Origin of the sequence: Arthrobacter sp. 2MCAF15, from assembly GCF_052115605.1 — a bacterium.
Classification (GTDB): domain Bacteria; phylum Actinomycetota; class Actinomycetes; order Actinomycetales; family Micrococcaceae; genus Arthrobacter.
The window spans coordinates 1-93,727 of record NZ_JBFRGZ010000018.1; the positions used below are offsets into that span (position 1 = coordinate 1).

94 protein-coding genes and 4 pseudogenes are annotated in these 93,727 nt (G+C 63.8%); 47 read left to right on the top strand and 51 right to left on the bottom strand.

What is annotated here, in order from left to right; genetic code table 11:
• The 8 genes from AB4089_RS17875 to AB4089_RS17910 form a co-directional block, all read right to left on the bottom strand.
• Positions 1 to 682: SCO6880 family protein (locus AB4089_RS17875; RefSeq protein ID WP_441410619.1), on the bottom strand; the 682-nt coding region annotated here is incomplete at its 3' end.
• Complete coding sequence (locus tag AB4089_RS17880) at positions 669 to 1,946, bottom strand: hypothetical protein (RefSeq protein ID WP_441410620.1); 1,278 nt, start codon at positions 1,944 to 1,946, stop codon at positions 669 to 671. The genes AB4089_RS17875 and AB4089_RS17880, both read right to left, overlap by 14 nt.
• Positions 1,943 to 2,683, bottom strand: a complete 741-nt coding sequence (locus tag AB4089_RS17885; RefSeq protein WP_441410621.1) for a hypothetical protein — start codon at positions 2,681 to 2,683, stop codon at positions 1,943 to 1,945. The genes AB4089_RS17880 and AB4089_RS17885 overlap by 4 nt, the downstream gene beginning before the upstream one ends.
• A gap of 26 nt (positions 2,684 to 2,709) precedes the next feature.
• Positions 2,710 to 2,979, bottom strand: a complete 270-nt coding sequence (locus AB4089_RS17890; protein WP_441410622.1) for a hypothetical protein — start codon at positions 2,977 to 2,979, stop codon at positions 2,710 to 2,712.
• 11 nt (positions 2,980 to 2,990) lie between these two features.
• Positions 2,991 to 3,605 carry a DUF6668 family protein gene (locus AB4089_RS17895; protein WP_441410623.1) on the bottom strand — a complete coding sequence of 205 codons (615 nt, stop codon included), beginning with the start codon at positions 3,603 to 3,605 and terminating at the stop codon, positions 2,991 to 2,993.
• A gap of 34 nt (positions 3,606 to 3,639) precedes the next feature.
• Positions 3,640 to 5,064 carry a chromosome partitioning protein ParA gene (locus tag AB4089_RS17900; RefSeq protein ID WP_441410624.1) on the bottom strand — a complete coding sequence of 475 codons (1,425 nt, stop codon included), beginning with the start codon at positions 5,062 to 5,064 and terminating at the stop codon, positions 3,640 to 3,642.
• A 35-nt stretch (positions 5,065 to 5,099) separates the two neighbouring features.
• On the bottom strand, positions 5,100 to 5,621 hold the full coding sequence (locus tag AB4089_RS17905) for a hypothetical protein (protein WP_441410625.1): 522 nt from the start codon (positions 5,619 to 5,621) through the stop codon (positions 5,100 to 5,102).
• Positions 5,618 to 6,667, bottom strand: coding sequence for a CHAP domain-containing protein (locus tag AB4089_RS17910; protein ID WP_441410626.1), 1,050 nt, complete (start codon positions 6,665 to 6,667; stop codon positions 5,618 to 5,620). Before AB4089_RS17910 ends, AB4089_RS17905 begins: the two co-directional genes overlap by 4 nt.
• 101 nt (positions 6,668 to 6,768) lie before the next feature.
• On the opposite strand from AB4089_RS17910, the gene AB4089_RS17915 reads away from it, so the two are divergent.
• A complete protein-coding gene (locus tag AB4089_RS17915; RefSeq protein ID WP_441410627.1) occupies positions 6,769 to 7,083 on the top strand; it encodes an ArsR/SmtB family transcription factor in 315 nt (104 codons plus the stop codon).
• A 116-nt stretch (positions 7,084 to 7,199) separates the two neighbouring features.
• Here the strand turns inward: AB4089_RS17915 and AB4089_RS17920 are convergent, their stop codons facing one another.
• The 4 genes from AB4089_RS17920 to AB4089_RS17935 form a co-directional block, all read right to left on the bottom strand.
• Positions 7,200 to 7,595 carry a hypothetical protein gene (locus AB4089_RS17920; protein ID WP_441410628.1) on the bottom strand — a complete coding sequence of 132 codons (396 nt, stop codon included), beginning with the start codon at positions 7,593 to 7,595 and terminating at the stop codon, positions 7,200 to 7,202.
• Positions 7,596 to 7,675: 80 nt separating this feature from the next.
• On the bottom strand, positions 7,676 to 8,257 hold the full coding sequence (locus AB4089_RS17925; protein ID WP_441410629.1) for an alpha/beta hydrolase family protein: 582 nt from the start codon (positions 8,255 to 8,257) through the stop codon (positions 7,676 to 7,678).
• 569 nt (positions 8,258 to 8,826) lie between these two features.
• The gene (locus tag AB4089_RS17930; RefSeq protein WP_441410630.1) at positions 8,827 to 9,813 is read right to left on the bottom strand and encodes a hypothetical protein; all 987 of its coding nucleotides are present in this window, start codon (positions 9,811 to 9,813) and stop codon (positions 8,827 to 8,829) included.
• Positions 9,813 to 10,343 (bottom strand): hypothetical protein, encoded by a 531-nt coding sequence (locus tag AB4089_RS17935; RefSeq protein ID WP_441410631.1) that lies wholly within the window; start codon positions 10,341 to 10,343, stop codon positions 9,813 to 9,815. The genes AB4089_RS17930 and AB4089_RS17935 overlap by 1 nt, the downstream gene beginning before the upstream one ends.
• Positions 10,344 to 10,833: 490 nt before the next feature.
• Here AB4089_RS17935 and AB4089_RS17940 point away from each other — a divergent pair, with 490 nt between their 5' ends.
• The 7 genes from AB4089_RS17940 to AB4089_RS17970 all read left to right on the top strand — a co-directional run bounded on the left by AB4089_RS17940 (position 10,834) and on the right by AB4089_RS17970 (position 18,905).
• Positions 10,834 to 11,067, top strand: coding sequence for a hypothetical protein (locus AB4089_RS17940; protein WP_011689691.1), 234 nt, complete (start codon positions 10,834 to 10,836; stop codon positions 11,065 to 11,067).
• 193 nt (positions 11,068 to 11,260) lie between these two features.
• Entirely contained in the window at positions 11,261 to 13,111 is a 1,851-nt protein-coding gene (locus tag AB4089_RS17945) for a MarR family transcriptional regulator (RefSeq protein ID WP_441410632.1), read from the top strand.
• A gap of 1,534 nt (positions 13,112 to 14,645) precedes the next feature.
• Positions 14,646 to 15,470 (top strand): ParA family protein, encoded by an 825-nt coding sequence (locus tag AB4089_RS17950; protein WP_441410633.1) that lies wholly within the window; start codon positions 14,646 to 14,648, stop codon positions 15,468 to 15,470.
• Positions 15,467 to 16,060, top strand: coding sequence for a ParB family protein (locus AB4089_RS17955; protein ID WP_441410634.1), 594 nt, complete (start codon positions 15,467 to 15,469; stop codon positions 16,058 to 16,060). Before AB4089_RS17950 ends, AB4089_RS17955 begins: the two co-directional genes overlap by 4 nt.
• A 428-nt stretch (positions 16,061 to 16,488) precedes the next feature.
• A complete protein-coding gene (locus tag AB4089_RS17960) occupies positions 16,489 to 17,085 on the top strand; it encodes a recombinase family protein (protein WP_441410635.1) in 597 nt (198 codons plus the stop codon).
• Positions 17,086 to 17,516: 431 nt separating this feature from the next.
• A complete protein-coding gene (locus tag AB4089_RS17965; RefSeq protein WP_441410636.1) occupies positions 17,517 to 17,936 on the top strand; it encodes a nuclear transport factor 2 family protein in 420 nt (139 codons plus the stop codon).
• A 93-nt stretch (positions 17,937 to 18,029) separates the two neighbouring features.
• Complete coding sequence (locus AB4089_RS17970; RefSeq protein ID WP_441410637.1) at positions 18,030 to 18,905, top strand: VOC family protein; 876 nt, start codon at positions 18,030 to 18,032, stop codon at positions 18,903 to 18,905.
• A gap of 60 nt (positions 18,906 to 18,965) precedes the next feature.
• Here AB4089_RS17970 and AB4089_RS17975 read toward each other — a convergent pair whose 3' ends face one another.
• The 3 genes from AB4089_RS17975 to AB4089_RS17985 all read right to left on the bottom strand — a co-directional run bounded on the left by AB4089_RS17975 (position 18,966) and on the right by AB4089_RS17985 (position 23,606).
• Positions 18,966 to 19,940: an NAD(P)H-quinone oxidoreductase gene (locus AB4089_RS17975; RefSeq protein ID WP_441410708.1), complete on the bottom strand. Its 975-nt coding sequence runs from the start codon at positions 19,938 to 19,940 to the stop codon at positions 18,966 to 18,968.
• A gap of 39 nt (positions 19,941 to 19,979) precedes the next feature.
• Positions 19,980 to 20,831, bottom strand: a complete 852-nt coding sequence (locus AB4089_RS17980; RefSeq protein ID WP_441410638.1) for a fumarylacetoacetate hydrolase family protein — start codon at positions 20,829 to 20,831, stop codon at positions 19,980 to 19,982.
• 363 nt (positions 20,832 to 21,194) lie between these two features.
• Positions 21,195 to 23,606, bottom strand: coding sequence for a LuxR C-terminal-related transcriptional regulator (locus AB4089_RS17985; protein WP_441410639.1), 2,412 nt, complete (start codon positions 23,604 to 23,606; stop codon positions 21,195 to 21,197).
• A gap of 210 nt (positions 23,607 to 23,816) precedes the next feature.
• On the opposite strand from AB4089_RS17985, the gene AB4089_RS17990 reads away from it, so the two are divergent.
• The 11 genes from AB4089_RS17990 (at position 23,817) to AB4089_RS18040 (ending at position 34,106) form a co-directional block, all read left to right on the top strand.
• Positions 23,817 to 25,046 carry an acyl-CoA dehydrogenase family protein gene (locus AB4089_RS17990; RefSeq protein WP_441410640.1) on the top strand — a complete coding sequence of 410 codons (1,230 nt, stop codon included), beginning with the start codon at positions 23,817 to 23,819 and terminating at the stop codon, positions 25,044 to 25,046.
• Between the two features lie 41 nt (positions 25,047 to 25,087).
• The gene (locus AB4089_RS17995) at positions 25,088 to 26,272 is read left to right on the top strand and encodes a flavin reductase (protein WP_441410641.1); all 1,185 of its coding nucleotides are present in this window, start codon (positions 25,088 to 25,090) and stop codon (positions 26,270 to 26,272) included.
• A 154-nt stretch (positions 26,273 to 26,426) separates the two neighbouring features.
• Positions 26,427 to 27,404: an ABC transporter substrate-binding protein gene (locus AB4089_RS18000; RefSeq protein WP_441410642.1), complete on the top strand. Its 978-nt coding sequence runs from the start codon at positions 26,427 to 26,429 to the stop codon at positions 27,402 to 27,404.
• Between the two features lie 2 nt (positions 27,405 to 27,406).
• Positions 27,407 to 28,192 carry an ABC transporter permease gene (locus AB4089_RS18005; protein WP_441410643.1) on the top strand — a complete coding sequence of 262 codons (786 nt, stop codon included), beginning with the start codon at positions 27,407 to 27,409 and terminating at the stop codon, positions 28,190 to 28,192.
• Positions 28,189 to 28,971 carry an ABC transporter permease gene (locus AB4089_RS18010; protein WP_441410644.1) on the top strand — a complete coding sequence of 261 codons (783 nt, stop codon included), beginning with the start codon at positions 28,189 to 28,191 and terminating at the stop codon, positions 28,969 to 28,971. The genes AB4089_RS18005 and AB4089_RS18010 overlap by 4 nt, the downstream gene beginning before the upstream one ends.
• Positions 28,972 to 28,973: 2 nt before the next feature.
• Positions 28,974 to 29,804, top strand: a complete 831-nt coding sequence (locus AB4089_RS18015) for an ABC transporter ATP-binding protein (protein WP_441410645.1) — start codon at positions 28,974 to 28,976, stop codon at positions 29,802 to 29,804.
• On the top strand, positions 29,797 to 30,414 hold the full coding sequence (locus AB4089_RS18020) for a malonic semialdehyde reductase (protein ID WP_441410646.1): 618 nt from the start codon (positions 29,797 to 29,799) through the stop codon (positions 30,412 to 30,414). The genes AB4089_RS18015 and AB4089_RS18020 overlap by 8 nt, the downstream gene beginning before the upstream one ends.
• A gap of 90 nt (positions 30,415 to 30,504) precedes the next feature.
• Positions 30,505 to 31,023: a nucleoside deaminase gene (locus tag AB4089_RS18025; protein WP_441410647.1), complete on the top strand. Its 519-nt coding sequence runs from the start codon at positions 30,505 to 30,507 to the stop codon at positions 31,021 to 31,023.
• On the top strand, positions 31,020 to 31,796 hold the full coding sequence (locus AB4089_RS18030; protein WP_441410648.1) for a dienelactone hydrolase family protein: 777 nt from the start codon (positions 31,020 to 31,022) through the stop codon (positions 31,794 to 31,796). Before AB4089_RS18025 ends, AB4089_RS18030 begins: the two co-directional genes overlap by 4 nt.
• Positions 31,797 to 32,318: 522 nt before the next feature.
• A complete protein-coding gene (locus AB4089_RS18035) occupies positions 32,319 to 33,305 on the top strand; it encodes an ornithine cyclodeaminase family protein (RefSeq protein ID WP_441410649.1) in 987 nt (328 codons plus the stop codon).
• A gap of 576 nt (positions 33,306 to 33,881) precedes the next feature.
• Entirely contained in the window at positions 33,882 to 34,106 is a 225-nt protein-coding gene (locus AB4089_RS18040) for a hypothetical protein (protein WP_441410650.1), read from the top strand.
• A 574-nt stretch (positions 34,107 to 34,680) separates the two neighbouring features.
• Here AB4089_RS18040 and AB4089_RS18045 read toward each other — a convergent pair.
• Positions 34,681 to 35,019 carry a hypothetical protein gene (locus AB4089_RS18045; RefSeq protein WP_441410651.1) on the bottom strand — a complete coding sequence of 113 codons (339 nt, stop codon included), beginning with the start codon at positions 35,017 to 35,019 and terminating at the stop codon, positions 34,681 to 34,683.
• 674 nt (positions 35,020 to 35,693) lie between these two features.
• Between AB4089_RS18045 and AB4089_RS18050 the strand changes: the two genes are divergently transcribed.
• Positions 35,694 to 35,876, top strand: coding sequence for a hypothetical protein (locus tag AB4089_RS18050; RefSeq protein ID WP_441410652.1), 183 nt, complete (start codon positions 35,694 to 35,696; stop codon positions 35,874 to 35,876).
• Between the two features lie 675 nt (positions 35,877 to 36,551).
• On the opposite strand, the gene AB4089_RS18055 is transcribed toward AB4089_RS18050, so the two are convergent.
• The 3 genes from AB4089_RS18055 to AB4089_RS18065 form a co-directional block, all read right to left on the bottom strand.
• Positions 36,552 to 36,698, bottom strand: coding sequence for a lmo0937 family membrane protein (locus tag AB4089_RS18055; RefSeq protein WP_441410653.1), 147 nt, complete (start codon positions 36,696 to 36,698; stop codon positions 36,552 to 36,554).
• 180 nt (positions 36,699 to 36,878) lie between these two features.
• Positions 36,879 to 37,076: a hypothetical protein gene (locus AB4089_RS18060; RefSeq protein WP_441410654.1), complete on the bottom strand. Its 198-nt coding sequence runs from the start codon at positions 37,074 to 37,076 to the stop codon at positions 36,879 to 36,881.
• Between the two features lie 100 nt (positions 37,077 to 37,176).
• Positions 37,177 to 37,545, bottom strand: a complete 369-nt coding sequence (locus AB4089_RS18065) for a hypothetical protein (protein ID WP_441410655.1) — start codon at positions 37,543 to 37,545, stop codon at positions 37,177 to 37,179.
• A 489-nt stretch (positions 37,546 to 38,034) separates the two neighbouring features.
• Here AB4089_RS18065 and AB4089_RS18070 point away from each other — a divergent pair, with 489 nt between their 5' ends.
• A complete protein-coding gene (locus tag AB4089_RS18070) occupies positions 38,035 to 38,463 on the top strand; it encodes a hypothetical protein (protein WP_441410656.1) in 429 nt (142 codons plus the stop codon).
• 25 nt (positions 38,464 to 38,488) lie between these two features.
• Positions 38,489 to 39,376 carry a response regulator gene (locus AB4089_RS18075; protein WP_441410657.1) on the top strand — a complete coding sequence of 296 codons (888 nt, stop codon included), beginning with the start codon at positions 38,489 to 38,491 and terminating at the stop codon, positions 39,374 to 39,376.
• A 491-nt stretch (positions 39,377 to 39,867) separates the two neighbouring features.
• On the opposite strand, the gene AB4089_RS18080 is transcribed toward AB4089_RS18075, so the two are convergent.
• Positions 39,868 to 40,233: a hypothetical protein gene (locus tag AB4089_RS18080; RefSeq protein ID WP_441410658.1), complete on the bottom strand. Its 366-nt coding sequence runs from the start codon at positions 40,231 to 40,233 to the stop codon at positions 39,868 to 39,870.
• A 548-nt stretch (positions 40,234 to 40,781) separates the two neighbouring features.
• Between AB4089_RS18080 and AB4089_RS18085 the strand changes: the two genes are divergently transcribed.
• Positions 40,782 to 41,525, top strand: a complete 744-nt coding sequence (locus AB4089_RS18085; RefSeq protein ID WP_441410659.1) for a Clp protease N-terminal domain-containing protein — start codon at positions 40,782 to 40,784, stop codon at positions 41,523 to 41,525.
• A 780-nt stretch (positions 41,526 to 42,305) separates the two neighbouring features.
• Here the strand turns inward: AB4089_RS18085 and AB4089_RS18090 are convergent.
• Positions 42,306 to 42,734 (bottom strand): hypothetical protein, encoded by a 429-nt coding sequence (locus AB4089_RS18090; protein WP_441410660.1) that lies wholly within the window; start codon positions 42,732 to 42,734, stop codon positions 42,306 to 42,308.
• A 253-nt stretch (positions 42,735 to 42,987) separates the two neighbouring features.
• Between AB4089_RS18090 and AB4089_RS18095 the strand changes: the two genes are divergently transcribed.
• Positions 42,988 to 43,965 (top strand): MIP/aquaporin family protein, encoded by a 978-nt coding sequence (locus AB4089_RS18095; RefSeq protein ID WP_441410661.1) that lies wholly within the window; start codon positions 42,988 to 42,990, stop codon positions 43,963 to 43,965.
• Between the two features lie 110 nt (positions 43,966 to 44,075).
• Here the strand turns inward: AB4089_RS18095 and AB4089_RS18100 are convergent, their stop codons facing one another.
• A complete protein-coding gene (locus AB4089_RS18100; protein WP_441410662.1) occupies positions 44,076 to 44,351 on the bottom strand; it encodes a hypothetical protein in 276 nt (91 codons plus the stop codon).
• Positions 44,352 to 44,393: 42 nt separating this feature from the next.
• Entirely contained in the window at positions 44,394 to 45,581 is a 1,188-nt protein-coding gene (locus AB4089_RS18105; RefSeq protein ID WP_441410663.1) for an FAD-dependent monooxygenase, read from the bottom strand.
• A gap of 98 nt (positions 45,582 to 45,679) precedes the next feature.
• Between AB4089_RS18105 and AB4089_RS18110 the strand changes: the two genes are divergently transcribed.
• On the top strand, positions 45,680 to 46,084 hold the full coding sequence (locus tag AB4089_RS18110; RefSeq protein WP_441410664.1) for a VOC family protein: 405 nt from the start codon (positions 45,680 to 45,682) through the stop codon (positions 46,082 to 46,084).
• Between the two features lie 311 nt (positions 46,085 to 46,395).
• On the opposite strand, the gene AB4089_RS18115 is transcribed toward AB4089_RS18110, so the two are convergent.
• The 4 genes from AB4089_RS18115 to AB4089_RS18130 all read right to left on the bottom strand — a co-directional run bounded on the left by AB4089_RS18115 (position 46,396) and on the right by AB4089_RS18130 (position 49,120).
• Positions 46,396 to 47,478, bottom strand: a complete 1,083-nt coding sequence (locus tag AB4089_RS18115; protein ID WP_441410665.1) for a DUF1648 domain-containing protein — start codon at positions 47,476 to 47,478, stop codon at positions 46,396 to 46,398.
• Positions 47,475 to 47,870 carry a GntR family transcriptional regulator gene (locus AB4089_RS18120; RefSeq protein ID WP_441410666.1) on the bottom strand — a complete coding sequence of 132 codons (396 nt, stop codon included), beginning with the start codon at positions 47,868 to 47,870 and terminating at the stop codon, positions 47,475 to 47,477. Before AB4089_RS18120 ends, AB4089_RS18115 begins: the two co-directional genes overlap by 4 nt.
• 126 nt (positions 47,871 to 47,996) lie before the next feature.
• Positions 47,997 to 48,278, bottom strand: coding sequence for a hypothetical protein (locus AB4089_RS18125; protein ID WP_441410667.1), 282 nt, complete (start codon positions 48,276 to 48,278; stop codon positions 47,997 to 47,999).
• Between the two features lie 227 nt (positions 48,279 to 48,505).
• A complete protein-coding gene (locus AB4089_RS18130) occupies positions 48,506 to 49,120 on the bottom strand; it encodes a hypothetical protein (protein ID WP_441410668.1) in 615 nt (204 codons plus the stop codon).
• A gap of 622 nt (positions 49,121 to 49,742) precedes the next feature.
• Between AB4089_RS18130 and AB4089_RS18135 the strand changes: the two are divergent.
• Together AB4089_RS18135 and AB4089_RS18140 are read left to right on the top strand one after the other, a co-directional pair.
• A pseudogene (locus AB4089_RS18135) lies at positions 49,743 to 49,888 on the top strand (IS110 family transposase); the annotation flags it as partial.
• Positions 49,889 to 50,258: 370 nt separating this feature from the next.
• Positions 50,259 to 51,278: an SDR family oxidoreductase gene (locus AB4089_RS18140; RefSeq protein WP_441410669.1), complete on the top strand. Its 1,020-nt coding sequence runs from the start codon at positions 50,259 to 50,261 to the stop codon at positions 51,276 to 51,278.
• Positions 51,279 to 51,635: 357 nt separating this feature from the next.
• On the opposite strand, the gene AB4089_RS18145 is transcribed toward AB4089_RS18140, so the two are convergent.
• The gene (locus AB4089_RS18145) at positions 51,636 to 52,121 is read right to left on the bottom strand and encodes a MarR family transcriptional regulator (RefSeq protein WP_441410670.1); all 486 of its coding nucleotides are present in this window, start codon (positions 52,119 to 52,121) and stop codon (positions 51,636 to 51,638) included.
• A gap of 84 nt (positions 52,122 to 52,205) precedes the next feature.
• Between AB4089_RS18145 and AB4089_RS18150 the strand changes: the two genes are divergently transcribed.
• The 6 genes from AB4089_RS18150 (at position 52,206) to AB4089_RS18175 (ending at position 59,698) form a co-directional block, all read left to right on the top strand.
• Positions 52,206 to 52,661 carry a hypothetical protein gene (locus AB4089_RS18150; RefSeq protein ID WP_441410671.1) on the top strand — a complete coding sequence of 152 codons (456 nt, stop codon included), beginning with the start codon at positions 52,206 to 52,208 and terminating at the stop codon, positions 52,659 to 52,661.
• Positions 52,658 to 53,308, top strand: a complete 651-nt coding sequence (locus AB4089_RS18155; protein ID WP_441410672.1) for a gluconate 2-dehydrogenase subunit 3 family protein — start codon at positions 52,658 to 52,660, stop codon at positions 53,306 to 53,308. The genes AB4089_RS18150 and AB4089_RS18155 overlap by 4 nt, the downstream gene beginning before the upstream one ends.
• Entirely contained in the window at positions 53,305 to 54,942 is a 1,638-nt protein-coding gene (locus AB4089_RS18160; RefSeq protein ID WP_441410673.1) for a GMC family oxidoreductase, read from the top strand. Before AB4089_RS18155 ends, AB4089_RS18160 begins: the two co-directional genes overlap by 4 nt.
• A 2-nt stretch (positions 54,943 to 54,944) precedes the next feature.
• On the top strand, positions 54,945 to 56,738 hold the full coding sequence (locus AB4089_RS18165; protein WP_441410674.1) for a thiamine pyrophosphate-requiring protein: 1,794 nt from the start codon (positions 54,945 to 54,947) through the stop codon (positions 56,736 to 56,738).
• Positions 56,739 to 56,743: 5 nt separating this feature from the next.
• Positions 56,744 to 57,856 carry an enolase C-terminal domain-like protein gene (locus AB4089_RS18170; protein ID WP_441410675.1) on the top strand — a complete coding sequence of 371 codons (1,113 nt, stop codon included), beginning with the start codon at positions 56,744 to 56,746 and terminating at the stop codon, positions 57,854 to 57,856.
• A 75-nt stretch (positions 57,857 to 57,931) separates the two neighbouring features.
• The gene (locus AB4089_RS18175; protein WP_441410676.1) at positions 57,932 to 59,698 is read left to right on the top strand and encodes a glycoside hydrolase family 15 protein; all 1,767 of its coding nucleotides are present in this window, start codon (positions 57,932 to 57,934) and stop codon (positions 59,696 to 59,698) included.
• Between the two features lie 220 nt (positions 59,699 to 59,918).
• On the opposite strand, the gene AB4089_RS18180 is transcribed toward AB4089_RS18175, so the two are convergent.
• Positions 59,919 to 60,614 carry a hypothetical protein gene (locus AB4089_RS18180; RefSeq protein WP_441410677.1) on the bottom strand — a complete coding sequence of 232 codons (696 nt, stop codon included), beginning with the start codon at positions 60,612 to 60,614 and terminating at the stop codon, positions 59,919 to 59,921.
• Between the two features lie 296 nt (positions 60,615 to 60,910).
• On the opposite strand from AB4089_RS18180, the gene AB4089_RS18185 reads away from it, so the two are divergent.
• From AB4089_RS18185 to AB4089_RS18195, 3 genes are all read left to right on the top strand, one after another.
• Positions 60,911 to 61,585, top strand: coding sequence for an acetate uptake transporter (locus AB4089_RS18185; protein WP_441410678.1), 675 nt, complete (start codon positions 60,911 to 60,913; stop codon positions 61,583 to 61,585).
• A 6-nt stretch (positions 61,586 to 61,591) separates the two neighbouring features.
• A complete protein-coding gene (acs, locus tag AB4089_RS18190) occupies positions 61,592 to 63,568 on the top strand; it encodes an acetate--CoA ligase (RefSeq protein ID WP_441410679.1) in 1,977 nt (658 codons plus the stop codon).
• Between the two features lie 621 nt (positions 63,569 to 64,189).
• Entirely contained in the window at positions 64,190 to 64,342 is a 153-nt protein-coding gene (locus AB4089_RS18195) for a hypothetical protein (protein WP_441410680.1), read from the top strand.
• A 746-nt stretch (positions 64,343 to 65,088) separates the two neighbouring features.
• Here AB4089_RS18195 and AB4089_RS18200 read toward each other — a convergent pair.
• From AB4089_RS18200 to AB4089_RS18235, 8 genes and pseudogenes are all read right to left on the bottom strand, one after another.
• Positions 65,089 to 65,688 carry a recombinase family protein gene (locus AB4089_RS18200; RefSeq protein ID WP_441410681.1) on the bottom strand — a complete coding sequence of 200 codons (600 nt, stop codon included), beginning with the start codon at positions 65,686 to 65,688 and terminating at the stop codon, positions 65,089 to 65,091.
• 1,362 nt (positions 65,689 to 67,050) lie between these two features.
• Positions 67,051 to 67,257 (bottom strand): hypothetical protein, encoded by a 207-nt coding sequence (locus AB4089_RS18205; protein ID WP_028275312.1) that lies wholly within the window; start codon positions 67,255 to 67,257, stop codon positions 67,051 to 67,053.
• 437 nt (positions 67,258 to 67,694) lie between these two features.
• Positions 67,695 to 67,886: pseudogene (locus AB4089_RS18210) on the bottom strand (AAA family ATPase); the annotation flags it as partial.
• Between the two features lie 208 nt (positions 67,887 to 68,094).
• Entirely contained in the window at positions 68,095 to 68,622 is a 528-nt protein-coding gene (locus AB4089_RS18215; RefSeq protein WP_441410682.1) for a hypothetical protein, read from the bottom strand.
• A 40-nt stretch (positions 68,623 to 68,662) separates the two neighbouring features.
• Positions 68,663 to 69,682, bottom strand: coding sequence for an ATP-dependent DNA ligase (locus AB4089_RS18220; RefSeq protein ID WP_441410683.1), 1,020 nt, complete (start codon positions 69,680 to 69,682; stop codon positions 68,663 to 68,665).
• Positions 69,683 to 69,724: 42 nt separating this feature from the next.
• On the bottom strand, positions 69,725 to 70,009 hold the full coding sequence (locus AB4089_RS18225) for a hypothetical protein (RefSeq protein WP_441410684.1): 285 nt from the start codon (positions 70,007 to 70,009) through the stop codon (positions 69,725 to 69,727).
• A 26-nt stretch (positions 70,010 to 70,035) separates the two neighbouring features.
• Positions 70,036 to 70,347 carry a hypothetical protein gene (locus AB4089_RS18230; protein WP_441410685.1) on the bottom strand — a complete coding sequence of 104 codons (312 nt, stop codon included), beginning with the start codon at positions 70,345 to 70,347 and terminating at the stop codon, positions 70,036 to 70,038.
• Positions 70,328 to 70,660 carry a hypothetical protein gene (locus AB4089_RS18235; RefSeq protein ID WP_441410686.1) on the bottom strand — a complete coding sequence of 111 codons (333 nt, stop codon included), beginning with the start codon at positions 70,658 to 70,660 and terminating at the stop codon, positions 70,328 to 70,330. The genes AB4089_RS18230 and AB4089_RS18235 overlap by 20 nt, the downstream gene beginning before the upstream one ends.
• A 246-nt stretch (positions 70,661 to 70,906) precedes the next feature.
• Between AB4089_RS18235 and AB4089_RS18240 the strand changes: the two genes are divergently transcribed.
• The gene (locus AB4089_RS18240) at positions 70,907 to 72,130 is read left to right on the top strand and encodes an IS30 family transposase (protein WP_441410687.1); all 1,224 of its coding nucleotides are present in this window, start codon (positions 70,907 to 70,909) and stop codon (positions 72,128 to 72,130) included.
• Here the strand turns inward: AB4089_RS18240 and AB4089_RS18245 are convergent.
• A complete protein-coding gene (locus AB4089_RS18245) occupies positions 72,120 to 72,944 on the bottom strand; it encodes a hypothetical protein (RefSeq protein ID WP_441410688.1) in 825 nt (274 codons plus the stop codon). The genes AB4089_RS18240 and AB4089_RS18245 overlap by 11 nt on opposite strands.
• On the bottom strand, positions 72,941 to 73,510 hold the full coding sequence (locus tag AB4089_RS18250; RefSeq protein ID WP_441410689.1) for an RNA polymerase sigma factor: 570 nt from the start codon (positions 73,508 to 73,510) through the stop codon (positions 72,941 to 72,943). The genes AB4089_RS18245 and AB4089_RS18250 overlap by 4 nt, the downstream gene beginning before the upstream one ends.
• Before the next feature lie 377 nt (positions 73,511 to 73,887).
• Here AB4089_RS18250 and AB4089_RS18255 point away from each other — a divergent pair, with 377 nt between their 5' ends.
• On the top strand, positions 73,888 to 74,319 hold the full coding sequence (locus tag AB4089_RS18255) for a hypothetical protein (RefSeq protein WP_441410690.1): 432 nt from the start codon (positions 73,888 to 73,890) through the stop codon (positions 74,317 to 74,319).
• 198 nt (positions 74,320 to 74,517) lie between these two features.
• On the opposite strand, the gene AB4089_RS18260 is transcribed toward AB4089_RS18255, so the two are convergent.
• The 3 genes from AB4089_RS18260 to AB4089_RS18270 form a co-directional block, all read right to left on the bottom strand.
• Complete coding sequence (locus tag AB4089_RS18260) at positions 74,518 to 75,174, bottom strand: helicase associated domain-containing protein (protein WP_441410691.1); 657 nt, start codon at positions 75,172 to 75,174, stop codon at positions 74,518 to 74,520.
• 207 nt (positions 75,175 to 75,381) lie between these two features.
• Positions 75,382 to 76,284, bottom strand: coding sequence for a DNA/RNA non-specific endonuclease (locus AB4089_RS18265; protein ID WP_441410692.1), 903 nt, complete (start codon positions 76,282 to 76,284; stop codon positions 75,382 to 75,384).
• 201 nt (positions 76,285 to 76,485) lie between these two features.
• On the bottom strand, positions 76,486 to 76,854 hold the full coding sequence (locus AB4089_RS18270; protein ID WP_441410693.1) for a hypothetical protein: 369 nt from the start codon (positions 76,852 to 76,854) through the stop codon (positions 76,486 to 76,488).
• Positions 76,855 to 76,966: 112 nt separating this feature from the next.
• Between AB4089_RS18270 and AB4089_RS18275 the strand changes: the two genes are divergently transcribed.
• A complete protein-coding gene (locus AB4089_RS18275; protein WP_441410694.1) occupies positions 76,967 to 77,209 on the top strand; it encodes a DUF6480 family protein in 243 nt (80 codons plus the stop codon).
• Positions 77,210 to 77,313: 104 nt separating this feature from the next.
• On the opposite strand, the pseudogene AB4089_RS18280 reads toward AB4089_RS18275, so the two are convergent.
• Positions 77,314 to 77,568, bottom strand: a pseudogene (locus AB4089_RS18280) (SDR family oxidoreductase); the annotation flags it as partial.
• A 154-nt stretch (positions 77,569 to 77,722) separates the two neighbouring features.
• Between AB4089_RS18280 and AB4089_RS18285 the strand changes: the two are divergent.
• The 3 genes and pseudogenes from AB4089_RS18285 to AB4089_RS18295 all read left to right on the top strand — a co-directional run bounded on the left by AB4089_RS18285 (position 77,723) and on the right by AB4089_RS18295 (position 80,552).
• The gene (locus AB4089_RS18285; protein ID WP_441410695.1) at positions 77,723 to 78,151 is read left to right on the top strand and encodes a hypothetical protein; all 429 of its coding nucleotides are present in this window, start codon (positions 77,723 to 77,725) and stop codon (positions 78,149 to 78,151) included.
• A gap of 115 nt (positions 78,152 to 78,266) precedes the next feature.
• Positions 78,267 to 78,839: pseudogene (locus AB4089_RS18290) on the top strand (recombinase family protein).
• A 600-nt stretch (positions 78,840 to 79,439) separates the two neighbouring features.
• Positions 79,440 to 80,552: an IS110 family transposase gene (locus tag AB4089_RS18295; protein ID WP_441410696.1), complete on the top strand. Its 1,113-nt coding sequence runs from the start codon at positions 79,440 to 79,442 to the stop codon at positions 80,550 to 80,552.
• Between the two features lie 94 nt (positions 80,553 to 80,646).
• Here AB4089_RS18295 and AB4089_RS18300 read toward each other — a convergent pair whose 3' ends face one another.
• Complete coding sequence (locus AB4089_RS18300; protein WP_441410697.1) at positions 80,647 to 80,883, bottom strand: hypothetical protein; 237 nt, start codon at positions 80,881 to 80,883, stop codon at positions 80,647 to 80,649.
• Positions 80,884 to 81,690: 807 nt separating this feature from the next.
• On the opposite strand from AB4089_RS18300, the gene AB4089_RS18305 reads away from it, so the two are divergent.
• The 3 genes from AB4089_RS18305 to AB4089_RS18315 all read left to right on the top strand — a co-directional run bounded on the left by AB4089_RS18305 (position 81,691) and on the right by AB4089_RS18315 (position 84,833).
• Entirely contained in the window at positions 81,691 to 82,890 is a 1,200-nt protein-coding gene (locus tag AB4089_RS18305; RefSeq protein WP_441410698.1) for an FAD-binding domain, read from the top strand.
• A 55-nt stretch (positions 82,891 to 82,945) separates the two neighbouring features.
• Positions 82,946 to 83,548: a TetR/AcrR family transcriptional regulator gene (locus tag AB4089_RS18310; protein WP_441410699.1), complete on the top strand. Its 603-nt coding sequence runs from the start codon at positions 82,946 to 82,948 to the stop codon at positions 83,546 to 83,548.
• 148 nt (positions 83,549 to 83,696) lie between these two features.
• Positions 83,697 to 84,833 carry an FAD-dependent oxidoreductase gene (locus tag AB4089_RS18315; protein WP_441410700.1) on the top strand — a complete coding sequence of 379 codons (1,137 nt, stop codon included), beginning with the start codon at positions 83,697 to 83,699 and terminating at the stop codon, positions 84,831 to 84,833.
• 228 nt (positions 84,834 to 85,061) lie between these two features.
• On the opposite strand, the gene AB4089_RS18320 is transcribed toward AB4089_RS18315, so the two are convergent.
• Both AB4089_RS18320 and AB4089_RS18325 read right to left on the bottom strand, forming a co-directional pair.
• Positions 85,062 to 86,447 carry a hypothetical protein gene (locus tag AB4089_RS18320; protein ID WP_441410701.1) on the bottom strand — a complete coding sequence of 462 codons (1,386 nt, stop codon included), beginning with the start codon at positions 86,445 to 86,447 and terminating at the stop codon, positions 85,062 to 85,064.
• A 23-nt stretch (positions 86,448 to 86,470) separates the two neighbouring features.
• On the bottom strand, positions 86,471 to 86,758 hold the full coding sequence (locus tag AB4089_RS18325; RefSeq protein WP_441410702.1) for a hypothetical protein: 288 nt from the start codon (positions 86,756 to 86,758) through the stop codon (positions 86,471 to 86,473).
• 370 nt (positions 86,759 to 87,128) lie between these two features.
• Between AB4089_RS18325 and AB4089_RS18330 the strand changes: the two genes are divergently transcribed.
• Together AB4089_RS18330 and dprA are read left to right on the top strand one after the other, a co-directional pair.
• On the top strand, positions 87,129 to 87,704 hold the full coding sequence (locus AB4089_RS18330; protein WP_441410703.1) for a recombinase family protein: 576 nt from the start codon (positions 87,129 to 87,131) through the stop codon (positions 87,702 to 87,704).
• 541 nt (positions 87,705 to 88,245) lie between these two features.
• Positions 88,246 to 89,154 carry a DNA-processing protein DprA gene (dprA, locus tag AB4089_RS18335; protein ID WP_441410704.1) on the top strand — a complete coding sequence of 303 codons (909 nt, stop codon included), beginning with the start codon at positions 88,246 to 88,248 and terminating at the stop codon, positions 89,152 to 89,154.
• Between the two features lie 339 nt (positions 89,155 to 89,493).
• On the opposite strand, the gene AB4089_RS18340 is transcribed toward dprA, so the two are convergent.
• From AB4089_RS18340 to AB4089_RS18360, 5 genes are read right to left on the bottom strand one after another with little or no spacing between them, the layout of a single operon-like run.
• Complete coding sequence (locus AB4089_RS18340; protein ID WP_285242556.1) at positions 89,494 to 90,207, bottom strand: DUF998 domain-containing protein; 714 nt, start codon at positions 90,205 to 90,207, stop codon at positions 89,494 to 89,496.
• A 51-nt stretch (positions 90,208 to 90,258) separates the two neighbouring features.
• A complete protein-coding gene (locus tag AB4089_RS18345) occupies positions 90,259 to 91,074 on the bottom strand; it encodes an alpha/beta fold hydrolase (protein ID WP_285242557.1) in 816 nt (271 codons plus the stop codon).
• Positions 91,071 to 91,544, bottom strand: coding sequence for an SRPBCC family protein (locus AB4089_RS18350; RefSeq protein WP_441410705.1), 474 nt, complete (start codon positions 91,542 to 91,544; stop codon positions 91,071 to 91,073). The genes AB4089_RS18345 and AB4089_RS18350 overlap by 4 nt, the downstream gene beginning before the upstream one ends.
• Entirely contained in the window at positions 91,537 to 91,959 is a 423-nt protein-coding gene (locus AB4089_RS18355) for an ArsR/SmtB family transcription factor (protein ID WP_441410706.1), read from the bottom strand. The genes AB4089_RS18350 and AB4089_RS18355 overlap by 8 nt, the downstream gene beginning before the upstream one ends.
• Before the next feature lie 10 nt (positions 91,960 to 91,969).
• Positions 91,970 to 93,250, bottom strand: a complete 1,281-nt coding sequence (locus tag AB4089_RS18360; RefSeq protein WP_441410707.1) for an IS110 family transposase — start codon at positions 93,248 to 93,250, stop codon at positions 91,970 to 91,972.
• Between the last annotated feature and the right edge of the window lie 477 nt (positions 93,251 to 93,727).

Genomic DNA, 93,727 nt, shown 5'->3' on the forward strand with positions numbered 1-93,727 from the left:
ACGTCTGTACGACCTCGTTGAGCACGTTCCTGGCAAAATCCGGGGCGTTCGGGTCGATGTTCATCATGACCTCATTGCGGAGCCGGTAGCCGGAATCCGGTGCGGTGTCGACCGTCACGGCGGCGGCGTCCAGGCCCGCTTCGTCCCCGAGGCCGGCGAGCCAGCCGCCCCAGTTCGCCACCCACGCATCGACCTGCTCCGGGTCCACCAGGGACGCACCGTCGGGTTCGGTGGAGAAAATCACGGTGTAGTGGCTGGTGGTCGGCACGTGCAGCAGCGCGAACGGACGCTTGTAGGAGTCGGTGAATTCGTACAGGGTCGACTTCGCGGCCAGCCCGGGCAGCTGGTACATGCCCCAGGCCGTCACCCCGAGGGGGCCGGAACGGTAGAGATTCGTTCCAGAGGACCTGGAGAGCCGGAAGCTCATCCGGGTTCCGAAACGGTCAACAACGGACTGGCCGTGCTTGTCCTTGACCGTCAGCAACAGGGCGGCCGCCCCGGCCACTGCCAGGACAGCAAGGCCCGGGAGCAGGCCAAGAAACGCGAAGGTGATGATGCCCAGCAACAACCCGGCCATGACAATGCCGGTGCCGATAGCGCCGAGGTTGCCCAGGCCCGCTGAGCGCGGGACGCGCCAGTTGCCGTAGGACGGTTCCTTGTACTCGGTATTAACTGCTGCCATTGGGGCCCTCCTGCGGTGAATCGTGCCGGGTTGAATCCTGCGCGGTCTGGTGTGCGGCATGAGAAACCCTGGACGCTGCTTGTGCTCCTACGGCGACGGCCATGCCAGCCGGACCTGCGGCCTTCGCCGCACCCGACGCGGCGCCTGCGCTGCCGGCGGCAGCTCCTGCCCCGGTGGTGCCTGCTGTCCCCGCGGTTGCGGCGCTGGCTGCCCCACCCGGACCGGTAGCCCCGGGCGTCGGCTGGCCGCCATGTCCCTTCAAGCCAGGCGTTCCGTTGCTGCCCTTCGGAGATGCGCCTGACTGGTTGCTTTGTGTACTCGCCGGGGTCGGGGCGGCATTGCCCTTACCGCTGCCGCTGCGGCCCATGGACACAGCGCCTGTGGCCATGGCCCCCACGGCAGCACCGGCCCCCGCTCCCCCGCCGGAGGCGACGGCACCGACCATCGGCGTCACGAAGCGCATCAGCGCCGGCAAAGCGAACAGGGCCACAACCATCAACGTGAAACCCGTGATGGAAGTGATCAATGAATCCTTCCCACTGTTGTTACCCATGAGCAGGAACGCGACCGAGTAAACGATGGCCGCCGCAGGTTTGTAGAGGATGAACGCGATAGTCCAGCCAACCGCTTTCTGGAACCACTGCCTTCCCATCTCCGTGTTCGTGAAAGCAGCCGTGGTGGGCAGGATGCCCGCCAGGATCACCAACATGCCGCTGCGGACCACCATCAAAACGATCTGGACGAGGGAGGCAAGCAGACCGATCAATCCCAGAACGATAAGGATGAAAACGCCCACCCCCGTCTGGCCGGAGACGATCAGGAGGTTCATCGACTCGGCAAAGCCCTTACCGTCGGTGGAGCGCTCAATGATGGCGGCAGAGAAAGCATCCGCGGCGACTACCAGAATCGAGATGACACCCAGGCCCAAGCCACTGACAAGTGTGAGCGTGACGAGGGACCGCAGTAGCTCATTTAGCGGTGCTCCGCGTTGTTCCCAGATCATTCGGATGCCGCCGAGAATGACGGCGAGGACCGCCAGCGTCAGAGTCCAGACCATCAATTCGCTGTTCACCATGGAGACGACGGGACTCGGCGTCGTTCCGTCCTCGCTGGCAAGGTTCACCGTGGGCATCGACACCCAAAAGGTAGACAGTGTCGTCACCATCTGGCTCATGCCCTCCATGATGGCCTTCGCCATGTTGCCCATGGCGTCATCAGCGAGCCCTGAAAACCAGTCCCCTACGGGGTTCCAGGTAGGCCTCATGCCCCACTCCAGAGGATGAACCCCGAGAGGTCACGGACTTGCCGAGGCTCCTCCAAAGGCGCGCCATTGTCGGCAACAACGCCCTTCCAATCCCCGTCCTGCCAAAGCAGAGTCGTCCGCACCGAAGCAAGCGCTCCGGTGTCCGCCTTGAATGCCAGTTCCACAACGGTTTGGTTCGCCGTGTATGAGACATTGAAGCCCGCTATCTGGACTTTCACGGCCGAGGCCGGGGCCGCGGTCGTGGGCGTCTTCATCCCTGCGTCACGGCCAGGGCCTTTGGCTGCAAGCTGCTCCGCGATAGCTCGTTCCTTCGAGGGGTCGATGCCCAGCGCCCAAAGGTTCACCGCCGCATAAAGCGCCCCTGTCGGAGTGTGAGCGAAGCAGGACCGGATGCCCTGATCGTCCGTCTTTCCCGGACCCATTTTCGGGTCGGTCGGTGCGGCCATTGTTCCGACGAGTTCCCACTTCGTCTTCGGGGCCGCTCCCAACGATGACTCCGACGAGGAGGACAGGCCACAGATACTCTTCCCTGCTGCCGCCGAAGCGCTGGGGCCGGCTGTAGCAGGGTTGCTGGATTCCGCCGGAGCCGGTCCCGGCTGGGCGCTCTCCTGTCCTTTGGGGAGCACGAAGATGACGACGGCTGCTGCAATCAGCGCGACCACCAGCGCGGCAGCAATGATGAACCCGGGTTTGGTGAACGGATTGCTTTCGGTGGTGCTCTCAGTTGACTGGCTCATGCTGAACCTCCCGTTGTGGTGCTGGCTTAGACGAAGGCGCGGACGATGCCCGAGGCACCGGTGATGATGATGCAGCCCATCAGGACCCAGCCGAGCTTGCCGATGGCTTGGGCTCCCTCACCGCGCTGGAGCTGGATGACCATGCCGATGCCCACGATGATCACGCCCAGGACGCCCAGGACCAGGCCGATGCCGGAGGCCCAGTTCAGGATCGTGAGCAGGCCACCTGCCTGTGCCGGGACAACCGGGGTGGGGTTGGGGATAACGCTCGCTGCAATTGCGGCGAAGGGGTTCATGGTGAGACCTTTCAGTTGGTGGTGCTGGGTGTGGTGACGGTAGCCAGGACGGCCAAGTCAGTGATGAAGCGTTGGTATTCGCGGGCCGGCGGCGGGGTGGTGGAGTCCCCGTGTCGCCAGGCCTCGACCCAGGGCAGGGTCCAGAGCCGGGGCGCGCCCCCGCCGACGATGGCGGCAAAGTCCCGAAGTGCCTTGGGAGTCTTGCCCGGTGCGTCCGCCAGAACGGCGAGGCCGAGCAGATCAAGCTCCGGCGCCGCGCCTGATGCCCACTGCGTCAGGGCGCCCTGTGCAGCTGTCAGGCCGCGCATATCTGCACGGCAGGCCAGCAGCACTCGAGGCTTGCTGCCGTCCTGGAGAACGGGCCAGCAGTGACCGGTGACCCGCGCACCGCCGATCAGATCAGCGATGCGGCTTTCACCGGATCCACCGTGGGCCCCGGTGACCCACAGCGCTGCAGAGCCCGCGACGGTACGGCGGCCAAGCCGGTCCGCGGCGTCCGGTTCAACCATTCCCCTCAGCGGCGCACTGATCACAGCCGCAGGCGGCACGTGCGCAACCGGGGCTGCGGGGTCCGCGCCGCCGGCGGGGACCGGGTGGGTGATCCAGGGGTTCAAGGTCTGTTGCACGATTTCCTCCTTTCAGAGTCCGGTGGCGGGTGGTTTAGAAGCCGGCGGCGACGGCGGCCGCGGCCGCGAGCCATGCCCGCTGGGTTGCGGGCTGGAGGGCTTCATAGCGGATGGGTCCGTTGACCAGGGCCGGATCGTACGGAATCCGGACGACGGCCCGGACGAACGGGGCGAAGCCGTCCGCGATCCGCTGGGCCTCGTCTCTGGCCCGCTTCAGGGCATCCCCGCTCATGCTGCGCTTGGCGTCGGTGGACTCAGAGACGATGACAACGGCGTTGCGGGCCAGCTCCGCGTCGTGGCCGCCACGGGATTCCAGCGTCTGCAGGGTCAGGCGGGCGGCTTCGGCGCGGTCCTCAATCGCGGTGACCGGGACGACGAGCTGGTTGGTGTGCTCGATCATCCGCCGCCAGTTCGCGGCCCGGGCGGTGTTGCCCGAGTCCATGACCACCAGCCGGTAATAGCGGGTGAGGACCTGGTGGGCAATGTCGACTTCCTCAGCGGTCACTTCGTGATCGCCTTCCTCGTTTTCGTCCGAGCGCAGGACATCGAACTTGTCGGCCGTCTGATGATCGACGAACTTGGCGATTTCGGCCGCGTTCGTTGACGGGGAGAGAAGTTCGGTGGAGGCGTCGATCAGATCCAGGACGCTCCGGTCGTGGGAGCCCTTTTCTGTCCGCCAGCCGAGGGTGCCCTGGGACTCGTTGTTGTCCCATGCCACGGTGGCCGCGCCGCTGTATCGGGCGAGGATCGCTGAGAGCATCACCACGGTGGGTGTCTTGTTCGCCCCGCCCTTGCGGTTCACCACAGCAATGGTCCGCGGCCCGGGCCAGTGCTGGCTCACCGTACGGATATCCTCGCGCTCGGAGAGTTCTTCCTGTGAGGGGTCCATCCGCAATCCCAGGCGCGTGAGCGTTCCCCGCCAACCCTGCGTGGCCGGCTCCAGCACCGGGGCGCTGACCAGGAACGAGGTCTCTTTCAGGCTCCGCCGAGTCGGTGCCTCTTCCGCGGCGGGGGCCGCTGCTGACGCTGCTGAGGGGGTGGGCGTCATCGTCGTTCCTGTCGTTGCTGTGCTGTTGGCCGTGTCGGTCTGCGGCTGGGCCGGTTCGACCGGGAGCGTTTCGATGACAGCCGCCGCCACGGGCGCTGCGGTGGTCGTGGGAGCCTCGGCCCCGCGGTGCGCGGGCTTGGGGGTGTAGTTCACGGATTCCTTGCTGCCGTCGGGGCTGACGATGAGTTCGCCCTGACCTTCGGGGTCATCAATGGCCACCCGGACGGCCCGTTTCAGTGTCTTCGCTTCCCCGACCACGAGGGCCAGGGCGTTTTCGCGGAGCTGCTGCAGGGACTCTGCGGGTGCAACGGTGCGGGAGTTCCCGGCCACCACGACTTCTGCGGTGCCGTTGTCACGGACGATGGCCCGGATCCTGGGGAAAGCCAGTACCTCTGTCGGGTTGAGACCCATGAGTTTCTTCCTTTTCGTGAGTAGGTGTGGCGGCATCAGGACGCCGGCGGAGTCAGCCGGTTGACCTTCCAGGTGGAGTCTTTCGAGATGCGCAGCAGCTGGAGTGCGTAGGGGCCAATGTCGGTGGGGACCGTGACGGTGACGCCGTAGCCGTTGGCTTCATCCACGGCCAGCGTCGCCGGCCCGGTCACCCGTGTGACGGGAATGTTGGCCGGATCAACCGTGGAGTAGTCGGCCGTGGCCTGCGGGGTGAGCCAGCGGGCGAAGTCATTTGCCCACAGGGCGGCGTCGGTGCCGGGGCGGGCGTAGTCGGCCATGGCCCAGGTCGCGACCGCGACCGCTTCGGTCTTGCTCTCGTCATCCCAGGCAATGCCCGACGTGGGCGGGACGGTCCCTCCCGGGGCCTGGGACCTGCCCCCGGTACTCAGGGAGGGAGCTATTGAAGTCACCGCGGGGGACGTGAGGACGGGCTGGCGTTCCGGGCCGCCGCCGGTGGACGGCGGGGCGCACGCCGTGCATAGGAGCACGGCGGCCAGGGCTGTCAGGGTGCGTTTCACTTCGACTCCTCCGAGCCCGGCACGTACAGGAACGCGCTGGGCAGATCGTTGTTTACGGTGCGGGTGTAGTACTTGTGGTCTTCCGGGGCGGGGTTGCCGTTGTAGCCCTCCTCCAGATAGGTCCCGTCTGCGTTGACGGCCTTCACCACGGCGACGTGGCCGTACGTGGGGTCCGCTCCCCCGGCGCCGGGCGCGTACCAGACGACCGCGCCGACCCGCGGCGCGGAGCCGGTGGGCCAGCCGCGGGCGTTCCAGCCGTCCCGCCACGACAGTGCCGAGCCGAGATTCACGCCGTCGGGGCGGAAAGTGCTGTTGAGGACCTTGTACGGGGTATTGGTGCTGCCGAGCTGCTGGTTCACGCGCCACAGCGCGAAGTCCACACACTCACGGTTGAACATTCCCAGCGCGCTCGGCTGGTACATGGCGGCGGTGGCCCACGGCAGATCATCGCCCGCGCCGGAAGCGCCGGGAACCGGACAGCCGGTGCCGCTGATGGAAAAATTCGCGTCCGAGAGGGCCTGGACGATCTTCACTGCCGGGTCCCAGTACCGCTGGTAGTGATAGGGGTCCGCGTTGCGCTGGACGAGGTTCGCGGCGATCGTCGGTTCCAGCAGCTCCCAGCCCCCGGCCTTCTGCAGGCCCCTGACGAAGTTGACCGCGCTGACGGACGGGTTCATCCGGTCCGCGTAGGAACCCCAGGCACCGTTATCTCTCTGCTGAAACAGACCTCGGGAATCCGGTCCAGCACCGTCGCCGATGTCGAGAACCCGCAGACCCGACTCCCCCAGGGCCACCATCACACTGACCATCTGGCCCTTGGCCGAAAGGTTCAGGGACTTGCCCGCATTCATGATCGCTGCAGCGTTCCTCAGCTGCTTAGCTGAGTACCCGTCGATCTTGGTGTCAGAGCTGATCGAGACGGAAGCCGCGGGGACGCAATCGGCCGCGGCCGGAGTCGACCCGAAGAGCACGATCGACAGGACCAGACCCAGGAAGATCGCCGGCACAATAACCGCGGCGCCGATCAGCAGTCCCGTCGGCTTCATGCGGGCCACAGACTCAGGCCGTTACAAACTCTATTGCTTAGTAATAGAGTGCGTCGGCAAGAGAGACATTGGTTCATCATTGCGTCAGGCAAGATGGATCCATGCCAAGCTTGATTCGACCAAAAATGCCGCCCGAAGTTGAGGTGGCAATCAGTCTTATGGGCAACCGTGCCCGGGTAGATATCCTGCGCCGCCTGTCGATGCTCGGCCCGTCGACCATTGGGCGTCTGCAGGCTGCGGTGGATATCAGCCGACCAAGCCTGAACCGACACCTCGATTTTCTCGCCAAGGCGGGTCTGGTGCAGACCGACCCCCCGGCAGGTATGCGCCACGGCAAGGATGTCGTCTATATCGTTCAATCCGCTCGGGTTCGAGAGCTGACCCAGGAGTACACCAGCTATGTCGAAGGCATGTGACCGCGACTGTCCCGGGGCGTTCCGGCGGTACGCCGGTGCTCGGTGGGGGGACGTACAACTTATCGCGGTGGGCACATGTCCACGATAGCAGGATTGAAACATGTTTCAACCATGATTCAATCGCGTTCGGGATCGTTGCTTTCGTAGGTGTCCACATCGTCCAGAAGTGCATTGATCGCCTCGAGGGTCTTAGTGTCGATGTCGCCGAGAGTTCGGGCCGCGATGTTCTTCAACTTGTTCCGGCGCATCTTCTTCAGGAGTTGCAGCTCCCGCTCAATCCGTTCCGGGAGTTCACCGGATTCATCGGTCAGGTATGCCGGTTCCACTTTGAAGAATTTGGCCATCGCGACCAGGGCTTCTTTGGGGACAGTATCGGGTGACTCACCAGAGCGAATTCGCCACCAGCGCGTTCGAGAAAGCTCGTACCCGTTTTCGCGCACGCCTGCCTGGATGTCGGCGAACTCATAGGGTTCTCCGCCTTCGGCCACCACGACGTCCAGGAGGAGGTTCACCTTGCGAGCAAGGGTCTCCGCCCGCTCTAGCCGATCGCGGGGACTGTCACCGCCAACCATAAATTCAACCCCATCCAATTTCATTCGCTGTTTGCCGCAGCTTGTTCTCCGGCCGGGCCCGGCGGGAACCAATATTCGTACCAGCGGCGGACAGCTAGATTCCACCCTACCGGGTCGGAATTCCATTCTTGTGTGTGTCCGGAACAGTCGAACTCCACGAGTTCTATCCGGTCTTTGTGTGTTTGCGCGAAGCGAGCGGAATTTTCAAAAGGAACGGACCAGTCATTCCTATTGTGGAGGATCAGGACCGGGATACTCAGGGCGCCCTGGAATCTGGCCCGGTCAGCACCGCGCACCTCCAGCGGCCCCTCGAGGCCGGCCAGTCTGCTGAATCCGCTGAGCGCCAAGAGCCGGGCTATGAGTGAGCCAAGGAGTTGTGGACAGCGCTGATGGCGGGCGTTGGCACGCAGAACGTCCTCCCAGACCAATACCGGCGAGACCATAACGAGGCCCTTGATCATCTCTGCCAACGACGACCGCTGCACGGTATTTAGAGCCATCGTTGCCCCAAGTGACCAGCCGAACACCACACATTCAGTTCCGCCGCGCTCCGCAACAAACCGAAGAGCTGCTTCTAGATCGCGCCATTCCGATTCGCCCAAATGCGATCTAGCGTCCCCCGAGCGAGGGCCCTCGCCGTCATTCCGATATGAGATGACTAATGAGCTGAGTCCCATACGCGATGCACTCTCAACCCCACGCAGCGTCTGTGCCCTGGTACTTCCTTGCCCATGGACATGAATGGCCCAGCGGTCAGTTGCGCGGTCGATTATCCACGCAGGGGCTGGGCCGAGAGCTGTCTCGACAAAAGTCTCGACCACGTTAGCTGCAACGGACGATGGATCGACCGATACGATGCCACTCCACCGTCCCCTGGACTCCAGAGACAGGCCCGCGGGCCGATGAAGGAGGCGCCGTGTGACTTTGCCGTCACGGGTGGATATGACCGAACCGATGACGGCCGGAGGGCCGCCTGCCGAGAGCTGCAGGCCGAACTGCCCCGGCGCCAGCGTGTGTCTCGTGGCTGGGAGCTCGATCTCGTTATCGGAAATTGCCAGAGGGACGATGCCATAGCGGCGCCTATACGTCGCCGAAGTCGCCTCACGGGCTGCCCATGCCGCACCTGCAATGGCGCCCGCAGCACCAAGTAACCCAGCCCAGGCAACAGCCTTCAGCGAGGACGCCACGACAGCCGTTCGAGGTGGTCGGAGGCGCTGGCCAGTTTTCCGAGGCCTTCGGCGCCAATTCTGTCTCTTACTTCGGGATCCCGGGCCAAGGAGTCCTGGATCTCCACAATCATGCGGTGCAGCTCGCTGCGCCGGCGGTCCGGGCGTTTCGGAACCACACCAAGGTCCAGCGTCAGCCCGGCATTCCCGGCTACTGCCTGTCCCCAGACAGGTTCCAGGCCCGCGAGCACCGAGCTGGTTCGCGCCGTTTCGTAGATGGCAGTGACTTTGCGGCTGGCGGGAGGTAAAGCCATACCGGTGCAAAGAAAAAGGAACGTAGCCGAATTCAACACCGCATATATTCCAGACAAGGCGGACAGCGCCTCAACCATACCGAGCACGTGAAGTGCATCGAGTACGAGCACATCAACGACGAACAGAACGGCGGACAGGCACCCCAAGCCAACGAGCGCGAACGCTACGGTATAGATTCCGGTGGTCCAAGCCTTCCGAAAGCGCACGCAGGTCCAGCCTGCGGCGGCCATAACCGCGCCTATGTAGAGATACTGCCCGGCCGAATACAGACCCGCCGCCCACTGCCCTCCGTAATCCCGCATGAACGACGTCGACGTAACAGGAGCGTCGATCAGAATGAACAGGATGGTTGCCGATATCGCCGTGCCCACAAGTCCTGCTTTGGCCGCCACGTCGTAAGAGGATTTCCTGCCGTAGGATGCCGGCTGTGCAGCCCGATGAATGGCCCGGGCGAGAAAATAGACACCCGTCAACAGGAGAAGGTTCGCTCCAAGGTCCGCATAGTTCCTCCCGCCGACCCACCCATCTGCGAGCAGGTAAACAGGGTTAATATTGAGGACCATGGACACGGAAATCAGCACCGAGGCCCATAGGATGCTGGTGTCTTTACCTTGGCCGCGTGACGCGATGACGATGAGCGTCAGGCTGACCATCAGCCCCGCTGCGATGATCTCCATCAGCCGAAGACGTCCTCGAAGGCGCCCGGTTCACCAGGCCCTGCCCTCAACGCCTCAGCCATGAGATCGGCAAGGTACTCGGCCGTGGCCTCTTCCAAGGTCCGGAACTCGGTTCGCATGAGGGCCCTGCGCACAATCTCCGGAGACAGGCCACGAAAGCCGCTCTTCAGGACGGTGCCCGCACCGGGTGTTGTGTCGTGGCCCAGGACCATGTGAGCAAGTTCGTGAAGAATAAACTGCTGGCGCTGTAGCTCCCAGGGCGTCGGGGGATGAAACACCCACTCGATCTTCGCCCCCGGCAGCCACAGACCACAGATGGATGTGCCGACCAACTTCTCGGTGGCACGAATCCGGATCCGCTTGCCGCGGATGTCTTCAATGACGCTCAAAAGCAGACTCAGAGTCAGGCCGCCTGGCAGTTCCAATGCTGCGAATGCACCGGATGCATCGCGGAAAGCCTTTTCAGACGTAGTTACAGACAGGGAACGCAGAGCTTGCGTCACAACAACTTGACCCTTCAATAGCTTCAATAGGGATAGGCTAGGTTGAAACATGTTTCAAACATGTTTTAGTCTGAATCAGGGTTCAGCATATCCCGGGCAGAACGGGCCCAACCATATCAACCGGATCTTAGAAGTCATCGTTATTGCTGGGGAAGGAAGGATGAGCACGGCCACCGTCCCGACACCGCAGGTACCCATAACGTGTCCGAATTCAGCCCCTTCACCGTCCAACTTCCAGCTCGGCAGGGTCGCTGCAAGGGTGACTCACATCGGCAGGGCGGACCGCCATCCCGCCAGGAAGATAGAGTTTCAGCGCAGGTCTGCGAAGCCCAAGAAAAGTGCGATGCGACACGCGGAGTCGTTTTCTGTAAACAAATCCCCGGATGCCGCCGCAAGCAGTGCTAATTTCGACTCAGTCGATAGCTGTAAACAGAAACCTCAAAGTGGTCGACTCCAGGCAGCACCAGCGATGAAGCAGTCACAACCGCAAGTTGTGCGAGATTCAAAGGACATGACCATGAGCGCAGTAATCAATCGTGGAGGCGGACGGCCTAGCAAGGGCCTACGCAAATACATTGGCTTCCGCACGCAGGCTAAGACTGCGGAAGACGTTCAGATGATCGCTGCCGCTAAAGGCATGACTGTCACTGATTACGTTTCCTCTGCCGTCGACCGGTCCCTGCGCGAAGACCTGGCATTGCTGGATCATTTCGCGCACCAGGAGGAACTGCCGATCCGCATAGCCTCATAACAGAAGAAGGCCCGCACTAGGCGGGCCTTCGAAGCTGAAGATCCACGATCCGGGAAGCTTGCCGGCGAACAGATCGTAGATCGGATGGAAGACCTTCACAGGGCTTCATTTGTGTTGCAAAACCGATCCTGGAAGATCGGCCCTTACTCATTCCCTCGACAGGAACAGCATCATCGTACAACAGCACACCCGCGTGCTGCCAGCCATATACGGCGCTGGCGTGTCGCGCGGGCCATCCTCTACACACAGCCCCGCTCAGGCGTGGGCTGCCTTGGCGCCTATCCTCGCAGGTCAGCCCCGAGTTCGCCTCTCCCGGGATGCAGGTAAGACTTACCCGCAAAAGCATGAGCGCACTCTCACTGAGACCCTGCCCACGTTCCCTGCGGCGGTCCGGATTTTTGGCAAGGACGGCACGTGCGCTGCGATTTTCCTTGACTTTGACTCGTCCGTCGCCGGTATTGACTTGGTCGAGGCCGACGTCCGTGCCGTCCAGACGTGGCTGCACTCGGTCGGTGCCCGCTGGATTGAGGATTACTCCCCCAACGGCGGCCGGCACGTCTACATCCCGCTCGAGCAGCGGGTCACCTTTTCTGAAGCGCGTGATCTTGTCGAGGCGCTGGGCACCCGCTACCGGAGCCTGGACAAGACCCCGCACCAGAACCTCCTGCATGGCTGCATGCGCACACCCGGATCCCCGCACAAGCGCGGCGGACACCAGGAACTCGCCATGTCGTTGTCCATGGCCTACGACGTTGCCCGGCGGCCCAACTCGGCCACCGTCTGGGGAGCCATGAACGCGGATCTTGCGGGGGAGATCGCAGCGGTCAGGGCACTCCGTCTCGAAGGCACGATCACACCGGCCACCGCCGAGACGCCCCGACTCCTGCACCCCGCCGGGCGGATGTCCCGGACCATGCAGCTGATGGCCCAGACGGGGCTGTACGACACCAACCGGTACGCCTCCGATTCGGATGCACGTCAGGCCATTGTCGCCGGTGCCGCGGCCGCCGGCATGGAACTCGTCGACGTCGAACGCCGGATGCTGCAGGGAACCTGGCCCGGACTGGCCTCTTTCTACGCCCGCTATGCCTCCCGCCACCGTGTCCCGGCGTTGCGCAGGGACTGGCTGAATGCGGTCGCGTATCTGAGCAAAAACCCCGGGTCCAGGGACAGAAAGGACAATGCCCGTATATCCCCCACAAGCCAGCCAAATACACAGCCCCCTGTACTACAAGGGAATCCGATTTCTTCGAACCCCGATGTGGAGCATCGGTTCATCCGGACCTGGCGAAATGCACTGCGGTTGAAGGAACATGCCTACACCGAATCAAGGACCGGGCTGGCCAGGAGAATGGTGCTGAGGTCGCTGGGGGAGGCAGCACACATGACGGCGTCCAGGTTCATTGAATTCGGTGACCGGTCCATCGCGGTGGCCACCGGCCTCGACCACACCACGGTCGGATCACACCTCAGAGCCCTGCGCAACGAGAAGGACCCGTTGGTGACCCTCGTTGAACGGGGCCGCGGTACCAAGGGAGATCTCTACATGCTGACAGTGCCGGAGGAGGTGAAGACGGCGGCTGAAGACCTGACCTGGCGGAAGGGGAAAATCCACGCGCTTCGGCCAGTTTTCAGGGAACTGGGACTGCCGGCGGCCTTCGTGTATGAGGCACTGGAACACTCCCCCGGCCTGCCAACATCCGAGATCGTAAAGCTGACCAGGCTCTCGAGGACAGCTGTCAGTGAGGCGCTTGAGGTGATGGCCGCCTGGAACATGATCGCCCGAAACCACGCACGGGCATGGTCGGTGGTGGCATCGACGTCACTGAAAGACCTCGCCGAGCACTTCGGGGTCATGGAAGCTGTGGCGGCGCAACTGCAGCGCTACCGGATCGAACGGCTCCTGTGGAAGGAATGGCTGTCCAAGAACGTCAACACCGTCGCCGAGCTCCTCTCCCCCGGCGAAGACTACCCATGGGAGGCATTTGAGGGTCCACCGGACGAGTGGGCCCTGGCGGACATGGCGTTCACTAGGGCCGGCTAACTTCGTTCACCCCGATCCTATTCCTGACGCCCTTCTCCCCTGCCATTCCGCGGGCGGTTTGGTTGATAGGCTCCTGGCTGTGCGTCGAATCCCACTCTCCCGGCGTCACGACTGTGCCGACGGCCGGATCAAACCGAGGTGGGAATGCGCAAATAGTGCCATTTGCGAAGACGTGGCGACCACGCCCACTCCCCCTCGCTGCCGCGATTCTGGGTGGCCGGTTCCAGTGTGGTTTGCGATACCGCTCCCACCGCCTGGAGTGACGGTTACCCTCCGGGACGAGCACTCTCCCCCGGCCGGCGCGCCGGCCGTCAGTCGGCACAGGGTAAGCAACTACCTGCCTAGGAGACGGTCCGGCACCATCCCCTAAATCTTAATCATGAGCAAATGCCACCATTGACCCATATTCGCAAATGCCCCTTTTTGCGCAAATGTTCCCTTTTGCGCACATCCCGCCTCCGGACCGCACTCCCCTGCGTCAGCCAGATGCCAGCTGACAAAGATCCAATTGCTCCAGGCCGCAAATGGAACCATCTGCTCGCGAGCACACCCAAGTGGGATGCCTCGGTCCGGGTTCCGGGAGAAAACGTCGTCAGGAAACGTCGTCGGCAGGGACGGATCCGCCGCTCGGGGAGTGCCCTGGTGCCATGTCTAGCCGGCGGTGAAGTGGATAGGGGGAAGTCGAGTGACTGCGCGCCAGTTCTGGAGTGGTCCGGGAAACGGACCGCCCTTGCCCGGCTCGGTGTCCGTGGAGCTGGCCGCAGGGGCTGCCGGCACATATGTCACCATATGCGCATAAGGCACCCTTTGCGGCAGATGTGGGATTACCTGAAATCCCTCTATTTGAGCAAGTAGTACCAGATGCGTATGCGGTGGCATATGAGGCAATACTTCATTAAGCGCAAATCCCACCATAAGTCCCTGAATGGGGCCTTGGCGGCCCGTTCGCAAATGATTCCATTTGCGTTCGAACGTTGCAGCTCCTTGCGGTTTTCCCTTTGAGAAAATGCCACCATATGCGAAACGGTTGACGTGGTTGCCGGCGAGACGCCGCTTGCTCAAATAGAACCATTTGCGAATCGCTGTCAGGCCGGGGTTCTCTACAGTCCTCCTTTTTAACAGCCCCGTGCTACGACACCCGACATTGGCAAAAGGGACCATTATGCGGGAACCCGTCCCTGGGCACACGCTAATCGGGTCTCGTCGATTCTGGCGCAAATGGTTCTTTTTGCGCATAGTTCGTCACGCTTTAGTCCTTTGCGGCATATGCGCAAATGGTGGCATGGGTGCAGTACGCGCAAAGTGAGACATATGCGACGTTTCCGCAAACTCCTCTTATGGTGCCATTTGCTCCAAAGGAGGGATACGCGTGAAAAGAACCATTTGCGCCAACACTCCCGCGTGGCGTCCGGGCAGACCCCAGGAGCACCGCTAGTCTGGTCTCATTGGTTGCCGGCCCGATGAGTTCCCGCCACACGTGGGCCTTCTGCCGCACCGTTTTTCTACCAGCAGTGCAACGGAAGGTACCCCAGACATGTCGGCAAAAATCATCGCGGTTTGCAACCAAAAGGGTGGCGTCGGCAAGACGACCCTCGTGACCGGCCTGGCTGAGGTCTTTTCCAGAACGCTCGGTAAGAAGGTACTAGTCATCGACGCGGACCCGCAGTACAACGTGACGTCCGCCCTGGGCGTGACGGAACCGGAGTTCACCCTCAACGATGTCCTCTACGGCGACGAGTCGAACAACCAGAAGATCATGCCGGGGGTCGCGGGCGACGCCATCATGCCGGCGGGGGAGGCCTGGCAACCAAAGGTCGACAAGAATGAATCTTTCCCGAGACTCGACCTGATCGCGGCCGAACGCAACCTGGCATCCCGCGAACGCGACTCCATGATGGCCCGCGAACACCGGCTGCGGATCGCCCTGAAGGGCGTCGCGGACGAGTACGACATCGTCCTGATCGACTGCGCACCCTCGCTGGGGCTTCTGACCGTCAACGCCCTGACGGCAGCCACGCATGCCCTTCTGATAACCGAGCCCCGGGTCGCCTCAGTGGAGGGACTGTCCGAAATCGTTACGACCATCGGCGAAGTCCAGGAGAACCTGAACGAGAACATCGAGCTTCTGGGTGTCATCGTCAACAAGCAGAAGAAGCGCGCTGACCAGATGCACTGGATTGAGAAGATCAACGCCAACTTCGGTGACCTCGTCTTCGAACCGATGCTTCAGGACCGCGAAGTGTTCGCCAAGGCGCAGGCCGCCTCGCAGCCGCTGCGGGCATGGGGCTCCGAAGCCGCCCCGCATCGGGCCGACCTGGTCCAGCTGGCCACGCAGATCTGGAAAGGTGCAGAGTCATGAACCGCCCAGGACCCGCCCCGGAACGCGGAGGCACCCCCAGCGCCCTGGACGCCGTCCGGAAACGCGGCGGACTGAGCAAGGCACGGAACACCAGCGTCATCGCCGACATGACGCGCATGGCAAATGAGCCGGCTGCGGATCCACAGCCGGCGACACTGCACTCCGTGCCGACCTCCGCGGCAGACCCCGAGCAGGCACCCACCTCCGCCGCAGCTGCACCTGCACCGGCGTCGATGGAGGCAGCGCCGGTTCAGCAGCCACAACCTGTCACTTACATGCCACCGGTCCAGCCGGTGCAGCACGCTCCGCAGCAGGTCCAAGCCCTTCTGCAGCAACCGGCTCCCGAGCCGGCGGAGCCGGAAAAGAAGAAGTACCGGAAGACCAGCTTCTTCCAGTCGAAGGAGTCGGGCGCCCGGATGCGATCTGCGTACATGGCGACCCGTCACTTGACCGGATCCAGAACACTCTCGGACTTCATCCTCGCCGCCGTGGAGCGTGAGGTCGAGGCTTTGGAGCGCCAGTACAACGAAGGGAACTTGTTCACCGCAGACCCAGGCAGTGTTCCCCGCGGCAGGCCCCTGGAGACTTAGGCGCTACCGGTCGTGGCCGGGGAGTGCATCAGCTCGTCATGCCCGTGGGTCATGAAGTCCGTCGGCATCGAGTGGGCCTCCTCGGCCGCCGTGGCAGGCAGCAGAAATTGGGTACTTGGTTGGGGGAGCGGGTGCCAGGTCCGGCGCCTCAGCGGAGTCAATCGGCACTGTGGAAGACGGCCTCGCTTGAGTCCGTCCGGTAAGTCCCCGGAGTGATTTCCCCGCTTCGCGCGCAGAGTGACTGACGATCAATGGCGCTCCTCTAGCAGAAAGGCTGTCCGGTTGGGGTATACCCCAGCCGGACGTCAGGACTTCCGACTGATGCGTGTCAGGTTAGGGCCGCAATCCTATTTATGGACACAGGCGGCGGAAACTCTTAAAATCCAACCTGACAGTTAAGGGTTCGTGGCGAAGGTTGAGTGTTCCCGGTGAAAGGTCGGCGCATCGGCTACGTGCGGGTGAGCACACTGGACCAGAACGAGCAGCGCCAACTCGAGGGCGAGGCCCTGGACAAAGTATTCACGGACAAGGCGTCGGGTAAGGACACCGATCGGCCGAAGCTGGCGGAGATGATCGGGTTCGTGCGGGACGGAGACATCGTCGTCGTGCACAGCATGGACCGGCTGGCCAGAAACCTGGATGACCTGCGCTCGGTGGTGCAGACACTCACCGGCAAGGGAGTGAAGGTCGAGTTCGTGAAGGAGAGCCTGGTGTTCACAGGCGAGGACTCTCCGATGGCGAACCTGATGCTCTCGGTCATGGGCGCATTCGCCGAGTTCGAACGCTCCCTGATCAAGGAGCGCCAGCGCGAAGGCATCGCTCTGGCCAAGCAGCGCGGGGTCTATAAGGGGCGCAAGCGAACGTTGGGCCCGGAGATGGTTGCCGAACTGGCCCAGCGCGCTGCCGCCGGCACCCCTAAATCCCAGCTCGCCCGCGACTACGGCCTAAGCCGGGAAACGGTGTACCAGTACCTGCGGCGGAATCCAGCAGTACCGGCGGAACCACCATTCCCAACTGTGCATTAGCCGCCATTCCCAACGACGGGTCCTTGGCCTGCTCCTGGCGGCTTTTAAGGTTCGGGGCTGCTCATGCAGGTGGAGCTACGGTGCTCCAAGCTTGTGTATCGGGCTTGGTGGAGCCGGGATGTGTTCCTTGATGAGTGCAGCCAACCGTGCCGGTGAGGCCCTGGCTTTGGCCGGAAGGATTCTTCCGCGGGCAGCAGGATCCGCGATGCGGAGCAAGGCAATGGCTGCGTCCTTACGCTGGTCGCGGTGGCGGCCTGCCGGGCGTCGTCATAGCCCCAGCCGGACGGTTCGGTCTTCTGCAGCCGGAGGATTTCCAACGGACCGAAGATCCCGAATTCCTGTGAAGCGGACAGCGTGAGCGTTTTCATAGATTGCTAGTAGGGACGGTTGGGAGATCGTCCGGTCGCATTGGTTTCTATGAATGGAGTGAGATGTCGAGGGAAAAGGAAGTTGATCAGGAGACGCGCGCGCAGCTAACCGCGTTGGTAATTGAGTTCAACTGGAAGCTGGACAGGGGGCTTCCGGCCGGTTTTGGAGACCTCTTCACCGGTGAGGGGGTCTTTATCGCTGCCGGGAACGAACGCCGCGGAAAGACCGAGTTGGATGATTTTGCGCGCGCCAGGACGGCCCAGGACAAGACCTCCCGGACCATTCTCGGGCTGCCCAGACTTCGGTGGAGCGGGCCGGACGAAGTTCGGGGCACCGTTCCTTACACACTTTTCATGCACTCCGGGTCGGGGCAGCCGGTCGCGCAGGTCTTTGCCGTCGGTGAGTACGAGGACGTCTACCGGCACGAAGACGGGCAGTGGCGGATTGCATCGCGCCAATCCACGCAGGTCTTCAAGGGCTGACGTCGTCAGACCCGAAAAACGGGGTTCGGCTTTCCTCGCCCAAATCTCAGCAGCAAAAACTCAGAACAGCCAACCTACGAATAGGAGACGAAGATGTCTTGGGGATTGATTAACGCAATGGGACATGTGGGAATACAGACGACGAAACTTGAGGAGTCTGTTTTCGACGCTACACAGATCCTCGGGTTACGCGAGACGGAACGGACGTCAGATGCCGTCTATCTCGCCGCCGGCAACGTCCATCACGAACTCGTGTACGTCGAGTCTGATGTTGATGGCGTTGACAGTTTTGGCCTCGTTGCAGTCAACGGTGACGCACTGCGGACCATCCGACGCCGCGTGGAAGATGAAGGATTCAAAATAGTCAGCGAGAAACCTCGCGGGGCCGGCATTGAAGACGGCTTCTCGTTCGTCGGCCCCGAAGGTTTTGTGTTCGAAATCTACATCGGCATGCAGGAGGACAAAGCTTCACAGCTGTCCTTCGGACCGGACCGCTACGGCCACTTCAACTTCCATCCCCGCGACGTGGGGGGAATGATGCGATTCCTGCAGCGAGTGCTGGACTTCCGCCTCTCTGACGTCATTGGTGACGACTACGCCTACTTCATGCGCTGCAACCCGGACCACCACGGCATCGCCCTCGTCCGTGGTAAGGGAACCTTGCACCACCACGCCTGGCAGACGCAGAGCATTGCCGATCTAGGAAAACTGGGTGATCGTCTGAATAAACTCGGCCGCGAGCTCATCTGGGGACCGGTACGGCACGGCGCAGGGAACAACATTGCCGCGTATTTCGTGGAACCCTCCGGCAACGTCATCGAGCTCTACACGGACTTGGAACAAATCTATGACCCCAATCGTCCCCCGGTTGTGTGGGGCGAAGACGAGAATTGGTACAACATGTGGAGCAACTACCGCCCGATGGATTTCCGGACCCACGGGCTCGCGCCCGCCAACCCGGCGCCGTAGCCGCCAGGGCGCACGCGGAAGGGGCCCGGAAGCGGAATGCTTCCGGGCCCCTATCCCGTCTCAGAGGCTGCAGTCCAGGATGATCTTGCCGACGTGGTTTCCGGAGTCGAAGTAGGCATGCGCCGATGCCACGTCCGAGAGCGGAAATATGGTGTCCGTGGTGATCCTGATGGCACCGGTTTCGATCAGGGGCCAGACTATTTCCCTCGTACGGGTCATGATCTCGGCCTTCTGCCAGGCTGGTCTGTCACGGAGGAGCGTTCCGTGAATGGAGGCCTTCTTCTTCATCAATTTGGAGAAATCGAGCGGCCCCTCCGCCCCGCCTTGCATCCCGATCGAGACGATCCTTCCGAAGGGAGCCAGTGCCTGCAGGTTCCGGTCCAGATAGGGACCTGCAACAGTGTCCAAAATGATGTCCGCACCGCCGAGACCATCAACGACGTCAGCGAAGTCTTCGGTTGTGTAGTTGATCAGGATGTCGGCGCCGAGTGCCCGGGCGGCCTCCAGCTTTTCCGGGGTGGAGGCAGTGACGGCAACGCGTCCGCCCATGGCCTTGACCAGTTGGATTCCGAACGTGCCGATGCCACCGGTGGCGCCGTGAATCAGGACTGTCGCACCCTCCTGGAACGAACCCGTCATGACGACATTGGAGACGAGGGTAGCCGCGACTTCCGGAATTCCGGCGGCGTCGATGATTCCGACGCCGGATGGAACAGGAAGGAGCTGCCCCGCCGGGACTGCCACGAGGCTGGCGTAGCCGCCGGATGCGAGCAGCGCGACCACGTCATCCCCGGTCCTGAAACCCGTCACCCCTGGACCTAGCCCGGCGATCCGTCCGGAGACTTCCATGCCAAAGATGTCGCCGGCGCCGGGAGGCAGGTTGTAGCGGCCCCGGCGTTGCAGGGCATCCGCCCGGTTCAGGCCGGCGGCGGCGATGTCGATAAGGACTTCGCCGGCTTCCGGAACCGGATCGGCGAGTTCTTCCACGCACAGGGTTTCCGGTCCGCCGGGGACACGGAAACGCACCGCACGCAGGCTAGGCCTCTTCCATCGTGGAACTGCATCGTTTCATGGTCAGGACACCGCCTGGACCGTGTTGCGCAGTGTGCCCAGCCCTGTGATCTCGACCTCGACGACGTCGCCCGGGGACAGGAGACCGGAGGGCTGCATGAACAGTCCCACGCCGCCGGGGGTGCCGGTCACGATCACATCTCCGGGGGAGAGCTTTGTGAAGCCCGTGACGTAGGCGATGAGCTGGGGAATAGTGAAGTAGAGGTCAGCTACTGAGGCTTTCTGCCGGGTGTCGCCGTTGACGCGGGTTTCGAGGGTGAGTTGCGTGACGTCGGCGAGGTCTTTGGCCGGGACCAGGTAGGGGCCGAAGGCGCCTGTCCCGGGAAAGTTCTTTCCCGGGATCCACTGGGAGGTGAGGCGCTGCCAGTCGCGGACACTGAAATCGTTGTAGGCCGCGTAGCCGCACACATGGTCGAAGGCATCTTCCTCGTCAACGTGGAATGCCTCTTTGCCGATCACGAGGGCCATTTCGCCTTCGTAATCGAACTGGGTGGTGGAAGCAGGCATCTCGGCGGCCTGGAGGTGGCCCATCTGCGAATCGGAGAAGCGCGTGAAGACAGTGGGGGCCTTCTGCTCGGTCTTACCGGCCTCCTCCTGGTGGCTTCGGTAATTGACCCCGATACAGATGATCTTGCCCGGATCCGGGATAGCGGGGAGGAATGAAATATCCTCCTCGGGGCGGGACGGTGCCTGGAGATAGGCGTCGCCCACAGCACCGAAAATGCCCTGTTCGATGGCCGCACGCATGGTCGGTGCGAGGTTGAGTCCCGATGGCCCGAGGTCGTAGGCTGTTCCGTCGGAAATGATTCCCCAAGTGGGCGTCCCGTCGGTGGCGGAGTAGCTGGCGTAGTTCACGATTGTGTCCTTTCGAGGGATCAGGAGGCCGCCGAGGAGGTTTCGGGGCGCTAGCTCGCGCGTGATATCGCGGCAGATCGTCCACACCCGACAGGCGGACCGGTAGCCAGCCCTCCCGGCGGTGTACCGGCTCTTCACAGGCTATTCGAGAAGCAGACGGACGGAATCACTGAAAGTAGGGACTTTTGCTGACAGATTGCGGCATATCACTGACGCTCGATGCGTAAACAACCAACGTAGGCGCGCAGGAGGCTTTTCCCGGACCAATGGCACGGAACGTACCAGTGGATGAACTCCTGACAGCGAAAAAGCCGAGGAGCGGAGCCAGCGTGCAACGCCACCTCGCGCCGTGGCCGAGTGCGGCTACGCGACGTCCGGCACGAGGTCCATCCGGAAGGCATACGACGTCGCGTCGGACCGGCCACGGGCGCCTATCTTGCGATAAATATTGGTGATGTGCCGGCCCACTGTGTCGATGCTAATGACCAGCCGTTCAGCGATGTCTCTGCTGGTGAGACCACCGGCCACCAGCCCGAGAATCTCTACTTCCCGCGGTGTGAGCCCGTCGGGCCGTTCGCGTCTGTTGGCTGCGACTGCACGTGCGCCAGTCTCCGCCAAGTCTGCCAAGAGCGCCGTTACGCGGTTCAGCACCCGATCCGGTGGCCATGCTGCGCCGCCGGCCCGAACTAGCTGCGCGGCGCGCGAAACCGATTCTGATGCCGGCCGCGAGGGCCGTCTCGGGCAACAGAACTCCACCCAGTACTCAAGGCCCAGATCGTCGCGGAGGATCCGTGCGGATGCCTCCGCCGTGGCTGCCAGATCGGGGGAACCCAGATTCTCAAGAACCTCAGAGAGCCCCTCAAGGCACCAAACGGCCCGGGCTTTTAGCCCGAGTCGGACGGCGATCTGCAGGCTCTCCAAATAGTGGCCCGCGGCCCGTGCAGGTCTGTCCATCAACGATTCCCCCCAGGCAAGCAAGTTGAGGTAAGCCGATGTGTGGAGCGGATCCCGCAAGCTTCGACTCTCGCTGAGCCCGTACTCAAGCACGGGAAAGGCCTGATCCAGATCTCCGCTCTCGATGAGCATCCGACCGAGATGTTCCATGGGCAAACTCGCCGCCCCTCGATCCCCGAGCGCCAGCAATAATGCAGACGTATCTTCCAGACACTTCCGAGCAAATTCCAACTCACCGGGATCATTGGCCATGACGGCCCCGAGCAACCCCAGMGTGCGGGCGTAAGACCATTTGTCCCCGACGATTTCGAACAGTGACATGGCTTCGGACAGGGCGGAGCGGGCAGCAGCGACCCCATCGACTTCTTGCGCCGCAGCAGAAAACGTGACCAGTGCCCCGGCTAGATTTTTCGGATCGTCGATCTTCCGCCACAGCTCCACGGAACGGGCCAGCTCGGCGTAGGCGCTGGTGTAGGACGACAGATGTGCCCGGAGGCCGCCGACGACGCCAAGGACTCTGGCATCGTCAGAGACACTCGCACCTCCCGCGGCGAGCACCATCTCGGCTATCACCAGGCCTTCCTCGATCATTCCCCGGTGTCGCCAGTATCGAAATAGGCCGTGGACAATCGTTGCCGGGAGTGCGGTGTCATTTCCGGCAATCGACCGGGAGATGACCTGTTTCAGGTTCGAGTACTCGTCATCAACCCAGGCTCCGGCATGGTCCCAGTCCGTTCCTTTCACCCAGGCTAAAGAATCGAAGCGCCGGGTTAGGGCCTCTGAGATCTGCCGCACCATGACGGTCGGGGCTTCCATGTACTGGGACACGAAGGCACGAATTAGGGGTGCCGTGGTGAAGCGGGTTCCCGAAGGCGTAGCAGGGCCCGCCTGCAGTAGCTGCCACTCCGCAAGTGAGGACGCGATCCGCAACGCCGGGTCTGATCCGATGCCCTCAACCTCAGGGGTCTGGAGGCAGCGCAGGGAATCCAAAGTGCACCCATGAGGGAAAGCGGCCACTGACGCCAGGACGGCTTTCTCCGTTGCTGAAAGTGACAACATGCTCGAATCGATGCACGCGTGCATGGAGCGATGGCGGGCCGGGGCGTCTGTCGAATAGTCGTCCGTCAAAAAGCGGAAGGGATCATCCAGTTCATGAAGAATTTCGTCCGGTGTTAGTACACAGCTTCGTAGCGCAGCGAGGTGGACGGCCAGGGGCAGGCCGCCGAGCTTCCTGCACACGGCGAGGATCGAAGCCACAGCTGGGCGATCCAGACTGAGCCTCGGTGCAACGGTCGCGGCACGATCAGCAAAGATTGCCAATACGGCCACATCTTGAACAAACCCAGACACGTCAACGGACTCTGCAGGATCTTCCGGCACAGGAAGAGGGAGAATTTCAACGGTGCGGGCGAACGGAAGCCTGATAAGCCGGCGGCACGTGGTCAGTATCTGGAGTCCCGGATACGAGTCCAAGAGGCCCTCGGCCAGCGCGCCCAGATCAGGGGCGCCAGGAGCTCCGTCCAAAACCAGCAGCTGCGGTCCGTCGATTGACGCCTCCGGTCTGTTCCTCAGCATTTCCCGGATCCCATCGCTTATGGCGGCGAGACCCTCTTGCTCGTCGGCCTGGGCCTCCATGTCGAACCAAAATGTGTTCGTCTTGTCGCGTTGGGCGACGGATTGCAGGACTTTCCGGGCAACTGCCGTCTTACCCACGCCGCCCGACCCCACCAAGGCCACCAACCGGGTCCCGTCGGCCAACATGTCGAGAACTGCACTAACTTCTGCTTCCCTGCCATGTACGGTCCAGTCTTTGAAACCCATATCACCTCTTCTATGGCATGCCGCCGGCCGGAAATTGGCCGCTGGGAAACATCTCACTTCTTCTAAGTCCTAACCCACTGTGACACGGACCACCCCCATGACCGAGCCGGTAAGGCAAAGATACGGACTTCCAGTGATGCGATGCACATCACAAACAGCGGAGCATTTGGAGTAGTCCAGACAGGGCAAGAAAGACGAAAGTGGGACAGCATGACTGTGACAACAGCGATCAGCCGGACGAGCTGGCCGACCGGGCTGGCCGAGCGCCGGGAGCATGCGCTCGGCCAAGTGACGGGTATCCGCCAGAGACTCGAAGACGGGGTTGCCGAATCACAGCGCCTTGGTTACCTGGCCCCGGACACCGTTCAGGCTCTTCGGGACGCCGGCGTCCTGGGGATCATGACCCCCGACGATCTTGGTGGCAACGAAGTTGATCCCGTGACGGCCTTCGAGATCATCGAACAGGTCGGCATGGTCGATCCCAGCACGGCGTGGACCGCCGCCATCCTCCTCGAAGGGGCCGGGCAGCTTGCCACCCAGTTGGACGCAGGACAGGCGGCGGAGCTTTTCAAGGACTCACTTCCTTTGAAGGCAGGCTCGCTGCGCCCAGGTTCCGCCGAAAAGACCGACGGCGGATACCTGATTACCGGGCAATGGGACTTCGTCAGCGGCATCCACCACGCGGATTTCGTCTCTGCCGCCTTTCTGGTCGACGGCCCGGGCGGCACCACGGAACGCCGGACGGCGCTGATCCCCGTAGGCGACATCGAGATCCTGGATGAGTGGAAGGTTCTCGGGATGAAAGCGACGGGCTCCACCGCCTTCAAGGTTAACGGCGTGTTCGTTCCCGAGGCTATGATTTTCAACCCGATGGCCACGGCCCGCCGTACTGATACGCCCCTGGCCCGGCTGGGGATGGTGCCATATGTCCTGCAAATGCACCCCGGCATGGTCCTCGGAGCAGCCCGCCGGGCACTCGAGGAAATCATCGCAATGGCTCCCACCAAGCGGCGGGGGAGCCGCATCAACATTGGTACACCCAAGAGCCTCGCTGAGTCGTCCTGGTTCCAACGGGAAATCGGGGAGCTGGACGCTCAGCTCAGTGCGGCCCGCGCCCTTGCCCTCGACGTCAACCGGCGGGTCCACGAGGCCCTCAAGGAAGGACGCGACGCTGTTTCACAGGGGGGCCAGTTGGATTTGGAGCTGCTGGACCTCATGCAGACGTCAGCCTCGTTTGCCGGAAAAACTGCCAACCATGTCATCACAAGGGCCTTCCGGCACGCCGGCGCACAGGCCATTGCGGATGACACCGTGCTCTCGCGACTGTTGCGCGACATCAACACGATCCTCGCCCACGGGGTGCTCGGAGAAGCAGGCTTTGAAATGCATGGTGAGTACATTCTGGGACTGCAAACCCTGGACAACCGGCGGATGGTCTGAGCTCCGGGCAACTGGATCAGCTCGAGCTTAGGAGAACCCTCATGACAGTTACGGCAGCCCGGATAGATCCGCAGCACTTCCGCGGTGTCCTCGGGAACTACCCCACTGGAGTCTGTGTCATTACGGCATTCGACCCGGACAATGGCCCGATCGGAATGACCGTGGGATCGTTCACGTCGGTATCCCTTGACCCCGCGCTGGTGGCATTTCTGCCGACACGGGATTCGGGGACCTACCAGCGGATCCGCAGCATCGGCAAGTTCTGCGTCAATGTACTGGGCTCGGACCAGGATGACCTGTGCAGGCTTTTCGCCCGGCGCGGTGCCGACAAGTTCGCCGACGTCGGGTGGAGCCCTGCCGGATCCGGTGCTCCCGTCCTGGATGGCGCAATCGCCTGGATTGACTGTGAGCTGTCGGCGACCTACGAAGCGGGAGACCACGATATCGTCATCGGTGCCGTCCAGAACCTCAGTTCCGCCGAGCAGCCCAGCCCTCCGCTGCTCTTCTTCCAAGGAGGCTACGGGCGGTTCTCCACGCTCTCGTTGCTGGCCGGTTCCGAGGACGGCATCTCGGCTCAGTTGAGTCTCGCCGACCGTGCCAGGCCGCACCTCGAAAGGCTGTCCCAGCGTTTCGCGGCTGAGTGCGTGGCCACGACCGTGGTGGGGGACAGCATCATCCAGCTTGTCTACGCCAGTGCAGAGGGGTCCGGAGCCGGGCATAACAAGGTGGGTCTGCGCCTGCCGTTCCTGCCGCCCATGGGAGCGCTATTTGTCGCCTGGGCCGGCCCCGAAGCGGTCCAGGCGTGGCTGTCCCGATCAACCACCACGGTGGATCCGGGAGTACGGCACGGGCTCATCGGGGAGCTTAGGCAGATCCGCGAACGCGGTTGGGCAGCCACGGCGGCCCACGAAAAGTTCGGCGACGTCGAATCCCTCATCGGTCATATCGCAGCGAAGGGACAGCTCCCGTCAAGCCAGCGGCAATTGCAGTCCATTCTCACCGAAGTGGCGGCAGGTACGGATGTGCTGACCGATCCCCTTGAATCAGCCAAGTCAGTGCACAGCATTTCCGCTCCGGTGTTCGACCGGGCCGGAAACGTCGCTCTCGCCTTGGCGATGACCGGGCTGGCAGACCAACCCATGGCTTCTGTCCGCGATCACCTCGAAGCCCTGTGCCACGCGGCACAGCTAGTAACGAGGGAAATCGGGGGATACCAGCCGGCGTAAGCCAAATTCGCCATCTGCCTCGAGCCGTCAGTCCCAGAAAGCAAAAAGTCAGAACGTTACATCCATCAGCCGTGTCCGGAAGAACTTCAGCGCAAACTGCTGGAAGCGACTACTCCTACCCGGTCCGATTCGCGTATCAGAACAGGAACTTATTATGAAGACATCCAAAATCAGTATGGCGGCCGGAATAGCGGCACTGGCCCTGGCCACGTCGGCCTGTTCCGTGGGCGGAAGCCCGTCGGCGGCCAGCACTGCGGGTGGGACCACCAAGATCACCGTGGTCGTATCGCCGATCGTTGATGCCGCACCCCTCTACCTCGGCATCGAGAAAGGGTTCTTTTCCAAGCGGGGTCTGGACGTGAAGGTCGCGCTGGCGCCCACCCCCGGGGCGCGTCTTCCCTCCCTGATCTCCGGCGCCTCCCAGTTCGGACTGATCGGAACAGCCGACATCCTGCAGGGTGCCGCCGCGGGTGTGCCCGTCCGTGCCGTAACCACGACGACCGTGACGACGTCTAACCCCGCCGAGGACACCGGCAAGGTCTACGTCGCTCCCGGCAGCAGCATCGCCAAGCCCGCGGACTTGAACGGGAAGACCATCGGCGTTGGCTCCCTGGGTGGCGGCGGTGAGCTGTCCCTGCGGGCCGCACTGGAGAAGAGCGGTGCGGACACCAAGCAGATCAAGTTCCTCGAAGTTCCGCTGGACAGCATGCTCAACGCGGTCAAGTCAGGTCAGGTTGACGCGATCAGCTCCATCTCGCCGTTCACCAACGCCGCCGAGTCCGGTGGCGCGCAGTACCTGATGTCTCCCGGCGCGATCGCCACGTCCGAGGCGGCCCAGTCCACCGTTGTCACTACGGAAACATTCCTGAAGGACAACAATGCGGCTGCGAAGTCCTTCATCGAAGGCCTCAACGAAGGAACCGCTTTCGCCGCGGCAAACCCCCAGGCTGTCCGGGATGCGCTGCCGACTTTCAGCAAGACGCCCAAGGAAGTGGCAGCCGTCATGCAGCTTCCGGTGTTCAAAGCTGATCTCAACAAAGACCGGATCCGCATCTGGTCTGACCTGATGATCAAGTACGGGTTCGTCAAGGGCGAGATCAATCTCGATACCCTTGTCGTGCCGGGAGGCTAATAATGGCGGCTCTTCGTTTGCGTGGATTCCGCGCGGCCCCGGGATTTTTGGTGGTCGCCGGGGTGCTCGTGGCGTGGGAGCTGGGGAGCCGGACCGGGCTGCTGCCTGGTTCGGTGTTCCCCAGCATGGTGACCACGCTGGGCGCCCTGGCGGGACTGTTCCAAGATCCTGCGTTTTGGACATCTTTCCTGCAGACCATCGCCAGCTGGGCCATCGGGGTGCTGATCGCCGCGGTCGCGGGCGTCCCCATCGGGATGCTCCTGGGACGGGTGACATTCCTGTATAACTCCTCTCGTTTGCTGATCGACTTCATGCGGACCATTCCCTCGGTGGCGGTGATTCCGCTGATCACGTTGATGTTCGGCGCGACGATGGAAATGAAGATCATTCTGGTGGTCTACGGGGCGTTCTGGCCGATCATGATCCAAACCGCCTACGGGGTCAGGGACACGGACCGGGTCCTGGTCGACACGGCCCGCTCCTATGGCCTGACGGGACTGCGGACGGCCCGGTTCGTCCTGGCACCCTCTGCGCTGCCGTATCTGGTGACCGGCATGCGGATCTCTGCCGTGGTAGGCCTGCTGCTGGCGATTTCCAGTGAGATCCTCGGCTCGGCTCCGGGCATCGGGCTGGACATGGCCCTGGCGCAGACCGGCGGCGCCCTGACCCTGACCTACGCCTACGTGGTCTTCATCGGGCTGCTGGGTGTCTGCGTGGATTTCGGTCTCAACAAAGTCTCCAGGGCTGTGCTGTACTGGCACCCCTCGGTGCGGGAGGAAACGGCATGAACAAGGTCCTTGTTAAATCCGGAACCGTCCTCACCGAGATCTGGCTTCCCATCGCCGTGTTTGCCGCCTGGTGGATCGGCAGCGCCGGGAGCACCTCACTGTATTTCCCCCCGCTTCCCCGGATCGTGGCGAAGCTCGGCGAAGTCCTGTCGACGCGCTTTGCCTCCGACATTCTGCCCAGCCTCCAGAACTTCGGGCTGGGCCTGGGGATCGCGGTGCTCGCCGGCGTGGCGGTCGGCTTGGCTCTGGGCACCCTTCCGCGCGTTTACAACGCCGTGAAGCCGGTGCTCGAATTCATGCGGGCCATCCCTGGCGTCGCCATCCTGCCGGTCGCGCTGTTCATCTTCGGCATCGGATCTGACATGAAAGTCGCCATTATCGTGTTCGGCGCCTTCTGGCCGGTCTTGCTCAATACCATCGACGGTATCCTCGGTGTCGACGGGCTGGTCAAGGAAGTGGCGCGCAGCTACACGATCCGTCCGGCCGATTACATCTTCAGAATCCTGCTCCCGGCGGCGTCCCCGCAGATCATTGCCGGCGTGCGGATCAGCGTTTCCCTGGGCATCATCCTGATCGTGGCCAGCGAGTACATCGCCTCCACCGAGGGCATCGGCTACCTCCAGCTCCAGTCCGCCCGACTGTTCCAGATGGACGTCATGTGGGCCGCGCTCCTGCTGCTGGGCGTGCTGGGCTACGTCGCCAACATCCTCTTCCGATTCGTAGAACACAGCCTGTTGCGCTGGCATCGCGGCGTACGCGGCACCGCCCAAGGAGCATAACCATGACCACAGTCAAAACCACCCCCGTCCACGCCGCATCCCTCTCGGCCGTGGCGATCTCGAAAACCTACGGCACAGGCACCGCGGCCCGGCAGATCCTCGGGGACGTCACCTTCGAGGTCCGCAGCCAGGAGACTGTCTGCATTGTCGGACCCTCCGGCGCCGGCAAGACAACCCTGCTGCGCTGCCTCGCCGGTCTCATGCCCCCGACCTCCGGGGCCGTCTACCTGGGCGAAGAGAAAGTCGTCGCGCCACCGCAACGCCTTGCCGTCGTGTTTCAGGACTACAGCCGCTCGCTCATGCCCTGGCTCACCGTGGCGGACAACGTCGGACTGCCGCTGCGCGGCCGCCCCGGCCTGTCCAAGACCGAGAGGGCACTGCGGGTCCAGGCCGCGCTGGAAAGCGTCGGCCTGCCGGACGCCGGAGCCCAGCACCCCTGGCAGCTCTCCGGCGGAATGCAGCAGCGCGTCGCCATCGCACGGGCCCTCGCCTACGAACCCGACGTCCTGCTCATGGACGAGCCCTTCGCCTCCGTGGACGCCCAAACCCGCTCGGATCTGGAAGACCTCACCCACACCATCAAGGCGAAATACGGCATGACCATCCTCCTGGTCACCCACGACATCGAGGAATCCGTCTACCTCGCCGATCGGGTGATCGTCCTCTCCGGCACCCCGACCAGCGTCACCGAAATCGTCCCCGTCAACCTGCCGTACCCGCGGGACCAGGTCAGCACCAAATCCACCCGTGAATTCGCCGAACTCCGCGCCCACATCCTCAAACTCGTCCGCAGACCTGCAACCGCCGGGGCAACGGATGCAGACCATGACTGAAACCGTGGACGCGGCAGGGATCCGGCAACGCCAGGCAGCCGTCGCCGGACTGTTCCAGGACGCCAGGACACCCAACGCTTTTTCAGACCAAACCGTCAGCGACGGCGAAGCCCGCGCGATTTACGAGCTGACCAGGCTGGGGCCGACGGCGTTCAACAACCAGCCCCTGCGGATCACCTACCTCCGCTCCGCACAAGCCCGGAACAGGCTGGCACGGTTCCTGACGGAACCCAACCGACGCAAAACGCTGGAGGCGCCGTTGACGGCCGTCCTCGCCTTCGATGCAAACTGGCACGAAAAAATACCCGAAGTATTCCCGCACGCTCCGCATCTGAGGGACCGGTTCGTCGCCAATAAGCAGGCCCGGGCAGCCTCAGGGAACAACAACGCGTTCCTGCAGGCCGGGTACTTCATCATGGCCGTACGTTCCATGGGGCTGGCCGCCGGCCCGATGGGCGGATTCGACGCCGCCGGAGTCGACGGCGAGTTCTTCCCGGACGGAAACCAGCGCAGCATCCTCGTTGTGAACATCGGCCACCCAGCCGCGAATGCCTGGCGCGAGGAGCGCCTTCCCAGGCTCAGCTACGCAACGGCCGTCGCCACCCTATAGCTTCGCCTCCGCGGAGCGGCACCTGCCGCCACCGGAAGAGCCGCCAAAGCAGCAACAGAAATTTCAACCACAACAGACTGGCTGAGAACCATGAACAATCCATCCGCCTGGATTTCCGAGAAATCCAGATTGCAGGACGAAACGTATCTGCACGAGGCAGTCCAGCTCGCCTGGAGTGCCAGAGACTCCGGCAACCGGCCCTTCGGCACACTGCTGGTGGGCCCATCCGGTGAAGTCATCGTCGGTGCCAAGAACAACGCCGTGACCAGCGGTGACGTGACCGGGCATTCCGAAACAAACGCACTGCGTGCCGTGACCGTGAACCACGATCCCGCTTTCCTTCGGGACTGCATCATGTACTCGAGTGCTGAACCGTGCCTCATGTGCGCAGGCGCGATCTACTTGTCAGGCATCGGAACAGTGGTCTACGCCCTGGCTGCTGACGAACTGGCAGCCCTGTGCGGCCCTGCCTCCCCGGTCCGCATGGTGCCCATAGGCCTCGCCGATGCGCTGGCAGCCGGAGACGATCCACCCACCATCCGCCACGTTGACATCGGCTCTGCCTCCCGTGACGTGCACCAAAACTACTGGGAAAGCGAGGCACTGTGAACGCGACCGAATACATCAAGCTGACCGCTGCGGACGGCCATGAGTTCCGGGCTTTCACCGCGACTCCCGATTCGGCGGAGCGTGCCCCGGTTCTTGTCCTTCTCCACGAAATCTTCGGCATCAACAAATACATGCGCACCATGGCCCAGGAGTTCGCCGATGCCGGCTACCTTGCCGTAGTCCCCGATCTCTTTGCACGACAAGAGAAGGACGTAGAGTTGGCCTACGCCGGTTCGGACTTTGACCACGCCATCAAATTGCGTGACGGGCTGGACTTCGCCGCAGTGCTGGACGACATCGCCGCGACGGTCAGTTGGGGACGTCGTACCCGCCGCGGGACAGCGGCCGTCGGCTCCTTGGGCTACTGCCTTGGCGGCGGCCTGGCATTCCTCAGCGCTGCAGAGCTGAAGCTGGACTGCGCCGTCAGCTACTACGGCGTAGGTGTCCAGGACCGGAGCGCTCTGGCACCCCAGATCGATTGCCCGGTCTTGTTCCACTTCGCGGAGAATGACCACTATTGTCCACCCGCCGCCCGCCACAACATCGAGGAATCGTTCTCCGCTGAACAGACAGCGGCCTTCCACCTATACCCCGGTACCGGCCACGCCTTCGCGACGTACGAGCGAAACTCATTTGATTCCGGGGCCAAGGAATTGGCATGGCAGCGGACTCTTCGATTCCTGCAAACCTGGATGCCCACGAGCGCATCACCCGAGATTGCGGAAGCCGGCGGACCGGACTTTCTGAACGAACTAGCCGATGCCCCTGACTAGCCACCCACACGAGTGCGAACAAGGGGTGGCCGGCTTCGGGTGCTTGCCGCAACTGCGTCGTTTAACGCATTGCCGAGCCGTCGGCGCGCCTGACATCCGTGTCCGCCCGCAAACCGTCGCCAAAGCTGCCAACCGTCCTGCCGCGTGCAGCACGCTCCCCGCCCGCGGGTGAGCGTGCTGCAGCTTCGGCCGGTCCCTGCGGCACCGGTCTGCTGGTCAAGGAGATGGGAGACTGGTCCGCCGCTCTCCCGGGGTGTTGTGGCATCTCGCAGGTGCTGGCATGTGCCGGCACCCGGCGATCAGAGGATTCCGCGCCGTCGCTTTCGCAGCGGTTGGGCCCACCTCGGCGCCCGAGCTGGCCAGCTACGCCTCCAGGGCGGAAGGCCGGAAGCCCTTTCGGCGACGCACCGGCGCCGGCTGAAGGTGTGACGGCTTCACACCGCCAACGCGGAGATTTGCCGCGAGCCAATTGAAATCCACGGTCCATTAAGAACTTCCCCTAGCCTGAAACGAGCTATTCCCATGACTCTTGTGCTGACAGCTTCGAATTTGGAACAGTTGGTGGACATGCATGCCACCATTGACGCCGTCGAGCAGGCATTCCGGGACATTTCCCTTGGAACTGCGAACCAGCCCAGTCCGGTCTCCATGCACGTACCGTCGTCGGATTCCCGCTTCGTGCTCATGGGTGGCCTGGCAGATTTCCAGAAGCTGGCCGCCGTCAAGCTTCTGGCGGATATCCCGTCAAACGATAAGGTCGGACTCCCGACTCAACGGTCGACAATCCTGCTCACCGACCAGGAAACCGGGGAACCGCTGGCCGTACTCGACGGACGGGTACCCACCCGCATCAGGACGGCGGCGGCCAGCGCCGTCGCATCAAAGCACCTGGCCCGTCCGGAGAGTTCAACGCTGGGAATGGTCGGCGCAGGCGCCTTGGCAGTCACCCACGTTGAGGCGATGCTTGCCGTGCTCCCCATTGACACCGTTGTTGTCTGGTCCCGCCGCCCGGCAACAGTGGATGCGTTTCGCACCGCCGTCGCCCACCTCGACGTCGAAGTCGTAACCGCGGGAACTGTTAGGGACGCGGTCGAGGCTGCCGACGTGCTTTGTACCGTCACACCGTCAATAGAGCCGCTCGTGTCCGGCGAATGGTTCATGCCAGGTCTGCACATCAATGCCATCGGGGCGCGTCCTCGCCCGAATCACCGCGAGATTGATTCAGCAGGAATGTCCAGAGCCGGTGTCTTTGTCGACTCCATGGACACTGCCGTTCAAAAGTCGGGCGACCTGCTGATGGCCGTGATCGAGGGCGCCATGGCACTGGGCGATGTCCGTGCCGAGCTCGGCGATGTTGTTGCCGGCGTCCGCCCCGGCCGCCGGGACGGTGCGGACATCACGCTGTTTAATTCAGTAGGCATTGGGATGCAGGATCTGGCCATCGGCCGTCTCCTATATGACGCCGCCGTGCGCCAGGGGATGGGGCTACCCATCGACTTGGCAAGTTGAAACTCGAGTCGCCCGGTTCATTCCCGACCCGGGCACAGGGCCGACTGACCAATGGTGTGGTGCTGACCAACCGGCAAGAACGGAAGGCTGGCTGCACGACGACAGCGCCAGCGAGGTGACCACGTCCACGGCCGCGACCGGGCAGGAACTGACGGCTAAACCCAGAAAAGAAGCACTAGCGCACCGCACCTACCGCACGAGGAGTCTAGGCTCTGATCCAGCCGTTTGATCCTCGAACATTCCGTCAAGACCGGCCGCAGGGTTGAGATCGTAAAGGCGTCGTCCGGATCCGGCTCAAGGCTCCGACAACATAGCCGGCCAGACGTGGTTCAGCGATCCCTGGAAGACGTTGAAGCCACCATGCCTGGACTGTCTGAGTAAATGGCCGCCGAAACCTGGCAATCGACAGTCCGGCTCCTTCTGCTGGAAACCCAGTTCCCTGAGCTCCGCAGGGGCCAACCGGCCGCCTCGATGAAGATTCCTGTTGACCACGCAGGCAGGCTACCGCTCCTCCCTCGACGGCAAGGGGATCTGCCCCGTCCAAAGTACGTTTCACCGCCATGAGAGTAAGGATTCATGACCATGCAACTAGCGCCCGGCAGTCTCGTCATAGCCGTTCAAATTCGAATGGAACTAGACGCCGCCCTAAATGAAGCGGTGGATCTTCTGAAGCCTGCGGCGATGGCTCAACAGGTCGGCATCTCGGTAACGCGGTTGGATCCGGATCGCTATGAAGCGCGTCTGAACAGCGACGTTCCCCCGGGCGTGACAATCGAAAGATGGGGGAGTGAGCTGCGATGAGCGAAGGCCACAGCAATGTGTCCGCCTCGCCGACCGGCAGCATACTTAGGATGACATGCCCGGCTGCCCGCCGTTCTGCCTGCTCGCTGCATACGGCCGCTCTCGACGTAGGGTCGGGGAATGGTCTAAAGATTCGCTAACACGATGCGAAATCGAAATCTTCCTGTCCCTTGCCCCCCGGCCACCGCATGGCCGTGAGAGATCACGAAACCTGGGAACTTTGGTGCGGGTGGGTCGACATGACCTTCCCCGAACAAGGACTTGTATGGATTATCAGGGACTTCGGCGAGCGGAAGCTGCTCGACATTAGCAAGCACACCGTCTGGCGAGCAGACGAGTCAAGAACCTGTGGCAGCGTTCGCTAAGAAGCCGACTGTGGCACAGGCCAGCTATGAATAGTCGCTTGTCGAGCGCATCTGCCTTCTCGCAACTCCACGGATTTATTCCGGGAAGGTGTGGACGAATCGACGTGGGAATCRAGTGCGGCCCGCCGCCCGAGCAGCTCGTCATGGAGCCCCCTTCAGCCTGGTGCAGTCACACGGGCAGGCGTGGTCCACGAATTAGCACCCTAAATTCAAAAGATGTTGCGGCCGGCGGCCAACGGATTCTCGGGTGCAAACACATTCAGGGATAGTGCAAGCATGGAGTAGTAGCCGCAGAGCCAGACCAGTTCGGCCAGCGTCTGTTCCCCAAGGGACTGCAGTGCGGCGTTGTATTCGGCATCGGTGAGGGTGTGCTGCGCCAGCATGGACTCGATGAGGCTAGCGGCCAGTGCCTCCTCCGAGGAGAGGTCCTCAGGGATGGAGCCGGCTTTCAGCTGGTCCAGTTGGTGTTCTGCGATCCCTGACGCGCTGGCGGCAGGTTCGTGGGCAAACCACTCGAACTCGCTCCGAAAACGGGCAGCGATCACCAAGATAGCAATTTCCCGTATCCGCGGACTCAAGCCGCTACCGAACCGCAGTGCCGAACCGACCGATTGCACGGCTTCACCCACCACCGGAGCGATCGTCATCAGCCCGAAAGGACCCAGCAGGCATCCGCGGTCATCGGCGATGGGAACCTGCCCCCTTTGCGCTTTCCGGGGTCCGTTGATGATCTTGTCATACAACACCCTCTGGTCCTGGGACAGGGAATCTGGTTCACGTAGCTCATAGCGTCCTTGACGAGCGGCTGGCGGACCATCTGAGAAGCGGCTGATTGTAGTCACCGACCTTCAAGTTTGAGTGGGACCTCCACATAATCTATGTGCAAATCCATGTGTAAAAAATTTACCGTACGTGGACTTGGTCCACGCAGATGGAAGGTCTGAAAACTCAACATGACACGCGACAGATGCGTTGTTATCGGCGGTTGGGCAGCGAATTCCCGGTGACAGTTGATGTCTCTGCCATTGCCCAAACCTTCGGAACAGAGGGTTGCCGGCCGGGGCCTGGCTCCTACGGGGGCATTGTGCATCCTGCTACGAGCGCGCCCTGTTCACGATGGCCGGACAGTTCGGCCGGTGCCAGGGCGTCCCGGCCGTGCCGGTACAGCTGATGGGCGGGTTCCCGTGAGTTGCCGACGGGAGCCCGCCAGAGTGCAGGCGGGGTGAAAATCGGCAGTCGAGCCGGGGCCCAGAACATCGCGGAGCGACGTGAGGGCGGCCTCGGCGTTGCGCAGGTGTATGGCGTCCGCGGTCCCGAGCGGGGCCAGACGGCGGGTCAGGAGACCCAAGGCGGCCAGGACATTGTCCAGGCCGGAAAGGGCGCGTACGATCCCGGCCAGGTCTGAGGGCGGGGGAGCCGCTGCGAAGAGAAGGATTCTGCGGCAAAGCCGCGTGCAGGCTTTCGCGTCGTCGATGCGGAATGCCCAGATCATCGACGAACCGACGGCTGCGGCGCTGGTAAAGGCCAGCGCCAAGTCTGGATCAATCGGGTCCATAACCACATTGTGGTCACCTCGCTGTCTGGAATACCAGTCACTCCCGTAACACAAGCGTCCGGTTGTGCGGAACCTGCGCGTGTCGCCGTTTCTGACGCATCCGGCATGGAGGGTGCGCCGCTCGGCGTAGAGCGGTTTGCCTTGCGGTCGCGGTGCCCGCTGGTGGCCTGTTGGATGCGGCATCGAGCACTCATCTGGCATCTCAAATACGATCGATTGATGAGACACGCGGCGGCTCGCACGGGGCCTCAGGAGTTCCCGGCACCACAAGGGCCGCCGCTGCCTCGAAATGCCGTCCAACAAAAGGCGGTCTCACAACAGCGAATTGTTCGGGATTGAGAGAATACGGGAGAGTTGCCGGCTGTGATCGGATACCCGAGTTCTCATGCTTACTCCCTCGGCGGTCAGAGGCCCATGGAAGCCACTTCAAGGCGACTAGTCAAACGACCGTTGTTGACGCTGGACGCTCTTCCGGCACCTGTGGTCTGTCCGGCAAGTCGGCGGCGGCGGGAGCATCGTTCGTATTTACACGCGGGACCTGCCGCGGAGGAAGTGGAAGATCAGGACGACCACGGCAATTACCAGAAGCAGGTGAATGAGCCCACCGCCGATGCCTCCGAGCAGGCCGAGAAGCCAGAGAACAGCGATAATGATGGCTATCCAAAGCAACATGAGAGTCTCCCTTGTTTGTCTGCGGATGGAAATGCTGGTTCTGCGCCCTGGCTGGTCTGCGTATTTTGGCACGAGGCGTTCCCTTAAAGGGATCGGGCAGGTTCGGTTCGGGTCCCCGTGCCGCCCGCACCCGGCGCCTGACCGGTCCAGTGCGGCGTACGGCGGAGCTGATGTGGCCGGTTATACGTCAGGAGATATTTCCGTGGCCGGAGGGTGTTCCCCGGCCAGGTGGTGTGCTTCCTTGAGATGGCGTGCGAGCTTTTCCTCAGCGGCAGCGCGCCGTTGCCCGATGGTGAGCATCTGGTGTGTGGTCAGGTCCTCGCGGCGCATCCACGGGGCGGCACGTTGTGCCGGCCCGGGTTCGGTGTGTTCGCTCATGACCGCATCGTCGCACACGATCTTTCTGGGCAAAAGGCACAATATTGCAACGCCTGGGAGCGCCAGCGTTCCCCGACGGATCGAGGAAACGGACCGGGCTCTAGGCGGCCGGAGCCGCTGCCGGGCCGTTTCCTTCCGCCGGTTTCCGGCCGATCGGGGTGATACCGTCGTCGACGCTGCTTTGGCTCTCCTGGGGGAGCGTTGCGAGGGGGAGTTCCCGGTGGAGGATGTAGTTGCAGGCAGCGGGGCCGGTCATCGCCAGCCCGGTGCACAGGCCGCGGTGGCGGTCGGGCTGGATGTTCGCTGCGCGCAGCCCGGCTCTGAAAGTTCTGGCTGGAGCGGCCGGGGTTCTCCGGAGGGAGCACCAGCTGAGGTAGAGCCCGTACAGCTCTTCAAGGGTGAGCCCGTCAGCGTCCTGATTCCGGGCAATGCAGTCGTTGACGAACTCGTGCAGCGGTGACTTCAACATCTTGGCCTCCTGCGTCCGGCGGCGTAGCCGCTCAGCTGGCACAGCTATCAAGGGGTGAAGCAAAACCGTCCCGGCGTGGCCGGGCACATAGAAAATTTAGGATGCCGGGCTGCGACTGTCAACCGGAGCATACGCCTTGACTTCGAGGCGCATCATGGAGCGGACGTGAGTGTCCGCAGGGGCCTTGAGGGCGTCCCTTGTCCCTGGAACCTGGCAGCAAGCAATGACGAAGGCCTGGTCCGGTGGGTGAATTTACAGGGGGCAATGGTTTGTATCGGTCAACGGTTCCAAGTGGGCCCCGGAGCCTGGCTCGTCCCGCGGCTCCGGACGGGTGGGCTGACCCAGCGGGCGGCGGTGCAGGGATGGCCCCCTCGGCTGGCCGGTTCCTTGTCAGTGTCAGGACCGGGAGTTAGCCTGATTCACGGGGGCACGACGAGTGAAGCGGGGCCGCTGGATGTGGGCCAGCTTTCCCGGACAAAGGAGTCTGTCATGTCTACCGTTTCCCATCCGCGCAAACCGGGGCCGTCCAGCGGGTCCCAGGGGCAGCGGCTCTGGTGCGCTCAATGCCAGACGGATGAGTACCTGATCATCGAATCCATCGACACCCTCCGGCCACCGCGCATGGGGCTGGTCGACGTCGCGTACACCTGCGTTGAATGTGACTTCTTTTACGCCCACACCGCCTCGGTGGGGGATGTTGCTGTGGTCCTGAACCGGCCGGGCCAACGATCTGGGGTGCTTCAGTTCGGCGGCAACTACCTCCATTGCGGGGAACCGATGACAATGGCCGGATCCCAGCAGCGCAGCATCCATGCCACGCTCTCAACGGAACTGACCGGTGAAGGCCCCCTGGAGGTGTACCTGCGCACCAGGGTCCTGCACTGCAGCTGCGGGTTCCAAATGGAGATACCCGACTGACACCCTGGGGCTAGGGAACGGAGCAATGATGGCTGACCCGGAACTCCGTCCGTGCACCGCTTTTGTCGGTCGGGGCGTATACCTGCTGGACGATCACGAGGTCGTGAGGCGGGGGTTGCGCCAGCTGCTGGAGTTCGATGGTCTCGGCATCGCCGGGGAATCCGGATCCGCGCGCGAAGCGGTCCGGCGGATTCCTGCCCTTCGCCCGGAGCTGGTCATTATTGATGATGACCTTCCGGACGGTTCCGGTGCCGAGGTGTGCCGTGCCGTTGCCGTGGCGGACCCGCGGATCCGGTGTGTGCTGATGACCGAGGAGGGCGGCGAGGCCGTGCTGATCGACGCCATTCTGGCCGGCGCGTGGGGATGCCTGTCCAAAGACGATGAGGGCAGCGAACAGCTCAGGCTCATCCGACGGGCCCTGGCCGGGCACACCGCGTACAGCGGCCGCTTTTATCCGGCGATCGTGGCCCCGTTCTTCCTGCTCCAGCCACAGCGCCCGGATGAGAATCTCCTGACTCTCACGAAACAGGAAATGACTGCCGCGATCGGCCTGGGGAAAGGACTGAGCAACCGCCAAATCAGCAAGGAGATGTTTCTGGCAGAAAAAACCGTGAAGAACATGGTCTCGACCATCCTGACGAAACTCGGCACCGCGACCAGGACGCAGGCCGCCCTGCTTGTCACCGCAACCCTCGACCACTCCGAAAACCCCTCCGACGGAGGCTACCGGTCCAGCCAATTCCCGGACCTGATCCCCGAAGTCACTGCAGCACTGTTGAATTGCACCAGCGAGGCCGGCACCGTGCCACCTACGGACCAGAAGCGGGCAACGGACGCCGCCCGGCTTGCCGCCGCCCTTACTGCGGCCCGGACCGGGCTGAGAGTCAGGCGTCCTCAACAGAGCAGCACTTAAGAGTCCGGAGCGGAGATTCCGCGGGCTCTCCAAACCTGATGGACCCGGAGAGCCTCCGTGGTGTCCGGGACGGCCGCCAAGCTCGAGGCCCAACGGCGGCTCGCTGAAGGGGCGCACGGGGACATGGACGGATAAGGCCGCCGGGTCCCGACGCTGCTTTCCGGATGCAACAGGCAGGGACTGTCATTTCATCGGTAACTCCTGCCGTTACCACTGGCGTGGGGGTACGAATGGGCGGGCTGCGGCTATCCGCCCGCACTGGGCGGGTGTGGCGTGGTGGGTGGCGTGGGAGCTCGCCCGGGCCGGCCTGGGCCGGAGCGACCGACACGGGCGCCCGCCGGAAAGAACAATTCAAGGGCCGCGGATCAGTTTTCGATCAGTGTGGATGCTTCGTTCTAGCGGGCGCTCGTGTTCAGGCCTCCGGCCGTGGGGTAGGCGGGGATGGCAGGGCTCGCTTGGTGATGGGGCGGGACTGGGATGGGGGCGGGTGTCTAGAGCGGGTTCGGCGTCGCTTTCTCGCCGAGTCGGACCAGGGCGCCGGGCACCCCTATTAATGTGGCGTGTGCCCCGTCGTCTGCTTCCAGGTCGAGGTGGACCAGCCGGTGTCGGCGGTGTTTGGCTACGACGGCGAAGCTGGAGCCGGCCAGCCGAAGGATCTGTCCCTCACGGACCTCCCAGAGCCTGTACTGGACGAGGGATAGGGGGTCTGGTTCGTTCATGATGCTAATTCCGGCGGTTTCGGGTTGCAGCACCCGGATGCCACCCGCGGGCGGCAGGTAGAAGGCGGCGAAGGAGCGGTGCCGGGGGTCTTGGGCCCAGATGGAGACCACCGCGGCACCGGTGCCCGAGTTATCCACTGGGCCCGGGGCAGGGGTTGTTCGTGGGTTTCGGGGTCCGGGAACGGGGCCGCCGCTGCAGGCGCCATGGCCGGATATATCTACCGAGCAATACATGTGGGGACTCCGCAAATTGCTCGACGGCATCATTGCGCGACTCACTTCAAGGGAAAACACCCCCACGGCACTTGTCGGCTAGCGCCCTGGGGAAAGCCCTGGGACGGACGGCGCGCAGCATTCTCTTAGCCCAGAAGGGCTTACGCGGCACGGCGCAGGGCTGTCCGATCTGTAAGTCGACAACGACCCTTGCCGTGCCAGCGCTCCGCGGGACGTTCTGCGACCGGAACGCGGACGGAGGTTTCCGCCCCGGCTCGCTGAAGAGGCCGCGTCGTTCGTTCCGGGGTCCGTACCACCTGCCCTCAGCGCCAGCCGGATCCGGGGGCCGGAAGTCCAGGGCCGATGCGGCCCGCTGGTCGTCCCGGGAAACCGGTGAACGTACCGGGGACGGCGTCAACCAGTATCGTCAACCCAAGGTTGACATCACGCTCGCGTCAACTTAGCATTGACGCATGACAGATCCCATCCGCATGACGAACGCTGTCCGCCTCGACGATCTCATCGAGGCGATTAAAAAGGTGCATACCGATGCCCTCGAGCAGTTGTCCGATGCGGTCATTGCCGGGGACCATCTGGGCGACGTGGCCGACCACCTGATCGGTCATTTCGTGGACCAGGCGCGGCGTTCGGGTGCGTCCTGGTCGGACATCGGCAGGAGCATGGGGGTCAGCAAGCAGGCAGCCCAGAAGCGTTTCGTCCCGAAAGGCTCTGCCGAACCGCTCGATTTGGAGCCGGGCCAGGGCTTCAGCCGGTTCACGCCCAGGGCCAGGAACGTGGTGACGGCGTCGCAAAATGAAGCCCGTGCCGCAGGCAATGATGAAATCGGCCCCGCACACCTGGTGCTGGGGCTGCTGGCCGAGCCCGAGGGCCTGGGGGCCCGGGCCATCAGTGCGCAGGGAGTCTCCCCGGACGCCATCCGCCAGGCCGCCCACGCCGCCCTGCCGCCGGCGGCTGACCGCGTGCCCGACCTCATCCCCTACGGCGGGCAGGCGCGGAAGGCCCTGGAGTTGACCTTCCGGCAGGCCCTGCGGCTGGGGCATAACTACATCGGGACCGAGCACATCCTGCTCGCGCTGCTGGAACTCGAAGCCGGCACCGGCGTGCTCACCGGCCTGGGAATCGACAAAGCGAGATCCGAAGCGGCCGTCACCACCGCCCTGGCCGCTATCCGTGGCGAACATGAACGAAGCGACTGAAGGCATGCCAAGGTCCGGTAGGGCATGGGCGGCCGACCGAAAGCTGGCCAGGCATTTGTAGTTTCAGGGCCATAGGACTCCTACCGTTACTCCTGCCCGGCCATAGGTATTGATATGCCGCAGCGGGTTCCCTCCGATGGGCGGGTGCGGTGATGGTTGGCCCGGGTGCCGTTGGAACTCGCCCGGGCCGCCTCCGCGCCGGGGGCGCGTGATGCGGTGGGGGTCCTGGGGTGCGCCTGTGGGCTTTGAACCCTCGTCCCGAGGATTAAGAGTTCACTGCTCTGCCAACGGAGCTACGGGTGTGGGGGAGGCTTGCCCGCCGTGTGCTCGTTCCTTGTTTGGGGCGGCGCCGGCTGCGTTGTTTAGGAGGCGCGCGTCAGCTGTCGTTTGCACGGTTCTGTGTCGCCCTGGCACGTTCGAGGGCAGGGTTCTGCGTTATCGTGCCGGGATTAACGATGTCGTTCATTCTGCCCGTGAGGGACGGTAAAGGTCAGCTCCCGCGCTCCCCGGAAGAGCAGGCGTGCCTCAATCCGTGGCTGACTCAAGCACCGGTGGGTCACGCGGTGCTGCCGGCCACGCCCTCCCTCTGGAATCGGCTAGGCAAAGAATGCGCCGCGCCTCGGGTGAGCGGTCGGCCGGCTTCTCACCCGGGCTGCTGACCGGGTAGTCAGTGACCAGCAGTGCCGTTTACAGCGGCACCGAATATTGCGTCAGCCTGGGGGTTTCACTACTGGTGGTCGACGGCGCTCCCGGCCTGTTCTGCGGGGTGCAGGTGCCGGACTATTCCTGTTTATCTGTCCCGGTGCCGGTGCCGGTGCCGGTGTCCGTATCGGTGTCGGTCTTGGTGCGCGGTTTGCGGACGGGATCCACGGAACCGCTTGCTCCGTAGTTGCCCTCTGGATACTGACCGATTTCAGATTCAGCGGTGCGGCCCGGTGTCGACCCGGCGTCGCCGAAGTTGGCTTTCACGTAGCGTCCCGATTCCTTTGCCTTGTCTCCGAGGGGTTCGGGCAGTCCGCCTTCGCTGCCGGCCGCCCCGTAGTCCCCTTCGATGTATTGGCCTTCCTCGTCGTCCGCATGGCGGCCGCTTTGCGCTCCGGCCTTGCCGTAGTTGCCTTCGACGTACCGGCCGCGCAGGTCTGGTTCTTCCGGCTTCTTCTCCGGGCCTGCCTCATCGGGGGTGTCTTCAATGCTGCTGTCGTCGGACATGGTGGTGCCTTTCCCAAACGAAATCCGCGTCTTTGCGGCGCAATCCAAGCCCACCGTGGCCCGCGCTCCCCGACGGAATCCGCCTCCGCGCCTGCTGGGGCTTGCCGGGACGGGACGGGAGGGGCGGGCCCGAGGTGCTGCCCACGGCGGATAGATCTTAGACCGTTGCCTACGGACACTATCGGCGTAGCATAAATCTACTGGGGTTGTCAATTTCGGTAGGTAGATCAGATGACTCGAGGAGGCACTCGCGATGAGCGATATCAGTCCACTCAGAAATGCAGTCCGTCATGGCAGCGGCCTTAAGCAGTTGGGCGGCACTTGGGGTGAACTTCTTGCAGAGTTTCTCGGCACTTTTGTGCTGATCTCTTTCGGCGACGGCGTTGTGGCCATGGCAGTCGCCGCTTTGCCGGGATCCGGCCGGGCCGCTACATCGACGACGATCTTCATGGCCGCCGGGGACTGGCTGTTGATCACCTGGGGATGGGCACTGGCGGTGACGATGRCCATCTACGTTGCCGGTGGCGTCAGCGGCGCACACATCAATCCGGCAGTGACCCTGGCGTTCGCAGTCCGGCGTAAATTTCCCTGGGGCAAAGTGGGGCCGTATATCGTCGCCCAGGTTCTGGGCGCCTTCGTCGGCGCCGCGATGGTGTACCTGCTGTATCACGACGCCATCGATGCCTATAACCAGGCCGTCGGGACCGGGCGTGCAGATCCGAAGGGGCTTGCCAGCTACTCCATTTTCGCCACCTTCCCGGCACCCTACTTCAACGGCAGCCCCGTGGGGCCGCTGGTCGACCAGATTGTCGGCACGGCCTTCCTCCTCATGTTCGTGGTGGCCATCATCGACATGCGCAATACCGCGGTCCAGGCGAACCTGGGTCCGTTTATGATCGGGCTGGCCGTTGCAGCCATCGGCATGTCGATCGGCGCGAACGCCGGCTATGCCATCAACCCGGCCCGTGACTTCGGGCCACGGCTGTTTGCCTGGCTGGCCGGATGGGGGCAGACGGCGCTGCCGGGCACCGTGGACGGGGCCTTCAGCTGGTATTTCTGGGTGCCGATCGTCGGGCCTTTCATCGGCGCAGTGATCGGCGTGCTGCTCTACGACTGGTTCATCGGCGACGTCCTGCATGCGCGCATCAGGCTGCAGGAATCCACGCCTCCGGGCCGGGCAGGCGGAGAGACACCTCCGGCGACCGAAACGAAAAGGACGGCCGAAACATAGGCGATTAAGGATTCTGAGAGATGGGCGTCGCAGGGAGATTTGCTCCTCCGGTTCAAAGGCGCCGGCTCGGCCCGGGCGGGCGTATAAACCACAAATGGCAGGCCATGTCGTCAGGTTCGACTACCCCGGACTGGCGGATACCCACTCCTCGGTCTGCGCAGCGTTTCCGTCAGCTTCTTGAGTATCTGTCCGCGCCAGCCGCCGCCCATGAGGCGGTGAGCTCTCACGTGACTGGGCGCCTGCGGGTCGAACCCTTCGTGAATGAGGATCAGCCGCGTGCCGCCGCCTTCGAGAATCAGAGACCACGTCACCGCGCTGTTCAGGTCGTTGCCTGCTGACATCAGGGTGTCCTTCGGATTCCCGAGGGTGTTGTGCGGGTCTTTCATGCGGCTTCCACTAATGGTCACTGGGGATGGCGTGGGTCGGGCTTATTTTGCAATTCTGCCCACGATCTGGCGGGCCACCAGTCGGTCGATTCCTGGCAGATGGGTTGCCCGTATGGTCCACCGGCGGAGGAGGCGCTGGGTCCGGTTCGCGGGGAGGAACGATGACGCGGTGCGTCTCCCGGCGGCTTGAGCCTCCTCGACCACGGGTCGCCAGCGTCGCTCGAACTCGGTGAGGGCCGAACTGATCCCCTCGGGTGAGGCCACGGGTCCAAGAATGTCCCCCAGTAGCGCGGCACCGGCGATGGCGAGCGAGCCGCCCTGGCCCGCGAGGAGCGATACGGCCCCGCAGGCGTCCCCCACGAGAACGGTCCGCTCCCTCTGCCAGCCCGGCAAGACGATCTGTGCGACGACATCGTCGTAGGGATGCTCGGGGCACAAGTCCAGCAGCCGGTCGACCGCGTGGCCGAGTCCGGCGAACTCGCGGCGCAGCCGCTCCCGCGGGCTCCCGGGCCGCAGGTGCCGTGGTGCGCCTCTGGCGTCCCGGTAGACCATGAATGCCGCCACCTCGTCCGAGCGGAGGCTGTAGAGCCCGACCATCCGGTCGATGCTGTCGCTGAGGACGAACCTGTTCCGGAAGCTTGCATTCAGGATCGGTTCGGTCACGATGAATGCGGCAGCACGCATGCCCAGGGGGCGCAAGTACTCCTCTTCGGGCCCGAAGACCCGGGCGCGCACTCCGGAATGGATGCCACCAGCGCCCACGAGGACGTCCGCGGAGATCGTCACGTCCGGCGAGTCATCGACGGCGACCCGCACGCCGTCCTCATCATTCCATACCCGGGAAACGGGCATCCCGTAGCGGACCCGCACCCGGCCAGGGGCCACGTCGTCGAGCGCGGCGAGGGCTGCGCACTCCATGTCGGGGCGCAGCAGGCTCAGGACCTTCCCGCCGGCAAGCCGGGCGAACTGGTCGTAGTCGAGGCTGGACGTCGGGCGGCCTTCTGCGTCCACATACTCGGCTGCCTCGACATGGTAGGCCACCGCTGCGAGCCGCGGGTAGAGGCCGATTCTTTCCGCCGCCTCGACTCCCGGACCGAAGAAGTCCATCATGTAGCCATCGGGACGCGGAGCGGCCGATTTCTCGAGGAGCTCGACGTCCCAGCCGGCCAAGCCGAGCTGGCGGGCCGCGACGAGGCCCGCTATGCCCGCCCCGACAACCACTGCCTTCATGTCCTGCCCCGAACGATCGTAGGCGTGTCTGATATTCGGCGCGTTGACAGGCCGCGAGGTGGCGCGTATTCCTGAGTGCAGAGCAAGGAGGTCTCCTTATGGCCACCGTAAGCGTGCGCTACATCGTCGATGATGTCGATACAGCCATCAATTTTTACCGCGAACATTTGGCATTCACGCTCGTCATGCATCCGGCCCCGCCTTTTGCCATGCTCGAGCGCGGTGATTTGCGGCTGCTGCTCAGCGCTCCGAGCGGCCAGGGCGGAGGAGGGCAGAGCATGCCCGACGGCACCCGGCCCGCGCCGGGCGGGTGGAATCGATTCGCGCTGGAGGTGTCTGACCTCGCGGCAACCGTGCGGACCCTCCGCGATGCAGGCGTGCAGTTCCGCAATGACATCGTGACGGGCATGGGCGGAAATCAGGTACTGATCGAAGACCCCTCGGGCAATCCGATCGAACTATTCGAACCGACGATTCCCGAGGCTCGGCTCGCGACATCCTGATCCCAATGGCGGTAGGCCCACACAGTCACAGTCGTGCCCTCCGTCCGAAGGGAATGAGGCATCAAGTCTTTAGGCGTACGCCGGGCATGCAGGACACGGGTCCCGAACGTCCGCCACCGTTGCTGCGAGCAGACGGCAGTTGGCTCCATGAGGGTCGCCGGGGGCGCGCCGGGACCCTGGTCAGGCGGCCTGTGAACGCCGCCCCGCCCGTACACCCGGCACATGGGAAAGCCCCCCGAGGCAGGGGCTTTCGCCGTTACCGATAGACGTTGGGGAGGGACGCAAGTCCACTCGCGACGCTATGGTCTGGGTCAGCCGCCAAAACGGAGGCTGACCGCCAGGCCGATCAGCGCGGCCGCACCGGCCAGAAGCATCGCTGCCCTGGGATTGCCGAAGTTAAGCGTCCATCCCAGACCGAACCGGCGCGGAACGACCAGCGCATGGTCTTCGCGGTTGATGTAGAACAGGCCACCGCGCCAGTGCTTGTCATCGTCCCGGTGGATCAGGCCGGTGTCTTCCTCGGCGTCGTTCCGCTCCCGGCTGTTCCTGGCCAGGATGACGACGGCCACCACGGCGGCGGTCAGGATCGGGAGGACGATTACGAGCGGCGCCCACGGTGTGACCGTCCCGGTCCACATCAGCAGCGATGATCCCAGCATTCCCAGGTCGATCATCGCGGTCAGCCCGAGCAGGGCCTCGGCACCCAGTGACATGTAATGGCGGTACCAGCGCGCGGAGGTAACGGGGTGTGCCGGGTCGAGATCGGGCCGGCTGCGGACGATGGCCGCTGCTATACCGGCGAGCAGCGCGGTCATGCCGATCTGCACGAACACCAGTGAGAAGGCGGCGCCGACCGACTTGGCGACCACGCGGTTGGGCACCCCGTTCGCGTCGTAGTGGACCGCGAGAACTTCGGGCATCGATGGGTAGCTGATCACGCCGATCACTACCGTGGCGGCCGTGATGATCAGTGCCGGGGCCAGCCAGAGCCAGGGAAACCGCGGTGGATTGGTCCGCAGTTCGGTGTCCACCGCGATGCCCTGGTGCAGGCCCTGGTACCAGCCCCCGGCGGCCTTGGCGGCCCGGATCTCGTGGTTGGCCAGGAAGAAGCAGCCGTACCAGACGGCGTCGAGCACCAGCACCGACAGCGGCAACACCAACGTTGCGCCGGTCACGGCGAAGATGAGCACGCCGGCCGCGGCGGTGGCGATTCCACCGAGGAGTACCCGCCAGCGGTAGATGCTGGTCTGCCGGACCACCGTCGGGTCCCCGGCATGCTGGGGCGGTACCCGGACCCCGAAGGGCACGGCGGGGCTGGTGATGGAGGGCAGCACCAGGGCGATCACGAGCACGAGTGCCAGCACCGCGGAGCTCAGGATGATGGCACCGGTCATGGGGTGTCCTCTGGCTTCTTGGCGTCAAATGACTCGAGTATCGCCCGGCAGGTCGCGAGAACCTCGTCGGCCGGCAGGCCTCTGGCGACGGCCTCGGCCAGCAGGGTCCGTGCCCTCGCGGTCCACTCTGCGGGGAACGGCGGATCCGCCACCGTAATTTGGGTCACCACCGCGCCGGTCTTGCGGTTGAGCCGGATCAGGCCTTCCTGGCGCAGGAGGTCGTAGGCCTTGTTCACGGTGTGGAAGTTGATGCCGAAGTCGGCCGCGAGCGTCCTGGTGGCCGGCAAGGTGCTGCCCTCGGTCAGCGCGCCTTCGGCGATCGCCTCCACGATCTGGTCCCGGAGCTGCTGATAGATCGGTATCTCCCTGGCCAGATCGACGTTGAGGATCATCCTTCCCACCTCCCACGCTTGTTCTGTTAGTTATAGAACAACCGGCGGCCTCTGGGAACGCCGAGAAATATCCCGGCATCTGTGTTTCTCTGTGACCTTAAAGATCACCATCGACAAGCTGCCTGACTAGAGCGGTCTTACCTCGGAGCGCGACAGGTTATCTGGGAGCTTGAACGCAAGAACGTCAAAGTCCCGCTCCTGAAAGCGCGGAACCGATGCGCGCACTCGCCCATGGTCGGGGTTGTCACTTGTCAGATGCAAGTGTGCTCGCAGCTCAGGGTCAAAGCCGGTGGCACCGACGTACGCCATCGCGCCATCAGCAGTATCAACCCACACATAAAGCCACGAGCCGGTCGGGCGGACATTCCCCTGGCGAACTGTTATCAACTGTTTCTCAAATCGCTCCATCGACTGAGGATAAAGCCCTTCATTTTCCCTGAACCAGCTGTCCGTATGCCGGTCGATCACCGTGCCCAGGAACGCGCCGCTACGTTCCGTGCAGGTGCTGGCTTGTGACTCGCAGCGATAAATGGCGGTCTTTTCGCAGCGCTATTTTGTCACCCCGCAGATCCTTGAAAAGCTTGTTCGTTCTTCTTGTTCGGTGCTCTCGTCAGGACCGCGTCGTTGCCCCTCGGTTACCCGGGGCGGCCCGACCGACTGCCTGCACGCTCCTGGCGAACCGCGCTCACGGCGCGCACGGCAACTACGGCGGCCACGATCAACACGGCCGCGGCCAAGGCCGTGCCCGGTCCACCCAGCCGCCCGGTGACGGCACGGGGAAACCCGTGTGCGGGCTGGCCGGTGCTGCCACCTGTGACCTCGTTGTCCGTCACCTCCCATTCGGCAGGGGAGGGGAAGATACCGGCCGGAAGCCTCTGCTGTCGGAGACGCCGACGTGAGGCAAGCCTGCGCCGCACTTTCTCATTCGGAGCGGGCATTACGCCGTCCGCTGCCACCGCTGCGGGGAGGTCCACGATGTAGGGCTCACCGTAATAGGCCGCCGAAGCCACCGAGTCCAGCCAGATGCCGGGCGGGGGTTCCACCCCGCGGCGCGAGAACGCAGCCAGGAGCATCTGCTGGATCTCACCCAGGCTCTTGCCCCGGGCGACCTGCGTGACTTCGAAAATGGCCAGCTGGAGCTGCACCTTCTCATCCGCTGCCGGGTCTTTGGCGCTCGGAGCCTCTTCAACGGGGTCGGTGTTAAGTGGCCCGGTCTTGGGTGTGCCCGCGTTGCGCGAGTCGGGGCTCATGGGGTTCCTTTCTGTCATGTTGGGTCCAACTGCCCTTCGAATTTGCCCGTCCGCGGGCATCGACGGTACTTGCTCGCCGCCCGGTAACTTGACCCGGAAGCCCGTGCGGCGGGGCTGGGACGGTGCTGTTCCGAGTCACCTCTACCGGACTGGGTCCGACCGAACGCGGCCTGGTTATCCGCGAAACGAGGACGAGACAAGGGGCAGGTGTGTCTATCGTGGCGCAATTCCGTCGGTTTGTCGTCGGCGTTGACACTCATGCCATAACCACTTCCTCGCCATCACCGCCGCAAGTTACGAACCGCTCAAGACTCTCTCGCGTTGACCGTCGTCCGAAGGGTCCGCGAGGGGCCGGGGTCTTTTTGCCTTGGCGGAAGCCGTTGCCGCGGCGATCTCCGAGCTTGGGAGCCGGAGTGCAGGCCACGGTCGTTGCTCCGGAGACAGGAAATTCCCGATTTGTGGTTCGACCGGGTGGGGCGTTGGCGCCCGGCCGCCCCGCCTCACACCGGCCGTGATCCGGACCAAACACCGGACCCCCGCGGGACTCCGGCAGGAGCCCCGGCAACCTCCACCGCCCCGCGGCTACGACCGGCAGCTCCTGCGGGTTTTCTACCGGTCGGATCTCTCGGCCCTGAAGAGCTGCCCGCCTCCCGGACCTACTACGACCGAAAGCGCGCCGAAGGCAAGACCCACACCCAGACCATGCTCTCCCTGGCCCGGCGCCGCCTCAACCTTCTCTGGGCCGTGCTCCGCGACGGCACCACCTACATCCGAGTTCCCGCAGGCGGGCTCTATGGCCACCTGACGACACGGGCCTGCGGAGCTCCACTCGTGCCGAATCGGTCGTCCACGGAACCCTCTCCAGGAGTGTCTGGATAACGGTTGATCCGGGGTTCCTGGTCGTGACGCATGCTTTGCAATAGTGCAGAGTCGCCAGCATGCGGAAGGGCCATGTCGACCAGAACGACCCAAGGGCCGCCACAGTCAGGTATTTTCCTGAGATCCATAAGCCTGCATACTGTTGCGGTTACGCAATGATTCCCGTTAGATTGAAGACTTAGTGGGGGACCCGGCTCGGCGCCCGTGCAGGAAGGGCGGGAAGCTGACGCGATTGCTGACACTCTAAGGAGTCACCCTCATGGACAAGGCCCGGCGTATCGTCGCTATTACCGGATCCAGTGGCGGAATCGGGCGCGCATCGGCGGTTGCCTTTGGCCGTCAAGGCGCCACCGTTGCCTTGCTTGCCCGTGGCGAGGCAGGTCTGGCCGGGGCCGCGCAGGAGGTGGAGGCCGCCGGCGGCCGCGCGTGGACTTTGAGCGTCGATGTCGCCGACGCCGATGCTGTGGATGCTGCCGCCGAGCGAATTGAGCGCGAGTTGGGGCCCATCGACGTCTGGGTCAACGTTGCCTTCACTTCGGTTTTCTCCCCCTTTTCGGAAATTTCCGCAGCTGAGTTCGCACGCGTGACCGAGGTCAGCTACCTCGGTTACGTCTACGGAACCATGTCGGCCTTGAAGCGCATGCGGCCGCGAAACCGCGGCGTCATAGTGCAGGTCGGCTCGGCCCTGGCCTACCGGGGCATCCCGTTGCAAACCGCCTACTGCGGCGCGAAACATGCTATCCAGGGTTTCAATGAATCGCTGCGGTGTGAACTGCTGCATGAGTCGAGCGGGATCCACACCACGATGGTGCAAATGCCGGCGGTCAACACGCCCCAGTTTTCCTGGGTCCTGTCCCGCCTCCCGCGACAGGCGCAGCCCGTGCCGCCGATTTACCAGCCGGAGCTGGCCGCCCGGGCGGTCGTGTACGCGGCGGAGCATCCACAGCGTCGGGAGTACTGGGTCGGCGGCAGCACTGCGGGGACACTCATCGCGAACGCCGTCGCCCCAGGCCTGCTCGACCGCTACCTGGCCAAGACAGGCTTCAACGCCCAGCAGACCGCGGAACCCCGCCATCCCGACCAGCCCAAGAATCTCTGGGAACCTGCCGACAAACGGAAGGATTTCGGGACGCGCGGCATTTTTGATTCCAGGGCCTCCAACCGCAGCGCGCAGCTGTGGGCCTCCCAGCACTATGCAGCGGTGGGCACGGCCGCAGCCGGGTTCCTCGCCTCCGTGGCCGTCGCGGGCCGCGCGCTTTTGCGGTCGGCGAACCGGTGAAGCCGCTGGAATTGGTCCGGGCGGCGTACGGGATGTGCGAGCTCTTGGCACCGGATTATGTTTCCGGCCTGCTACTGGGTGAGATGCCGGATGGCAGGACCCGCGTGGTGATCCGGATTCTGGGCGCACGGCACCTGGTTCAGGCGGTGCTGACTGTCCGCGGCGGGCGCACTGCCCACCTTGTCGGAGGCAGCGTGGATGCGGTCCACGCCGCGAGTATGGCCGGGGTCGCCGCGTTGGATAGCCGTCATCGGAGGTCTGCGGGAGTCAGCGCGGCGCTTGCGTTGGTTTTCGCGGCGGGGGAGTTCGGATGATCATCGTCAGCGGTGTTGCTTGCGCGCCTGGCAGCGGCGCCGGTCACCTGCGCAGGTCGATGGTGAACCTGCCGTCTTCGGTGCCTTCGCCGCCGTCCGCCGCCGCAAACGCGTCCATTCCCAGAGCCGTGGCGCCGCGCAACTCGTTTGTCATCCGTCCCATCACCGCGGCAACGGCGTTCCGCCGGTGCTCCAGGACGGTGTTGACCAGCGACGCGCCTTCAGGGGTCAGGGACAACTCCACGTACCGCCGGTCCGCGGGGTCATCGCGCCGCGCGATCAGCCCGGCATTGACCAGCCGGTCGCAGGTGCGGGTGGCGTTGGACGGGTGGACCCCCAGTTCCATGGCTACCGCACCGAGATTTTGCGGTCCGCGCGAGGCAATCATTACCAGCACCCGCAGCTGGGGGCTGGTGACAATGTCTTCGACTTCGACAACTGACTGGGCCACGACACGCAGCAGGACGTTCGCGGCCCTAAGGACCGCATCGATCTGGGCGTCGGCGCCGTCGTCGCTGTTTCTTTCCACGCACCCCAGTATTACCCCGGTGCTTGCGGAGCAGCAAAGTTTGCCCAGCGGCACGTATTTTTCCTGATTGCGGAGGAGCACACCATGAAGCATGCACCCGAAAGGGAAAGGACCCACCTCGTTGATCGCCTGGTCCGCAACGTGAAAACGGGCAGATTCGAACGGTCTCTTTCCGGGCTCACCGCAGCGGGGGCCTTGGTGACAGCGGCAGAAATCTACTTCGAACATGACAAGGCCAGCTTCGGGAACAAATGGATGTGGCTGCCCGTGGCGCTTGGTCCGGTGGGCGCCGCGGCCGGGGTTGCCGGGGTCTTCAGCCGCAGGATGGCCAAAACTGTATTGCCGATCGCCAGTGCCGCGATAGTGGCCAATGGGCTGCAGGGAACCTATCTGCATGCCCGGGGAATAGCCCAAAAACCGGGCGGATTCTCCAATCTGCGCTACAACCTGGAGATGGGACCGCCGCTGCTGGCGCCGCTGCTGGTGACATTGGTCGGCGGCATGGGGCTGCTGGCTTCCGTTCTCAGGCGGGAGCGATGAGCCGGCTTCCCCTGGATAGGGGCGCCGGTGGTGGCCGGTACCCGGGATTCAGCACGCTCGCCCAGTCCGGCCATTGGGACCGGGCAACCGCGGGCGTGGTCCTGGGCCGGCTGGCGCGACCCGCCGACATCCGTTTCTTCACCCCGGCCGAAGAGGCCACTGCCAGGGCACTCTTTGACCAACTCCTTGACCAGCATGCCGAGCCCCGCGTCCCGGTCGTTAACTTCGTCGACGCGCGCCTGGCCGAGAACCAGACCGACGGCTGGCGCTTCGAGGACATGCCTGAAGACGGACAGGCCTGGCGGACATCGCTGTCGGCGCTGGACCGTGCGGCGGAAGAGGCGTTCAACCAGACGTTCGCCAGCTGCAACGACGACCGGCAGGCCGACCTGCTCCGGACCGTCAGGGACCTGGGCGCTTCGTCATGGCAGGGCCTGCCGGCCGGACGCGTGTGGGGGCTGTGGACCCGCTACGCGTGCACAGCCTTTTACTCACATCCGTGGGCGTGGGACGAGATCGGATTCGGGGGGCCCGCGTACCCCCGCGGGTATAAAAATGTGGGACTCAACCGGCTGGAACCGTTCGAAGTGGCCGATACCAGACCCACGGAGGACCCCGTGGCGCTGGACGGTGGAACCCGGAGGTGAGCCACGTGCGGAGCGTGCGGAGCCGTAATGAATCCGCGTGGCTGCTGCCGGCCGGCCCAGGCAGCAACCACCGGCTGCGCGATGACATGCGCGTGTTCGATGACCGTGACGAAGTGGACATCGTTATCGTGGGGTGCGGAGCGGGCGGCTCAACCATGCTGCAACGGCTGGCCCGCGCGGGATGGCGGGCGGTCGCCCTCGATGCTGGCCCGTTCTGGGACCCTGAGCGTGACTGGGTGAGTGACGAGGCCGGCTCGCATCACCTGTATTGGACCGATCCGCGCGTGATCGGCGGTGATGACCCCGTGCCCCTCGGATCGAACAACTCAGGCCGCGGGGTGGGTGGCTCCATGGTGCACTACGCCGGATACACGCCCCGGTTCCACCCCAGCGACTTCCGCACCTTCACCACGGACGGCGTCGGCGCCGACTGGCCCCTGGACTACGCGGATCTGCGCCCCTTTTATGAGGACATCGAAGGGGAACTCCCGGTGGCCGGAGAACCCTGGCCGTGGGGCGATCCGCACCGGTATCCGCACCGGCCTCACCCCGTCTCGGGCAACGGAGAGCTCTTCCTCCGCGGTGCACGCGCCTGCGGGATCACGGCCAAGGTCGGTCCGGTCGCGATCGCCAACGGCCGCTTCGGCAACCGGCCACACTGCATTTACCGGGGCTTTTGCCTTCAAGGCTGCAAGGTGAACGCGAAGGCGTCGCCCCTGATAACCCACATTCCGGACGCACTCGCCCACGGCGCCGAAGTGCGGGCCGATTCGATGGTGACCCGCATCGGCTTCGACGAAGGGACCGGTAGGGCCACCGGTGTCCACTACACCCGGCACGGGCGGGAACGGTTCCAGCGGGCGCGGATGGTGGCCGTCGCCGGATATTCGATCGAAACACCGCGTCTCCTGCTGAACTCGACCTCAGCGAGATTCCCGCAGGGTATGTGCAACGACTTCGACCAGGTCGGCCGGTACGTGATGGTCCAGGGCGCGCCGCAAACGGCGGGCCGGTTCGACGCGGAGGTACGCATGTGGAAGGCTCCGCCGCCGGAAGTCAGCACTGAGGACTTCTATGAAACGGACCCCACCAAGCCCTACAAGCGGGGATTCTCCATTCAGACCGTTTCGCCGCTGCCCATCACCTGGGCCGAGCACGTCTCCGCCCAGGGACATTGGGGAGCGGACCTGCGCCGCTATATGAGCGACTTTCCGCATTGGGCCTGCCTGGGCGCGCTGTGCGAATTTCTTCCGCTGGAAGGAAACCGTGTCACCCTGGCGGAGGAAAAAGACCGGACCGGGCTGCCGGTTGCCGAGTTCAGCTACAGCCAATGCGAGAACGACCGGCAACTGATGGGCGCCGCACAGGATGTCATGGAGAAGATCCTGAAAGCTGCAGGCGCGGACGAAGTCATGACCATCAAACGCTTCGCCCATCTGGTGGGCGGGGCGCGCATGGCTGCCGACGAACGCCATGGCGTGGTCGACCAGATGTGCCGCAGCTTCGCCGTTCCGAACCTGTTCATCACCGACGGCAGCGTGTTGCCGACCCAGGGCAGCGCGAATCCGGCGCTGACGATCATGGCAGTGGCGGCCCGAGCCGCCGAAAGACTGAGCACTGGAAGGGACGATTGATCATGGCATCACAGACAGTTGCTGATTATTTGCTGGCCCGGCTCCGCGAATGGGGCGTGGACAAAGTTTTTGCTTTTCCGGGGGACGGCATCAACGGGTTGCTCGCTGCCTTCGGGAAAGCCGGCAACGAACCGAAATTCATTCAGGCCCGACACGAAGAAATGAGTGCCTTCGAAGCCGTCGGCTATGCCAAGTTCTCCGGCAAGGTCGGGGTCTGCATGGCCACCTCCGGCCCGGGCGCGATCCACCTGCTCAACGGGCTGTACGACGCGAAACTGGACCACGTGCCGGTGGTGGCGATCGTCGGCCAGACAGCCCGCAGCGCGATGGGAGGCTCCTACCAGCAAGAAGTGGATCTGCTGAGCCTCTTCAAGGACGTGGCCTCCGAGTACCTCCAGATGGTCACGGTCCCCGAGCAGCTCCCCAACGTCCTGGACCGGGCCGTACGGATAGCCCTGGCAAGGAAGGCCCCGACGGCGGTCATCATCCCGTCCGATGTCCAGGAATTGGAGTACACGCCACCGACGCACGCCTTCAAGATGGTTCCTTCCAGCCTCGGCATCCGTTGGCCTGAAATCCAGCCCAACGACGACGCGATTCGCGGCGCGGCCCAGCTGCTCAACGATGGAAGCAAAGTGGCCATGCTCATTGGCCGGGGGGCCCGTGGCGCGGCCGCGGAGGTCCGCCAGGTCGCGGAATTGCTGGGCGCAGGCGTTGCCAAGGCGCTGCTCGGCAAGGACTCCCTGCCGGACGATCTTCCCTATGTGACCGGATCAATCGGCCTTCTCGGAACCCGCCCCAGCTACGAAATGATGCGCGACTGCGACACCCTGCTGACCATCGGATCAAGCTTCCCCTACACCCAGTTCATGCCGGAAGAAGGGCAGGCGCGCGGTGTCCAGATCGACATCGACCCAGGCATGATCGGACTGCGGTACCCCTACGAATTCAACATCGTCGCCGATTCCGCCACCGCCCTGCGGGCGTTGATTCCGCATCTGCAGCGGAAACAGAACCAGTCCTGGCGCGCAGACCTGGAAACGAAAATCACCCGGTGGTGGGAGACCATGCGCGCCGAGGCCATGGTCGAAGCCAGCCCCATCAACCCCATGCGGCTCTTCTCCGAGCTCTCCGACCGGCTGCCTGACGACGCAATCATCACAGCAGACTCCGGATCCGCGGCCAACTGGTACGCCCGGCAACTGAAGTTTCATGGCCACATCCGCGGCTCCTTGTCCGGCAACCTGGCCACCATGGGACCGGCGGTGCCCTACGCCATCGGAGCAAAATTCGCCCACCCCGCACGTCCTGTGATCGCCTTCGCCGGGGACGGTGCCATGCAGATGAACGGCATGGCCGAGCTCATCACCATCCAGCGCTACTGGCGCGAGTGGACTGATCCCAGGCTCATCGTTGCGATCCTGCACAACGATGACCTGAACCAGGTGACCTGGGAAATGCGGGCCATGGGAGGGGCCCCGGCGTTCCGTGAATCCCAAGCCCTTCCCGACGTCGACTACGCGGCTTTCACGTCCAGCCTCGGGCTGCAGGGCATCAGCGTGGGGTCCCCCGACGAACTCGGGGACGCATGGGAGAAGGCACTCGCAGCGGACCGGCCGACCGTTCTGGATGTGCGCACAGACCCGGACATCCCGCCAATCCCGCCCCACGCCACCCTGGAACAGGCACTCAACAGCGCAAAAGCGGTCATGAAGGGCGACGACAGCGGCTGGGGCATCATCAAAGAAGGCGTCAAAGCCAAGGCCCAGGAGTTCCTCCCGCACAAGAAGGATTGACCGTCATGATCGATTCAAGCCTTCAGCTGGGACGTCTTGACGTCTCGGCCTACACGGTGCCGACCAGCGCGCCGGAGGGCGACGGAACCTTGGCGTGGGACGCCACCACCATCGTCCTGGTCCAGGCCGTGGCCGGCAGCTGGACCGGCATCGGCTGGACCTTCGCGCCGGGGGCCTGCGCGGCGCTGATCAAGGAGACCCTGGAACCGGCCGTTACCGGGCTCAACCCTTTCGACGTTCCTGCAGCGGCCGAAGCCATGGCCCGGGCGGTGCGCAACACTCCACGCCCCGGACTGGCCGGCTACGCGATCTCCGCCGTCGACTGCGCGCTCTGGGACCTCAAGGCACGGATCCTCGGCCTTCCCCTGCACCGGCTCCTCGGGGCGGCGCGGGCGGAGGTGGAGATTTACGGCAGCGGCGGGTTCACCACCTATTCAGAGGCCCAGCTCCGACGCCAGCTGGAGGGCTGGACCGGCCAGCAACAGATCCCGCGGGTCAAGATCAAAATCGGCGAGGCGCGCGGCGCGAACACGGCCCGCGACCTCCTCCGGATCCGTCAGGCACGGGACACCATCGGGCCGCACGTCCAGCTGTTCGTCGACGCCAACGGCGCTTACACCGCCAAGCAAGCCGTTCGGGTTTTCGACGCCGCGGCAGAGCAGGATCTGACGTGGTTCGAAGAACCGGTATCCAGCGATCACCTTGAGGGGCTTCGCCAGGTCCGGCAGTCTGTCACGGCGGACGTCGCAGCCGGCGAATACGGTACGACCCTGTTCTATTTCCAGCAGATGTGCGGCGCCGGCGCCGTTGACTGCCTTCAAGTGGATGTGAGCCGCTGCGGGGGAATCACGGAGTGGTTCCGGGCCGCCGCGGTAGCCGCGGCCCACGGCCTGGAAGTCTCCGGGCACTGTGCACCGAACCTGACCGTGCCCGCGGCTGCAAGCACCCGCAATTTCCGTCACCTGGAGTGGTTCCACGACCACGTCCGGATCGAGGAGATGTTCTTCGACGGGACGCCCGATCCACAAGGAGGCAGCGTTCGGCCCAGCGACGACCGGCCCGGCAACGGACTCATTTTCCGGGCCCTGGACGCCGAACCATACCGAATCCAGGCCTAGGCCAGAAGGAGCCAGCTTGAAACACTCAGCTTTTCAGGGACGCAGGCACGCCGGTACGGGCCTGGCGGACACCTGATGACACCAGCCCAGCCCGATGGCGGGGAAGTCTTCTTCCCGCCCCAGGTTCTGCGCGACTATGCCCTGCTGGCGGACGGTGAACGGGGCGCGGTGATCGGCCCGCGCGGTGACGTTGTCTGGCTGTGTGCCCCGCAATGGGATGACCCCGCCGTGTTCTCGTCCCTGGTGGGCGGCGCCGGGGCATTTTCCGTGACACCCCTGAACCCGCGCTATGTGTGGGGAGGGCACTACGACGACGGCACACTGATCTGGAACAGCCGCTGGGTCACCACGGACGGCATCGTCGAATGCCGCGAGGCCCTCGCGATGCCGGGGGACCCCGCCCTGGCGGTGCTGATGCGTCATATCCGGGTTATATCGGGCACCGCGCCGGTCCGGGTCCTCCTGCACCCCCGGCCGGGCTTCGGCCGGTGCCGGGTGGACCTTTCCAACGGCGGGGACGGTGTGTGGTCCGGTGAGGGCGGCGGACTGCACCTTCGCGTCAGCGGGATGGGCCGGGCAAACGCGAACGATGGCGTGCTGCAACAGGATGTGCAGCTTAGGCCCGGAGAGGAACACCACGTCGTGATGGAGCTTTCCGCCAGGCCGCTGCCGACCCGGCCGCCCGTCCCTGCGGATCTCTGGACGGCCACCGGGCGCGCCTGGGCCACAACGGTACCTGCAATGAACGGGACTGTTGCCCCTGCCGACGCCCGCCGGGCTTACGCGGTCATGCGCGGGATGACCGGCGCAACCGGTGCCATGGCCGCAGCCGCCACCATGGGCCTGCCGGAGCGTGACGAGGCAAAACGCAACTACGACTACCGCTACGCCTGGATCCGGGATCAATGCATTGCCGGCCAGGCCGCCGGTGCCGGCGGAGCCACCGGCCTCCTCGACAGCTCGGTGCACTTCGTCAGCGAACGGTTGCTGGCGGACGGAACCAGCCTCAAACCCGCTTACACCGTCCGCGGCGGCAGGGTCCCGGACGAGCACACACTCGACCTTCCGGGTTACCCGGGCGGGACGGACAAGGTCGGCAACTGGGTAAACGGGCAATTCCAGCTGGACAGTCTCGGCGAAGCCCTGCTGCTTTTCGCCACCGCTGCCCGCCATGACCACCTCGACAACAGGCACTGGCACGCAGTGGAGCAGGCGGTGGCGGCTATAGAGGAGAAGTGGGCCGAGCCGGATGCCGGCATCTGGGAACTCGAGAACGAACGGTGGACCCATTCACGGCTGATGTGCGTCGCCGGCCTCAAAGCCGTCTCCCGGTATGCCCCCGCCACCCAGGTCTCTGCCTGGGGACCACTGGCAGACAGGATTCTGGCACATACAGCCGACACCTGCACGCACCCCAGCGGCAGATGGCAACGATCGGCCGACGACGAGAGGATCGACGCGGCACTGCTTCTTCCCGCCATCCGCGGAGCCGTCCCCACCGGCGACGGCCGCTCCCTCGCCACGGCAGCGGCCGTGAGGAAAGAACTCCTCGACGATGGATACGTTTACAGGTTCAGGCACGGGCCGGGCCCCCTGGCGGACGCCGAAGGCGCCTTCCTCCTGTGCGGCTTCTTCCTGGCCCTGACCGAACATGAGCAGGGCAACACCACAGACGCATTCAGACTCTTTGAACGCAACCGGGCCGCCTGCGGTTCCCCGGGACTGTTCACCGAAGAATACGACGTCGAACAGCGCCAGCTGCGCGGCAACTTCCCCCAGGCGTTCGTCCACGCCGCCATGCTCGAAACAGCTCACCGCCTCGCCCGGCCGGCGGCACCATGACGACAGTTAGCACACCCTCTTGCAGGAGGACACCGCCACTGACCATGCGGAGGCCGAGATAATTCGACGAAAACTGAGACCAGCCGCAAGTCACCTTGCGGAAAATTGGCTGGCGGGGAGCAGTTGTCCGTTGTGAACCGGTGTGTGCGACATATAGGGGCAGGGCGCTTCGATCGTGGAACGGCTGTCGTTCGTGTCCGGCCCGTTGCTGCCCGGCGGCCTACTGGCCAAGCAGGGAGACGGCGTGGGCGATGACGAGTGCGAGCAGCACGAATCCTCCGAAGGCCTCCAGTCCCATCAGGGATTTTGCCCGGGCCGAAAGGGGCATCGTGTCTGTGGGGCTGAATGCCATCGAGTTGGAAAGGGAGAAGTAGACGTAGTCGACAAATGAAGCCGTCCAGTCCGTCTTCACGGAGGACCGGGCGGCAACTTCCTGCACTGCGTCGTGGTCTTCGTCCTGGGGGAACCGGAAGTCTGCCCGGGGCAGCTCATGGCGCGTGGCGTGGCGCCGGGTGACCGGACCGCCCCGGTCCAGTTCCCAGTAGACCAAGGCGAACGCGATGACGTTTGTCACCCATACCTGAAGGGCCGCGAGCAGCAGCGTTGGCCCGTTGCTGTTTCCGGAGTTCGTGAGGAGAATGACCAGTTGGACGAGTGCTGCCTCGTTGGCCACGACAAGCAACAACGCCTGGCCGACGGAAAGATGCCTTGACCAGCGGGTTTCGCGGACCAACCTGCGTGGATTCAGGATAATGAGCGGAATCAGCAGCGCCAGGCCGACGACAACAACGGAGTAGCGTACCGCCGGAAGGAACGTCGTGGGCAGCGTGGCGTATAGCGCCAGTGCGATGAGAAGGCCGATGACGGCAGGCCAACGGTGTTCCGCCCGGGCCTGCCGTTCATTGTGGGTGGTCATGGTCAGGAGTGTAGGTCCTGGGCCGGGACGGGAGCCGCAGAGTCGACTTTTGGTCCGCCCGGCGTGGCGCCGTTCGGTTCGAACGGTACACGCATGCTCGACCATAGGCGGTACGGTTCAGGCCAAGAGGGGGCATGGTCCTGCCGGCACTTCACCACTGGGCCAAGTAGTGTGATCTGCGACACAAGGGTGCGCGACCTGAATCACAACCAATTCGGATAAACTCCTTGCGCACTCAGGAGTAGCCTGATATACGTCACCAGCAATGGTGCTGGTGCTGACCAAGGAGTCGTACCATGAGTGTCGAATCAAGCTCCGCGGCGGGGACCGTCCCGGCGGGAAGTGGTCGCAGGGCAGAAATTCCCGTACCAGCCCAGGGCAATGTTGTGGCACCCCAGGCGGGCATCAGCCCACCCTTTGCAGACCCGGCAGCTTTAGGTCTGGGCGCTTTCGCACTGACCACCTTTGTCCTCAGTGTCATCAATGCCGGCCTGATCCCCAAAGCGGTCGAACCGGTTGTCCTGGGACTTGCACTGTTCTACGGCGGCTTAGCGCAGTTCGGCGCCGGAATGTGGGAATTTGCCAACCGCAACGTCTTCGGCGCGACGGCCTTCTGCTCATACGGAGCCTTCTGGCTGTCTTTCTGGTTCTTGAGCCAGTTCAGCGCTGGCAGCCTTCCGGCAGCGGACGCCAGCAAAGGAGTCGGCCTTTACCTTCTGGCCTGGGCAATCTTTACCGCCTACATGACCATTGCCGCGTGGCGGGTCAGTATGGGCGTCTTTGCCGTTTTCGTCTTCTTGACCCTGACCTTCATTGCGCTGTTTCTTGGCGCTTTCTCCGGGGCAACCGGGCTGACGGTGCTGGGCGGCTGGCTGGGCATCGTGACGGCGCTTATTGCCTGGTACTGCTCCCTCGCGGTAGTCGCGAACTCCACCTACAAACGGACTGTGCTTCCGGTGGGACGACGGTGACAGGCTATGTCCGCAGACCCAGAATCGGATGAGACCCTCGCAAACCTGATGCACGAACAGCGGCGCTTTCCCCCGGAAGCCGGCTTTTCCGCCCAAGCCAACGCCACGGCGTCGGACTATGACCAAGCCGACGGCGACAGGCTCGCGTTTTGGGCGCGGCAGGCGGACCGGCTGGACTGGTCCCAAAAATGGAGTGAGGTCCTGGACTGGTCCAATCCGCCATTCGCCAAATGGTTCGTCGGGGGCCGGCTCAATGCCGCCTACAACTGCCTTGACCGGCATGTAGCTGCCGGCCGCGGAGACAAGGTCGCGTACTACTTTGAAGGCGAAGCCGGAGACACCCGCGCGATCACCTATGCCCAGCTCACCCACATGGTCTGCCAGGCAGCGAACACGCTGACAGATCTGGGCGTCAAGTCCGGAGACCGGGTGGCCATTTACATGCCCATGATTCCGGAAACCGTCGTGGCGATGCTGGCCTGCGCGCGAATTGGAGCACCTCATACCGTCGTGTTCGGCGGGTTCTCCGCGGACGCGCTCCGGACGCGGATTCACGACTGCGACGCGCGGCTTGTCATAACCTCCGACGGCGCCTATCGCCGCGGCAAGGCCAGCGGGTTGAAGTCCGCCGTCGACGAGGCACTGCTGGACTGCCCGGACGTTCGCAACGTCCTGGTGGTCCGCCGCACGGGCCAGGAGGTCGATTGGACACCGGTCCGCGATATTTGGTGGCACGAATCCGTTGCACTGGCTTCCGCCGATCATGACGCCGAGACCTTCGACGCCGAACATCCCCTGTACGTGATGTACACATCGGGCACCACGGGCAAGCCCAAGGGCATCCTGCACACCACGGGGGGCTACCTCACGGCGTGCGCCTACACCCACTGGGCGGTGTTCGACCTAAAGGCCGAGACCGATATTTTCTGGACAGCCGCGGACATCGGCTGGGTCACCGGGCACAGCTACATCGTGTACGGTCCCCTGGCCAACGGCGCCACCTCCGTGCTGTACGAGGGCACGCCGGACACCCCGCACCAGGGCCGCTGGTGGGAAATCATCGACAAGTACAAAGTCTCGATTCTCTACTGTGCCCCGACCGCCATCCGTACGTTCATGAAATGGGGCGCCGAAATACCGGCTAAATACAGCCTCAGGAGTTTGCGCGTAATCGGCACCGTAGGCGAACCGATCAACCCGGCCGCATACATCTGGTACCGCGAGAACATCGGGCACAACCAAACGCCCGTTGTGGACACGTGGTGGCAGACCGAGACCGGAGCCATCATGATCAGTCCGCTCCCGGGAGTCACAGCGGGCAAACCGGGAGCCGCCATGAGGGCACTGCCCGGGGTCGTGGCCGACGTCGTCAATGACGCGGGCGCACCGGTTGCCAACGGCTCCGGCGGCTATCTGGTACTCAGGGAACCCTGGCCATCCATGTTGCGCACCATCTGGGGAGACAACGACCGGTACGTGGAGACGTACTGGTCACGGTTCCCGGGGCTCTACTTTGCAGGGGACGGCGCGAAGAAGGACGAGGACGGGGATATTTGGCTTCTCGGACGGGTGGACGACGTGATGAACGTGGCAGGACACCGGCTCTCGACGACGGAAATCGAATCCGCGCTCGTCGCCCATCCGAAGGTGGCCGAAGCCGCCGTCGTCGGCGCCCTTGACGAGACCACCGGGCAGGCCATCGTCGCGTTTGTCATCCTGCGCAGCGATGCGGGCGACGGCGGACCGGAAGTCGTGCAGGAGCTGCGCGACCATGTAGCCAAGGAAATCGGCAAAATCGCCCGGCCCCGGCAGATCATGGTGGTAGCCGAGCTGCCTAAAACCCGGTCCGGCAAAATCATGCGACGGCTCCTCAAAGACGTGGCGCAGGACAGGCCGATCGGGGATGTCACCACGCTGGCGGACTCGTCAGTCATGGAGCTGATCAAGGCGGGCATGCCGGGCGGCGCCGGCGGGTTGCACTAGTTGGCAGGAACGGGACCAGCGCGGCCAGAACGCAGTGCCCGGAACCGCTGACATCATCTTTGTCGAGATCGACATCATCGATCCGTCCAACTTCGGCAGCACGCTCGACGTCAAAGGCGTCGAACTCAACGGATACCGCGGGCCGAAAGCCCGAAAGCCATTTCGGCCATCCTCCTGGCACTCCGGGACACCACAGGAGTCATCCCGCACGCCTACTTCGAGGGGTCCGAAGGCAGCCCTTGGCGCACCTCATGCGCTACCTCCTCCTGGGCCGCGGCGACACACCGCCAGGCCCCGATCCGGCCGGTGGGAGGCGTTACCGCGGAGAGACGGCTCTCAGGTTGTTCTCAGTTCGAAGAGGGACATTGAGAAAAGCCTCGAAATGACGACCCCGGCTCGGTCGTTGATCCACGGACTCCGGCCGCGCGCTCTCCTCAACCGGCGCGCGGCCGGGCATCACGTCCCCCTCATGCGCCCCCGCCGGCGTCCCGGTCACCTGAAACCTCGGTGTCGCCTCCTCGGCGTATTGGAGCACGTTTTCATTTGGGCCGCTCGATCGCCCCCTCACTTCCCGAGGTCACGTAGGTGGACAGGGCGGACGTGCGAGCCTACGGTGTGCAGATGAGTGAGATTCCAAAAAGCGGCCCCTCTGATCCCGATGAGGGACCTGACGGGAACGAAGTTCCCGCTGATGCCTTCTCCCCTGTTGTTGACCCGGATCTGGTGCCCGATGCGGAAGGCGCCACGCCGGAGGAGGGCGCGCAGGGATCCTGAAGAAACTGGCAGCTAGGGCCTGCCGGGCGCTTTCCCTGCAATGCCGTCCGTTTGGATAACGATCGCCAACTGGGCGTTGCTGGCGACGATGACGGCGTAGACGCAGGGTATTCCCGCGAACTAATTCGACCCCTGTCCTTTCCCGGCCCGGGGACTTAGTCTGGGGATTTCTTCCGTTTTAGGGCCAGACCTTAGGGGTAGTCCATGACTCTTCCGCCGCAACGCGAACCCGACCCGTTTCCGCCAGACCCCGGGCCGCTGCCCGACTCTCCGGATCCGACATCCCCCGTGCCTGCGCCGGGGTCTCCCGACCCGACGTTTCCTGGGCCAAGCCCTGTGCCCGATCCCGGGCCGAGGCCGTCCGGACCGGATCCCACGCGTGACTTGTAGGGCCCGGCGTCTGTCCACGCTTCACCTCGCCTTCCCGACCTCACAGCGTAGGCCCACGTCAGCATCGGCGAGACTCGCGCACGCTTCGTGCGTATCGTCGTCACCGACACTAAGTCGATTACGGACCCGCCTGGGTCGGCGGCCCTGAGCGAACGGGGGGCGGACTGGGCCGGCGCCATTCTCATTGAGGGTCGGGTCTGCTGAATGATCGTGCAATTCCCTGGATGATGTACGCCGTCAGCCAAGTGATGCCGGCAAGAATCAGAAGATCCCCGCCGCGGCGACTGCCCAATAAACATCAGCAATGCCACATCTAGCGTTCCCCGTGAGCAAGGGCGAACCTCACTGTGTTCGCGTCAAACGGCATCAGTGGTTACCAGGTCGGTGGCGGGGGAGCGTGGTGGAAGGTGCCGGTACAGGGTGGTACGTTTCAGCCCCGTCTTGGCGGTAATCTCCTTCATTGACAAGCCTTTGTCCCGCAGCAGAACCGMGTGTTCCAGTTTGTCCGCGTCGATCACGGAAGGCCGTCCCGTACGCCGCCCGTTGGCAGAGGCCACCGCCCTGGCATGCGAGGCGCGTTCGGCCGCATAAGTACGTTCCATTTCCGCGAAGAGTGCCAGCATGACGACCGCCAGCTGAGCCATGGGGTTGTCAGGGTTGGATGTGTCGATAGGCAGGGGATCAGCCAAGGTGCGGACGCCGACGCCGCGTTCCTTTAGTTCGTGGACCAGGTTTAGTGTGTCCCGCACTGTCCGTCCCAGCCGGTCGAGGGTGTGGACCACTAGTACGTCACCGGCCCTGGCATGACGTAAAGCGTCCTGTAGCCCCACGCGGTCCGTGGTGGCCCCGGACTTCTCATCCGAGAAGACCGTCTCGATGCCAGCGGCGGTCAAGGCGTCCAGCTGCCGGGCGAGGTCCTGCTTCACCGTTGACACGCGGGCGTAACCAATTTCCATGCCTAAACCGTACCGAAAGTTATCCCTGTGACGTGCGAATGAGTCGGGAGTTTTGGAACAACATCCGGGACACCCGGATTGCGCGGTCTGCTGCGGATCCAGATCCGCGAGGGAGTGTCCCGTCAAGGGTGTCCCAGTTCCAAGGAAGTGGGACACGTTTGTCCGATTATCCGTTGAGCCTTCCACGGGCGGTTCGCTACAGGAGCACTAACGGACAGGCGACGATGTAGGCATGAGTTCACAAATGCCGATAGCTATACGAGCCACCGCCTATTGGAAGACGCGTCGTTGGTTGAGGAGCCGGTATCTCAGCATTCGGTATGACGCGAGGTTCGCGGACGGGCGTGAGGAGCACGACGTCAATTTGGACGCCGTGCTTCAGGGATCCCGCTACCCCGCGGACTACTGGTCCACGAAAAACGGCGCCAGAGATGCGTGCCCGGAAGAAGGTACCGGGGCCTGGGTGGACTATCCCTACGGTCGGCCGCTCTAACCAGCCCAGTGCATCGGGGCGTGCCCCACAAAGAGTGCCCCGGTTCGAAGGAAGTGAGACACGGCAGAGTGGACACTTTCCTCTCGCGGCAGATCCGATCGGCAGCAGCTCTTAGTCTCGGGAAGCGTTTGCGGGTTTCCGTTCGCCGACGTAGCCTCGGCCAGATGAACGGTGAAGGAAACCCCAAGTCGGAGTCGAACGGCCGAGCGAAGCGAGACAGGGGCGCCGCGTTCCTGCCGATCGGGGTCGTTTTCCTTATCGTTGCGGTCGCAATGATATTTCTGGGCACTACGGCTTGGATTGCGTTCTTCACGATGGGCACGACGTTCCTTATCCTCGGGATGAAAAGACCCGCAGGCAAGGATGAGCGTCCGCCCAGCGAGACTGCGCAGGGCTGACTTCGACCGGTATTTTCCCCGGTCCGGGGGTCATCGTGACGGACGCGGGCGGCGCCAGAAGAGCCACCTGCCGCCGGTCTGCGGACTGCTGCCGCGTTGAGACGTGTGGGAACCGATCAGTTTCGTCATGGGCCGCCCTGATGTGTCACGTAACCAAGGGTGAATACACCAGTTCAATCAGAAGGTTTCGAGACATAGTTACGAGAATCTCCGGGCGATGACGGATTGGTGCAAATGCAGTGGATCAGTGGATTCAAGTCACTGTCATCCGGATCGCCCGCTAGGTGGCGAGACGTCTCGTATCCCAAGGATTTTGAGAATCACCGGAATTGAGCCTGTCGGCCCTACTTCACGGAACCAGGCCCTTGGCTGGTCACGTCAGCCCAGCAGCAGGAGCGCGGTGAAGTAGCCGGCCAGGCACCGGCCCCCGGCCCAGACCGGAGTCGGCGGCCGGGTTCTGGACTCCGCGGCCTACTCGGCCAGTTTTGCCACCGCCTGGGCCCAGAGGAAGAACTTGTTGGTGCCGAGGTCCTTTACGGTCTTGATGTTCAGGGCTTCCTGTAACTTCAGAGCGTCGGCCTCGGACAAGCCCTGAAGCGCACCAACAGGTGCCTTGGCCAGTTCCTCAATGCTCTTGCCCTCGTATGCCTTATCGAACTTATCGCTCAGACCAGCCACTGTGCAGCTCCTTAGAAGATCAGTCAGACCCCGGACAGACCGGGCAGGCGGTCGCCCAAGGACCAGCAAGCATGCGTCGATGCCCCCCGTCCAGAGTCAGGATCCAGCCAGTGAATTTCCTGCCTTCGTTCACTTCCCAGTTACCGGCTACGAAGACAGCGAGGAGCTGATGTCCGTTTCAACGAGCCGTCGAGGACGGCACCCAGCTGCGGCCCGTGCCGGAGATCCGGGACCAGGGCTCGGCTGCCCTTTGATGTCATCGCCGGGCAGTCGGAACCCTCTCCGTGTTGATTAGAAAAGGTATCGGTAGACCGTGGCGCGGGAGACTCCGCAGCTTGCCGATGTCGGAGGCGCTGACTCCTTTGCCTTTGAGTTCCTTGGCTCTTGCTTGTGGACTTCGGAGCTTTTCGGCGGTGTTTCGTGGTCGCTCTTTGTCGTCAGTTGCCGACGACGAGGATACTCGCGGCGGCTTCCATGACGTCGTCGGTGATGGATTCGAGTTGGTTGATTTTCAGTACGCGGGTGATTTGAGGGAACAACCGCTCGAGGAGGCGGAAGTTTCTGCGGGTGATTCGTTCGATTGCTGCGATTGTTTGGGCATCTGTGAAGCCTTCGGGGTCGAGTGCACGGGGCACCAACCGAACTGTCACCGTTGCCCGGCCCCGGGGATGCTGCACGCAACCGGTGGGTGCCCGGCCTCAGGGAGGCCTACCGGTTCATGAGGTTGCGGCGAGGGCAGCTGGTTCTTCAAATCGTTCGTACATAAGGTGCTGCTGGGCAACAGAACCTCGTAATGGCGCTGATGCCTCTTCAGGTCTGGCGCCGCGATTCCGGTGCTCATTGCTTCTCCGCCCACCGTTCGTGTGCTGACTGCCGGCTGATGCCGACTGCGCGCCCGATATCGGCCCACGACGCGCCGGCGGCCTTGGCGGCCGCGACTGTCTTGTCCAGCCGGCGGCCGGCTTGGTTGTATTCACGCGCTGCCGCTTCCACACCGGCGACGGCTTCCAGTGGTGCGAGGTGGGCTTTCCACTCATCGTGGATGGCGCCTTCGACCTTGGACGAAGGGTTGGCGAATTCGTCCAGCGGTACGAAGTCCCGCCGGCGGCCGAAGTCCGCGGCCGCCGGCGACGTGACGCGCTCCCACAGCTCGCCCCGCCAGCCGCAGCCGCAGGCGCCGCGCCAGCCGATGATCTCCCGATCCGGGACCACCTCGTAGTCGGGCAGCATCTTGTCCGGCTGGTAGTGGCCGGTAATGCCCTGCACGAGCATTCCTTCGCCCGATGATGATGCAGAGAGCCGCCCGTCGGGTGCGACGGCGGCCGCCCAGCCCTCGTGTTCGTGGTCGTTCGATACCCAGCCCATGAAGGCACCCTTCTGTCAGGAAATTCTGACAGTCAGTGTGTCAGGGATCCCGGACAAAAACCACAGCCCCGTCTAATGAAGGGGTGGCCGGAGGATATCCGGCAGGCCGACCTCTGCCGAGGACAGTTCGGGCCGTGCCCGGAGTAGGCGGAGCGGGTGCCGGAAGGACCGGCCTGACCAGGCGGTATCGGCGGAGACTTCCACGACCACGGGTTCCACCAGTGTCAGCGCGACCGGTTCTTTGTCCCGGTTGAACCGGTCCAGGGCTGTGCCTTTCACGGTGGCTGGCCATGGGTGGACTTGTCGGGGGCGGTTCCAGCCAGCGTGCCAGCTCGCGGGCGGCCGCTGTTTTCAGTGGCGAGGACCGTCCAACGATCCGCAGTTCGCCGTCCAGGATCAGGCCGGCCACGACCTCGGAGGGCCGGGTGATCGGTCCGATGACCGCCCCGCAGACAACTTCCACGGTTTCCCGGTGCTTCAGTTTCAGCCAGTTCCTGGCTCCCGGGGTGTATGGCTGGTTGTTGTCTTTGATGACGAGGCCTTCGATCCCGGTGTGGGGGAGTTCGTTGAACCACCGGGCAGCCTCGTCCGGATAGGTGGTGGCGGGGGAGAGGGACAGCGGCGGTTGCCATCCCTTGGCGAGTTCTTCGAGGAGTGCCCGCCGCTGGTGCAGCGGCAGATCCCGGGCGTCATGTCCGGCCACGGCCAGGACATCGAAGGCGGTGTAGTTGGCGGGTGTCTGGCTGACCAGTCCGGGGAGGGTTTTCGGGCCGGCGCCGAGGCGCTGCTGCAGTGCGGAGAAGTCCAGCCGGCCTCCGGTCCAGATCACGGCTTCGCCGTCGATTACACATCCAGAGGGCACCTCGGACGCGATGACCGCAACGAGGTCCGGGAAGTACGGGCTCAGGTCCTTGCCCTGCCGGGACCACAGGGTGGCCCCGTTGTTGTCGCGGATTCCGACGGCCCGGTAGCCGTCCCACTTTGGCTCGTAGATCAGCTTCCCAGGCAATGCATCGGCACGGGGCATCTTCGTGACGGCCCGGGCCAGGGCGACTTTCACCGGCGGGAAAGGCCCGCCGGCAGTCCGGTTCCGGCCGGCGGACTAGCGGCCGTCATCGAGGCCTTCGAGCGCGTCGATTTCCACCGCGTCCAGCAGCTCGGTGGTGCTGTTGCCGGTGACCCTGGCCAGCTCATCGAGCGCGATGAACCCGGTCCGGGCCAGGGTGATGGCCAGTTCCGCCAGATACCCGGTTCCGTTCCGCTGGGCCAGGTCGTCGAGGACCGCGTGCATGCGCACTGTCAGTTCGTTGGGGCCTTGGGATTCCTCTGCCGCGATGCGCATCAGCGTGAGCGCGGCCAGCCGCGGGTCATCATAAATGGGTCCCATGGCCCCACGCTATACGCAGGCCGGGCTCAGTTGTCGGTGATGGACTCCAGCAGCCATTGCTCTGACAACGGGTCGCGGCGCAGCTCAAAGGTCCGCAGCGCCGAGTTCGAGCTGAGGCGGACCTGCACGCGCCAGTATTCGATACTGACCAGGTCGCCGCTGCCGACGGCCGCCGTGCGCCGGGTGTCCCACCAGGAATCCCGGGCGAACCAGCGCACCGGATCGGCGGCAACCGCCCAGATCCGGCCCTCGTGCCAGACGGCCAACGGTGTGCCGGCCGGGGTGAACCGGACGTCCACGGCAACGTCCAGGGCTGTTTCATTCGCTACTGCTGTCACGGTCTACGCGCTCTCCCAAGTTCCTGGTCATCATTTCTTCCCGGCGGGTGACCGCCGAACTCCATACCCAGGTCCGGTAGGTCACCGGCCCGTCCTTCCACGTCACTTCCACCGCCTTGGCCGTCCAGGCGTACACCTCGCCGTCCACCAGCTCGGCGCAGTTCGGGAACCGGATCCACGCCTTCACCGGGATCCCGGGGAAGCCGTTTTTGGCGGGGAAGTGCTCGAAATCGAGTTCTTCCACCGTCAGCCCAATCGGGCCGGCACGGCGCGCATACTGCGCCTGCAGCTGGCTCGCTTGCTCCGATCCCATACCACAACCTTAGAACATATGTTCGAAACGACACGCCAAAGAAAACGGCCTTCTCGGCCGCTGGATTCAGTATGGGGGAGGGCTCCGACAATCAACGGGTTGCACGCCAATGGGGACAGGGCGGTTTCCAACCATCGTCGCAACACCGACTGAAAGTGGTGTTGTTTCATGCGCAGTTCGACGCGCCGATCAATTAAAATGAGGCCTCCGGGCTTGGTTGAGAAGAGGCCCTTGTATGTTCAGCTCATGAAAGAAGGGCTCTCCAATCGGGCAGCATGCAGGATTCTTGGGATCAACCCGAACACGGGCCTTCGTTGGTTGAATGGACGCAACGGGGTTGAGGGCTTGGTGCAGCAGGGATTGGATCCGAGGCCTCGTAAGGCGGTTCCTGCGGCAGCTGTATCCAGCCGCTATCTGTCCGAGGACGAACGGATCTTCATTGCCGACCGGCTGCTGGCTCGGGCGAGTCTTCAATCGATCGCTCGTGATCTTGGACGGTCGTCGTCCACAATTAGCAGGGAGTTGGCTCGGAATCGTCCCGACTCACGTCGCTATCATCCGTTTCGCGCCCAGAAAATGGCGCAGAAGAGAAGGCCGAGGCCAAGGCTCGCCAAGCTTGCCGGTGATGACGAGTTGCGGCATTACGTTGTGGAGTGCCTGTCGAAGCGGTGGAGCCCTCAGCACGTCTGCCGTGCCCTGAAGGAACGGTTTCCGGGAGAAAAGCATCGCCATTTGGTGCATGAAACGCTCTATCGTGCGCTCTATCAGCTCAGCATCCGCCCCGTTCCAGTCGGGTCTGCCCGGCTGCGGCGTTCGGGCAAGTTCAGCAGGCGGCCGCGGTCCAGGACCAAGGTGAAGCCACCCCAGTACATGGCTGATGCTCTGAAGATCGGTGACCGCCCAGCCCACATCGCGACCCGGGAAGAAGCGGGCCATTGGGAGGGTGATCTCATCATGGGGAAGGGGAACAAATCGGCGATAGTGACGCTGGTGGAACGATCTTCCCGGCTCCTCCTCGCCTTCGTGCTCCGCCCAGGGAGCAGGTCTGAGGTCATGCGTGACCAGCTCATTGAGGCGCTCGGGGTCTTGCCGCCGACGCTGCGGAGGACCCTGACGTGGGACCGGGGCACGGAGATGGCCCGGCATGCCGAGGTCACCGCGGCGCTGGGGATGCTCGTGTCCTTTTGTGATCCGGCCAGTCCCTGGCAACGTGCTTCGAACGAGAATGCTAATGGCCTGCTCCGCCAGTACTTTCGTAAGGGCGCAGACCTCAGCACGGTAGAACAAGCTGAAGTCCGCTTCGCCGCTGATGAGATCAACGGACGGCCGCGAGCCGTCCTCGGCTGGGACAGCGCAACCATCCGGTTTAGGTCTCTTCACGCGGCGGCTACGCGTCAGGACACGGAGGGTTGCGCAGTCACTGAAGGCAAGGTTTCGCTCCCAAAAAAGGGGACACCACTCAAAAGTTGAGTCGCTGACTTTCAGTTGCCCCGTTGGTGTAGGTTACGTCGACGGGTATTCCCTGATCGGACGCATTCTGCAGCTCGCTGCCGGGCAACCAAAATGCGAAGTGACCCTTCGAGACGGTCGCGATCACTTTTTCCTTGGCAGCGTTGGTGTAGGATATCGCCGCTACATCGGTTCCTACGCGACCTGAGGCGATTGAGATGGGCTTGTTTCCGATCGTTCCGGTTCCGAGTTGAGTAGCGGCGATACCTCGTGCTGGGAGTGATGTCGCATTGCCGGGCTTTCCGATGGAACCGATCATTCCCTTGTTGAACCAGGGCGCGGTGGCGTCGGTAGTGCAGGTCGCTTCAAAGCCATCCTGGCCGCTGAGGACGACAGTCACCCAAGCTCCTCGCCTCTCTGCAATCGCTACTTTCGCTGTTGAAAGTTCAGTTGAGTACATGCCACCGCCGACACCTTGTTTTGAATTGAGGCAGTCTGAAACCGCGGTGTCGCGTTCTGAACCAATCAGTGTCCCGGGTGCTGCCGTCCAGGTGGCGAAGGCTGCGTCGCCTCCCGATATTGCCGGCAGGATGAGTAATCCTGCTGTGGCTGCTGCTGCGAGCCCTCCAAGAATGACCACCCGGCGCCGGCGATTGGGCGTGGGTTTGGCCGGCACGTGGCTAACTTCCGTCCTGCTGTTGAACGCAGTGGGAAACGGTTGGGAGTTGAGAATGCGGGTGAGGTCCTTTTGTGCCCGGGCCGGGCTCGGCGGTGAGCTTTGCTCTGCCGCGTCCATCGAGCGCAAAAGTAGGTCGAGGTGCTGGTGACTTTTCATAGCGTTGAGGCCTTTTCAGGTGATGCCGCAGAAATGCCCGAGGCATGGTGTGGGAGGTGGTTGAGGAGGAGACGGAGCGCCCGTCTGGCGCGCGTCAGTCTCAGTCGGAACGCGACAGGGGAGATTCCAAGGACTTTGGCTGCCTGTGGCGCGGCCATGTTCTCGAGGACGGCGAGCCCTAGGGTTTCTTGATGGACTTCAGAAAGAAGCGTCCAGGCGCGGCTTAGATCGATGCGACTACCGACCAGGTCAGCGTGAGAGGTGCTAAGGAGATTTGGTGATACTTCAGCGAGGCGGATACCTAGCGATTGACGTCGTTGTTCTCCGCGTCGAGCATTCAGCAAGAGGTTACGCGCGATCCCGAACACCCAGGCCCGGGCATCATTCTCGTCCGCTGGTGCTTCGGAGAAGCGCCTCCAGACGACAAGAAAGGCCTCTGCGACGACGTCTTCGGCATTTGCCGTGTCGGTGCGACGCTGAACAAACCTGAGCAGGTCGCCGTATGCGGATTCGTACAATGACCGGAAAGCGTCCGCCCTGTCCGGGGCCCTCGATGGATGACTCATACCCTGTACCTGTCCACCACATGCCTATGTGTGTTGCAGATGGTCGGACAATTCTGGCAGCCCCTCGGTCAAGCGGGTGCCAGGGCACGCTGGTCCTGCCATCAATGCCGGCAACGCACACACGGATACAGTTACCTTCAACTCGAGCCCGTTGCGACGATGGTTAGAAACCGCCCAGCCTGAGCTGCGCGGAGGGCTCCACCTGTCCCCAGTGGGCACAACCCCTGCGGGCCTTGCTGCGGCTCTCCTTCAGGGTTGTGGACTGCCCGCGCGGCTCCGTGCGGGCAGGCCTGGCTCGCTCCGGAAGATCTGGTTGACAGTGGGGATTGGTGCTTCTAGATTTTTTAGTGTTTCTGGGTTGGTCATGCTTCACATTCATGCTGTTGCTGTTTCATTTGAGCGGCTTTGCCGCCAGGATGCAGGAGGCCACGATGACGAAGACACCACTGGAAGATTTCCTCACTGAGTGCGTCGCACCGGATCCGGACGGCGGTCTCAGCGTGGAGGAACTGTATGGCTTGTATCTGAGCTGGTGCGGGCTTGGAGGGTTTGCACCACTGGGTGGCAGGGCGTTCAGAGCAGGTTTGCGCGCAGCCGATGTCCACATTGAATACCGTGGCCGCAGGTGTCCGGGCCTGAGGATGACCGGCCCGGCCGCGTGCGATTACCTGGTCCACCGCGAACTCCCGCTCGCCGTGCTCGAGGCACCTGCTGGTCCTCAACTGATCTCACGCCCGGGCCCGGAAAAGGTCACGCCGCTTCCCGGCCGGCCGGCCGCGGGAGTCCGCGGCGCCGTGCCGGCCGCCTGACGTGCGCCGGCCCGGCCCTTGATGGCACTTTGAGCGCGGTCTTGGTCGGGAGTATGAGGAAAGCCTCCGCGCGAATCCAGGGACTCAAGCGCGGAGGCTCCCGGTTCTCCAAGCTGGGGGGACTGGAGAACCACTCTAAGGGTACTAGCCGGCGTGACGTGCTGGCCGCTGTCCTCCCGGGAAGCGCGGCCTTCCAGGTCACCGCCGGCGCGGGCGGCCCCTGGTCCTCCCGGCCTGCCAACCGGGAGCGGCAGCGTCCAGGAGCTTGACCTTCACAGGGTCCAGTTCATTGCGGCGGTTTTTGTACCGCTGGGTGTGGATCCACACCCCGAGAGTGTGCTCACGCTCTGAGTCACAGTCCTTATGGCGGGGCCAGTCGTTGCCCTCCTGCCGGAAATCCACGAGCTGGGCCAGGCGATGCTGCCAGCGGGCCTCGTCCTCGGCTTCCCTCCGATTCTCCAGCCATCCCGGCAGACGGGCGAGACCGGAGCTGTAGGCAGGGTCCAGGGTGCCCGCGGCTGCTTCGCGCCGGCGCCCGGACAGCCACCGCGCCATCGACCTTTCCCCCCGGTCACCGGAACGGTCCTCGGGGAGCCGGCCTTCAGCCGAGACCCAGGCGATGACCTCGTCCATTCGGGCGAGGTCCGTGGGGGAGGGGTGAGGGACGGCCGCGGCGTCGGCGGCGGCATGGTGTTCGGCCTCGAGGCCCGGGTCCTGGCGGCGGGCGATGAGCAGGTGGTATCCGACGGCGGCGGGCTCGGCGCGGACGAGGGCAGCGATGCGTTGCCGGCTCAGTCCGAGTCGGTACATCAGCACCCATTCGGCGTCCGGGGCGCGCCGCAACCGCCTGTCCATGGGCCCCATCCTGCCACGGCCCTTTCCACAAGTCGGGCGTGCACCCGGCTCATAGGCACTGCTTCTGGCCGTCAGCTGATGCGGCCGGCGGACCGGACCGGTGTGGGCCGTGGGAGGGCTTTGCCGTGCCCAAACTGTTCCTTTTTGCCGCCGTCGGAGCCTGTCATCCCGGTGGCCCCGGTGCCGGGTTCGGTCAGGTCGGGGATGTCAGTCCGTGCCGTTGAGGTCGAAGTCCAGGTCGAGGTCCTGCGGGGAGTTCAGCCGTCTCCAGGTGGAGGTGACTGGTGCGGTGGTCAGCGCGCGGGCGATCGGCATCCGGTCTGCGGCCACGAGCTGGTCCAGGTCCAGGCCTGTCAGGGCGGCAATGTCTCTAATCGGGACCTGGAAGGTGCGGAACGGGCCGAGCGGGGGAGCCTCGTCGATGGCGCCGGGCCGCGGGACGTCGGGCAGGTTCGCGAGCTCGGGTGTCTGGTCCACGATGTAGCCGGTGGCGGCGAGGTCCCCGTGGTGGAGGAAAACGGCGACCTTGAAGTACCGCAGCGGAATGTGCACGCCGCGGTAGGCGGGGTCGGTGTCACTGAAGATCGGGCCGGTGAACACGACGAGGCGCCGGCCGTTGTCGGCTGCGTTGTCCTGCAGGTAGGTTTCCAGGCCGAGCCAGAGGTTCAGGCCCTGGTTGAACGTTGACGCCTGGGGTGCGGCGTTCGTGTAGTGGAAGGTGTCCTCGTTGGCCCGGGCGGCCTCTTCCCGGGTCTCGCCCCAGACGGCTGAGGCCCGGCGGACCAGGTGGCCTCGGTCGATATCGTTGCGGGCGTAAACCCTCTCGCCGGTCTGCTGGTCTTCGCCCAGCCGGGGATCGAGCCGCCACCGGATGCCGGATCGGTCCAGGCCCATCAGCTTCGCCCCGTCAATCCCCAGGGCCGTCACCGCGGCCAGACGTTTGTCCAGCCGCATGAGCACGGAGAAATGCGTGTAGGGCAGAAGGACCGTCTCGACCCCTGCCAGGGTCGGAACAGGGACCGGCACACCGAGGAAGCCGGCGTCGAAACCGGCCCGGTCCGACAGATCGCGTGCAGCAACAGAGTCTGGTCCCAGCAACAGTTCATCCATGCCCGGACCCTAACAGCCGCCGGTGACAACGAAGTGAATCAGCCGCCCGCTCAAAGGTCCGGACCCGAAAGCGGGACGGGAAACCCCAGACCCGCCCGCCGCGGGTCCACAGACACTGCCTTCGGGCGTCCGCTGGCGCGGCCGGCTGTCGGGGTCCAGGGTGCCCTTCAGCTGCGTCCCATTTCCTTGGAGGGATCCTCGTCACCCTCTGATGGGGTCAGCGCGGAGGTCGTCCGGGTCCGGGCTGTGCAGGCCTGCCGGGCCTGGTACGTCCCGCGGAACCTCACGGACCGCGCTGTCTGCATCCGACCCCTCGGGGTCGCCGGTTTTCCCCTCGCCGCCGGGGCCCGTGTCTTCGTCCGGCAGCCGCTGCTCGTCGTTGCTACGGCGGGGTGTCTCCTTGGCGTCGTCCATGGCGTTGGACCCTTCGCTGATGGACGAATGAACCCGGATGTCCTCGTCGGGTGCGCCCGGCTCGGGCACATGCGCGTCATCGGTCGACTTGGAGGTCCCGGCCAGGTCCTCCATGGCGTTTTCCGCGGCTTTTTTGATGCTGTCACCAATTCCCATCGGTTTGCTCCTCACATCGCTTGACTGTTTCGGGTTCCCGGCCTTGACGGATCCAGAATTATCAGCATGCTTACAAATAGTCCAGAGTCGCCACGCGAGGGAAGGCTGAACCATGAGCACCTATGATCCCGAAAGGGACCCGGCCAACCCGGATCCACCGCAGCCGGGGGACAACTGGGAGCCCCCAGCGCATCCGGGCACGAGGGGTGAGCCGGCCGTCGAGCCGGCTGCCTCGGCTAACCCGGATCCGCTCAGCGGCAAGATCACGGGGCTGGAGCCAGGCGGGGGAGTGCCTCCGGGAGAGACGCCCCCGGCCGAGGACCAGATGAGCCGGGACCAGGGCCACGACGAATAGGGGCCCGCTAGGTCAGCCCCTCGGCGCGGTCATATCGGGATAGAACGATCCTGCCCGGGCACACGGAAGAAGCAGCCGCCGCGGTGTTGAGGCCCGTCAAGGGGTCACGGAGTGGGGCTGCCCCCGTTGACGTTTAGGGTCTCGCCCACGACGAACCCGGATTCCGGGGAGGCGAGGAACACGTAGGCCGGTGCCAGTTCCGCGGGCTGGCCGGCCCGGCCCAGCGGAGTGTCCGTGCCGAATTCCGGCGGCGCCTCATTCGGCTGGCCGCTGCTGACCTGCAGTGGCGTTCAGATCGGTCCGGGTGCCACGGCGTTGACCCGGATTCCCTTGGGTGCCAACTGCTGGGCGAGCCCTTCGTGAACCGGGCGGCCCACGCTGCGGACCGGCCCTGCGCTGGCCGGTTCCTTGTCAGGGCCAGGACCCGGGAGTTAGCCTGATCCAGGAGGGCACGGTGAGGGAAGCTGCGTCCGGTGCATGCGGGCCGGACTTCCCGGGCAAAGGAGTCTGTAAATGTCGACTGTTTCGCATCCGCGCAAGCCTGGGCCGCCCAGCGGGTCCCGCGGGCAGCGGCTCTGGTGCACTCAATGCCAGACCGATGAGCATTTGATCGTCGAATCCATCGGCACCCTCCGGCCACCGCGCACAGGGCTGGTCGAGGTCACGTACACCTGCGTTGAATGCGACTTCTTCTACGCCCACACCGCCTCGGTTGCCGGGGTCGCTGAGGTCATGAACCGGCCGGGCCAACGATCCGGGGTGCTTCAGTTCGGCGGCAACTACCTGCATTGCGGGGAACCGATGACGATAGCCGGATCCCAGCAGCGCAGCGTCCACGCCACGCTCTCAACGGAACAACCCGGGGAAGGCCCCCTGGAGGTGTACCTGCGCACCAAGGTCCTGCACTGCAGCTGCGGGTTCCAAATGGAAATACCCGACTGACATTACCGGACCGCGAGTTGAACCCCTCTCGGTCAGGTGCGGTGGTGAGTGGCGCTGGTAAATCGCCATTTAGGGCTGAGACTTAAAGGCCTTTCACGACCAACAGCCTACGCGCGTGAGTACTTCCAGCCAGGACGCCCAGCTTCAACTCGACGCCCTGGTCGCCGCCGGCGTGCAGAAAGGCGACGTCTTCGCCGATGTGACATCGGGAAGCAATACGGCAATCGAACGTCCCGGAATGTGAAGGCTCCTCGAGTACGCCGAGGAGGGCGACACCGTCTTTGTGTGGCGGGTCGACCGGTTGGGCCGGTCGCTGATCGACGTGCTCAACACCGTGACCCTGTTGCGCGACCGCGGGATCCATGTGCGCTCGATCGCCGACGGCATTGACCCGGCAACCTCGATCGGGCGCATGATGCTGAATATGCTCGCCACCCTTGCCGAGTATGAGCGCGAGCTGATCGTCGAGCGGGTCACCGCCGGCATCGCAGCCGCGACGCAGAACGGCACACGCTTCGGCCGGCCGGTGTCCGACCCGAACGTCATCGCGGACAAGCTGGCGATCGCCCAGGACGCCCGCGCGAAGGGACGCACCGCCGAAGACGCCGCCCGCATCGTCGGCTGGAGCCGCGCAACGCTCTGCCGCCACCAGCAGGCCCTCGCTGCACGCGAGAGCACCACAATATAACTGCTCCTGAATGGAGGGTGACGGACGCCCTCGTTTTTCAGCCTCGCCCAGGTAGCGCCCGAGTTGGGCCCTCGGACCTCGCTGCGCTCGGGCTGTAAAAGCGTTTTTTCTGTTTTTTGCTGCTGTCCTGCGGATCGTACGTGCCCGCTCCATCGGCTCAACCGTCCTGCGGACGGCAGCGCACCGGACGGACTGTGTCGGCGCTCCGCTTATTTCCTCCCACAATCCATCCGCTGCTTGCCCTTCGGGTTGCCCCGGCTCCGTCGGGCACAGCTACGCGATGCTCCGCCAGCAGCCAAAAAACAACTGTGAGTCTTGCAGTGGCTGGTCTGGGACTAGCTGGCAGTGTTGATATCGGTCGTTCTGCCTGGCGCGTGACTCGAAAAAACAATTGCCCCTTGAGGGTGCATTTCCCCCGACTTGTCCGCGCTGGGTGGAGCGGCCGGCGTTGACCTGTCCCACGACGGTGGCTTGATTAGAAGCTTGCCCAGCCCTTGTGGTTGTGGCTCATCACAGTATTGCCTCGAAGTGACTCTTCCCAGGTCCAGTGCCGGTCGTGATGCGACCAATCTTGCCCGTTCGAAAGGAAGGAGGGCCGCGTTGACTATCGTTGCGCAGACCCGCCCGTTCGTCATCGGCGTGGACTGCCACGCCCGCACCCACACGTACGCCATCATCGAGGCCAGTACCAAGCGACAGATCGCGTGCGAGCAGTTCCCGACCACCTCGGCAGGTGTTTCCCGTGCACTTGCCTGGGTGGGCCGACGGACAGACGGCGACATGGCCTGTCTATGGGCCGTTGAGGGCATTGGCTCCTACGGGGCGCGCCTGGCCAGGGCAGTAACCGACGCCGGCTACGACGTCGCCGAAGCTCCCCGGATGAACGCCCGCGGGCGCCGGGGAATCGGCAAATCCGACCCGCTGGACGCCGCCGCCATCGGAACCGCAGTCATCGGCTTAGAGGAGTCCCAGCTTCGAGCCCCGCGCCGGGATGAAGGAGCCCGTGCCGGACTCAGGATCCTGAGCGCAGCACGGGATCAGTTGACCCGGGAACGAACAGTGAATGTTAATGCGCTTACCGCCTTACTCCGGGCAAACGATCTGGGAGTCGACGCGCGTAAACCTCTGGTTCCCGCCCAGATCGCCACGATTACCAGATGGCGGGAACGACACGAGCAGATCGAACTATCAATCGCGCGCGAGGAAGCAGTTCGGTTGGCGCGCCGCGTTCTCGAAGTGTCCACCCAGCTGACTGCGAACCACAAGCGCATGACAGAACTGATCCAGCAAAGCCCCGCTGCGCCGCTGTTGGAGATGATGGGCGCCGGGGCTGTCACAGTCGCCACCGTCCTGACAGCATGGTCGCATCCAGGAAGGGTTCGCAGCGAAGCTGCCTTCGCCTCACTGGCAGGGGTGAATCCCTTGCCGGCCTCAAGCGGTAACACAGTCCGGCATAGGCTGAACCGGGGCGGTGATAGGCGCCTCAACCGAGCCTTGCACACCATCACCATGACCCGGATGGTCCATGACCCCGGAACCCGGGACTACGTCACCAAACGCACCCAAGAAGGCCGCAGCTACCGCGAAATCCGCAGATCCCTCAAGCGCTACATCGCCCGAATCCTCTACCGCCAGCTCAACGCTCTTTACGCCACAGCGGAGCCAGCCCCACCCCTCGTTGCCGGGGCAGATGGTTCAGCTGGTGTCCCTTAAAGGATTGGCTTGCGGGCACCGTCCTCTCCCGCCTCAGACCGTGGCCTCACTGGGGTTGGTCGCGAGAGCGAGGCTCACCTCTGCTGTGGAAGCGCTAGGCATCCGTGCGTCGTGCTACCAGATAAAGCGGGAAGAAGAACGCAAATAGCACCACGCAGAACGTCAGCCAAGCTCGGGGTTCCTCAATGACAAGGCTGCCTACCTGGACGGAGACCGGATGGTTCTTCTGCGCCTGTGATCGCGCATCGAGGTAGACCCAGGCGTCTAAGACCGCCAGAACGGCGATCGCTATCACGGTGACACTCAGCCCTACAGCGACGTTGTTTCCCATGGCCACACTCTGCCCATCTTCTCGGTTCTATTCCACATAGTCGACGGTCGGACCGGCTTCTTGGCCAGACAGCCAACGGCCCATGCCGGTGACATTGAGGCTTAGAAAACTCCCCCATTTGCTGCTGCGATACACAGTGGCGCAGGCCAGGATTCGCGCGTACACCGCCAACTCTGTCGCCGTGACACCGACGGTTGCAGATCATAGGGCGATTTGCGCACCGGTAAGGGTTCCTCAGCGGAACGACGGCGCACCCGAGTCTTGAAATCTCGCTATTGCGCTCAGACGACCCGACTTCCGACCGACTTGCGGGCGGCTCTGAGGTCCGGCGCCACCCATACGACATCGTTCTCGACGGACAAGACGTCGGGGCTGTCGCCATGAGCCAGTCGATTGAATTCTCGATCTCGCCCGGAAGCCACACGGTGCAAATTCACGGCGGGGGAGACTCGAGCAATGTCGTCACCTTCGCCGCCGTCGACGGAGAGGCTGTCGCATACCGATGCACGGGGAAACGTTTGCTACTGCGCTTTCTAGCGTCAGTCATTGACCCGCACCTCGCCTTGGGGCTCGTCCCCTAGCATGCGCCCGAAGGCATCGAAGGATAGACGCCATCGGTCCGGGACTTGCCTCGTTCCCCTCATCTCGTTAGCACCGACAGGCGCCCGCCTCGTCACTCTGGATGACGTTCCACAGGTCGTCTACCTTGTGGGAGGGATTTGAGGATCTGTTAGGCCGCTGAGCCCTTTAAGAATCTCGACCGGCAGTATAGACTGACGGTCTACCCGGATGAGAAGAGGGTGCATCGTGAAGATCTTGGTGGTAGGGGCCGGCATCGCTGGCCCGACGGCTGCGTTTTGGCTGATCAAGGGCGGACACGAAGTCACGATCGTGGAACACGCCCCCGAGTTGCGCAGCGGCGGCTACTTGATCGACTTCTGGGGCGCCGGGTTCGATGTGGCAGAGCTGATGGGCATCGTTCCCGAACTGCGTGAGCGTGGCTACGTCTTCACCGAGGCGAGGGCGATCGATCGGGATGGCCGCAAGGTGGCATCATTCAACCCCGCGGTCATCATTGAGTCCAACGACCGCTATCTCACCATTGCCCGCTCTGACCTCTCTGCGGTGATCTACGATGCCCTCGGCGGGGCGGCCGAACTTCTGCTCGGAGACACGGTGCAACACCTCGACGACGATGGGGAGYGCGTTCGGGTCACGTTCGAGGGCGGGAGCATCCGTGACTTTGACCTGGTCATCGGCGCCGATGGACTGCACTCCCGGGTCCGGAAACTCGCATTCGGTCCCCAAGAGCAGTTCGAGACGTATCTGGGCATGGTGGTCGCCGCGTTCGAGGTGGAACGGTATCCGAAACGCGACGAGTTAGTCGCCATGATGTATGCCGACATCGGCTTCCAGGCTCTGCGACTCTCGTTCCGCGACGACACCACGCTGCTGCTGTTCAGCCTTCGGTACGAGGGAGACGTGCCGCTCGATCGCGCGGCACAAGAGGCCCTACTTCGGGCGAAGCTCACCGACGCAGGGTGGGAGGTTCCCACCATGCTGTCGCTGATGTCATCGTCAAAGAATTTCTACTTCGACTCGGTGAGCCAGATCCAGATGCCGTCATGGTCGACCGGGCGCGTCGCCCTGGTCGGCGACGCAGGGGCGTGCCCGTCGTTCCTAGCCGGTCAGGGCTCGGCGCTGGCCATGGTGGAGGCGTATACGCTAGCGGCCGAACTCGCAACCACGCCCGCAAGAACGGGCGACGGACACCGCCAGGCTTTCACCCGTTACCAGGAACGACTGGAGTCGCTGCTACGCTCCAAACAGGATGCCGCTCGAGGGCTCGGTCTGGCCTTCGCCCCCAAGAACAGGCGGCAGCTCTTCGTACGAAACGCGGTGATGAGAATGATGGGGTTGCCCAAGGTTGCCGATCTGGTGATGGGCAGGAGCTTCCATGACCGCGTGGAACTTCCGTCGTTCCCGGAACTGAACACGGGGCGTTGACCGAATGGTTCGGCCTCGATTCACGAAGCTGGCTGCCCATCAGCAACAGGAGATCGTGCAGGCGGCTCTTGTCGAGTTCGCGACCCACGGATTCCACAACGCCTCCCTCAATCGGATAATCGAGGCCGCGGGGATCTCCAAGGGATCGATGTACTACTACTTTGACGGCAAGGAGGATCTCTACGCCTACGTCGCCCAGCTTGGACTGGCCGGACTGTTCGAGCAGGTCGGGCCACTCCCAGACTTGGGAGTGAGCGATGCCGCCGCGTTCTGGTCAGTGCTGGGCGACTACTACCTCCGGCTGATGAGGGCGCTCGTTGCGTCCCCGCAGTTGGCAGCCCTGCTGAGGGGCTGGGCTGCCGCGGCGAAGAGCCCCGAGTCCCAGAGCGCACAGGAGGAGCTGGAGCAGACATCCCTCCCATGGATCGCGCAGGTGCTCGCCACCGGGCAGAGCGTGGGCGCGGTGCGCGACGATGTGCCACCCACCCTGCTGATCGCGGTCGCGATGGGCATGGGCCAGGCGATGGATGTCTGGCTCATGTCCCAGCAGGTTGACGATGACGCGCTTCCCGGTCTGATCGGCTCGCTGATGAGCATGATCCGCGGAGCCGTCGGCCCCCTGACGCCGGCCGTCGACGAGAACCGCGTCAGAGACTGAATGCTCGCACCGACTGAGGCTCCTGCTCATAGCAGGAGAGCATTGAAGCATCCGCTAGCGGAACGTTGCGCAGTCCCGCAGGCCGTTCCCGAAATGGAATCCCCAGCGATGCGGACTTACCTCTGGTGTTGAGTGCTTGAATGAGGGCATGGCGGATCGCAGCGTACTGGTCTCTGGCGGCGGGATTGCCGGCTCGTCCGCCGCGTACTGGCTGGCGAAGGCCGGTTGGTCGGTCACGGTCGTGGAACGAGCGGCCGACACACGATCTAGCGGCAACCCTGTCGACGTACGCGGAGGAGCGGTCGCTATTGCACGGCAAATGGGCATCTGGTCGCGCCTGGAGGATGCTGCCACCGGTGTCGAACGCTTGGTCTTTGTCGACGCCGACGGGCGGGCACAGGCCATGATCCGCACGCGACAACGCGCCGACCGCCACGAGGAGGTCGAGGTCGCACGCAGTGAACTCGTCGCCCTGTTGCTCGAGAAGGCCCAGCAGACAAGCCTCATCATCCGGGACGACTCGATCACCGCCTTGCACCAGGACGGCGGCGGAATCGACGTCGAGTTTCAACGGACCCCTTCCCGCCGCTTCGACCTGGTCGTCGGAGCCGACGGACTCCACTCCACCGTTCGGCGCTTGGCATTCGGCCCCGAAGAACGTTTTTCCCGCCCATTCGGCATGTTCGTGGGCACCGTGCGCGCCCCTGCGCCGATCCAAGATCCGCGCACCGTGCTGTTGTACAACGAACCCGGAACCTCCTTGACCATCCATCCGGCGGGTGGGAAGCCCGGGTTCGCCTTCATCTTCCGTGGGCAGCACGATTTCGACTACCGCGACGCGGACCAAGGCAGACGCCTCGTCGAGTCCACCTACGCCGGCGGCGGATGGCTCACCACGCTCGCGCTCGAGGAATGGGGCGCGTCCGACGATAGGTACTTCGACGCCGTCACCCGCGTGGACGTACCGAAGTGGACCGCTGGCCGCGTGGTGCTGCTCGGTGACGCAGCCAGTTGCATCTCGCTGTTCGGTGAAGGATCCAGCAGCGCGATCGTTGGAGCCAAGACCCTCGCCGACGCGATTGCCGCCCACCCGGATGACCACACCGCCGCTTTCGCCGACTATGAAAACATGCACCGCAAACACATCCGGCCGCTACAACGGGGCGCCGGCATCGCATCGCGCCTCCTGGTACCCAAGACCCGATCGGGCATCATAATGCGCAATGCTGTGTTGAGCGCGCTCCCCTTTCGGAACAAGCGACGAACCCCAGATTCGCAGCGATAAGTGGCGGACTTTTCGCAGCGCTAATTGTCACCTCGTGACCGTTAACCGATCCCTAACCGGACGCTTTGAAGCGTCTGGAGAGCCACCGGCTTACGGGCAGGAAAATCCATGCTGCTGATCACGATCCCCCTCACCATGCCGGGTCTGCCGTGCACGACGCTCGGATTTCATAAACCTTGCGCCGTCGTGGGGCCCCTTTTCAAGACCCGCTGCCCCAGCCCGGGCACCTCAGTTGGGCAACTTTCCGGGCCCTCGCACACCTTCGGGCCGGCCCGCCCTCACCCAGAGGCGGTGAAGGATGGCGGCGATGACGACGGCGGCGGCCAGGCTGACCACGGGAAGACCCCGAAAGAGGTTGACCGCCAGGGTGAACGCCACGATGAGGACGCCCGCTCCGTTCATGACCAGGTAGCCCGTCCGGCCGTCCCGGTGGGAGAAAAAGGCCATGGCCGCCAGTCCGGCCAGGAAACTCAGGAACACTGCCACGGCGTAGAACAGGACAAGGGTCTGGTCCTCGCCGCCTGCCGCTGTCGTCAGCCCTGCGGCCAGGACGGTGAACAGGAGGACGCCCCAGTAGGGGATGAAGTGTGAGTTGGTGCGTCCCAGCCAGGCGGGGAGCACTCCGGGAGATGTCCCGGCACCCGACCCGTGGGGAGCCAGTGCCTTAAGCAGCCCTGGGCCGGCCTGGAATGACGATGACGCGGCGGAGAGCAGCAGGAGCGCTGTGGTCAGCTGGAACGCTGCGAACACCGGGGCTGGGGCGGCTGCCCGGGCCAGTTCGGCGATCTGGGTGCTATTCCCCTCCGGTATTCCCACCTGCAGCCGCACAGCTTGGGCCGCGATCCCCATGGTAATTGTCCCCACGATGCCTAGGGTGAGCCAAAGGGTAATCTGCCCGAAACGCCGGCGTCCGTCGTCGTCCAGCTGGCCCAGCTCGGCGATCGCCGTGGACGGGGCCTCGACGCCGGTTGCCAGAGCCATCGCCACGGGAAAGGCCAGGACGACGGCGATGAACGGGGCGTGGCCCGGGTCCTCACCCACTGTGCCGGACGGGGACGGCGTGGCGCCAAAGGCGAACAGGAGAACAGTTGCGGCCGTAACGATAAATGCGCAACACATGACGGCGAACACCAGCCGGCCGAGGCTCCCGAACAAAGTCATCCCGCCCACCAGTGCCACCAGTACCAGGGCGATCAGCAGGCGCCACGGGGCCAGCGTAGGAGCGTAGGCAATTGCCGCCGACGACGCGGCGGAGACGCTGATGGCAATGGTGAGGCTGAAATCGACCACCAGCGCGCCGATCGGAAGGAAGGACCAACCGTCTCCGAAAGCATCGCCGACGGCGGCAGAGGCGCCGCCGCCCTTGGGGTAGCGAATCACCAGCTGCCGGTAGTTCAGCACCACCAGGGCGATGATCGCCACTACCAGGCTCATGGTGGGTACCAGCAACGCAAGGTCGCCGTGGAGTGCCCGCAGTGCCGCCTCCACCGCATAGGCCACCGAGGACACGGGGTCCGCCATAACGGCGAAAGCGAAACCAGCCAGCAGGAGGAAGCGCGAACGCTTCACCGCCGGAAGTCCGGAACCGCCCCGCCGGACTTCATTGTCAGCCACGTCTGGGCCCCGTTCCAATTACCCTAGTGGTCCCGGTGGGATTCCTGCAGGGGCTTGATGAACCAGCCCGGACTGCTCCGGGCCTTAGGGCAGCACTGGGATTGCATTCGTGGCATCGCTGGGGGTATCGCGGATGGACTGCCAGGCATGCCCGGGCACGGCAAGCCGAAGATGTGCAGGTCCCCCCGCTCGTCAATCTCCCCGGCGCAGTTCTGGTGGCCCCAGAATTCGGCAACGCCGTCTGCCGCGAAGACGGCGTTGCCGAAGAAGTCGTCATAGTGCGCGTGGGTTTTGACGACGACCACCGGCATTGTGACATTGTCTCTCCAAACCTCCGGCGAGCTGCTGCGTTCGTCTTGAGCTCGATTCTACGCACCGGCTTTGGAGTTCCCGGAGGCCGAATGCCGGGCTTCCACATTTCTCCATTCGTTACCTCACTGAAGGCCAAGAGGTCATGCGTCTGTGATGATGTGTGTTGCAGCTGACCCGCGAAGGCGACACCGGCACCGTCGGGTTAGGCCCATTCCGCGAAGACCCCTCAAATCGTCCCATTTAGCGGTCGATCACCGTGCCCAGAAAACGCGCAGCCACGGCCCGTGCAGTGACTGGCCTAGGCGATGTACGTAAGACCCGCACGATCAAATGCACGGTGACGGGGGGACTACTGCAACCATGATCCTCATGACTGGAATGAAGATCGGTTATGCCCGGGTCTCGACTAACGACCAGGACCTTACCGCCCAACGCAATGCCCTAGTTGCTCTGGGTGTAGAGGAGAACCAGATCTTCGTCGATCACGGACTTACTGGAGCCAACCGGGTGCGCCCTGGGCTCCGTGAAGCGATGGCGGCATGCCGAGCCGGCGATACCCTCGTGGTGACCAAATTGGACCGTTTAGCGCGTTCCCTTTCCGATGCCCGGGACATTGCCGACGAGCTGACGGCCAAAGGAGTAGTCCTCAGTCTCGGCGGCAGCACCCACGATCCGACTGACCCGGTAGGCCGGCTGCTGTTCAACGTCCTGGGAATGGTGGCCGAGTTTGAGGCGGATCTGATCCGGGCGCGCACCCGCGAGGGCATGGCGGTCGCCAAAGCGAAGGGCCGGCTGAAAGGCAAGCAGCCCAAATTGTCCAAGACGCAGCGGAAGCATCTCCTGGCACTGCACGACGCTGGTGAGCACACGCAGGCAGAATTAGCCGAACTGTTCCGGGTATCCCGGACGACGGTGTACCGCGAGCTCCAAAGGCGCATCACGTGAAGACCGATGCGGCGCCCCCTGTTGAGAGTGCGACTTAGGCTGTAAAAAGACCGCCATTCCCTGGACGCCCGCGTCAAAGGACGCACCGCCGAGGACGCCGCGCGACGCGCAACGTCTACAGTCACCAGCAAGTCCGTTCTGCACGCGAGAGCACCACAAAGTAGAGGGGAAACCGCGCGTCACCTGAAGACTCCGGCTTCCGGCCTTCGCCCAGCTAGCGCCCAGGTCTACTGCACGGACCTCGCTTCGCTCGGGCTGTAGAAGCGTTTTTCTGTTTTTGCTGCTGTCCTCCGGATCGTACGTGCCCGCTCCACCGGCTCAACCGTCCTGCGGACGGCTGCGCAGCCAATGGGTTGTGTCGGCGCTTCGCTTATTTCCTCTCACAATCCATCCGCTGCTTGCACTTCGGGTTGCCCCGGCTCCGTCGGGCACAGCTACGCGCTGCTCCGCCAGCAGGCAAAAACGACCGGGGGAGAGGGGAAGCTGGCCGGTCACCATAGCCGCCCCACCCACCGGATCCTCAGCAAAGGACGAGAAAACCATGAACGATCGCATTGCACGCGCAGCCCTGACCCGACTCTTCGAACCCGGCGACCGTGTCGGCCGGGCCCTTGTGGGCAGGCTCGGCGCGTACGCCGTGTTGAGGCTTGCCACCGGCGCGCAGGCCGTACACCCCATTCCGGAGGCCACGGCCGAAGAACTGTCAGAAGCGTTGAAGCGGTGGGCTCCGCGGGTTCCGGAGGTTGACCCGGAGAAGGACCTGGCCACCATCGAACGCCTGGGCGGCGGGTTCCTCATCCCAGGAGATGAACACTGGCCGGAGGGCTTGGATGATCTGCCCGACGCGCCATACGGGCTTTGGTACCGGGGCAACATCGACAACGGCATCCCGGCGCCTTCGAAGTGTGTGGCCCTGACCGGTTCCCGGGACTCCACCAGCTACGGCGCCTCCGTTACAGGGGATATGGCCTACGGGCTGGCCCAACGTGGAATCTGCGTGGTCTCGGGCCTTGCGTACGGCATCGATGCGCACGCGCACCGGGCCGCGTTGGCCGGAAGCCAGGGAGACGGACCGGCGACCCTTGCGGTATTGGCCGGAGGCCTTGACCGTGACTACCCGTCCGGTAATGCTGACCTCGCGGCCGCGATCCGCGGCAACGGCCTGACCCTCTCAGAGCTTCCGCCCGGTTCCGCCCCGACCCGGTACAGGTTCCTGCAGAGAAACCGCATCATCGCCGCCCTTGCAGGGGTGACCTGTGTCGTGGAGGCCCGCTGGCGCTCAGGGGCGCTGAACACCGCACACCACGCCGAGACCATTGCCCGGCATGTCGCGGCCGTCCCCGGGAGCGTGCACAGTGCCAACTCGGCAGGATGCCACAGGCTCCTGAAGGAAGGCGCCGCGGTGCTGGTGTCCGATGCGGCCGAACTGGCCGAACTCCTCGCAGGCTAGTCCCTTCAGGTGGCCGTCCCGTTGCCGGGGCGGTCACCGGTGGCGGTCCGCCGTCGTGGCCGGCTTGCGCTGTGGGTCGGCGGCGGACCGCCACTCGCACACTTAGTGCCGGCGACCGGGGGCGCGCGGCCGCCGATGCCAGGGACGCCGAAAGAAGACCCGGGGTGCTGATGGAGGGTTCGCAGGGCTCACCAGGAAAAGGGCGTCCGCTGGCGCGGCCGGCTGTGGGGCCAGTGCCGGCTCCGCAGGGCTCCGCCGCCTCTGGCCCTGTTCTGTCTACGACGATGCTCCTATAGTCGTCAAATTGCTGTTGATCGTGCTTTTTAGTGGTTGGCTCGCTCAGCTGGTGCGGACGGTGGGAGGCAGGGGTTGGCTGCGTCGTAGGTGGGCGGCCGTTATTGCCAGCCAGGTCCAAGCGAGGACTACGGCTGCTGTGAAGCTAAGAACGATGACGGCTGACGTTGACCCGCTGGCAATGCCGACGAAGGCGGCGAGAAAGAGGATTCCGGTAGCAAGGGAGAATGCTCCGAGCCTCCGGTTTTCGGATGTGTAGAACCGGCGGGCCATAACGCAGCAGGCAGCGATGAAGGCGGCAAAGCCAATCCCTGCGGTAACGAAGTGAAGAAACCCGTGGAGGGACCCGGAGATAGGGGGTCCGGGAGGTGCGCCTTGAGGGAATCCGTTCATGGGATCGGCGGTGAAAATCCCCGCACCCACTAATCCGGCACCGTAGATTCCGACGAGAACCGGCCCCCAGGTGGCTCCTCGTCCGGGGTTGAGTGCGCGACGGAATCCGACGGCGGTCAGGAGGGTTAGGGCGCCGGTGAGGATCAGGTTTGTGGTTTGCATCCAGCCTAGGTCGCCGTTGGCTAGGACGCTGAGGTCGTTATGTGCCGCGTCGAAGCCCGGGCGAAGAAACGCCTGGGCATAGCTGACCAGAAGGTATAGGGGGCCGGCGGTGATGCCACAGGCCAGCAATACCCGCGTGGCAGAGGAGGCGGGCGGGCGTCGTTGGGATCCCTGATGTTCGGTCTGATAGCTGATTTTGGGCATGGTCTATTCCGGTCTGTGGGCGAAATGAATTTGGTGAGAGTGGTCAACGGGTCAGTTGGTGAAGAACCCGCGGAGTTCGGCTGCCATTGCTGCGTCTGAGACTTGGTGTGTTTGGCCCTCGAGGGTGCGGTGAAGGGCCTGGGGGATCGCGGCGGCTGTTGTTGCTTGAGCTGAGGTCATGACCGGGGCGGCTTTTCCACCGACCATGACAAGGGTCGGCACCGTGATTTTGGCGAACCGGCCGGTGGGTGCGGTGAAGTTGTTGGTAACGGCAATTTCATTGGGGAGGGTGTTGGCGGCGTCCTTTTGGCTCTTCCAGATCTTTGGCATGAGGCGCAGCATGAGGGGCACAAATGCAGGGACGCCGATCATCTTGACCAAGAAGTAGGAGACCATCGCGCCGCGCTTGTTTTGGGCGAGCAGTGAGTTCAGGTGCCCGGCGTGGTCGACGGGCGTTCCGTCGACGTTCCCGATTCCCGTGTAGGGGGCCTCGTAGGTGGCGAGCTTGCGCATCGGGATACCCGCCGCTGCTGCTTCGAGGGCGAGGGCCGCACCGGAGGAGATGCCATAGACGTAGGGGTCTCCGCCCGCATGGGTGATGACGGCGGCTAGGTCTTCGATTTCGCGTTCCACGGAGTAGGGCCGTGTATCACCGCTGTCGCCGCGGCCGCGACGGTCGTAGAAGTACACGGTGAAGGAGTCGGCCAGCGTGGTGGCCAGGGCCCGCGCCGGGCCGAAGGACCGGCCGCAGAAGGCGCCGTCAACCAGGACCAGGGAGGGGCCGGAGCCGATGTGTTCGACGGAGATGGGGGTTCCGTCCGCTGAGGTGATCTGGGTGACCTGGCTTTGGGCGGCGCTGGTTTTCATGCTGTGGGCCTTTCGAGGAGGGTGTCGAGTTTGGTGAAGGACAGTATCCATCCGGCGTGGGTCATGTCCCGGATCTCGTCGGTGAACGGGCCTTGATGGAGGGTCATGCGCGTCCGGTCGCCGTGATCGTGGAACTGAAGCCGCAGCACGACGTCGTCCACGGGCCCAGCCTCGGTCAGCGCTGTCAGTTGAATCTCGAGGGATTCCGGTGCCTGAAAGGCGGTGATGCGCCCCCGGATGGGGTGGCTGGCCCCGGTAGCGTTGTCGACCATGGTCAACTCCCACCGGCCCTGCTCCACGAGCTCCACGATGATGCTGTCCACGGGTACGTGAACTCCTTCAGGCCCGAACCATGAGGCGAGGAGTTGGGGTTCGGTCCAGAACCGCCAGACCGTGTCCCTGGGGGCGGCGAAAGAGCGGGAAATGAAAACATCGTGTTCTGTGACTTCCTGCTGGCGCCCCTCAGACATCTCGGCCCTTTCCCGTAGGTGGGGTGTCGCGCTGAAACGAGGCCAGCGCGCCGTCGAGTTTGTCGAAGGACTCACCCCAAAACTTCTTGTACCGCTCCATGTACTCGCTCGCTTCCTTAAGCCGGTCGGGCTCCAGATGACTGAACCGGGCAGTCGCTACCCGGTTCCGGGAGATCAGGCCAGCATTTTCCAATACCTTCAAATGCCTCGAAATCGCCGGTTGGCTGATCCTGAAAGGCGCCGCGAGGTCGGACACCTGCGCGTCACCGTCAGCGAGCCGCTGCAGAATAGCCCGCCGAGTCGGATCGGCCAACGCCGCGAACACTGCACTCAATTCATCAACCATCAAAACCATAACCTTGTCGTTATATAACCTTGTGGTTTTAGAGTAAGTCTGGTTTGAGTAAAGCGTCAAGCCTTGAGTCTCAGCTAACGGCGCCCGGTAACGCATTTGTCCTTGCTGCAGCTGTCGTCGGAGGTGTGCGGCGTGGCATTTCGGCCTGGTCGATGAGCCATTTCCGGTAGGCGCCGGCCAGGGCATCGTTGCGGATATGTCCGCGTTCCAGACGCGAAATGATGGAAACCCATTGACCAAGTTCGCCGGCGACGGTCGTTAAGGTCATGCCGAGGTCTGTCCGCCTGCGGCGGAGGTCGGAGTTGTCGGGTGCGGGCCGGGGATTGGTGATCTGACGGTAGATTTCCCTGGCTGCGTAGCGTTTGAGGCAGCGCATGATTTCGCGTTTGCTCTTTCCCTCTGACGTGCGTTTAGCCACGTACTCCTTGGTCCGTTGGCACGAGCCCATGCGCACCAGAACAACCTGGTGCAAGGCATTATTGGCGCTGCGGTCGCCGCCCCTGCTGAGCCGGTGGCGGGTTGTCTTGCCCGATGAGGCTGGCACCGGGGCGACGCCGACGAGCGAAGCGAACTGGGCCTCGTTCCCCAGACGGTCCGGATTGTCCCCGACGGTGATCAACAACTGGCTGGCCACTTCGGTTCCGACTCCTGGGAGATCACAAAGCATCGGAGCATAGCCGTCCAGGATTTCCTTGAGTGCAGCGTCAGCAGCCGCGATTTCCGTTCCCAGCGCTTGGCATCGGGCTGCCAACGCCTTGAGCGTCAGCAGAGTCACGTACTCGGGGTCAGCCATATGCCCGGAAGGTCTCGTGCGCTGCAGGGCAGGAATCAGCGCTGAGGTGGCCAGCGCCCGGTATTTCGCCCGGATCTTGTCCGGGGCTGAAACGAGGAGCGCCTTGATCTGGTTGATGGCCGCAGTGCGGGCCTTGATGGCTGATGCGCGCCCGGAACGTACGATCCGCAGGCATTCGACGGGGCCGTCTTTGGCCTTAGGGATCGCCTTGGTCCGCCCCTCGAGCACGGACTTGGCGGCCTGGTAGGCATCCAACGGGTCTGACTTCCCTTTGAGGCGACGGGCGGCCCGGTTCGGGCGGTTTACCTCCAGCACGGTGAGCCCTTCACCCCGAAGAGTTCGGGCGAGTTCGGCACCGTAGGAGCCTGTTCCTTCGACCCCGACGGCTACGACTGTGCCGTAGGAAGTGATGAAGTCGATGATTTTCCGGTATCCGGATCCCACGGCCAGGAATTCCCTGTCTGCAAGGGGTTTGCCGTGTTCGTTGATCACGGCTACGTGGTGTGTGTCGGCGTGGGTGTCGATACCCGCGATGACTTTTATTGGTTCGCTTGCCAAGATGGAAATTGCCCCTCAGTCGCGTCGAATGCTGATTGATCGGGCGCGGGCCAGGTGGGCAGACAAAACGGTAATGGGACTGGTCGTATCAGGCTCCTATGAGGTCATGTCCGCCTGGCCCGACACCCCTTTTAACGGACCTTGAGCCGGCGGACAGATCGTCGGGAAGACAGTGCCGCCTGGTACGTCAATTTTTGGCTGGGTCACGCCGGCTCAAGGACTGTTCCAGTATTACCGTTTTGGCTGCTGTCCTGTCGGATTGTACGTGTCCGCTCCGGCCGGTCCAGCCCCTCCTTCGTCGGGGCCTGCGGCTCAGGAAATGTCCCTGCGGCGCTCCTAATTCGTTGTTAAGCAGCTTCTCGCGGGTCATTTCGGTTGGTTTGCCGGGGGCTGTCTTCAGGGTTCTGCGGCACAATCCGCTGGTGCGACGCCTACGGCGCTCTTGGGTCTTTGAATCCTCGACGCAGAGCGGCGCGT

Excerpts from the sequence above, each read along its gene's own strand:
- AB4089_RS17940 (WP_011689691.1), top strand. The coding sequence starts at position 10,834 with ATGAGCGCAGTAATCAATCGTGGAGGCGGACGGCCTAGCAAGGGCCTA.
- AB4089_RS18265 (WP_441410692.1), bottom strand. The coding sequence starts at position 76,284 with ATGGATGAACTGTTGCTGGGACCAGACTCTGTTGCTGCACGCGATCTG.
- AB4089_RS18325 (WP_441410702.1), bottom strand. The coding sequence starts at position 86,758 with ATGCCGGTGGTCGTCGTCAAAACCCACGCGCACTATGACGACTTCTTC.
- AB4089_RS17970 (WP_441410637.1), top strand. The coding sequence starts at position 18,030 with ATGTCTTGGGGATTGATTAACGCAATGGGACATGTGGGAATACAGACG.
- AB4089_RS18125 (WP_441410667.1), bottom strand. The coding sequence starts at position 48,278 with ATGGAGCGATTTGAGAAACAGTTGATAACAGTTCGCCAGGGGAATGTC.
- AB4089_RS18120 (WP_441410666.1), bottom strand. The coding sequence starts at position 47,870 with ATGATCCTCAACGTCGATCTGGCCAGGGAGATACCGATCTATCAGCAG.
- AB4089_RS18105 (WP_441410663.1), bottom strand. The coding sequence starts at position 45,581 with ATGAAGGCAGTGGTTGTCGGGGCGGGCATAGCGGGCCTCGTCGCGGCC.
- AB4089_RS18090 (WP_441410660.1), bottom strand. The coding sequence starts at position 42,734 with ATGTCCGACGACAGCAGCATTGAAGACACCCCCGATGAGGCAGGCCCG.
- AB4089_RS18005 (WP_441410643.1), top strand. The coding sequence starts at position 27,407 with ATGGCGGCTCTTCGTTTGCGTGGATTCCGCGCGGCCCCGGGATTTTTG.
- AB4089_RS18140 (WP_441410669.1), top strand. The coding sequence starts at position 50,259 with ATGGACAAGGCCCGGCGTATCGTCGCTATTACCGGATCCAGTGGCGGA.
- AB4089_RS18255 (WP_441410690.1), top strand. The coding sequence starts at position 73,888 with ATGCTGTTGCTGTTTCATTTGAGCGGCTTTGCCGCCAGGATGCAGGAG.
- AB4089_RS18100 (WP_441410662.1), bottom strand. The coding sequence starts at position 44,351 with ATGAAAGACCCGCACAACACCCTCGGGAATCCGAAGGACACCCTGATG.
- AB4089_RS18015 (WP_441410645.1), top strand. The coding sequence starts at position 28,974 with ATGACCACAGTCAAAACCACCCCCGTCCACGCCGCATCCCTCTCGGCC.
- AB4089_RS18110 (WP_441410664.1), top strand. The coding sequence starts at position 45,680 with ATGGCCACCGTAAGCGTGCGCTACATCGTCGATGATGTCGATACAGCC.
- AB4089_RS17880 (WP_441410620.1), bottom strand. The coding sequence starts at position 1,946 with ATGAGGCCTACCTGGAACCCCGTAGGGGACTGGTTTTCAGGGCTCGCT.
- AB4089_RS18085 (WP_441410659.1), top strand. The coding sequence starts at position 40,782 with ATGACAGATCCCATCCGCATGACGAACGCTGTCCGCCTCGACGATCTC.
- AB4089_RS18010 (WP_441410644.1), top strand. The coding sequence starts at position 28,189 with ATGAACAAGGTCCTTGTTAAATCCGGAACCGTCCTCACCGAGATCTGG.
- AB4089_RS18260 (WP_441410691.1), bottom strand. The coding sequence starts at position 75,174 with ATGGACAGGCGGTTGCGGCGCGCCCCGGACGCCGAATGGGTGCTGATG.
- AB4089_RS17955 (WP_441410634.1), top strand. The coding sequence starts at position 15,467 with ATGAACCGCCCAGGACCCGCCCCGGAACGCGGAGGCACCCCCAGCGCC.
- AB4089_RS18130 (WP_441410668.1), bottom strand. The coding sequence starts at position 49,120 with ATGAGCCCCGACTCGCGCAACGCGGGCACACCCAAGACCGGGCCACTT.
- AB4089_RS18075 (WP_441410657.1), top strand. The coding sequence starts at position 38,489 with ATGATGGCTGACCCGGAACTCCGTCCGTGCACCGCTTTTGTCGGTCGG.
- AB4089_RS18315 (WP_441410700.1), top strand. The coding sequence starts at position 83,697 with ATGGCGGATCGCAGCGTACTGGTCTCTGGCGGCGGGATTGCCGGCTCG.
- AB4089_RS18060 (WP_441410654.1), bottom strand. The coding sequence starts at position 37,076 with ATGAGCGAACACACCGAACCCGGGCCGGCACAACGTGCCGCCCCGTGG.
- AB4089_RS18285 (WP_441410695.1), top strand. The coding sequence starts at position 77,723 with ATGTCGACTGTTTCGCATCCGCGCAAGCCTGGGCCGCCCAGCGGGTCC.
- AB4089_RS17950 (WP_441410633.1), top strand. The coding sequence starts at position 14,646 with ATGTCGGCAAAAATCATCGCGGTTTGCAACCAAAAGGGTGGCGTCGGC.
- AB4089_RS18275 (WP_441410694.1), top strand. The coding sequence starts at position 76,967 with ATGAGCACCTATGATCCCGAAAGGGACCCGGCCAACCCGGATCCACCG.
- AB4089_RS18330 (WP_441410703.1), top strand. The coding sequence starts at position 87,129 with ATGACTGGAATGAAGATCGGTTATGCCCGGGTCTCGACTAACGACCAG.
- AB4089_RS17995 (WP_441410641.1), top strand. The coding sequence starts at position 25,088 with ATGACAGTTACGGCAGCCCGGATAGATCCGCAGCACTTCCGCGGTGTC.
- AB4089_RS17965 (WP_441410636.1), top strand. The coding sequence starts at position 17,517 with ATGTCGAGGGAAAAGGAAGTTGATCAGGAGACGCGCGCGCAGCTAACC.
- AB4089_RS18150 (WP_441410671.1), top strand. The coding sequence starts at position 52,206 with ATGAAGCATGCACCCGAAAGGGAAAGGACCCACCTCGTTGATCGCCTG.
- AB4089_RS18185 (WP_441410678.1), top strand. The coding sequence starts at position 60,911 with ATGAGTGTCGAATCAAGCTCCGCGGCGGGGACCGTCCCGGCGGGAAGT.
- AB4089_RS18240 (WP_441410687.1), top strand. The coding sequence starts at position 70,907 with ATGAAAGAAGGGCTCTCCAATCGGGCAGCATGCAGGATTCTTGGGATC.
- AB4089_RS18165 (WP_441410674.1), top strand. The coding sequence starts at position 54,945 with ATGGCATCACAGACAGTTGCTGATTATTTGCTGGCCCGGCTCCGCGAA.
- AB4089_RS18195 (WP_441410680.1), top strand. The coding sequence starts at position 64,190 with ATGAGTGAGATTCCAAAAAGCGGCCCCTCTGATCCCGATGAGGGACCT.
- AB4089_RS18340 (WP_285242556.1), bottom strand. The coding sequence starts at position 90,207 with ATGCCCAAAATCAGCTATCAGACCGAACATCAGGGATCCCAACGACGC.
- AB4089_RS17930 (WP_441410630.1), bottom strand. The coding sequence starts at position 9,813 with ATGGAGATCATCGCAGCGGGGCTGATGGTCAGCCTGACGCTCATCGTC.
- AB4089_RS18300 (WP_441410697.1), bottom strand. The coding sequence starts at position 80,883 with ATGGGAAACAACGTCGCTGTAGGGCTGAGTGTCACCGTGATAGCGATC.
- AB4089_RS17890 (WP_441410622.1), bottom strand. The coding sequence starts at position 2,979 with ATGAACCCCTTCGCCGCAATTGCAGCGAGCGTTATCCCCAACCCCACC.
- acs (WP_441410679.1), top strand. The coding sequence starts at position 61,592 with ATGTCCGCAGACCCAGAATCGGATGAGACCCTCGCAAACCTGATGCAC.
- AB4089_RS18345 (WP_285242557.1), bottom strand. The coding sequence starts at position 91,074 with ATGAAAACCAGCGCCGCCCAAAGCCAGGTCACCCAGATCACCTCAGCG.
- AB4089_RS17910 (WP_441410626.1), bottom strand. The coding sequence starts at position 6,667 with ATGAAGCCGACGGGACTGCTGATCGGCGCCGCGGTTATTGTGCCGGCG.
- AB4089_RS18350 (WP_441410705.1), bottom strand. The coding sequence starts at position 91,544 with ATGTCTGAGGGGCGCCAGCAGGAAGTCACAGAACACGATGTTTTCATT.
- AB4089_RS18070 (WP_441410656.1), top strand. The coding sequence starts at position 38,035 with ATGTCTACCGTTTCCCATCCGCGCAAACCGGGGCCGTCCAGCGGGTCC.
- AB4089_RS18035 (WP_441410649.1), top strand. The coding sequence starts at position 32,319 with ATGACTCTTGTGCTGACAGCTTCGAATTTGGAACAGTTGGTGGACATG.
- AB4089_RS17990 (WP_441410640.1), top strand. The coding sequence starts at position 23,817 with ATGACTGTGACAACAGCGATCAGCCGGACGAGCTGGCCGACCGGGCTG.
- AB4089_RS18040 (WP_441410650.1), top strand. The coding sequence starts at position 33,882 with ATGACCATGCAACTAGCGCCCGGCAGTCTCGTCATAGCCGTTCAAATT.
- AB4089_RS18215 (WP_441410682.1), bottom strand. The coding sequence starts at position 68,622 with ATGGGCTGGGTATCGAACGACCACGAACACGAGGGCTGGGCGGCCGCC.
- AB4089_RS18065 (WP_441410655.1), bottom strand. The coding sequence starts at position 37,545 with ATGTTGAAGTCACCGCTGCACGAGTTCGTCAACGACTGCATTGCCCGG.
- AB4089_RS17900 (WP_441410624.1), bottom strand. The coding sequence starts at position 5,064 with ATGGGTCTCAACCCGACAGAGGTACTGGCTTTCCCCAGGATCCGGGCC.
- AB4089_RS18000 (WP_441410642.1), top strand. The coding sequence starts at position 26,427 with ATGAAGACATCCAAAATCAGTATGGCGGCCGGAATAGCGGCACTGGCC.
- AB4089_RS18180 (WP_441410677.1), bottom strand. The coding sequence starts at position 60,614 with ATGACCACCCACAATGAACGGCAGGCCCGGGCGGAACACCGTTGGCCT.
- AB4089_RS18250 (WP_441410689.1), bottom strand. The coding sequence starts at position 73,510 with ATGAGTCATCCATCGAGGGCCCCGGACAGGGCGGACGCTTTCCGGTCA.
- AB4089_RS18020 (WP_441410646.1), top strand. The coding sequence starts at position 29,797 with ATGACTGAAACCGTGGACGCGGCAGGGATCCGGCAACGCCAGGCAGCC.
- AB4089_RS18055 (WP_441410653.1), bottom strand. The coding sequence starts at position 36,698 with ATGTTGCTTTGGATAGCCATCATTATCGCTGTTCTCTGGCTTCTCGGC.
- AB4089_RS17885 (WP_441410621.1), bottom strand. The coding sequence starts at position 2,683 with ATGAGCCAGTCAACTGAGAGCACCACCGAAAGCAATCCGTTCACCAAA.
- AB4089_RS18245 (WP_441410688.1), bottom strand. The coding sequence starts at position 72,944 with ATGAAAAGTCACCAGCACCTCGACCTACTTTTGCGCTCGATGGACGCG.
- AB4089_RS18170 (WP_441410675.1), top strand. The coding sequence starts at position 56,744 with ATGATCGATTCAAGCCTTCAGCTGGGACGTCTTGACGTCTCGGCCTAC.
- AB4089_RS18270 (WP_441410693.1), bottom strand. The coding sequence starts at position 76,854 with ATGGGAATTGGTGACAGCATCAAAAAAGCCGCGGAAAACGCCATGGAG.
- dprA (WP_441410704.1), top strand. The coding sequence starts at position 88,246 with ATGAACGATCGCATTGCACGCGCAGCCCTGACCCGACTCTTCGAACCC.
- AB4089_RS18225 (WP_441410684.1), bottom strand. The coding sequence starts at position 70,009 with ATGGGACCCATTTATGATGACCCGCGGCTGGCCGCGCTCACGCTGATG.
- AB4089_RS18175 (WP_441410676.1), top strand. The coding sequence starts at position 57,932 with ATGACACCAGCCCAGCCCGATGGCGGGGAAGTCTTCTTCCCGCCCCAG.
- AB4089_RS18025 (WP_441410647.1), top strand. The coding sequence starts at position 30,505 with ATGAACAATCCATCCGCCTGGATTTCCGAGAAATCCAGATTGCAGGAC.
- AB4089_RS17915 (WP_441410627.1), top strand. The coding sequence starts at position 6,769 with ATGCCAAGCTTGATTCGACCAAAAATGCCGCCCGAAGTTGAGGTGGCA.
- AB4089_RS18115 (WP_441410665.1), bottom strand. The coding sequence starts at position 47,478 with ATGACCGGTGCCATCATCCTGAGCTCCGCGGTGCTGGCACTCGTGCTC.
- AB4089_RS18235 (WP_441410686.1), bottom strand. The coding sequence starts at position 70,660 with ATGGGATCGGAGCAAGCGAGCCAGCTGCAGGCGCAGTATGCGCGCCGT.
- AB4089_RS18155 (WP_441410672.1), top strand. The coding sequence starts at position 52,658 with ATGAGCCGGCTTCCCCTGGATAGGGGCGCCGGTGGTGGCCGGTACCCG.